At 67.9% G+C, this 113,538-nt stretch carries 102 protein-coding genes and 2 tRNA genes (1 of these 104 only partly in view); 35 read left to right on the top strand and 69 right to left on the bottom strand.

What is annotated here, in order from left to right; translation table 11 throughout:
• A protein-coding gene (locus AC1DNC_RS11760) for a hypothetical protein (RefSeq protein ID WP_476862725.1) crosses the window boundary here: on the top strand, positions 1–742 show its 3' portion. It extends 173 nt beyond the left edge of the window; 742 of the gene's 915 nt are visible here — the last part of the coding sequence; the start codon falls outside the window, past its left edge; it ends in the stop codon at positions 740–742.
• Between the two features lie 463 nt (positions 743–1,205).
• On the opposite strand, the gene metG is transcribed toward AC1DNC_RS11760, so the two are convergent.
• From metG to AC1DNC_RS11715, 9 genes are all read right to left on the bottom strand, one after another.
• On the bottom strand, positions 1,206–2,765 hold the full coding sequence (metG, locus tag AC1DNC_RS11755; RefSeq protein ID WP_476862724.1) for a methionine--tRNA ligase: 1,560 nt from the start codon (positions 2,763–2,765) through the stop codon (positions 1,206–1,208).
• 9 nt (positions 2,766–2,774) lie between these two features.
• The gene (locus AC1DNC_RS11750; protein ID WP_476862723.1) at positions 2,775–3,542 is read right to left on the bottom strand and encodes an ABC transporter ATP-binding protein; all 768 of its coding nucleotides are present in this window, start codon (positions 3,540–3,542) and stop codon (positions 2,775–2,777) included.
• Positions 3,539–6,328 carry an ABC transporter permease gene (locus tag AC1DNC_RS11745; protein WP_476862722.1) on the bottom strand — a complete coding sequence of 930 codons (2,790 nt, stop codon included), beginning with the start codon at positions 6,326–6,328 and terminating at the stop codon, positions 3,539–3,541. The genes AC1DNC_RS11750 and AC1DNC_RS11745 overlap by 4 nt, the downstream gene beginning before the upstream one ends.
• 202 nt (positions 6,329–6,530) lie before the next feature.
• The gene (gene serA / locus AC1DNC_RS11740; RefSeq protein WP_476862721.1) at positions 6,531–8,126 is read right to left on the bottom strand and encodes a phosphoglycerate dehydrogenase; all 1,596 of its coding nucleotides are present in this window, start codon (positions 8,124–8,126) and stop codon (positions 6,531–6,533) included.
• Positions 8,127–8,269: 143 nt separating this feature from the next.
• The gene (gene ilvC / locus AC1DNC_RS11735; protein ID WP_476862720.1) at positions 8,270–9,295 is read right to left on the bottom strand and encodes a ketol-acid reductoisomerase; all 1,026 of its coding nucleotides are present in this window, start codon (positions 9,293–9,295) and stop codon (positions 8,270–8,272) included.
• A 79-nt stretch (positions 9,296–9,374) separates the two neighbouring features.
• Complete coding sequence (gene ilvN / locus AC1DNC_RS11730; RefSeq protein ID WP_476862719.1) at positions 9,375–9,887, bottom strand: acetolactate synthase small subunit; 513 nt, start codon at positions 9,885–9,887, stop codon at positions 9,375–9,377.
• A gap of 2 nt (positions 9,888–9,889) precedes the next feature.
• The gene (locus AC1DNC_RS11725) at positions 9,890–11,788 is read right to left on the bottom strand and encodes an acetolactate synthase large subunit (RefSeq protein ID WP_476862718.1); all 1,899 of its coding nucleotides are present in this window, start codon (positions 11,786–11,788) and stop codon (positions 9,890–9,892) included.
• Between the two features lie 413 nt (positions 11,789–12,201).
• Positions 12,202–13,923, bottom strand: coding sequence for a dihydroxy-acid dehydratase (gene ilvD, locus AC1DNC_RS11720; RefSeq protein ID WP_476862717.1), 1,722 nt, complete (start codon positions 13,921–13,923; stop codon positions 12,202–12,204).
• A gap of 98 nt (positions 13,924–14,021) precedes the next feature.
• The gene (locus AC1DNC_RS11715; RefSeq protein ID WP_476862716.1) at positions 14,022–14,990 is read right to left on the bottom strand and encodes a LysR family transcriptional regulator; all 969 of its coding nucleotides are present in this window, start codon (positions 14,988–14,990) and stop codon (positions 14,022–14,024) included.
• A 104-nt stretch (positions 14,991–15,094) separates the two neighbouring features.
• Between AC1DNC_RS11715 and AC1DNC_RS11710 the strand changes: the two genes are divergently transcribed.
• From AC1DNC_RS11710 to AC1DNC_RS11700, 3 genes are all read left to right on the top strand, one after another.
• Positions 15,095–16,111 carry a sunset domain-containing protein gene (locus AC1DNC_RS11710; RefSeq protein ID WP_476862715.1) on the top strand — a complete coding sequence of 339 codons (1,017 nt, stop codon included), beginning with the start codon at positions 15,095–15,097 and terminating at the stop codon, positions 16,109–16,111.
• 2 nt (positions 16,112–16,113) lie between these two features.
• Positions 16,114–17,253, top strand: a complete 1,140-nt coding sequence (locus AC1DNC_RS11705; RefSeq protein ID WP_476862714.1) for a PQQ-dependent sugar dehydrogenase — start codon at positions 16,114–16,116, stop codon at positions 17,251–17,253.
• A 118-nt stretch (positions 17,254–17,371) separates the two neighbouring features.
• Positions 17,372–17,447, top strand: a tRNA-Lys gene (locus AC1DNC_RS11700).
• Positions 17,448–17,554: 107 nt separating this feature from the next.
• Here the strand turns inward: AC1DNC_RS11700 and AC1DNC_RS11695 are convergent.
• The 4 genes from AC1DNC_RS11695 to AC1DNC_RS11680 all read right to left on the bottom strand — a co-directional run bounded on the left by AC1DNC_RS11695 (position 17,555) and on the right by AC1DNC_RS11680 (position 22,068).
• Positions 17,555–20,326, bottom strand: a complete 2,772-nt coding sequence (locus AC1DNC_RS11695; RefSeq protein WP_476862713.1) for a S8 family serine peptidase — start codon at positions 20,324–20,326, stop codon at positions 17,555–17,557.
• Between the two features lie 191 nt (positions 20,327–20,517).
• Positions 20,518–21,069, bottom strand: a complete 552-nt coding sequence (locus AC1DNC_RS11690) for a hypothetical protein (protein WP_476862712.1) — start codon at positions 21,067–21,069, stop codon at positions 20,518–20,520.
• Positions 21,070–21,123: 54 nt separating this feature from the next.
• On the bottom strand, positions 21,124–21,258 hold the full coding sequence (locus tag AC1DNC_RS11685; RefSeq protein WP_476862711.1) for a hypothetical protein: 135 nt from the start codon (positions 21,256–21,258) through the stop codon (positions 21,124–21,126).
• Positions 21,259–21,594: 336 nt separating this feature from the next.
• Complete coding sequence (locus AC1DNC_RS11680) at positions 21,595–22,068, bottom strand: MarR family winged helix-turn-helix transcriptional regulator (protein ID WP_476862936.1); 474 nt, start codon at positions 22,066–22,068, stop codon at positions 21,595–21,597.
• Positions 22,069–22,164: 96 nt separating this feature from the next.
• On the opposite strand from AC1DNC_RS11680, the gene bcp reads away from it, so the two are divergent.
• The 7 genes from bcp to AC1DNC_RS11645 all read left to right on the top strand — a co-directional run bounded on the left by bcp (position 22,165) and on the right by AC1DNC_RS11645 (position 31,617).
• Positions 22,165–22,638, top strand: a complete 474-nt coding sequence (gene bcp / locus AC1DNC_RS11675; RefSeq protein ID WP_476862710.1) for a thioredoxin-dependent thiol peroxidase — start codon at positions 22,165–22,167, stop codon at positions 22,636–22,638.
• Between the two features lie 96 nt (positions 22,639–22,734).
• Positions 22,735–22,816: transfer RNA gene (locus AC1DNC_RS11670), tRNA-Leu, on the top strand.
• Positions 22,817–23,093: 277 nt separating this feature from the next.
• Positions 23,094–23,771 (top strand): fasciclin domain-containing protein, encoded by a 678-nt coding sequence (locus AC1DNC_RS11665; protein WP_476862709.1) that lies wholly within the window; start codon positions 23,094–23,096, stop codon positions 23,769–23,771.
• 222 nt (positions 23,772–23,993) lie between these two features.
• Positions 23,994–25,646, top strand: a complete 1,653-nt coding sequence (locus AC1DNC_RS11660; RefSeq protein WP_476862935.1) for an ABC transporter substrate-binding protein — start codon at positions 23,994–23,996, stop codon at positions 25,644–25,646.
• 79 nt (positions 25,647–25,725) lie between these two features.
• Positions 25,726–27,228, top strand: a complete 1,503-nt coding sequence (locus tag AC1DNC_RS11655; protein ID WP_476862708.1) for a malate:quinone oxidoreductase — start codon at positions 25,726–25,728, stop codon at positions 27,226–27,228.
• An 83-nt stretch (positions 27,229–27,311) separates the two neighbouring features.
• On the top strand, positions 27,312–30,533 hold the full coding sequence (locus AC1DNC_RS11650) for an efflux RND transporter permease subunit (RefSeq protein ID WP_476862707.1): 3,222 nt from the start codon (positions 27,312–27,314) through the stop codon (positions 30,531–30,533).
• Between the two features lie 145 nt (positions 30,534–30,678).
• The gene (locus AC1DNC_RS11645; protein ID WP_476862706.1) at positions 30,679–31,617 is read left to right on the top strand and encodes an endonuclease domain-containing protein; all 939 of its coding nucleotides are present in this window, start codon (positions 30,679–30,681) and stop codon (positions 31,615–31,617) included.
• Between the two features lie 61 nt (positions 31,618–31,678).
• Here AC1DNC_RS11645 and AC1DNC_RS11640 read toward each other — a convergent pair whose 3' ends face one another.
• Positions 31,679–33,148: an MFS transporter gene (locus AC1DNC_RS11640; protein WP_476862934.1), complete on the bottom strand. Its 1,470-nt coding sequence runs from the start codon at positions 33,146–33,148 to the stop codon at positions 31,679–31,681.
• Positions 33,149–33,344: 196 nt separating this feature from the next.
• Here AC1DNC_RS11640 and AC1DNC_RS11635 point away from each other — a divergent pair, with 196 nt between their 5' ends.
• Together AC1DNC_RS11635 and AC1DNC_RS11630 are read left to right on the top strand one after the other, a co-directional pair.
• Positions 33,345–34,448, top strand: coding sequence for an LLM class flavin-dependent oxidoreductase (locus AC1DNC_RS11635; RefSeq protein WP_476862705.1), 1,104 nt, complete (start codon positions 33,345–33,347; stop codon positions 34,446–34,448).
• Positions 34,448–34,948, top strand: coding sequence for a MarR family winged helix-turn-helix transcriptional regulator (locus AC1DNC_RS11630; protein WP_476862704.1), 501 nt, complete (start codon positions 34,448–34,450; stop codon positions 34,946–34,948). Before AC1DNC_RS11635 ends, AC1DNC_RS11630 begins: the two co-directional genes overlap by 1 nt.
• Before the next feature lie 19 nt (positions 34,949–34,967).
• Here the strand turns inward: AC1DNC_RS11630 and AC1DNC_RS11625 are convergent, their stop codons facing one another.
• From AC1DNC_RS11625 to AC1DNC_RS11615, 3 genes are all read right to left on the bottom strand, one after another.
• On the bottom strand, positions 34,968–35,774 hold the full coding sequence (locus AC1DNC_RS11625; protein ID WP_476862703.1) for a transglutaminase-like domain-containing protein: 807 nt from the start codon (positions 35,772–35,774) through the stop codon (positions 34,968–34,970).
• 85 nt (positions 35,775–35,859) lie between these two features.
• Positions 35,860–36,684, bottom strand: a complete 825-nt coding sequence (locus AC1DNC_RS11620; RefSeq protein WP_476862702.1) for a hypothetical protein — start codon at positions 36,682–36,684, stop codon at positions 35,860–35,862.
• 30 nt (positions 36,685–36,714) lie between these two features.
• Positions 36,715–38,067 (bottom strand): M20/M25/M40 family metallo-hydrolase, encoded by a 1,353-nt coding sequence (locus tag AC1DNC_RS11615; RefSeq protein ID WP_476862701.1) that lies wholly within the window; start codon positions 38,065–38,067, stop codon positions 36,715–36,717.
• 84 nt (positions 38,068–38,151) lie between these two features.
• Between AC1DNC_RS11615 and AC1DNC_RS11610 the strand changes: the two genes are divergently transcribed.
• Both AC1DNC_RS11610 and AC1DNC_RS11605 read left to right on the top strand, forming a co-directional pair.
• A complete protein-coding gene (locus AC1DNC_RS11610; protein ID WP_476862700.1) occupies positions 38,152–38,826 on the top strand; it encodes a DUF1684 domain-containing protein in 675 nt (224 codons plus the stop codon).
• A gap of 3 nt (positions 38,827–38,829) precedes the next feature.
• A complete protein-coding gene (locus AC1DNC_RS11605; protein WP_476862699.1) occupies positions 38,830–39,351 on the top strand; it encodes a GtrA family protein in 522 nt (173 codons plus the stop codon).
• Between the two features lie 70 nt (positions 39,352–39,421).
• Here AC1DNC_RS11605 and AC1DNC_RS11600 read toward each other — a convergent pair whose 3' ends face one another.
• The 6 genes from AC1DNC_RS11600 to AC1DNC_RS11575 form a co-directional block, all read right to left on the bottom strand.
• Positions 39,422–40,576, bottom strand: coding sequence for a cysteine desulfurase family protein (locus AC1DNC_RS11600; protein WP_476862698.1), 1,155 nt, complete (start codon positions 40,574–40,576; stop codon positions 39,422–39,424).
• Between the two features lie 8 nt (positions 40,577–40,584).
• On the bottom strand, positions 40,585–41,535 hold the full coding sequence (nadC, locus tag AC1DNC_RS11595; RefSeq protein WP_476862697.1) for a carboxylating nicotinate-nucleotide diphosphorylase: 951 nt from the start codon (positions 41,533–41,535) through the stop codon (positions 40,585–40,587).
• Complete coding sequence (locus AC1DNC_RS11590; RefSeq protein WP_476862696.1) at positions 41,532–43,406, bottom strand: L-aspartate oxidase; 1,875 nt, start codon at positions 43,404–43,406, stop codon at positions 41,532–41,534. The genes nadC and AC1DNC_RS11590 overlap by 4 nt, the downstream gene beginning before the upstream one ends.
• Complete coding sequence (nadA, locus tag AC1DNC_RS11585; protein ID WP_476862695.1) at positions 43,403–44,728, bottom strand: quinolinate synthase NadA; 1,326 nt, start codon at positions 44,726–44,728, stop codon at positions 43,403–43,405. The genes AC1DNC_RS11590 and nadA overlap by 4 nt, the downstream gene beginning before the upstream one ends.
• On the bottom strand, positions 44,725–45,441 hold the full coding sequence (locus AC1DNC_RS11580) for an NUDIX hydrolase (RefSeq protein WP_476862933.1): 717 nt from the start codon (positions 45,439–45,441) through the stop codon (positions 44,725–44,727). Before AC1DNC_RS11580 ends, nadA begins: the two co-directional genes overlap by 4 nt.
• Before the next feature lie 152 nt (positions 45,442–45,593).
• The gene (locus tag AC1DNC_RS11575) at positions 45,594–46,067 is read right to left on the bottom strand and encodes an Lrp/AsnC family transcriptional regulator (RefSeq protein ID WP_476862694.1); all 474 of its coding nucleotides are present in this window, start codon (positions 46,065–46,067) and stop codon (positions 45,594–45,596) included.
• A 173-nt stretch (positions 46,068–46,240) separates the two neighbouring features.
• Here AC1DNC_RS11575 and AC1DNC_RS11570 point away from each other — a divergent pair, with 173 nt between their 5' ends.
• The 5 genes from AC1DNC_RS11570 (at position 46,241) to AC1DNC_RS11550 (ending at position 51,069) form a co-directional block, all read left to right on the top strand.
• A complete protein-coding gene (locus AC1DNC_RS11570) occupies positions 46,241–47,641 on the top strand; it encodes an amino acid permease (RefSeq protein ID WP_476862693.1) in 1,401 nt (466 codons plus the stop codon).
• A gap of 179 nt (positions 47,642–47,820) precedes the next feature.
• A complete protein-coding gene (locus AC1DNC_RS11565) occupies positions 47,821–48,858 on the top strand; it encodes a thiamine pyrophosphate-dependent enzyme (protein ID WP_476862692.1) in 1,038 nt (345 codons plus the stop codon).
• On the top strand, positions 48,851–49,915 hold the full coding sequence (locus tag AC1DNC_RS11560; protein WP_476862691.1) for an alpha-ketoacid dehydrogenase subunit beta: 1,065 nt from the start codon (positions 48,851–48,853) through the stop codon (positions 49,913–49,915). The genes AC1DNC_RS11565 and AC1DNC_RS11560 overlap by 8 nt, the downstream gene beginning before the upstream one ends.
• Positions 49,908–50,237 (top strand): biotin/lipoyl-containing protein, encoded by a 330-nt coding sequence (locus AC1DNC_RS11555; RefSeq protein WP_056426240.1) that lies wholly within the window; start codon positions 49,908–49,910, stop codon positions 50,235–50,237. The genes AC1DNC_RS11560 and AC1DNC_RS11555 overlap by 8 nt, the downstream gene beginning before the upstream one ends.
• Positions 50,238–50,241: 4 nt before the next feature.
• Positions 50,242–51,069, top strand: coding sequence for an alpha/beta fold hydrolase (locus AC1DNC_RS11550; RefSeq protein ID WP_476862690.1), 828 nt, complete (start codon positions 50,242–50,244; stop codon positions 51,067–51,069).
• Positions 51,070–51,180: 111 nt separating this feature from the next.
• Here the strand turns inward: AC1DNC_RS11550 and AC1DNC_RS11545 are convergent, their stop codons facing one another.
• Positions 51,181–52,515: an MFS transporter gene (locus AC1DNC_RS11545; protein ID WP_476862689.1), complete on the bottom strand. Its 1,335-nt coding sequence runs from the start codon at positions 52,513–52,515 to the stop codon at positions 51,181–51,183.
• 318 nt (positions 52,516–52,833) lie between these two features.
• On the opposite strand from AC1DNC_RS11545, the gene AC1DNC_RS11540 reads away from it, so the two are divergent.
• From AC1DNC_RS11540 to hpaD, 6 genes are all read left to right on the top strand, one after another.
• Complete coding sequence (locus tag AC1DNC_RS11540; protein ID WP_476862688.1) at positions 52,834–53,550, top strand: IclR family transcriptional regulator; 717 nt, start codon at positions 52,834–52,836, stop codon at positions 53,548–53,550.
• Positions 53,551–53,647: 97 nt separating this feature from the next.
• The gene (locus AC1DNC_RS11535) at positions 53,648–55,117 is read left to right on the top strand and encodes a fumarylacetoacetate hydrolase family protein (RefSeq protein ID WP_476862687.1); all 1,470 of its coding nucleotides are present in this window, start codon (positions 53,648–53,650) and stop codon (positions 55,115–55,117) included.
• Positions 55,114–55,827, top strand: a complete 714-nt coding sequence (locus AC1DNC_RS11530) for a GntR family transcriptional regulator (protein WP_476862686.1) — start codon at positions 55,114–55,116, stop codon at positions 55,825–55,827. The genes AC1DNC_RS11535 and AC1DNC_RS11530 overlap by 4 nt, the downstream gene beginning before the upstream one ends.
• A gap of 52 nt (positions 55,828–55,879) precedes the next feature.
• A complete protein-coding gene (gene dapA, locus AC1DNC_RS11525; RefSeq protein WP_476862685.1) occupies positions 55,880–56,824 on the top strand; it encodes a 4-hydroxy-tetrahydrodipicolinate synthase in 945 nt (314 codons plus the stop codon).
• 52 nt (positions 56,825–56,876) lie between these two features.
• Positions 56,877–58,382 (top strand): 5-carboxymethyl-2-hydroxymuconate semialdehyde dehydrogenase, encoded by a 1,506-nt coding sequence (hpaE, locus tag AC1DNC_RS11520; RefSeq protein WP_476862684.1) that lies wholly within the window; start codon positions 56,877–56,879, stop codon positions 58,380–58,382.
• Positions 58,383–58,416: 34 nt separating this feature from the next.
• Positions 58,417–59,487 (top strand): 3,4-dihydroxyphenylacetate 2,3-dioxygenase, encoded by a 1,071-nt coding sequence (hpaD, locus tag AC1DNC_RS11515; RefSeq protein WP_476862683.1) that lies wholly within the window; start codon positions 58,417–58,419, stop codon positions 59,485–59,487.
• Positions 59,488–59,558: 71 nt separating this feature from the next.
• Here hpaD and AC1DNC_RS11510 read toward each other — a convergent pair whose 3' ends face one another.
• The 6 genes from AC1DNC_RS11510 to AC1DNC_RS11485 all read right to left on the bottom strand — a co-directional run bounded on the left by AC1DNC_RS11510 (position 59,559) and on the right by AC1DNC_RS11485 (position 67,066).
• Positions 59,559–60,899: an MFS transporter gene (locus AC1DNC_RS11510; RefSeq protein ID WP_476862682.1), complete on the bottom strand. Its 1,341-nt coding sequence runs from the start codon at positions 60,897–60,899 to the stop codon at positions 59,559–59,561.
• 89 nt (positions 60,900–60,988) lie between these two features.
• Entirely contained in the window at positions 60,989–64,057 is a 3,069-nt protein-coding gene (locus AC1DNC_RS11505) for an AAA family ATPase (RefSeq protein WP_476862681.1), read from the bottom strand.
• On the bottom strand, positions 64,054–65,268 hold the full coding sequence (locus tag AC1DNC_RS11500) for an exonuclease SbcCD subunit D (protein WP_476862680.1): 1,215 nt from the start codon (positions 65,266–65,268) through the stop codon (positions 64,054–64,056). Before AC1DNC_RS11500 ends, AC1DNC_RS11505 begins: the two co-directional genes overlap by 4 nt.
• Positions 65,269–65,333: 65 nt before the next feature.
• Entirely contained in the window at positions 65,334–66,281 is a 948-nt protein-coding gene (locus AC1DNC_RS11495) for an MIP/aquaporin family protein (protein WP_476862679.1), read from the bottom strand.
• Between the two features lie 93 nt (positions 66,282–66,374).
• Positions 66,375–66,713, bottom strand: a complete 339-nt coding sequence (locus AC1DNC_RS11490; protein WP_476862678.1) for a DUF202 domain-containing protein — start codon at positions 66,711–66,713, stop codon at positions 66,375–66,377.
• The gene (locus AC1DNC_RS11485; RefSeq protein WP_476862677.1) at positions 66,710–67,066 is read right to left on the bottom strand and encodes a YidH family protein; all 357 of its coding nucleotides are present in this window, start codon (positions 67,064–67,066) and stop codon (positions 66,710–66,712) included. The genes AC1DNC_RS11490 and AC1DNC_RS11485 overlap by 4 nt, the downstream gene beginning before the upstream one ends.
• Positions 67,067–67,224: 158 nt before the next feature.
• On the opposite strand from AC1DNC_RS11485, the gene AC1DNC_RS11480 reads away from it, so the two are divergent.
• Entirely contained in the window at positions 67,225–68,364 is a 1,140-nt protein-coding gene (locus AC1DNC_RS11480; protein ID WP_476862676.1) for an ADP-ribosylglycohydrolase family protein, read from the top strand.
• Here AC1DNC_RS11480 and AC1DNC_RS11475 read toward each other — a convergent pair.
• Both AC1DNC_RS11475 and AC1DNC_RS11470 read right to left on the bottom strand, forming a co-directional pair.
• Positions 68,351–68,902 (bottom strand): DUF4395 domain-containing protein, encoded by a 552-nt coding sequence (locus AC1DNC_RS11475; RefSeq protein WP_476862675.1) that lies wholly within the window; start codon positions 68,900–68,902, stop codon positions 68,351–68,353. The two genes, AC1DNC_RS11480 and AC1DNC_RS11475, sit on opposite strands and share 14 nt — an antisense overlap.
• Before the next feature lie 72 nt (positions 68,903–68,974).
• A complete protein-coding gene (locus AC1DNC_RS11470) occupies positions 68,975–70,000 on the bottom strand; it encodes a 3'-5' exonuclease (RefSeq protein WP_476862674.1) in 1,026 nt (341 codons plus the stop codon).
• A gap of 67 nt (positions 70,001–70,067) precedes the next feature.
• Between AC1DNC_RS11470 and AC1DNC_RS11465 the strand changes: the two genes are divergently transcribed.
• Entirely contained in the window at positions 70,068–70,835 is a 768-nt protein-coding gene (locus AC1DNC_RS11465) for a VTT domain-containing protein (protein ID WP_476862932.1), read from the top strand.
• Between the two features lie 96 nt (positions 70,836–70,931).
• Here AC1DNC_RS11465 and rdgB read toward each other — a convergent pair whose 3' ends face one another.
• From rdgB to clpS, 7 genes are all read right to left on the bottom strand, one after another.
• Positions 70,932–71,597 carry an RdgB/HAM1 family non-canonical purine NTP pyrophosphatase gene (gene rdgB, locus AC1DNC_RS11460; RefSeq protein WP_476862673.1) on the bottom strand — a complete coding sequence of 222 codons (666 nt, stop codon included), beginning with the start codon at positions 71,595–71,597 and terminating at the stop codon, positions 70,932–70,934.
• Positions 71,594–72,352 (bottom strand): ribonuclease PH, encoded by a 759-nt coding sequence (gene rph, locus AC1DNC_RS11455; RefSeq protein WP_476862672.1) that lies wholly within the window; start codon positions 72,350–72,352, stop codon positions 71,594–71,596. Before rph ends, rdgB begins: the two co-directional genes overlap by 4 nt.
• A 48-nt stretch (positions 72,353–72,400) precedes the next feature.
• Entirely contained in the window at positions 72,401–73,198 is a 798-nt protein-coding gene (locus AC1DNC_RS11450; protein ID WP_476862671.1) for an MBL fold metallo-hydrolase, read from the bottom strand.
• A complete protein-coding gene (gene murI, locus AC1DNC_RS11445; protein WP_476862670.1) occupies positions 73,195–74,277 on the bottom strand; it encodes a glutamate racemase in 1,083 nt (360 codons plus the stop codon). Before murI ends, AC1DNC_RS11450 begins: the two co-directional genes overlap by 4 nt.
• Positions 74,278–74,336: 59 nt before the next feature.
• Entirely contained in the window at positions 74,337–74,822 is a 486-nt protein-coding gene (locus tag AC1DNC_RS11440; protein WP_476862669.1) for a DUF2231 domain-containing protein, read from the bottom strand.
• Between the two features lie 105 nt (positions 74,823–74,927).
• The gene (locus tag AC1DNC_RS11435; protein ID WP_476862668.1) at positions 74,928–75,488 is read right to left on the bottom strand and encodes a DUF2017 domain-containing protein; all 561 of its coding nucleotides are present in this window, start codon (positions 75,486–75,488) and stop codon (positions 74,928–74,930) included.
• A complete protein-coding gene (gene clpS, locus AC1DNC_RS11430) occupies positions 75,481–75,849 on the bottom strand; it encodes an ATP-dependent Clp protease adapter ClpS (RefSeq protein WP_476862667.1) in 369 nt (122 codons plus the stop codon). Before clpS ends, AC1DNC_RS11435 begins: the two co-directional genes overlap by 8 nt.
• A 37-nt stretch (positions 75,850–75,886) precedes the next feature.
• Between clpS and AC1DNC_RS11425 the strand changes: the two genes are divergently transcribed.
• The 3 genes from AC1DNC_RS11425 (at position 75,887) to AC1DNC_RS11415 (ending at position 78,294) form a co-directional block, all read left to right on the top strand.
• Positions 75,887–77,215, top strand: coding sequence for a nicotinate phosphoribosyltransferase (locus tag AC1DNC_RS11425; protein ID WP_476862666.1), 1,329 nt, complete (start codon positions 75,887–75,889; stop codon positions 77,213–77,215).
• A complete protein-coding gene (locus AC1DNC_RS11420; protein WP_476862665.1) occupies positions 77,216–77,869 on the top strand; it encodes an isochorismatase family protein in 654 nt (217 codons plus the stop codon).
• 80 nt (positions 77,870–77,949) lie between these two features.
• The gene (locus tag AC1DNC_RS11415; protein ID WP_476862664.1) at positions 77,950–78,294 is read left to right on the top strand and encodes a hypothetical protein; all 345 of its coding nucleotides are present in this window, start codon (positions 77,950–77,952) and stop codon (positions 78,292–78,294) included.
• Between the two features lie 104 nt (positions 78,295–78,398).
• Here the strand turns inward: AC1DNC_RS11415 and AC1DNC_RS11410 are convergent, their stop codons facing one another.
• The 8 genes from AC1DNC_RS11410 to AC1DNC_RS11375 form a co-directional block, all read right to left on the bottom strand.
• Positions 78,399–80,183, bottom strand: coding sequence for a DEAD/DEAH box helicase (locus AC1DNC_RS11410; protein WP_476862663.1), 1,785 nt, complete (start codon positions 80,181–80,183; stop codon positions 78,399–78,401).
• 198 nt (positions 80,184–80,381) lie between these two features.
• Positions 80,382–80,720 carry a DUF3039 domain-containing protein gene (locus AC1DNC_RS11405; RefSeq protein WP_476862662.1) on the bottom strand — a complete coding sequence of 113 codons (339 nt, stop codon included), beginning with the start codon at positions 80,718–80,720 and terminating at the stop codon, positions 80,382–80,384.
• Positions 80,721–80,791: 71 nt separating this feature from the next.
• Entirely contained in the window at positions 80,792–81,574 is a 783-nt protein-coding gene (gene nagB, locus AC1DNC_RS11400; RefSeq protein ID WP_476862661.1) for a glucosamine-6-phosphate deaminase, read from the bottom strand.
• 52 nt (positions 81,575–81,626) lie between these two features.
• On the bottom strand, positions 81,627–83,198 hold the full coding sequence (locus tag AC1DNC_RS11395; RefSeq protein WP_476862660.1) for a transporter: 1,572 nt from the start codon (positions 83,196–83,198) through the stop codon (positions 81,627–81,629).
• The gene (locus tag AC1DNC_RS11390; protein ID WP_476862659.1) at positions 83,180–83,965 is read right to left on the bottom strand and encodes an ABC transporter ATP-binding protein; all 786 of its coding nucleotides are present in this window, start codon (positions 83,963–83,965) and stop codon (positions 83,180–83,182) included. The genes AC1DNC_RS11395 and AC1DNC_RS11390 overlap by 19 nt, the downstream gene beginning before the upstream one ends.
• 26 nt (positions 83,966–83,991) lie before the next feature.
• Complete coding sequence (locus AC1DNC_RS11385) at positions 83,992–85,092, bottom strand: NADH:flavin oxidoreductase/NADH oxidase (RefSeq protein ID WP_476862658.1); 1,101 nt, start codon at positions 85,090–85,092, stop codon at positions 83,992–83,994.
• On the bottom strand, positions 85,092–86,108 hold the full coding sequence (locus AC1DNC_RS11380) for a co-chaperone YbbN (protein ID WP_476862657.1): 1,017 nt from the start codon (positions 86,106–86,108) through the stop codon (positions 85,092–85,094). Before AC1DNC_RS11380 ends, AC1DNC_RS11385 begins: the two co-directional genes overlap by 1 nt.
• A 115-nt stretch (positions 86,109–86,223) precedes the next feature.
• Positions 86,224–88,059: a hypothetical protein gene (locus AC1DNC_RS11375; RefSeq protein WP_476862656.1), complete on the bottom strand. Its 1,836-nt coding sequence runs from the start codon at positions 88,057–88,059 to the stop codon at positions 86,224–86,226.
• A 336-nt stretch (positions 88,060–88,395) separates the two neighbouring features.
• Here AC1DNC_RS11375 and AC1DNC_RS11370 point away from each other — a divergent pair, with 336 nt between their 5' ends.
• Positions 88,396–89,571: an AI-2E family transporter gene (locus AC1DNC_RS11370; protein WP_476862931.1), complete on the top strand. Its 1,176-nt coding sequence runs from the start codon at positions 88,396–88,398 to the stop codon at positions 89,569–89,571.
• On the opposite strand, the gene AC1DNC_RS11365 is transcribed toward AC1DNC_RS11370, so the two are convergent.
• Both AC1DNC_RS11365 and AC1DNC_RS11360 read right to left on the bottom strand, forming a co-directional pair.
• Positions 89,572–90,369: an alpha/beta hydrolase gene (locus AC1DNC_RS11365; RefSeq protein ID WP_476862655.1), complete on the bottom strand. Its 798-nt coding sequence runs from the start codon at positions 90,367–90,369 to the stop codon at positions 89,572–89,574.
• 23 nt (positions 90,370–90,392) lie between these two features.
• Complete coding sequence (locus AC1DNC_RS11360) at positions 90,393–90,731, bottom strand: ATP/GTP-binding protein (RefSeq protein ID WP_476862654.1); 339 nt, start codon at positions 90,729–90,731, stop codon at positions 90,393–90,395.
• Positions 90,732–90,834: 103 nt separating this feature from the next.
• Between AC1DNC_RS11360 and nucS the strand changes: the two genes are divergently transcribed.
• The 3 genes from nucS to AC1DNC_RS11345 all read left to right on the top strand — a co-directional run bounded on the left by nucS (position 90,835) and on the right by AC1DNC_RS11345 (position 93,303).
• On the top strand, positions 90,835–91,530 hold the full coding sequence (nucS, locus tag AC1DNC_RS11355; RefSeq protein WP_175322880.1) for an endonuclease NucS: 696 nt from the start codon (positions 90,835–90,837) through the stop codon (positions 91,528–91,530).
• Positions 91,531–91,564: 34 nt separating this feature from the next.
• Complete coding sequence (locus tag AC1DNC_RS11350) at positions 91,565–92,794, top strand: N-acetylglucosamine-6-phosphate deacetylase (RefSeq protein ID WP_476862653.1); 1,230 nt, start codon at positions 91,565–91,567, stop codon at positions 92,792–92,794.
• Positions 92,795–93,099: 305 nt separating this feature from the next.
• Complete coding sequence (locus AC1DNC_RS11345) at positions 93,100–93,303, top strand: cold-shock protein (protein WP_011692441.1); 204 nt, start codon at positions 93,100–93,102, stop codon at positions 93,301–93,303.
• 159 nt (positions 93,304–93,462) lie between these two features.
• On the opposite strand, the gene AC1DNC_RS11340 is transcribed toward AC1DNC_RS11345, so the two are convergent.
• The 20 genes from AC1DNC_RS11340 to prfA form a co-directional block, all read right to left on the bottom strand.
• The gene (locus tag AC1DNC_RS11340) at positions 93,463–95,970 is read right to left on the bottom strand and encodes a bifunctional lysylphosphatidylglycerol flippase/synthetase MprF (RefSeq protein WP_476862652.1); all 2,508 of its coding nucleotides are present in this window, start codon (positions 95,968–95,970) and stop codon (positions 93,463–93,465) included.
• Positions 95,967–97,307, bottom strand: a complete 1,341-nt coding sequence (locus tag AC1DNC_RS11335) for an alpha/beta hydrolase (RefSeq protein ID WP_476862651.1) — start codon at positions 97,305–97,307, stop codon at positions 95,967–95,969. The genes AC1DNC_RS11340 and AC1DNC_RS11335 overlap by 4 nt, the downstream gene beginning before the upstream one ends.
• Positions 97,308–97,312: 5 nt before the next feature.
• Complete coding sequence (locus AC1DNC_RS11330; protein ID WP_476862650.1) at positions 97,313–97,744, bottom strand: DUF2550 domain-containing protein; 432 nt, start codon at positions 97,742–97,744, stop codon at positions 97,313–97,315.
• A 10-nt stretch (positions 97,745–97,754) separates the two neighbouring features.
• On the bottom strand, positions 97,755–98,039 hold the full coding sequence (locus AC1DNC_RS11325) for a F0F1 ATP synthase subunit epsilon (protein WP_104172348.1): 285 nt from the start codon (positions 98,037–98,039) through the stop codon (positions 97,755–97,757).
• Between the two features lies 1 nt (position 98,040).
• A complete protein-coding gene (atpD, locus tag AC1DNC_RS11320; RefSeq protein WP_476862649.1) occupies positions 98,041–99,495 on the bottom strand; it encodes a F0F1 ATP synthase subunit beta in 1,455 nt (484 codons plus the stop codon).
• 82 nt (positions 99,496–99,577) lie between these two features.
• Positions 99,578–100,471: a F0F1 ATP synthase subunit gamma gene (locus AC1DNC_RS11315; RefSeq protein WP_175322876.1), complete on the bottom strand. Its 894-nt coding sequence runs from the start codon at positions 100,469–100,471 to the stop codon at positions 99,578–99,580.
• A gap of 76 nt (positions 100,472–100,547) precedes the next feature.
• Positions 100,548–102,185 carry a F0F1 ATP synthase subunit alpha gene (gene atpA / locus AC1DNC_RS11310; RefSeq protein WP_476862930.1) on the bottom strand — a complete coding sequence of 546 codons (1,638 nt, stop codon included), beginning with the start codon at positions 102,183–102,185 and terminating at the stop codon, positions 100,548–100,550.
• An 87-nt stretch (positions 102,186–102,272) separates the two neighbouring features.
• Positions 102,273–103,097 carry a F0F1 ATP synthase subunit delta gene (locus tag AC1DNC_RS11305; RefSeq protein ID WP_476862648.1) on the bottom strand — a complete coding sequence of 275 codons (825 nt, stop codon included), beginning with the start codon at positions 103,095–103,097 and terminating at the stop codon, positions 102,273–102,275.
• Positions 103,097–103,648, bottom strand: coding sequence for a F0F1 ATP synthase subunit B (locus AC1DNC_RS11300; protein WP_476862647.1), 552 nt, complete (start codon positions 103,646–103,648; stop codon positions 103,097–103,099). Before AC1DNC_RS11300 ends, AC1DNC_RS11305 begins: the two co-directional genes overlap by 1 nt.
• Positions 103,649–103,701: 53 nt before the next feature.
• Positions 103,702–103,920 (bottom strand): ATP synthase F0 subunit C, encoded by a 219-nt coding sequence (atpE, locus tag AC1DNC_RS11295; RefSeq protein WP_003804776.1) that lies wholly within the window; start codon positions 103,918–103,920, stop codon positions 103,702–103,704.
• 80 nt (positions 103,921–104,000) lie between these two features.
• Positions 104,001–104,801 (bottom strand): F0F1 ATP synthase subunit A, encoded by an 801-nt coding sequence (gene atpB, locus AC1DNC_RS11290; protein ID WP_476862646.1) that lies wholly within the window; start codon positions 104,799–104,801, stop codon positions 104,001–104,003.
• A gap of 91 nt (positions 104,802–104,892) precedes the next feature.
• Positions 104,893–105,231: a hypothetical protein gene (locus tag AC1DNC_RS11285; protein WP_476862645.1), complete on the bottom strand. Its 339-nt coding sequence runs from the start codon at positions 105,229–105,231 to the stop codon at positions 104,893–104,895.
• The gene (locus tag AC1DNC_RS11280) at positions 105,224–105,709 is read right to left on the bottom strand and encodes a hypothetical protein (RefSeq protein WP_476862644.1); all 486 of its coding nucleotides are present in this window, start codon (positions 105,707–105,709) and stop codon (positions 105,224–105,226) included. The genes AC1DNC_RS11285 and AC1DNC_RS11280 overlap by 8 nt, the downstream gene beginning before the upstream one ends.
• Positions 105,710–105,790: 81 nt before the next feature.
• Positions 105,791–106,816, bottom strand: a complete 1,026-nt coding sequence (locus AC1DNC_RS11275) for an MraY family glycosyltransferase (RefSeq protein ID WP_476862643.1) — start codon at positions 106,814–106,816, stop codon at positions 105,791–105,793.
• Positions 106,813–108,681, bottom strand: a complete 1,869-nt coding sequence (locus tag AC1DNC_RS11270) for a polysaccharide biosynthesis protein (protein ID WP_476862642.1) — start codon at positions 108,679–108,681, stop codon at positions 106,813–106,815. The genes AC1DNC_RS11275 and AC1DNC_RS11270 overlap by 4 nt, the downstream gene beginning before the upstream one ends.
• A gap of 101 nt (positions 108,682–108,782) precedes the next feature.
• Positions 108,783–109,757, bottom strand: coding sequence for a glycosyltransferase (locus tag AC1DNC_RS11265; RefSeq protein ID WP_476862641.1), 975 nt, complete (start codon positions 109,755–109,757; stop codon positions 108,783–108,785).
• Positions 109,758–109,763: 6 nt separating this feature from the next.
• Complete coding sequence (locus tag AC1DNC_RS11260) at positions 109,764–110,672, bottom strand: glycosyltransferase (protein ID WP_476862640.1); 909 nt, start codon at positions 110,670–110,672, stop codon at positions 109,764–109,766.
• 1 nt (position 110,673) lies between these two features.
• Positions 110,674–111,387, bottom strand: coding sequence for an L-threonylcarbamoyladenylate synthase (locus tag AC1DNC_RS11255; protein WP_476862639.1), 714 nt, complete (start codon positions 111,385–111,387; stop codon positions 110,674–110,676).
• The gene (gene prmC / locus AC1DNC_RS11250; protein ID WP_476862638.1) at positions 111,384–112,298 is read right to left on the bottom strand and encodes a peptide chain release factor N(5)-glutamine methyltransferase; all 915 of its coding nucleotides are present in this window, start codon (positions 112,296–112,298) and stop codon (positions 111,384–111,386) included. Before prmC ends, AC1DNC_RS11255 begins: the two co-directional genes overlap by 4 nt.
• Positions 112,299–112,316: 18 nt before the next feature.
• Complete coding sequence (prfA, locus tag AC1DNC_RS11245; protein WP_476862637.1) at positions 112,317–113,390, bottom strand: peptide chain release factor 1; 1,074 nt, start codon at positions 113,388–113,390, stop codon at positions 112,317–112,319.
• Positions 113,391–113,538 lie beyond the last annotated feature (148 nt).

Below are 113,538 nucleotides of genomic sequence, written 5' to 3'. Positions count from 1 at the left end.
CGTTCCCGTTGCCGCCACCGTTGTGATCACCGGGCTGGCCGCCATTGCCGCCGCCATTGTGGTCACCGGGCTGGCCGCCATTACCGCCACCATTGTGGTCACCGGGCTGGCCGCCATTACCGCCGCCATTGTGGTCACCGGGCTGGCCGCCATTACCGCCACCATTGTGGTCACCGGGCTGGCCGCCATTACCGCCACCATTGTGATCACCGGGCTGGCCGCCATTGCCGCCACCGTTGTGATCACCGGGCTGGCCGCCATCGCCGCCACCGTTGTGATCACCGGGCTGGCCGCCATTGCCGCCGCCATTGTGGTCACCGGGCTTGTCGCCACCGTTGCCGTTGCCGTTCCCATGGTCACCGCCATTACCCACCGGCGGCGTGACAGGAGGAACGCTCGGAGTATCCGGCTTGTCGCCACCGTTGCCGTTGCCGTTGCCGTTCCCATGGTCACCGCCATTACCCACCGGCGGCGTGACAGGAGGAACGCTCGGAGTATCCGGCTTGTCGCCACCGTTGCCGTTGCCGTTGCCGTTCCCATGGTCACCGCCATCACCCACCGGCGGCGTGACAGGAGGAACGCTCGGAGTATCCGGCTTGTCGCCACCGTTGCCGTTGCCGTTGCCGTTCCCGTGGTCACCGCCATTACCCACCGGCGGCGTGACAGGAGGAACGCTCGGAGTGTCAGGCTTGTGCGAGTTGTCCGGCTGGGACGACCCTGGTCCAGCCGGAGGGGTGGTTGAGCCGCCTGAGTGCACGCCCGCGGCATTGCTTGGTGGTGCGGCGTTTGCGGTTCCTGCGCTTCCCAGCAGGGCGAGTCCTAGGATCCCCACTGTAGCGATAGTTCGTCTCATCTTCGGTCGCTCCATCTAGAGTAGATTTCCGACCTGACTGCACCGCGCGGAGTACCCACTTGAGACCCCGTACTGAAACCGTTTCGGAGCCTACAACAGTGAGGATGTAGTGATGACAGTTACTCCCCAGCAGATTTGTCAGTCCGCTAACGCTGTCAGGCTAGGTCGGGGTACGAGCGGCCGTCCCGAGTAATTACCGCCCGCTTTATCCGCGGAAATACCCGTTCACGGCGAAGGAACTACTGGGACACAAAAACGTCGAGGTGGCACTTCGCGGCAATGATCCTGGGACCGTTGCCGCGAAGTGCCACCTCGACGGTGGTGCGGTGCGCGAAGTTTGGCTGACCGGGTGCTACGCCTCTGCGGGCTCCTCGTACTTGGGGAAAACGGGGGCAGGCGCCGGCAAGACGGTTCCGGCCTCGATCGGGGTCTCCAACGCCGCGAAGTCGCGGGCCTCCCCTTCCTGCTGGCCGAGGCTGTCCAGGATGGCAGCGGCCGCCGTCGGCATGACCGGCTGCGCGAGGATGGCTACGATCCGCAGCACTTCGAGGGTGACGTAGAGAACCGTATTCATGCGTTCGACGTCGGTCTTCCGCAGCACCCACGGGGCCTGTTCGGCGAAGTAGGCGTTGGTGTCACCCAGCACGTTCCAGATTGCTTCGAGCGCGCGGCTGAACTCCTGCTTCTCGAAGGCGGCCCGGGCGATGCCCAGCAGTCCGCGGGCCTGGCCCAGCAGCGCGGCATCCTCTGCGCTGAAGTCGGCCGGGACCGGGACACGGCCCTCGCAGTTCTTGGCCACCATGGACAGGGAACGCTGGGCAAGGTTGCCGAAGTTGTTGGCCAGGTCCGAGTTCATCCGGCCGACAATCGCGTCGTGGCTGTAGTTGCCGTCGGCGCCGAAAGGTACCTCGCGGAGCAGGAAGAAGCGCACCTGGTCCAGACCGTACTGCGCCACCCAGTCCGCCGGCGCCACCACGTTGCCCAGCGACTTGGACATCTTGACGCCCTGGTTGTGCAGGTGTCCGTGGATCATGACGCGCTTGGGCAGCTCCAGCCCCGCGGACATGAGGAACGCCGGCCAGTAGACCGCGTGGAACCGGGAGATGTCCTTGCCGATCACGTGGACGTCGGCGGGCCAGTACTTCCGGAAGCTCTCCGACTCGGTATCCGGGAAGCCGACGCCGGTCAGGTAATTGGTCAGCGCATCGACCCAGACGTACATCACGTGGTCCGGGTTACCAGGTACGGGGACACCCCAGTTGAAGGAGGTCCGGCTGATCGAGAGGTCCTCGAGCCCGCCCTTGACGAAGCTGATGACCTCGTTGAAGCGGCTGTGCGGAGCGCCGAAGTCCGGCTGGTCGGCATAGAGGGCCAGCAGCCTGTCCTGGTAGGAGGAGAGCTTGAAGAAGTAGCTCTCCTCCTCGGTCCAGGTCACCTCGGTACCGGTTTCGGAGGCGTAGCGCAGTCCGTCGTCACGGACCTCGGTCTCGTCCTCGACGAAGTAGCGCTCGTCGCGGACCGAATACCAGCCGGCGTACTTGGAGAGATAGACGTCGCCGTTGGCTTCCATCCGCTGCCAAAGCGCCTTGGCAGCCTCATAGTGGTCCGGATCGGTGGTGCGGATGAAGCGGCTGAGCGAAATGCCCAGGTCGTCACTCATCTGCCGGAACGCGGCCGAGTTGCGGTCGGCGAGTTCCTTGACCGGGATGCCTTCCTTTTCCGCCGTCTGCTGCATCTTCAGGCCGTGCTCGTCCGTGCCGGTCATGAAGAAGACGTCGTAGCCGTCCAGCCTCTTGAACCGCGCCATCGCGTCGGTGGCAATGACCTCGTAGGCGTGCCCGATGTGCGGCACGCCGTTGGGGTAGCTGATGGCCGTGGTGATGTAGAACGGGGTTTTCTCGGAAGGCGTCACGTTAATAACCTAGATCAGTTCGGTCAGGGTATCGCTCTGGCGGACAAGTTCGTGGTCGTGTGAAGCGACCAGGACGGCGATACCGTCCGACGTCGTGTCCTTGAGGATGCTGATGATGCGGTTGGCCGAGGTGCGGTCCAGGCTCGCGGTAGGCTCATCGACCACCAGCACGCGGGTGCCGAGGATCAGGGCACGGGCGATCGCCACGCGCTGGCGTTCGCCGCCGGAGAGCTGGGCCGGACGGTGCCGCATGCGCCGGCCGAGGCCAACCAGGTCGAGGAGGTCCTTGGCCATGTCGCGGCGCTGTTCCACCTCGCCGTCGGGCACAGCCGGAAGCAGAACGTTCTCAAGCGCGCTCATGCCGTCAATCAGGGCGCCGCCCTGGTCGACGTAACCAATCAGCGCACGGCGGCGGTCGGCGATCTCGTCGTCGCCCATGGTTTCGAGCGAGTCGCCTTCCCAGAAGACCCGGCCCGACGTCGGCAGGGTCAGGCCCGCGCCGACGGTGAGGATGCTGGTCTTGCCCGAGCCGGAGCGGCCGGCGACGCAGTGCATTTCGCCGGCGTGCAGCGTCATGTTGAAGTCGTCCACAACGTTGACGGCCTCGGCGCCGCCCTTTCCGCCGCCGTAGTGGATGGTGATGTTGCTCAGTTCCAGCGGCGTGGCGTGGTCCGCGGCCTTCACGATCGTGTTGGCGCGGGTTTGGTGGCCGCCGGTCACGGTGCTCTCCGGCATCCGGTTCCGGGCCGCCCTGGTCAGGTTCAGCTCGTTAGTCATTGGACCACTTTCGTTGCAATCGGAATCCAGCAAAGTACAGCCACGAGTCCGGCGATTCCGGCCCAGAGTGCGGCATAGGGGGCGAGGAGCAAGCCAATGCCCAGGGCGCCGAGGACACCCAGCGGCACGGCGATGGCTCCCACCATGGCGTTTTCGAAGAAGCGGACCTGGCCCAGCATGTCGGGGTTCCAGCCCATCGCCTGCAGGATGCCCAGGTACTGGCGCTTGGCTCCCAGTTCGAAGCGTCCGGTGACCAGGGTCAGCAGCAGGCCCACGGCAACCCCGGACACACCCAGGATGATGCTCGGCATCGCGATGCTGGCCGCGGCCAGTCCGCTGAGGGCGCTGGCGCCGGCGGCGCGCGGGATGTCGATCAGCAGCGCGGCGAGCCCACCCACCGCGGCGCCGAAGACGCCGACGGCGACTGCCAGGGAACCGGTGTTGAACTTATTGGTGCTCAGTTGCCTGCTGGCGAAGGTAAGCGGCGAATCGACCGGGATGAGCCGCTCATCGTGCTGCGGCTCCTGGTCGATGACCTCGCGGTGGCGCAGCTGCTGCGCGGCGAAGTAGGCGGCGCCGCAGTACAGGACCAGGACCGAAGCGGACACCACCGCGGTGGCGGGGTTCCAGCTGATCAGGCTCAGGGCGGTCCCCACGACTGCCAGCAAGGCCGCGCCGACGCCGAACTCGGCGAGCACCCAGGACCGGATCTTGCGCTGCGTCCAGCCCATGGCCCGGAGCGTTCCGGCCTCGCGGCGGCGCTTGCGGACGTAGCTGACGGTGGAGGCGCCGGTGAGCAGGGCGGCCCCGCACAAGGTCAGGAAGAGCAGGGTCAGGTTGGTGCCGGTCAGCGAGCCCGAGACGGCGTCCGCGGCGTCCTGGCGGACCCACGACTGCTGCACGGTGCCGAGCGGCGATTCCTTGCCCGCGTCGTCCTTAGAGTAACCGGGCACGAAGATGCTGGCATCCTCGCGGGCCGAGCCGGCAACCACGGTCGCCTGCAGGCCCATGCCGCGGATCTCGTTGGCAAGCTTATCGACCTCGGGCTGGGCCTGCTTCCAGCTGCCGTCGACCTTGGCACGGACGCGGACCGCGTCGATCACGGAGGCGTTCTTCTCGTAGCCACGGGCGGCCGCCAGGCCGTAGTAGTCGGTGATGGCGCCGGCCGACTGGCTGACCAATCCGGTACCACTGAGCGAGGGCTTGAGCGCGGTCTTCTCGACGTCCTTGCCGTCCGCATCCTTGGTCAGGGTGAACGGGGTCGGGTCGTAGCCGCCAAGCGGGAGGCGGTTGACGTCGCCGGCCGCGTCCTGGACCTTGGCCGGGTCGAAAGTGCCGTAGACCATCGCCAGCGGCGTGGCCGGCTTCTTTCCGGTGGCGAGGTTCTCGCGGTAGGACCGCTCGTCGACCGGTGTGCGCTGCGTCTGGTCCACGGGGGCGTCGTTGGCGCCCTTCTCCGGCAACCGGTTGACGGTGACCCAGTCGCCCGGAACTGCGGATTTGTCGACGGCGCCGTTGCCGGCGGTCTGCCCGTCCTTGTACTTGGGCGCGGCAGCGAAGTCCGTGCTCCAGGTCGCCGGGTTGTACAGGCCCTGGCCGAAGCTGCCGGTGTCACCGAGCAGCTTCGAGAGGTCCTTGGATCCGGGCCATTCGAGGGCGAACGGGGACTTGGAAACGAACGGCAGGTAGTCCTTGTCCAGCGAGCGGGTCACGGTCCCGACGTCCTTGGTGACGTTGCCGGCGTCGTCGATTTCCTCGATTTTGACGGAGTACTTGAGGTCCAGGGAGGTGCCGGACCGGACGATCAGCGGAATTGCCTGCGAATCATCGGTCAGTTGTCCGGCACGCTTGGCCTGCTGGTACTGCGTCATCAGTGGAGCCCAGTACTTCAGTTTGACCCCGAGGAAGTCGGGGCCTTCCTTGAGCTGCTCCATGCTGATGCCGCTGGTGAAAAGGCTCTCGAAGTGGCGGCCGATCGCGCCGGCGTTGCGGGCGTCTGCCGGGGGCGCCTTTTCCAGCGGCGCGAGGAAGTCGCCGGCGCCGCCCAGCAGCGCGCGCTCGGAGACGGGGTCGACGGCGACGACGGACTCGGTCACCTGCGGAGCCAGCGGCAGTGAGACCGAGAGGTTGAAGAGGTTGTGCTCCGAGCCACCGGCCGGCGCGGGGAACTTGATTCCGGTTTCGCCTTCCGGTCCTGCGATGCGGACGTTCTTGCCGCCGGCCACTTCCTCTTCGATGAGCTTGGCCTTGCCGAGGGAGCCTTCGGCGGTTGTCTTGAACAGGGTCTGCTCGGACTTGCCGTCAGATTTCACGGCGCTGGCGGTGAGGCGGTACTTCTTGGCCGTGTCGCTCAGGACGGACTCTGCGGCAGGCCACTTCGACGGATCGGTGGCGCTGGGGTCCCCTGCGGTGCCGGCGAGGCCGGCGTTGTAGCCGAGGTAGTCGGTAGCGTCGAGGCGCGGGGTCTCGAGGTTCTGCGAGACCCGGGAAACGAGGCTGATCGGAGCGGCGACGGAGGTGCCGGAGAGCTTGCGGATCGAGTCCAGCTGGTCGAAGCTGATGCCGCCCTGGCCGGTGGCGATCTCGGGCTGCATGAGCCCGCCCTTATCATCGGCCTTGGCCTGGACCAGGATGTCGTAGAGCCCTCGGGAATTTTGGTCGACGGTACGGTTCAGCGCGGCCTGCGACTGGCCCTGAACCAGCACGGATAGGCACATCGCCACGATCAAAATGGACGCGGTCAGCAAAAGCACTCTGCTTCTGATGAACCTCTGGACGGCGTTCATTGGGCTCCTGAAAGCTGGATTGCGTGCGCACACCGCTGTTCATTCCGCGCGGAAATGAAGGCGTCCCCGGCCGGGTGTGCAAAAGTAAAGGCCGGTCTGCCGGCCACATCCGAAATTCGGACCTAGCCATTGTACGCAGACCGGCCGCTCATTCGTGGCCGCCTGCGACGGTGTTGCCGCCGCAGGCGCCCACGTTGGGGACCTAGTCCTCGAGGTCGACCTCGCGGACCATGTCGGCCCCGATTCCGGCCTTGATCGCTTCCAGGACCTGCTGCGGCACGGAGCTGTCGATGGTCAGCAGGGCAAGCACCTGGCCGCCCTCATCCTGGCGTGCCACCTGCATGCCGGCAATGTTGATGTTGTTCATGCCGAGGATGTGGCCGATCGTGCCAATCACGCCGGGGCGGTCCGAATAGGCCACCACCACGAGGTGTTCGCTGATCGGAATCTCGACCTCGAAGCCGTTGATCCCGACGAGCTTCTGGATCTGCTTGGGCCCGGTCAGCGTGCCGGCCACCGAGATCTGGCTGCCGTCGCTGAGCGCCCCCCGCAGGGTCAGTACGTTGCGGTAGGACTCCGTGTCCGGTGTGGTGATGAGCCGGACGTTGATCCCCCGCTGCTCGGCGATCACCGGCGCGTTGACGTAGGAGACCTGTTCGGTCACGACGTCGGCGAAGATGCCCTTGAGGGCCGCGAGCTCGAGGACCTTGACGTCCAGCGACGAGATCTCGCCAGCCACCTCGACGTCGAACTGCGTCAGCGAGGCGTGGGTCATGGCGGTGAAGATCCGGCCCAGCTTCTCGATCAGCGGGATGCCGGGGCGTACGTCCGGGGCGATGACGCCGCCGGCGACGTTCACGGCGTCAGGCACCAGCTCGCCGGCAAGGGCCTGCCGGACGGACTTCGCCACCGAGACGCCGGCCTTTTCCTGGGCCTCGTCGGTGGAGGCACCCAGGTGCGGGGTCACCACGACGTTGTCGAGCTTGAAGAACGGCAGGTCGGTGCTGGGCTCCTTGACAAACACGTCGACGCCGGCGCCGGCGATCTCGCCCGACTCCAGCGCGGCAAACAGGGCTTCCTCGTCGACCAGGCCGCCGCGGGCGACGTTGACGACGTAAGCGCTGGGCTTCATCTTCTTGAACGCCTCGGCGCCGAGCATGCCGACGGTCTCGGGCGTCTTGGGCATGTGGATGGTGATGAAGTCGGACTGGGCGAGCAGCTCGTCCAGGGTCACCAGCTGCACGCCGAGCTGGGCGGCGCGGGCGGAGGTGATGTAGGGGTCGTAGGCGAGGATCTTCGTGTCGAAGCCCTTCAGCCGGGCCGCGACCAGGGCGCCGATCCGGCCGAGGCCGATGATGCCGATCTTCTTCTCGAAGAGCTCGGTGCCGGTGTACTTGGACCGCTTCCATTCGCCGTCCTTGAGCGCGGCGGAGGCCTGCGGGATGTGGCGGGCGAGGCTGAGGATGTGGCCGACGGTGAGTTCGGCGGCGGAGACGATGTTCGACGTCGGGGCGTTGACCACCATGACGCCGGCCTGCGTGGCGGCCTTGATGTCGACGTTGTCCAGGCCCACGCCGGCGCGCGCGATCACCTTGAGGTTCTTCGCGGCGGCGATGGCCTCGGCGTCGACCTGGGTGGCGGAACGGATCAGGATCGCGTCGACGTCGGCGATCGCGGAGAGCAGCTGGGAACGGTCGGCTCCGTCGGTCTGGCGGATTTCAAAGTCCGGGCCGAGGGCCTCGACTGTGGCGGGCGAAAGTTCCTCAGCGAGGAGTACGACAGGTTTGGTGCTTGTCACCGGTGACCTCTTTAGCTCTCTTGTGTATCAGGTGGGGATTTGGAACGTTGGGTGGTGGGCGGCGGTGTCCTTTCGGCTGCTGCGCTCGTTCCTCACGCAACAACGCAGCCTTCAAGGACACCACCGCCCACCACCACCGGGATTTAGCGGGCTACTGATCCTTCGGTGTAGTCGTCTTCGTTCTTGATCCAGGAGAACAGCTTGCGCAGTTCGCGGCCGGTGGCCTCGATCGGGTGGTCTTCGCCCTTCTTGCGCAGGGCCTTGAACTCGGGGGCTCCGGCGTCCTGGTCGTCGATGAACCGCTTGGCGAAGGTGCCGTCCTGGATGTCCTTGAGGACAGCCTTCATGTTCTCCTTCACCTCGGGGGTGATGACGCGCGGGCCGGAGACGTAGTCGCCGTATTCCGCGGTGTCGGAGACGCTCCAGCGCTGCTTCGCGATGCCGCCCTCGACCATCAGGTCAACGATCAGCTTGAGCTCGTGCAGCACCTCGAAGTAGGCGACCTCGGGCTTGTAGCCGGCCTCGGTGAGGGTCTCGAAGCCGTACATGATCAGCTGCGAGGCGCCGCCGCAGAGGACCGCCTGCTCGCCGAAGAGGTCGGTTTCGGTCTCTTCGGTGAAGGTGGTCTCGATGACGCCGGCGCGGGTGCCGCCGATCGCCTTGGCATAGGACAGGGCCAGTTCCTTGGCCTTGCCGGAAGCGTTCTGCTCCACGGCGATCAGGTCCGGCACGCCGCGGCCGGCTTCGAACTCGCGGCGCACGATGTGGCCCGGGCCCTTGGGGGCGACGAGGGCGACATCGACGTCGGCCGGCGGCTGGATGTAGCCGTAGCGGATGTTGAAGCCGTGGCCGAAGAACAGGGCGTCGCCGGCCTGCAGGTTCGGGGCGATGTCCTCGGCGTAGACGTGGCGCTGGACCTGGTCCGGGGTGAGGATCATGATGAGGTCTGCTTCGACGGTGGCGTCGGCGACGTTGAGCACGCGCAAGCCCTCGGCCTCGGCCTTGGCGCGGGACTTGGAATCTTCCTTCAGGCCGACGCGGACGTCAACACCGGAATCGCGCAGGCTGAGGGCGTGGGCGTGGCCCTGGGAGCCGTAACCGATGACGGCGACGGTGCGGCCCTGGATGATCGACAGGTCGGCGTCGTCGTCGTAGAACATTTCAGTCACTGGGGTGTCTCCTTTGAATGGATTCTGTGGTGTTGTCTGTGAAACTCGGGGATGTTGCGGCAGGCCCGGCGGGCCCGATTTAGGCGGAGCGCAGGGCCCGGTCGCTCATGGAGCGGGACCCGCGTCCGACGGCGAGGGTACCGGACTGCACGATTTCGCGGACGCCGAAGGGCTCCAGCACCGAAAGCAGTGCCGAGAGCTTGTCGGGGTGGCCGGTGGCTTCGATGACGACCGACTCGGTGGAGACGTCGACCACTGAAGCGCGGAAGAGATCGGCTGCCTGGGTTACTTGCAGCCGGGTTGCGGCATCCGCACGTACCTTGACCAGGATGTGGTCGCGCTGTACGGAAGATTCGGGGGTGAGCTCGACGATCTTGATCACGTTGATCAGCTTGTTCAGCTGTTTGGTGACCTGTTCGATCAGCTCACCGTCGGCGTCGACCACGACGGTCATCCGGGAGATGCCCGGAACTTCGGTGGGGCCGACAGCCAGGGAATTGATGTTGAAGGCGCGCCGGGCGAAGAGGCTGGCCACGCGGGTCAGCACGCCGGGCTTATCCTCGACCAGGACGGAGAGTGTATGGCGGGTCATGTTCAGTCCTCTTCTTCCCAGTCCGGGGTCATGTTGCGGGCAACCTGGATCTGGTCGTTGCTGACTCCGGCGGGGACCATCGGCCACACCATGGAGTTGGGGCTGACGACGAAGTCGATCACCACGGGGCGGTCGTTGATCGCCAGGGCCTGCTGGATGGTGGCGTCGATGTCCTCGTCGCGTTCGCAACGGAACGAGGCGCAGCCGTAGGCGTCCGCCAGCTTGACGAAGTCCGGGATGCGGACGGTGTCATGGCCGGTGTTCAGGTCCGTGTTGGAGTAGCGGCCCTCGTAGAAGAGGGTCTGCCACTGGCGCACCATGCCCAGCGAGGAGTTGTTGATCACCGCCACCTTGATCGGGATCTTGTTGATGGCGCAGGTGGCGAGTTCCTGGTTGGTCATCTGGAAGCAGCCGTCGCCGTCGATCGCCCAGACCACCCGGTCCGGCTCCCCCACCTTGGCTCCCATGGCGGCAGGTACGGCATAGCCCATGGTGCCGGCGCCGCCGGAGTTCAGCCAGGCATGCGGGCGTTCGTACTTAATGAACTGCGAGGCCCACATCTGGTGCTGGCCGACGCCGGCGACGTAGACGCCCTCCGGGCCGGTGAGGGCACCGATCCGCTCGATCACGCGCTGCGGCGCGCTGAGGCCGTCCTCCGGCTCGGTCCAGCCGAGCGGGTAGGTCTCCTTGAGGTTATTCAGGAAGGCCCACCAGTTCGTCAGGTCCGGGGTGCCGGAGGCCTCGAACTGCAGGCGCAGCGCCTCGCTGAGCTCCGGGATGATTTCCTTGACCGAGCCCACGATCGGCACATCGGCGGTGCGGTTCTTGGAGATCTCGGCCGGGTCGATGTCCGCGTGGATGACCTTGGCATTCGGGGCGAAGGACTTCAGGATGCCGGTGACCCGGTCATCGAAGCGCGCGCCGAGCGTGATCAGGAGGTCGGACTGCTGCAGCGCGGTAACGGCGGAAACCGTGCCGTGCATGCCGGGCATGCCGACGTGCTGAGGGTGCGAGTCCGGGAAGACGCCGCGGGCCATCAGCGTCGTAACCACGGGGGCGCCGGAGAGTTCGGCGAGCTCCCGCAGTTCGGCCGACGCGTGCGCCTTGACGACGCCGCCGCCGACGTAGAGCACCGGCTTGTTGGCGGCGGCGATCAGCCGCGCGGCTTCACGGACCTGCTTGCTGTGGCCGCGGAGTACAGGCCGGTAGCCGGGCAGGTCGATCTTCGGCGGCCAGGAGAACGTCATCTGGCCCTGCTGGGCATCCTTGGCCACGTCCACCAGGACGGGGCCGGGGCGGCCCGTCGAGGCGAGGTGGAATGCCTCAGCCATCACGTGCGGGATGTCGTTGGGGTCGGTGACCAGGAAGGAGTGCTTGGTGATCGGCATCGTGATGCCGACGATGTCCGCTTCCTGGAAAGCGTCGGTGCCGATCACCCCACTGGAGACCTGTCCAGTGATAGCGACCATCGGCACGGAGTCCATGTGGGCATCCATGATGGCGGTAACGAGGTTGGTGGCGCCCGGGCCGGAGGTGGCGATGCAGACGCCCACCCGCCCGGTGACCATGGCATAGCCTTGCGCGGCGTGGCCGGCTCCCTGTTCGTGGCGCACCAGAATGTGGTTCATTTTGGAGGCCATCAAAGGGTCATAGGTGGGCAGGATCGCGCCACCGGGCAAACCGAAAATGTCCTGGACGCCGAGTTCTTCGAGCGAGCGGACGATTGCTTGCGAGCCTGTCATCACCGTCGGGGGTACGACGGTGTTCGGCCCAAGGACGGGAGAGGCAGCAGCATGCTCGACGCCGGCGTCTGCCGGGCGTTCGATGCGTTCCGGAGCCTTGTGGGCTCCAGCGGACTTTGTGGCCATCAGCGAGGGGCTGATCGGCGATCCTTTGCTCATCGGACTCTTCCTTTGGTGGATCTGTGGGTGGATCTACGGTGATCGTGTGGTGCTGGTGGTGCTGGTGGAACGGAAATAAAAAAAACCCCTCAGCCTGGAGGCTCTTCGAGGGGTTTGCGCGTGGCGATTCGTTACCAGGAACGGCTATTGAGCCACGCGCTTGGTAAGGACGACGACTGCAGCTGCGCAAGCGCCGCCGGTAACGATCTCGATCATGCGTTCAGTTTTCCCTCTTGGTGAGACAGGTGTCAACGAGCCTGCGGCCTGTCTCACGATGTGGACAACACTGTCCACGGGTTGGGACCCTCGACTCTTCCTTGGTGACCCGTCAGCTTTAGGCGGCAGGGCTTAGTAAGGGGAATACCGAGGGGCCCCAAGGACGCGGCGCTCTCGCCGCGTCCTTGGGGAAGGTATTACCCGCAGTAGGCACCGGTGGAGGCGCTGTGGACCAGCTTTGCGTACTTGGCGAGCACGCCCTTGGTGAACTTGGCCGGCAACGGCTCCCAGCCCACCTTGCGCGCTTCGAGCTCGGCCGGCTCCACCAGGAGGTCGAACGACCGGGCGGCAATATCGACGCGGATCCGGTCGCCGTCCTTGACGAAGGCGATGGGGCCGCCGTCGACCGCTTCCGGAGCGACGTGGCCGATGCACAGGCCGGTGGTGCCGCCCGAGAAGCGGCCGTCGGTGAGCAGCAGGACGTCCTTGCCGAGGCCGGCGCCCTTGATGGCGCCGGTGATGGCCAGCATCTCGCGCATGCCCGGTCCGCCCTTGGGGCCCTCGTAGCGGATGACGACGACGTCGCCGGCCTTGATCTCGCCCTTGTCCAGCGCGTCCAGGGCACCCTGCTCGCGCTCGAAGACGCGGGCGGTGCCCTCGAAGACGTCGGCGTCGAAGCCGGCGCTCTTGACGACGGCACCTTCCGGTGCCATCGAGCCGTGCAGGATGGTGATGCCGCCGGTCTTGTGGATCGGGTTGTCCAGGGCGCGGAGGATCTTGCCGTCGACGTCCGGCGGGTTGATGGCGTCCAAGTTCTCCGCGACGGTCTTGCCGGTCACGGTCAGGCAGTCGCCGTGCAGCAGGCCGGCGTCGAGCAGGGCCTTCATGATCACCGGCACGCCGCCGATCTTGTCGACGTCGGTCATCACGTAGCGGCCGAAGGGCTTCAGGTCGCCCAGGTGCGGGATCTTGTCGCCGATCCGGTTGAAGTCGTCCAGGGTCAGCTCGACCTCGGCTTCGCGGGCGATGGCCAGCAGGTGCAGGACAGCGTTCGTCGAACCGCCGAAGGCCATGGTGACGGCGATCGCGTTCTCGAACGCCTTCTTGGTCATGATGTCGCGGGCGGTGATGCCGAGGCGGAGCAGGTTCACCACAGCCTCGCCGGACTTGCGTGCGAAGTCATCACGACGGCGGTCGGCCGAGGGCGGCGCGGCGGAGCCGGGGAGGGACATGCCGAGGGCCTCGCCGATGCAGGCCATGGTGTTGGCCGTGTACATGCCGCCGCAGGCGCCTTCGCCCGGGCAGATGGCCTTTTCGATCCGGGTCAGGTCCTCCATGCTCATCTTGCCGGCGGCGCAGGCGCCCACGGCTTCGAAGGCGTCAATGAGGGTGACCTCTTTTTCGGAGCCGTCCTCCAGCTTGACCCAGCCGGGCATGATGGAGCCGGCGTAAAGGAAGACGCTGGCCAGGTCGAGGCGGGCAGCGGCCATCAGCATGCCCGGCAGGGACTTGTCGCAGCCGGCCAGCAGCACCGAGCCGTCGATCCGCTCGGCCTGCATCACGGTCTCGACCGAGTCCGCAATAACCTCACGCGAGACGAGGGAGAAGTGCATGCCCTCGTGGCCCATGGAGATGCCGTCGGAAACCGAGATGGTGCCGAACTGCATCGGGAAACCGCCGCCGGCGTGGACGCCTTCCTTCGCGCCTTGGGCCAGTCGGTTCAGGGAAAGGTTGCAGGGAGTGATTTCGTTCCACGAACTTGCCACGCCCACCTGGGGCTTGGCGAAGTCGTCGTCGCCCATGCCGACCGCCCGGAACATGCCGCGCGCGGGGGCTGCGTGGATTCCGTCGGTGACGACCCGGCTGCGGGGCTTGATGTCCGGCTTGGTCTCTGTCGCTGTTTGGGTGTCCTCACTCATGGCTCAAAGTCTAGGGCTCCGCCGAGGGCAGCAACGAGCCGGATTGGCTCATTAAGCGCAAAACCGGGAATATTTCGCCCAAATAGTGGACGCTTGTCTCATTTGCTGGACGTAAGCGCGGCATTGCCCTGGATGCTGTGAGCCGCATCACGCAATTCGGGCGCATCGGCGAGGGCCTGGGCCTCCGCTTTGAGCAGCACGAGCACCTGCTGGATGGTGGTGCGCGCCGCGGCCTCGGGGCGGGCCAGGGCCACGATGCTCCGGCTGGCCTTCACGCCGCGGAGCGGTCGGAGCACGAAGCCGCGGCCCTGGTTCTTCAGGGCGGTGTAGCGCGGCAGCAGGCTGAGCCCGTGCCCGGCGCTGACAAGGGCCTCCAGCACGCGCAGGTCCGGGAAGAGCTGGGCCCGCAGGGCCGGGGAATCGGCCTGCATCTCGATCTGGCGCAGCACGGTATCAAAGGGGAAGCCGTCGGGCACGCCCATCCAGGGGTAGCCGATGACGTCCTCCGCGCTGAGCGTCGCCTTGCCGGCCAGTTCGTGGTCCGTTGGGACTGCTACGTCCAGCGGCTCCTCCAGCAGGGGGATCACTTGCAGGCCCTGGCGGGCGAAGACCTCGGGCCCGTCCACGCTGTGGGCCAGGACGATGTCGTAGTCGGCGGCCAGGGCGGCGAATCCGGCCACTCCGGGGTCCTCGAAGTGCGCCTCGAAGCGGAGCCCGTCGATCTCCTTCACGCGGTGCAGCAGTCCTGGCAGGAACATTTCCGCGGCACTCGGAAAGAATGCCGCCTTGATCTGCGTCTGCCAGCCGAGCCGGTAGGTGTCGATGGTGGCCTCCGCACGGGCCATGGCCGTGGACACCTCTGCCGCGGCTCCGGCCATGGCCAGCCCCGCCTCGGTCAGCCGCACTCCCCTGCCGGACTTCTCAACGAGCACCACGCCGAGCTCGTCCTGCAGGATTTTCAGCTGCTGCGAGACGGCCGAGGGCGTCACCCGCATGGACTCCGCCGTGGCGCCCACGGAGCCGCGGTCCGCCAGCTCGCGGAGAATCTGCAGTCGCTTGAAATCCATGCAGCGAGGCTACACGGGGCGCGTCCGGAACGCTGGACAGCCGCGTCGGGCCGGACGTAACGTCAAACAGCGGCAACCTTGCCGCCCGGACAAAGGATTCGACTATGGATTGGATTATCTGGCTCGTCGTCATCGTGGTCATTGTCGGGGTCGTGTGGTGGCTGCTGAACCGCAACAACGCCCGCACTGGCGCTGCAACCCCGCCGTCCACCGGGGCAGGAACGCCCGCCGCACCGCGGGTTTCCGAGGACCGGCTTTCCGAGGCCCGGCCCAGCCACGACGGCGCCCTGTCCGGGGGTACCGCCGCCGCGTCGGCCGCAGCGGCCGCCACCACCGGTATTCCGTCCGCCGCCGGATTCGGCAACGCGGAACCGGTGCCGCCCACCACAGCCGACGACCGCGCGGCAACAGTGAGTCCTCCGGCCGGCAGCACGGCCCCCGAGTCCGCCGACGTCGGGATCCCTGACGTCAAGAGCCCCCGCATCGAGAGCGCCTCCCAGGAGGGCACCGCCGTCGGAAGCGCAGCGGAGGAAAACCCTGAGTGGGAGACCCAGTGGTCGGAGACGCCGCCCGCCGAGGCGCACGCCGCCACGCACCACGACCTTCACCACGGCGGCCACGGCGAGCAGCTGGCACCCGGCTCCCACGCCGAGGCCTCCACGAACCCTGCGACGGGAGCGGCCGCTGCCGCCACCACGCCGGAATCTCAGTCGGCGGAACATGTCCCGGTGCACCACGCCGAATACACCGAACCGCATGCCCCCACCCTCCCCGGCGCGGAGTCCGCGGCGGCCGAGGCTGCAGAGCTGGAGACGGCACAGGCCGCGTCGTCGGCCGCACTCACCGAGGGCGCAGCCAGCCACTCCGCGGCGCCGGCCGGGCATCCCGCGGCACCGGCCGGGCACCTGGCCGTTGAACAGCCATACGGCGAGGGTTCCGCCGCGCCGGCCCCGGACGGAAGCGGGCCAGAGGGATTCACCGTCAAGGGGAACGCGTCGTCGATGATCTACCACGACGAAACCAGCCCCTCCTACGAGGAGACCGTGGCCGAGGTCTGGTTCCTCTCTGCCGCCCACGCCGAAGCGGCAGGCTTCCGGCCGCCACGCCGGTCCCGGATCTAGCAATGCGGCGGCGGTCGCCACGGCGCGCGGCCCGGGCAGCGGCCGGGGCGGCGCTGACCGCCGCCCTGGCCGCGGCCGGCTGCACTCCCGGCCCCACCGCTCCCCCGGACGTTAACACCCCGGCCGCCGGCAGCCAGAGCGCTCGTAGCCAAGACGCAGGTAGCCAAGGCGCGCCGGCGGCGCTGCGAGTCGCTGGCCGCATCGACGCCGGGCTGGCGATGCCGTGGTCCACGGTCTTCCTGCCGGACGGCACGGCCCTCATCTCGGAGCGGGACAGCGGGCTGGTGAAGGCGGTGCCGCCCCGAGGGGGCGCTGCCGCAGCGACGGTCGGCAAGGTGCCCGACGTCGTTCCCGGCGGCGAGGGCGGACTGCTGGGGCTGGCCATCTCCCCCGACCTCGCAACCGGCAGGTACCTCTACGCGTACTTCACGGCCAACGCGGACAACCGGATCGCACGCTTCCGGCTCGGCAAGGACGGCCTGCCGGACCTGGGCTCCCCCGAAGTCATCTTTACCGGCATCCCCAAGGCGTCCACGCATAACGGCGGCCGCATCCGGTTCGGCCCTGACGGATACCTCTACGTCGGAACCGGTGACTCCCAGCGCCGCGGCCAACCGCAGGACCGCAACGCCCTCGGCGGCAAGATCCTCCGCCTCACCCCGGACGGCAACCCGGCCCCCGGCAACCCCTTCGGCGCGAACCCCGTCTACAGCCTGGGGCACCGGAACGTCCAAGGCCTCGACTGGGACAGCGCGGGCCGGTTGTGGGCCAGCGAATTCGGCCCGGACAGAGACGACGAACTGAACCTGATTGTCCCGGGCGGTAACTACGGCTGGCCCGAGGTGACGGGCGCCCCGCACCGCGCGGGCTTCCTTGATGCCAAGGTGGTGTGGCCTTCGACAGCGGACTCCTCGCCCAGCGGACTCGAAATTGTCGACGACACGGCCTACCTGGGCGCACTCCGGGGCCAGCGACTGTGGGCGGTTCCGTTGCGCGGCGAATACGCCGGCGATCCTGTGGCCTATTTCACAGGCGAGTACGGCCGGATCCGCGACGTTTCGCTCGCTCCTGACGGCCGCCTCTGGGCCCTCAGCAACGGCAAGAACCCTGATTTTGTGCTGATTTTGACGCTCCCCGGCTAGCCGTGGAGCGTCGTCGGACGCTCGATTTCACACTGCAGTAAAACTCGTGTAGAGTTTCATGTCGTTGCGGAGAACACCGCGGGAAATAAAAAGCCCGAGGGAAACGAAAACAACAGCTGCACCTCTAGCTCAACTGGCAGAGCAATTGACTCTTAATCAATGGGTTCCGGGTTCGAGTCCCGGGGGGTGCACCAAAGGAAAACCCCGTTCGGCAGGCTGAAAAGCTTGCCGGACGGGGTTTCTTTTTTGCCCAGAAGCCACCGCGTCTGCCGCGTGGCTCACACGGCAGACGCAGCGCGGTTTACGGGACCCGTGCGCTGTAGCCCGAGTACCTGGCCAGGCTCGTGTATCCCGCTTTCGACCCGATGACGCGCAGACTCATGACGTCGTAGCGGTCGGCCCAGGTGATCCGGTGATACCGGCCAGTGGCGCCGGAAATGGGCACGCCGGACCGGTACCACTGGTAGCGCAAGGTTGTGCCGGCGGTCCAGGTGCCCGGATGCGCGGTCAAGGTGTAGCCATACCGCGCGTATCCGCCCATCCAAGGCCGTGATGAGGCCAAGGACCCGGTCGCGATGGCGCTGGTCGATCCCGAGTACTTGGCGAGCGTCGTGTAGCCGGCCTTCGATCCGGTCACCCGGACCCGCATGGACTTGCCCCGGTCCGCCGCTCCAAGGGTGTACTTGGACGCCGTGGCTCCCGTGATGGCGCTGCCGGAGCGGTACCACTGGTACTTCAGGGTCGCGCCCAGGGTCCAGGTCCCGGAGGCTGCGGTCAGCGTGTAGCCGACCTTCCTGGTCCCGTTGATCAGGGGCGTCGGGCCCGAAAGGATCCCGGCGATGACGACGTAGTGCGGGGTTTCCTTGACGATGGTGGCGTAGCCGGGCTGGGTGCGTGTCACACGCCCCATGATCGATTTGCCCAGGTCCGCCGCGGTGATGTCGTAGTAGGGGTGGTTGGTGCCCGGGACCGGCAGCCCCGACCGGTACCACTGCCAGGTTCTTGTGCCGTTGTACTGCCAGCCGGTTTGCTCGCTCAACCTGCCAAGGAGCGACATGCCCACCCGGGCGCTGCCCGTTACGGTGAGCACCGGATCCGGGACGGTGCCTGGCGCTATCGTGACGGGCGCGGATACGACGGTCAGGGTGGTGTAGCCGGCCTTCTTGCCTGTGGCGCTGATGGTCAGCTGATGACCGACGTCCGCCACCTTGGCCGTGTACGAGGATGAGGTGGCACCGTCGATGGGAACGCCGGAGCGGTACCACTGCCAGCCCAGGCCCGTGCCCGCCGGCCAGGTGGTGGAGTTGCTGCGGATGCCCATGATGGAGCCGAGCGTTGGCACCCCGGTAATGGCCGGTGCCGTGGGCGTGAAGGTGCCGGGACCGACGGCCGGAGTGGGCGCCGAGGTGGCTGTCGCCGGATCGTAGCCGTACATGGTGCCGGTGACGGCCACCGTGAGGCTCTGGTCCAGGTCCGCCGCGGTCACGGTGTAGGTGCTGGCGGTGGCAGCGTCGATGGCGGTCCCGGCGCGGTACCACTGGTAGCTGAACGACGCGTTGGGCGTCCAGCTGCCCGGGACGGCTGTGAGCACCGAGCCCACACGGGCGCTGCCCTGGATTGTTGGGGTGCCCGAAACAATCGGCTCCGTTGCGGGCGGCTGCCAGCCGGGCTGGGCAACCCGCACGGCGGCTGCGGCATCCACCAGGCCTGCGCCGCAGCCTCCCGTGTCGCAGCTGCCCGGCAGCGGCCGCGCCGTCTGCTTGAGGATGGCTTCGACGTCGGCGGGCGTGAGGTCCGGGTTGGCGGACATGATGAGGGCGGCGGCGCCGGCCACGTGGGGTGCGGCCATCGAGGTGCCCTGCATGTAGCCGTACGTCTCGGCGCCCGGCGTGGTGCTGCCGTCGTTCAAGGTCGAGAGAATCGTGTTGGCCCCACCGGTTGAGCCGTCGCCGCCGGGTGCACTGACGTCGACCTCGGGACCGAAGTTGGAGTAGTACGATCGGCTGCCTTCACGTCCCGTGGCCCCGACGGTTATGATGTTGTTGCAGTTGCCCGGGGTGGAACCGGCGGCGGGAGCATTCGAGTTGCCGGCAGCTGCGACTACTGTCACGCCCTGTGCGGCGGCGAAGTCCAGCGCGGACTGGAAGTAGCTGCCGCACTGGCCGGCGCCGCCGAGGGACATGTTGATGACTTTGGCGCGGCTCGTGGCTGCCGGAACACCCGAGACGGTCCCGCCGGAGGCCCAGACGACGGCGTCGGCGATGTCGCTCAGGTAGCCGCCGCAGGCCCCCAGGGCGCGGACGGGAAGGATCTTCGCCGAATAGGCAACGCCGGCGATGCCGATGCCGTTGTTGGCCGCGGCCCCGATGGTTCCGGCCACATGCGTTCCGTGCCAGGACGATGATGAGCCGTTGCAGTAATCGCCGGCGTCGGTGGCGTCGCCGTCGCGGCCGTCACCGTCGTTGGACATGGTGCTGTCGGAAATGAAGTCGTAGCCGGGCAGGACGTTCGGTAGGTCGCTGTGGGCCGTGATGCCAGTGTCGATGACTGCCACTACGACGCCTTGTCCGGAACTCATGTCCCAGGCGGCGGGGACGCGCATCCCGCCGGTGTCTTCGGAGAGATCCCACTGCTTGGGGAAGAGCGGATCGTTCGGGGTCGACGCCTGGCGGACAAAGGTGTCCGGTTCGGCATACTCGACATTGGACTGGCTGCGCAGGGAGGCGAGGACTTTGGCGCTCTCACCGGCGGTCAGCGCGCTGGCGGTCCGTACCACGGCCGCACCACGGGCCGTGGTGCGCAGTTCCTTGACAGAAACCCCCGCGGCCCTGGCAGCCTGTCCGTACGCGTTGCCCCGGGCGCTGGCTGTACCGGCGGTTCCGGACTTGAACTTGACGACGAACCGCCCGGTGGCCGCGGCAGGCGGCGCCGAAGAAGTCGACGACGGGGCGGCCGGGTGTGCGTCGATGGCCGGATCCGGGCCCGCGGCGGCAGGAGACGCGAACAGCGTGCTGAGCAGGACAGCGGCTGTGCTGAGTGATACGGCGGCCGTAGACAGACGCGGTGCAGTCATGCGGGTCCTCAGGGCATGGCCGGCGTGGGCCGGCGGACGGGCGAGAGCGGGAAACACTCGCGCTCAACCGGCGTCTGCCCCCGCCAGAACTCTAACCCAGGGAAAACGGTTCCAGCCGCAAATTGCGGGAGCCCTTGGTCTTTACTGCGCGTTTCCTGCTGACACTCGAGCTCTGCTGTCCGCTGCCATTACTAGGGAGCCCGGTTCCCGCGGCGGCTGAGTGCCATAAGCGCCCAAGCTGACAGCAGCACGCCACCGACGGCCAGCAGTAAAGCCCCCGCCCGCAGGCTGGTGCCGCTGCCTTGTGAGCCTTGGACGACGACGGCGGGTGCCACAGCGACGGCCGAGGGCGCCGACGACGGCGTCCCGTCTGCCGTGGTGGACGGGACGTTTGCCCTGACAGGAACCGAAGACGGGGACGGGACCGGGGCCTTGGACGGCGTCGGCCGGGCGGAGCGTGTCGCCGATGGGGCTGGTGCGGGTCTCGCCGGTGCGGCGGAAGACGATGCCGGCACGACCGGCGCCGCCGACGGTGCTGCCGTAGCCGTGGCCGGGGGCTTGGGGGTGCTCGTAGGCTGCGGGGTGGGCGTGGCCGAGGGCTCGCATCGTCCCAGCGGAACCAGAATGACCGGTCCGCACGGTTCGGCGTCGGCCGGAGCGGCGATGGCGAGAGCAGTGAAGGCGGTGATGGCGAGGACTGCAAGGGCCGGCACGGCGGCAAAGATTCCCCTACGCGTTCTCATCCTCAACATCCTACGGTTCGGTGTTAGGTGCCTCCGGGATTTCCGGGCGCGGTCCTAGCTCCGTCCCGCCACCGCCAGCTGGAAATGGATGGGCAACGTCAGCTGGATCGGCAAGGTGCCCAGAGGCTCGTCGAGCAACTCGTTGATCGAGGTCTGCCCTTCAAGCTCGGGCGGCGGCACCATTTCCATAGGAAAACTCTATGCGAGCCTTTGCCCGGCACAGGGGCAGGACACGGCCTGTCAAACAGCAGAAAAGCCGCGGCCATTAGCCCGGTTTACGAGACAACCTCCACCCCTAGGAATCCTCGGGCGATGCAATGTGGGGGTCGCAGTCCTCGCAGAAAACCGCAGTGGCAAATTCGCCGCAGCACTGACAGTGATGCTCAAGGGATCTAGGCTCAAGGACGTAGCTCGTCATGCCCCCCATGTTTGCCCAGTGTCAGGTGCTCAGCACCAGTAATTGGTACTCGTTTTTGGGCAGTCACACTCTCGCCCGGCGCGCATACCGCTGCCGCTCGCAGGGGCCTAGTTGGCCTTAGCGGGCACACTCGACTCGGCCGAGGTGACGATCGCCTTCGCTTCCGTCGTCGACATGCGGTTGGCCAGTTCCCGGACCACGGACTGCAACTCGTGGCGCAGCGAGTCGGGATCAATCGAGGCGGCAGCAAGGACCGAGCGTTCCATGTCCGCGGCCGCAACGACGGCTTCGCGGCCGCGGTCCGTCAGGGTGACGACGTGGCTGCGGCGGTCGGAGGCACTGCGCTCCCGGGAGATGTGGCCATGGGCTTCGAGCCGGCTCAGGGTCTTACCCATGGTCTGGGCTTGCACACGAACCAGTTGCGCCAGCTGCGCTTGGGTCATGGGTCCTTGGACGGAGAGCACTTCCATCGCAATGACCCCCGCGTGGGTGAGGCCGATGGCCCCCAGCTTCTCATTCCAGGAGTGTTCTACAAGGCGTGCTGCCGTGGACAATAGGCGGCCAGTGGGCCAGCGATCCATATCAGGCATACCAAAGAGTATAACGATTGTCCGATTCGTCGACTGCGCCCGCGCTCACTAGGCTGGAATTCCCCCTATTTTTATCAGGAGAGATACATGACCGAACGACTCGTTCCCGGCACTGTGGCACCGGACTTTCAGCTGTTGGACTCGGCGGGACGCACGGTCGGCCTGCAGGACTTCCGCGGCCGGAACACGGTGGTCTATTTCTACCCTGCGGCCGCCACGCCCGGGTGCACTAAGCAGGCCTGCGACTTCCGGGACTCCCTCGCCGCCCTGCAGCGGGCCGGCTACGAAGTCGTAGGCATCTCCCCCGATCCGGTTCAGAAGCTCGCCGCCTTTGCGGCCGCCGAACGGCTCAGCTTCCCGCTGCTCTCCGATCCGGACCACGCTGTGGCGGAGGCCTACGCCGCATGGGGCGAGAAGAAGAACTACGGCCGCACCTATGACGGGCTCATCCGGTCCACCGTGGTGGTCGACCCGGAGGGCAAGGTCGCCCTGGCCCAGTACAACGTGCGTGCCACCGGCCATGTCGCCAAACTGCTCCGCGACTTGAAGCTGGACGCCTAAGATTCGAGTCCAGGCGCCGGACTGCGGGCAGAACTGTAGACTGGTGGCTGGCATCCGCCGTCGAGGTCCTATTGGTTCCGCGAACGACGGCGCCGCGCGCGAGTGGTGAAATTGGCAGACACGCAGGATTTAGGTTCCTGTGCCTTCGGGCGTGGGGGTTCAAGTCCCCCCTTGCGCACAATACGAAACCCCGGACCGATGACCGGGGTTTCGCGTCTTAACCATGGCCCGTGACTGCCAGAAACCCCGGAATCACGCGGGAACCGCGGGCTGGAGCGGCCGCCGCGGGCCGGGCCAAAAAAAGAATTTCGATTCCCACCCATCCCTTTCAGCCGAGCTCCCGAATACCCATTGAGACACCAACCAAGGGTCGGTGCCCACCAGTCGGAGAAAGGCCACAGCGGCAAAGAGGTCCGCTGCAGGCAATGAAATCGGCACAACAAAGGAGAATCGAAATGCAGACCATCAAGCGCACGACTTTCGCCGTTGCAGGTATCGCTGCTGCAGCCATGCTCAGCCTCACTGCCTGTGGCGGTTCCAGCACCGGCTCCAGCTCCTCCTCGGCTCCGGCATCCACGCCGATGGAATCGAGCATGGCACCGTCGCCGTCCATGAGCTCCTCCGCTGCAGCCATGGACCCGGCAGCTGACCTGGTCGGCTCCGGCTGCGCCGGCTACGCCGCCAAGGTTCCCGATGGCAAGGGTTCTGTTGCCGGCATGGCCCTGGATCCGGTGGCCGTTGCCGCCTCCAACAACCCGATCCTGACCACCCTGACCGCAGCCGTTTCCGGCAAGCTCAACCCCAAGGTCAACCTGGTGGACACCCTGAATGGCAGCGAATTCACTGTCTTCGCTCCGACGGATGACGCGTTCAAGAAGATCGACGCCGCCACCATCAACAAGCTCAAGACGGACGACGCCCTGCTGAGCAAAATCCTGACCTACCACGTAGTCCCGGGCAAGATCAGCCCGTCCGAGATCGTGGGCACGCACAAGACCGTTGAGGGCGGTTCCGTTACCGTCACCGGCAGCAAGGACGCGCTCAAGGTCGATGGCGCCAACGTTGTCTGCGGTGGCGTCAAGACCGCCAACGCCACGGTCTACATGGTCGACTCGGTCCTGATGCCCAAGTAAGCATCACCAAGCCCTCCTGACCCGGATCCAGCCTGACTCCCTGGATCCACCTGGAGAAACGAAGGCCCGCACCCGGTGGTGCGGGCCTTCGCCTGTTCCCGGGATCCGCGGAGCGGTCAACTAGACTGGGGCTGTTCCGCAGTCGGCGGCCGACAAGTTCCCAGAGGTGATTCCCGAGTGCCCAGCAGTACCGCGCCCGTCAGTACCGGCCCCCGAAAGGCGTTGCGCCGCATCGCAGCCGGTTTCGGCGCAGTCCTGCTCCTGCTGCCGCTGGCTGCGTGCACCGGAACACCCGGCCCTGCACCCTCGCCCACCTCCGCCAGCGCTTCCGACGCCGAGCCCACCGCCACCTTCACCTTCGGCACCGGCTCGCGTCCGCTCGGCCTGGATCCGGCCCTCGTGTCCGACGTCGACTCCTACCGCATCACCCGCCAGATCCTTGAAGGACTGATCGGTGTCGACCAGACCAGCGGCAAGCCCACGCCCCTCCTTGCAACAGAATGGACGAACAGCGACGACGGCCGCTCCTACACTTTCAAGCTCCGCGAGAACGTGAAGTTCCAGGACGGTACTGCCTTCAACGCGGCGGCAGTGTGCACCAACTTCAAGCGCTGGTTCAACTTCTCCCCCGCCCTCCGCAAACAGGCGCCCGGCAGCACCTTCAAGGGCGTCTTCATGGCCCATTCCGACCAGGCGTCGCTGTCCATCTACAAGGGGTGCACCGCACTGGCGGCGGACAGCGTCCGGATCGACCTGACCCAGCCCTTTACCGGGTTCCTGCAGGCCCTCACCCTGCCGGCCTTCGCAATCTCCTCGCCGCGCGCCCTGGCCGCGGGCTCGGCCGATGTGTTGAACCGGAACCGCGAGGGCCAGCCCCTGTCCGCCTACGCCCTGCACCCTGTGGGCACCGGACCCTATGTCTTCGGCTCCTGGGAGGACAACACCGTCACCCTGGCCAGCAACAAGCACTATTGGGGGGACAGAGGCCAGATCGGAGCGATCAACTTCGTCACCTACGACCACCCCCAGGCCCGGCTCCAGGCACTGCTTGACGGCAAGATCGATGCCTACGACTCCGTGACCGTGGGAAACTTCGACCAACTGGTCAAGCGCGGCAAGCAGATCATCCAGCGCGACCCGTTCTCCGTCATGTACCTGGGCATGAACCAGCAAGTTCCGGTGCTGCGGAAGCTCAAGGTCCGACAGGCGATCGAGATGGCCCTGGACAAGGACACCCTGATCCGAAAGTTCTTCATCGACAACACCGCCGCCGCCTCGCAGTTCGTGCCGCCGAAGCTGAGCGGCTTCAACAACAACGCCCCCTCGCTGGGCTACGACCAGAACAAGGCCAAGGAACTCCTCGCCGAGGCCGGCTACAAGGGCGAGGTGCTGAAGTTCTACTACCCGCTCAACGTCACCCGCCCGTACCTTCCGACGCCCGAAAAGGTCTACGCCGAGATCAGCCGCCAGCTGACCGCCGTCGGACTCAATATCAAACCGGTTCCGGTCGACTGGTCCGACGGGTACCTCCAGAAGGTCACCTCCCCCGGCGACCATGCCCTGCACCTGCTCGGCTGGAACGGCTCCTACGCGGATCCGGACAACTTCGTCGGCCCGCTCTTCGGGGAGAACACCGGCGAGTTCGATTACCAGGACCCGCAGGTGTTCTCCAAGATCTCCCGTGCCCGCGGGCTGCCGGACGGCAAGGACCGGACGGAGCAGTACCAGACCATCAATGCACAGATCGCGGCGACGGTGCCCGCTGTCCCGATCGCGTTCCCGATCTCGGCCCTGGCTCTCTCCGACCGGGTGCTGAAGTACCCGGCGTCGCCGGTGCTGAACGAAGTTTTCACAAACGTCCAACTAAAGCCTTGACGGGACGGCCCAATTTCAGTTAGTGGGCCGTGCGGGGATATTCTGTGACAGCCAGAGCCGCTGCTATCGGAGACTGATTGTGACTTTCATTTCCAAGACCCAACACGCCGACGTTGTCCTGATAGGCGGCGGCATCATGAGCGCCACGCTGGGCGCCTTCCTCAAGCAGCTCGAACCGAACTGGACCATTTCGCTCTTCGAGCGCCTGGACCAGCCGGGCCTGGAAAGCTCCGGACCGTGGAACAACGCCGGTACCGGCCACGCCGCGCTGTGTGAGCTCAACTACTCCCCCGCAGCCAAAGACGGCTCGGTGGATCCGGCGAAGGCGCTGCACATCAACGAGCAGTTCCAGCTGTCCCGCCAGTTCTGGTCCCACCTCGTGACCAACTCGCTGATCGGCTCCCCCAAGGGCTTCATCAACACCGTGCCGCACATGAGCTTCGTTGTCGGCGATGCCAACGCCAAGTTCCTGCGCACCCGCTACGAGGCGCTCAAGCCGAACCCCCTGTTCCGCTCGATGGAATACTCCGAGGACCACGCGCAGATCGCCAAGTGGGCACCGCTGATCGTCAAGGGCCGCGACCCGAAGCAGCACATCGCCGCCACCCGCGCCGCGGAGGGCACCGACGTCGACTTCGGCGCCCTGACCCGTGAGCTGACCGGCTACCTCGGCAACAACGGCGTGGAAATCAACTACGGCCACGACGTCACCGGCATCAGCCGGGCATCCGACGGCGGCTGGGACCTGGCACTGAAGCACCCGCGCTCCGGCGAGCACGGCTCCATCCACGCGAAGTTCGTCTTTGTCGGCGCCGGCGGCGGGGCGCTGCACCTGCTGCAGGCCTCGGGCATTCCGGAAAGCAAGGGCTTTGGCGGCTTCCCGGTATCGGGCCAGTTCTTCCGCTGCACCGATGAGACCCTCGCCGCCCAGCACAGCGCCAAGGTCTACGGGCAGGCATCCGTGGGCGCCCCGCCCATGTCCGTCCCGCACCTGGACACGCGCTTCGTCAACGGCAAGCGCTCACTGCTCTTCGGCCCGTACGCCGGCTTCTCCACGAACTTCCTCAAGAACGGCTCCTACCTGGACCTGCCGCTGTCCATCCGTCCCTCCAACATCATCCCGATGCTGGCCGTGGCGAAGGACAACATGGACCTCACCGCGTACCTGGTCAAGGAAGTCGCCAAGCGGCACGGCGCCAAGGTCGAGGCCCTGCGGGAGTACTACCCGGAGGCCAAGGACGGCGACTGGGAACTGATCACCGCCGGCCAGCGGGTCCAGATCATCAAGAAGGACCCGAAGAAGGGCGGCGTGCTGCAGTTCGGCACCGAGGTCATCGCCGGACGCGACGGCACCATCGGCGCCCTGCTCGGCGCTTCCCCGGGGGCCTCCACCGCGGTGCCGATCATGATCGAGCTGCTGCAGAAGTCCTTCCCGAAGAGCTTCAAGGGCTGGCAGTCCAAGCTCAAGGAGATGATGCCGGGCTACGGCGTCAAGCTCAACGAGAACCCGGAACTGGCGGCAAAGCTCGAGGCCGAGACCGCCGCCGCCCTCCAGCTGGAGCCGGTCAGCGCCAACCGCTGAAACTCTGCCGGGTTGCGGCACGTTTAGTCCCATTGAGGCGTTCCGTCGTGGCGAGCGTCCGCTAACCCCCAGGAGACCATGAGATGTTCCGGCTGGCCCAGCTCTCGCTAGCAAACCGGGCGCTGATTGCGCTGATCACCGTCTTCGCGTCGGTGTTCGGCGTGATCACGATGACCTCGCTCAAGCAGGAGCTCATCCCGTCCATCGAATTCCCGCAGATCACGGTCATCACTTCGATGCCCGGCGCATCGCCGGAAGTGGTGGACAAGCAGATCAGTGGTCCGCTGGAGACGGCGCTCAACGGCGTCGAAGGTCTGGAATCGACGTCGTCGACGTCACGGAACGGCGTTTCGCAGATCACCCTGGCATTCACGTACGGATCCAATCTGGACCGCGCCCGGAACCAGATTGACCGTGCCATCTCCAACGCCAAGCAGGCGCTGCCGAAGGACGTCCAGCCGCAGGCGATCGCCGGCAGCATAAGTGACTTCCCGATCGTCTACCTCGCCGTCTCCTCGGACAAGCCGCTGAGCGAGCTCAACGCGGACCTAACCCGCCTCAGCGTGCCGCGGCTGCAGAAGCTCGACGGCGTGCGCGGCGCCGAAGTGACGGGCGGGGCCACCCAGCACATCCAGATCCTGCCGCGGCCGAAGGAGATGGCGGCCGCCGGGGTGACCATCGGAACCATTTCCGACGCGCTGAAGAACAACGGCACGCTCGTCCCGGCGGGAAGCATCGAAGAGAAGGGCAAGACCCTTTCGTTGCAGATCGGCAGCCCGGTGGATTCCATCGACGCCATCAAGGCCCTGCCGCTGGGCGGCGCCCGGGACGCCGCGACCATCGGCAGCGTGGCGGACGTCAGCATCGCCGAGGACGCCCGCACCTCGATCACCCGCACCAACGGCAAGGAAACCCTGGCCGTCTCGGTCACCAAGAAGCCCGAGGGCGACACGGTGGGCATCTCCCATGCGGTCAAGGACTCCATCCCGCAGCTTGAAGCGGAACTGGGCTCCAACGCCAAGTTCACCCCGGTGTTCGACCAGGCGCCGTTTATCGAGAAGTCCATCAAGGACCTCACGACGGAGGGCCTGCTGGGCCTGGGCTTCGCCGTCGCCGTCATCCTGCTGTTCCTGCTCTCGGTGCGCTCGACGCTGGTCACAGCCGTGTCTATCCCGTTGTCGCTGCTGATCACCTTCATCGGTCTCTCGGCCACCGGGTACTCGCTCAATATCCTGACCCTCGGCGCGCTGACCATCGCGATCGGCCGCGTGGTGGACGACTCGATCGTGGTGATCGAGAACATCAAGCGGCACCTGAGCTACGGCGAGCAGAAAATCACCGCGATCCTGACGTCCATCCGCGAGGTAGCCGGCGCCATCACCGCGTCCACCCTCACCACCGTGGCGGTCTTCCTGCCGATCGCGTTCGTGGCGGGACTCGCTGGAGAGCTGTTCCGGCCCTTCGCTTTGACGGTCACGATCGCGCTGGTCTCCTCGCTCCTGGTCTCGCTGACCATCGTTCCGGTGCTGGCCTACTGGTTCCTCCGGACGCCCGCGGACAAGGCCGGCGCCGAGGTTTCCGAGGCTTCCGCCCGCGAAACAGCTGCGAAAGCCCACGAGGCGGAGCAGCGCGGCTTCCTGCAGCGCGGCTACCTTCCCATCCTGACCAAGACCCAGCGGCACCCCGTGATCACCCTGGTGGCGGCCGTTCTGGTACTCGGTGGCACCGCCGCGATGTCCCCGCTGCTCGCCACCGACCTGCTGGGCCGTTCGGGCGAAAACAGCATGACCGTGAAGCAGGCCCTTCCGGCCGGCACCAGCCTCTCCGAGGGCAGCGCCGCCGCCGTCAAGGTCGAAAAGGCACTGCGCGGCATCGACGGGATCAAGGACGTCCAGGTCACCACCGGTAACGCCCAGTCCGGCTTCTCGGCGCTGCAGTCCACCGGGGCTGCGAACTCCAGCTTCACGGTCGTGACCGAGGAGAAAGCCAACCAGGGCAAGCTGCAGGACACCGTCCGCAACGAGCTCGCCAAGATCTCCGGCGCCGGCAAGATCACGGTCGGATCGCAGCAGGGCGGCTTCGGCACGACGTCGACTGTCGACATCACACTCAAGGCCGCCAGCTCCGCCGACCTCAAGACGGCGAGCGACGCCCTGGTCAAGGCCATGGACGGCGTACCCGGCTCGTCCGAGGTCAGCACCAACCTGGCCGCGAGCCAGCCCGTGGTCCAGGTCAAGGTGGACCGCGCCAAGGCCGTCGCGGCCGGCCTCAACGAACAGCAGGTCGCCGGCGTGCTGGCCTCCACCATCAGCCCGATCCCTGCAGGGACCGTCCGCATCGGCACGAACGATTTCCCGGTCCGGATCGGCGAGGGTACCCGCTTCACCAGCATCGGCGCCGTGCGCGACCTCCCGCTGCCGACGGCGCGGGGACCGGTTCCGCTGTCTTCGATCGCCTCGGTGGAACAGGTGGACGTCCCGGTCTCCATTACGGCCAGCAACGGCCAGCGGACCGCACGCGTCTCCGTCACGCCGTCCGGCGGCAACCTGGGCGCGGTCAGCACCGAGGTGCAGGCCCGGCTCAAGAACGTCCAGCTCCCGCCGGGCGTCACGGCAGAGATCGGCGGAGCCACCACCCAGCAGGCAGAGTCCTTCGGTCAGCTGGGGCTGGCGCTGCTGGCCGCCATCGCGATTGTCTATGTGATCATGGTCGCCGCGTTCAAGTCGCTCGTGCAGCCGCTGATCCTGCTGGTCTCCATCCCGTTCGCGGCCACCGGCGCGATCGCACTGCTGCTGGTGACGGGCGTTCCGCTGGGGCTGCCGTCACTGATCGGCATGCTAATGCTCGTGGGCATCGTGGTGACCAACGCAATCGTGTTGATCGACCTGATCAACCAGTACCGCCAGCCCCGCAACGGCGAGCCAGGGATGAGCGTGGCGGAAGCGATCACGCACGGCGCACGGCAGCGCCTCCGCCCGATCCTGATGACCGCGCTGGCCACGGTGTTCGCGCTGACCCCGATGGCGCTGGGCCTGACCGGCGGCGGCGGTTTCATCTCGCAGCCGCTGGCCGTTGTGGTGATCGGCGGCCTCATCTCCTCCACCGCCCTGACGCTGATCCTGGTGCCTGTGCTCTACCGGCTGGTCGAAGGCCGGCGCGAACGGAAGGCACTGCAGAAGGCCGAGGGCGGCAGGCCCGTCCATGGCCGCCGGGCCCAGCCCGCGCCGGCGGACACCGTCGATGCCCGGCAGGACGGGCAGTTCGAGGCCGACGAACCGGACGAAGCCCCCGCGCTCCGCAACTAGGTCCCTCCTCTCCCTTCCCAACTAGCTCGCAGTAGTTGTCGTTTTGACCGCCCAAAACGACAACTACTGCGAGCTAGTTGGGTTTGCGCGGGCCGGGCCTGTGGATAACCTCCTAGGCGCCATCGGAATTTGCCAGCATGGGGCTATGAAGACCCCGCAGCCCCTGCCGGACGCGGTTGCCCGTGCGCCCTTCACCTTTCAGGAGGCGCTCGAGGCCGGGGCCAGCTACCGCCGGCTCCGGCACCACGGCCTCGTATCGCCGAGTCGAGGCATCCGCATCCCGTGCGGCGCGGAACCGACTCCCGGCTTGGCCCCGCTGGTGCGGCCCTTCACCCTGATTACGGAATTCACGGCCGCCTCGCACGCCACGGCATTCCGGCTCTGGGAGATGCCCGGTTTCTTGCCCGGTTCGGACGGACCACGCATCCACCTATCGCGGCCCGATTCCATGGCCATCCCCCGGCGGACTGGCGTGATCGGCCACGTCGGCCAATTCTTTCCCGATGAGATCACGAGCATCGGCGGCCTCCTATTGACGACGCGGGCCCGGACCTGGCTCGACGTGTCCCGGCTGATGACGGTGGACGAGCTCACCGTGGTGGCCGACCATCTGATCCGTGTTCCGCGGCCTGGCCTGGAGGGTCGCGGTGATCCCCACGCCAGCATCGCCGACCTGGCCGAGATGCTGGACCGGCACAAGGGAACCCCGGGAATCCGCAAGGCCCGGCTGGCCTTGGAGCTGGCCCGGGTCGGCTCTGACTCCGCACCCGAGACCCGGCTGCGACTCGCATTGGCGCGGGCGGGTTTGCCGGAACCCGAGGTGAACCCGCGCACGGTGCTGCTCAACGGCGTCGTGCGTCATCCCGATCTGGCGTATCCGGAATTTCTGGTGGCGGTGGAATACGAAGGCGAGGGGCACTCCGCGGCCGGGCAGGTGATCCGGGACATCACCCGGGAGGAAGATTTCAGCCGGGCCGGCTGGACGCTGGTCCGGGTGTCCAAACGTCACATGGCCAACGACGCCCGTTCTGCGGTGTCGAAGGTCCGCGTCGCGCTGCTGGTCGGAGGCTGGAGCCCGCGCTGATTTTCCCAACTGACTGGCAGTTGTTGTCGTTATGAGGGCCCAAAACGACAACAAATGCGAGCTAGTTGGGGGCGGAAGCCGGCTTGGTGGTTTCGAGGGTTCGTGCAAGCGCGGGATCCGGGTCGGAGAAGGCCATCCGTGGCACCAGCACCAGCGCGGCGGCCGCGGCCAGTCCGGTAACCCCGCAGATGGTCCACACCGTGAGGTAGCCGGCCAGCGGCGCCGCTGTCTGGCCGGCGCCGGCGGCAGCACCGGCGTCGGCCAGGACATGGCTGATCAGGGCTATGCCGAAGACCGCCGAGGCGAAAGCCCCGCCGATGGTCTTGGTGGTGTTGGTCAGGCCGGTGGCCATCGCCGTGCGGTTCAGGGGCGCCGCCGCAGCCGCAGCCGAGGGTAGCGCCGCCACGAGTGCCCCGGAGCCGACGCCGGCCACCGCCATGTTGACCAGCGCCTCGGCCAGGCTGCCGTGGAGGGGCAGGAACAGCAAGTAGCCCAGCCCCACGAGCGCTGCCGCGCCCACCAGGGTCCAGCGCGGAGTCAGCCGCCGTGTCACCACCGGGTACAGCAGCGCCCCTACCAGCAGCGCGAGCACGTACACCCCGATGATGATCGAGACCTGGCCAGCGCGCAGCCCCAGTCCGTAGCCGTGTAGGGCGGGGTCGGTCCGGGCGAAGGTGGAGAGCGGGGCCTGGGCGCCGAGTACGGACACCCCGAACAGCCCTGCGGTCAGCTGCACCGGCCACATTGACTTGGACCGCAGCATCCGAATGTCCACGAGCGGATCTTCGCGGCCCAGCTCCACGCGGGTGAACGGGACAAAGACCAGCAGGCCGGCCGCGACCAGCGCCCACGCCCACCAGGCTCCGGGGCCGTTGAGGCGCATGAACGTCAGCCCGGAGGTGATCAGCAGGAGCCCGACGGCGAGCAGCGCGAAGCCGCGGGTGTCTACTGTGCCGCCGCCGCGTTGGGTGGATTCCGGCACCCCGAAGCGGATGGCGAACCAGCACGCCGTGACTGCCATCGCGGGAAGCATCAGCACCAGCTGCAGTTGGCCTGCGAAGACTTCCACGAGGGCACCGGCGGCGAGGGCGCCGGCGATGACGCCGAATTCCAGTGCGCCCACCAGGGCTCCGGCGGCGCGGCGGGTGCGGGCGGCGCCGTCGGGCAGCGCGTGCACCCGGCTGAAGACGAGGGCGATTTCCAGCGGAAGCCAGACCACGTAAAAGCCCTGCAGCGACCATGCCGCGAGGAACGTCCAGAAATCCGGCGCCAGCGCCACGCCCCAGGACGCGGCGGCGGTGAGCACGGTGGAGACGAGCAGGATCCTGCGGTGTCCGTAGAGGTCCCCCAGCTTCGCCAGCACCGGCACGGCCAGGGCGCTGACCGTCAGCTGGGCGGCCTCGAACCAGTTCACGTCGGCGTCGTGGATCCCCAGGTGCCGGGCGATGTCGGTAAGGATGGGCGTGTAGTAGCCCTGCAGTATCCCGCTGGTAAGTTCCACCAGACACAGAAAAGCGACAACGCGGCGCATGGCGACCTTCCGGGCGGGCTGGGCATCGGGCGGCCAGCCGACTGATTGCATCCTAGGTCCGGGCCCCGCGGCCACCCCGCAGGCGAGGGAATATCGCGGCGTGGCGGACGTTATAGTCGGTGATAGATGCAAATGCATGTAAATAAGCTATAGTAGAAGCAGTTACCGGAAGTCTCCGGCCCCGGAAAGGAACACCATGCAGATCGGCGTATTCAGCGTCAGCGACATCACTACCGACCCCACCACGGGCCGCACTCCCACGGAACACGAGCGCATCAAGGCCTCGGTTGCCATCGCCAAGAAGGTCGAAGAAATCGGCATGGACGTCTACGCCATCGGCGAGCACCACAACCGGCCGTTCTTCTCCTCCTCCCCCACCACAACGCTCGCCTACATCGCGGCGCAGACGGAGCGGATCATCCTCTCCACCGCCACCACGCTGATCACCACCAACGACCCGGTGAAGATCGCCGAGGACTTCGCGATGCTCCAGCACCTTGCCGGCGGCCGGGTGGACCTGGTTCTGGGCCGCGGCAACACGGCCCCCGTCTACCCCTGGTTCGGCAAGAACATCCAGGACGGGATCGAGCTCGCCATCGAGAACTACTCCCTGCTCCGCCGGCTTTGGGACGAGGACACCGTCAACTGGTCCGGCAAGCACCGCACCCCGCTGCAGAACTTCACGTCCACGCCGCGCCCGCTCGACGGCGTCGCACCCTTTGTCTGGCACGGCTCGATCCGCACCCCGCAGATCGCCGAAGTAGCGGCGTACTACGGCGACGGCTTCTTCGCCAACAACATCTTCTGGCCCAAGGAGCACTACCAGCAGCTGATTGGCCTCTACCGCGAACGCTACGAGCACTACGGCCACGGCAAGGCGGACCAGGCGATTGTGGGCCTCGGCGGCCAGTTCTTCATGCGGAAGAATTCGCAGGACGCCGTGAAGGAGTTCCGCCCGTACTTCGACAACGCCCCCGTCTACGGCCACGGTCCCTCGCTCGAGGACTTCACCTCGCAGACCCCGCTCACGGTGGGCAGCCCGCAGGAAGTCATCGAGAAGACCCTGACCTTCCGTGAGTACTTCGGGGACTACCAGCGCCAGCTGTTCCTGATCGACCACGCCGGCCTGCCGCTGAAGACGGTGCTGGAACAGTTGGACCTGTTCGGCGAGGAAGTCCTGCCGGTGCTCCGCAAGGAATACGCGGAGAAGACCCCGGCCCATGTTCCCGAACCGCCGACGCACGCCGGACGCGTGGCCGCCTCGCTGGCTGCCCGTGAAGCGGCCCCGCAGGACGCCTGATGTCCGCGAAAGCAGGCACTGCTGCCGTCGATGCCGCCGACCAAGCACCGGGGCCGGCCTCCCCGGTGCGGCTGGCGGCGCAGACCTGGGAATCCCTGTTCCGTGCCCAGGTCGCCGTGATGCGGCGGCTGCAGGCCGGCCCGGCCTTCAAGTCCCTGGCCCTGAACGAGTACGACGTGCTCTTCACCCTCTCCCGCTGCCCGTCCGGCTGGCTGCGCCAGAATGAGCTCAACGACCATGTGCTGCTCAGCCAGTCGAGCCTGAGCCGGCTGGTGGAGCGGCTCGAGAAGCGCGGCCTCGTCGAGCGCAGGCCAGCCCCCGACGACGGCCGTGGCGTCCTGATCCGGCTCACCGACGCCGGGCGGGAGCTGCAGAAGGCGATCGGGCGCGAGCATGTCCGCGATATTGCCGCCCTGGTGGGTCCGGCGCTCACCCCGGCCGAGCAGGAGGAGTTGCTCCGGCTGACGGACAAGCTGAGGGCTTCGGTCTCGGGCCGCTAGCGGATGGCGACCAGCGCCGCTAGCGGATGGCGACCAGGGCTGCCGGGTCCTCGGCCGGAAGCTCTCCGGTGACGGTGGCGGTGACCTTCAGTTCCTTCAGCAAGAGGCTGCCGCCCACGGTGGACAGGAACGCGGTGTCCGAGGAATCCCGGCCTGCGGTAATCCGGAGCATGCTCTCCCGGGGCGCCAGGCCGGTGGGGTCTATGACGTGCCAGGCACCGTTGATATGGGCTTCGGCCACGGCATGGAAGTCCATCGGGCTCAGTCCCGGCGCGTAGACGGCGGCCAGCCGCGCCGGGACGTTCTTGGACCGCAACAAAGAAATGGCCAGGTGCGCGAAATCCCGGCAGACGCCGCGCCGGTGCAGCAGCGTCTCGACGGCGCCGTCGGTCCCGCGCGACGATCCGCTGACGTAGCGCAATTCACTGAAGACCCAGTTCCGCACGGCGTGCAGGAGCTCCGCTCCGTCCAGGCCGCCGAACTCGGCGTACGCGGTAGGGAGCAGCCGGTCGGATTCGGCGTAGCGGCTGGGCCTGACGTAGCGGATGAGTTCCATCAGCCCGGGTTCCTCCGGGACGGCGAACCCGTTGACGGTGGCCCCGTACTCCACCAGCACCTCTGTTGGTTCGGCGAATTCCATGTAGTGGAAGCGGCCGCCGTGGTTGTCCGAGAGCTCGGTCAGGGCCACGTCCTCGCCGCCGGCCGTCACGGACAACGACTCCTCGAAGCAGCTGTAGCCGGGGTTGCGGGCAACGGCCACCGCCATCGCGACCTTGGTATCGGCCACGGTCTTGAAGGCCAGGCGTGCGGACACGATGCGTTCCATGAATCTCCGGGGGGTGCGAGCGAGGCCGCTGGATTCTCAGCGGAAGGGCAGTGTCCCGGGCAGCCGCAGTACCGGCCCGGCGGGACTAGTTTTTGATCTTCAGCGACATTAGCATCCGCTGGACGTTGGCGAATTCCGAGCCTTCGTTGACGTATTTGTCCGCTTGTCCCAGTGTGTCAAAGGACTTGGCCGGGGCCACTTTCTGGTCCGGAGCGAACGCCTTCAGCTCCACGAGGTCGCCGAAAGAGTAATCGCCCTTGCCTTCGGGGCCGCGGACGACGTTCCGCAGGGCGCAGGATTTCCCGCCCGCCCCGCCGACCACGTTGGTGATGCCGTAGGAGCCGAAGTACTTGTAGCCCTGGATCACCCGGAACACCACGTGCGGGTCGATGGTTCCTTCCCCGCCCAGGTGCGGCAGTTCCACCGGAACGCTGCTGACCACGACGTACTGTTTGGCCGCTTTTGCCTTGCACGCGTCCGCCGGCTGCGGCCTGAGTCCGGTCTGCAGAGTGGCCAGGTACCGGCCGTCCGGGTCCTTGACCTCGATCTTCAGCGCCCCCGGCAGTGTGCCCTGCGCCGGGGTGACCGACTGGGCAATCCATTCCTGCGGCAGTTCGAAACTGACGTTCTTGCCGGGATCGGAGTACGTCTTCCAGGCCGCGGCCGTCGCACCGGCCGTCGCACCCGCCGTGGCGGAGGCGCCGGCGGAGGCCGTGCCCGTGACAGTCCCGCCCGGGCTGGCCGCCGTCGACCCGCCGGCGGAGGGAGCCGCCGTCGAGCTTCCGTCCGGGCCGCCCGCCGTCCAGGCCGGGGCGCCCTTGCCTTCGCTGCTGCAGCCTGCGAGCGCACCGGCGGTGAGCGCCAGCGCAGCGGTAATCCGGAGTCCGCGGGAGAGAACCGTGCCAGTCATGGTGCCAGCGTAGCCGGGGCCTGGTCCGGTTTAGAGCCTCCGGATCAGCGTTTCGTAGAAGCGGACGCCGCGGCCCAGGGTCTCAAGCGAGATCTTCTCGTCGACGGCGTGGATGGTGCCACGGTCCGCTGCGTCCATAGCGAAGGGCGCAAACCGGTACACCGAGTCGGAGATCCGGGTGAAGCGGCGCGAATCCGTCCCGCCCATCATGATGTACGGCGTGATGATCGCCTCCGGGAAGATCTCGGAGATGCAGTCCTCCAGCAGCTGCCACTGCGGACCAACTGAGGCGGACACCGGCGTGGGCTCATTGCCCTCCACCACCCGCAGTTCCACCTTCGGATCCCGGATGACCTTCCGCAGCCGCTCCACGGTCCCGGCCACGGTGTCGCCGACGGCCACCCGGATGTTGGCGTTCGCCCTGGCCGTAGCGGCGAGCACGTTGGCGCCGGCACTGCCTTCCAGGGTGGTGATGGCTACGGTGGTGCGGGTCATCGCGTTGGTTTCGTTCCCCAGCCGGCCGAAGAGCCACGTCATCGGAACCTTGAGCAGCGACAGATTCGCGAACGCCACCCGCAGCGGGCCCGGTGCGTGCGGCCCGAAGCGCCGGAGCATCTCCGCGGTCACCTCCGGGAGGCGCTGCGGGAAGGGGTTCTGCTCGATCCTGGTGATCGCGCGCGCCAGCCGCGCCGTCGCTCCCATCCGGGGCGGCGTCGAGGCGTGTCCCCCGGGGTCCCGGGTCAGCAGCTCGACATCCAGGATCCCCTTTTCGGCCACGCCGACGACGGCGGCCGGCCGGCTCACGCCGGGAAACGCGCCGCCCGCCACGGCACCGCCCTCGTCCAGCACCAGCCAGGGCCGCACCCCGCGGCCAGCCAGGAGGTCCACCGCAACTGCGGCACTGTCGCCCGCGGTCTCTTCGTTGTTTCCGAAGGAGAAATAAATGTCGTGCTCCGGAGCGAAACCGTCACCGAGCAGGGCTTCCGCGGCCTCCAGGATGGCGACGAGCTGGCCCTTGTCGTCCAGGGTGCCGCGGCCCCAGAGGTGGGTTCCATCGCTGTGACCGGAGAACGGCGGGTGGGTCCACGCCTGCTCGTCCCCCGCCGGAACCACGTCGTAGTGGGCCATCAACACCGTGGCGCCGCTGCCGGGCTCCGCCGCCGTGCCGGGCCAGCGGAACAGCAGGGCCGCGCCGTTAACACGCTCCACCTCCAGGGCCGCGTGCACCGCAGGATAGAGCAGGGGCAGCGCCGCGAGGAAGGCCTCGAACTCGTCGGCGTCCACCTCGGCCGGGACCCGGGAGGAAACGGTGCGGAAGCGGACGAGTTCGGCGAGCGAGGCTGCGGCGCGGCGGGCTGATTCGTCGGGGGCGGTGTTGTGCATGCGGGCAGTCTACGACCCGCCGCCGGCGCTCCGGGGGCACGGCCCGCCGCAAACCGGGCAGCTAAACAGGGCTAGGCTGGTGGGATGGCTGAACAGCATTTTGACGGAGAAGACATTGGCGCGACCGACGGCGTCGCGGGGATGTCCGCCGTCGACATCGCGGATTGGCGGCTCCGGACCTTCGCGCTCTACGCCGCCGTGCGTAAGATCGCTGCGGACAGCCCGGCCGAAGCCCACTCCTACTGGCGGCAGGAGAGGGACCGGATGTTCGGCACCCACCCCGCCTCGCCGCTGACCGCAGAGGCCAAGGCGAACTTCGGCGGCCTCCGGACCGCGGACTACGACCCGATCTACCGCTTCCACGTCCCCATCACGAAAGAGGGCGCCGGACGGGAGATGAACGTCGAAACCGGAACCGACGGCGTCGTCCGCTTTGTCAGGCTGGGCACCTTCGACCTGCCCGAGATGGGCCAGCTGGCGGTCTGGAAGCTCAACGGCTACGGCGGCGGCATCTTCGTGCCGTTCCGCGACGCCACTGCCGGCCAGCCCGGCGGCAGCTACGGCGCGGGCCGCTACCTGCTGGACACGATCAAGGGCGCCTTCCACGGCGTCAACGGTTCCGGGCCCGACGCCGAATTTGTGTTGGACTTCAACTTCGCCTACAACCCGTCCTGCGCCTACAACGAGGCCTGGGCCTGCCCGCTGGCAGGACCCGCCAACCGCCTCGCCGTGGACATCCCGGTCGGCGAGCTGTACTAGCGGATGGAGTCGCAGCTACAACAGGAGCAGCCCGCCCCGTCCGTTCCGCCGGACACCGCCCCACTCCTCCCGGCCTCTCCCCCGCAGGCGTCGCCGCGGCGCCGCCACCGGGGCGTGCTCCGCTATCCCGTGGTCCGTCAGCTGCTGCGCTTCACCGGCGTCGGCGTCGTGTGCACGGTGTCCTCGCTGGCGCTGTACGCCTTCCTGCGGCCGTGGATCGGGCCGCAGCCTGCCAACGCGGCGGCGCTGATCATCACTTCGCTGATGAATACCGCGCTGAACCGGCGGCTGACGTTCAAAATTACCGAGCGCCACCGGATGAAGCGCGACCACCTCAACGGGCTGATCGTGATCGCCGTCGCCCTGCTGATTACCGGCGGCAGCCTCGGCATCCTGCACTGGCTCAACCCGGACGCCACCGTGGCCGACGAGCTCTGGACCACCACCCTGTCCGGATTCCTGGCCACGGCGGCGCGGTTCACCATGCTGCGGCACTGGATCTTCCGCCGCGCCCGGCACCGCTAGCCGGTTGCTCTCTCACTTATGGGTGTTCCGGCGCCTCCGGAGCAGCCATAAGTGAGAGAGGAACGCGGGCTCAGGCGCCCAGGGACCGGACGCTGCCGACGGCGCTGTGCACTGCTGCCGCCGCTTCGCGCAGCTCGGGTGCGGTAATGGACGATTCGAAGCTGAAGCGCACGGCGGTCTGCGCCACCTCCGCGCTGATTCCCATCGCCAGCAGCACGGGCGAGGGCTCATCGGAACCCGCGGCGCAGGCCGAACCGCTGGAGCAGATAACGCCCTGCCGCTCGAGCTCCAGCAGCACCGACTCGCCGCTGGTTCCCGGGAAGCAGAAGGACGCCACCGACGGCAGCCGCTCGTCCGGATGGCCCGTCAGTACGGCCCCGGGCACTCCGGCCAGGACGGCGGAAATGAAGTCATCACGCAGTGCGGCCACCCTGGCTGAAGCCGCCTGCTGCGAGGTCCCGGCGAGGGTCAACGCCGTCGCCAGGGCCACGGCACCCGCGACGTTCTCGGTGCCCGAGCGGCGGCCGCGTTCCTGGCCGCCGCCGTGGATCAGCGGCTCCATTCGGGTCCGGCTGCGCACGAACAGCGCCCCGCAGCCTTTCGGGGCGCCCAGCTTGTGGCCGGAAAGGCTCAGGGCGTCGACTCCCAGCTCGCGCGTGTCGAGGGAGAGCCAGCCGGCGGCCTGCACGGCGTCGCTGTGCAGCGGGACACCCTGGCTGCGGGCCAGGGCCGCGAGCCGGGCCACGGGCTGCACCGTGCCGACCTCATTGTTGGCGTACATGATGCTCACCAGCGCGGTCTCCGGCCGGAGCACGGCGGCGAGCGCCTGCTCGGTGACCTGCCCGTAGCGGCCCACCGGGATCACGTCGACGGCAAAGCCGTGGACCCGTTCGAGGTACCTGGCGGATTCTTCCACCGCAGGATGTTCGACGGCGCTGATCGCCACCCGGTCCAGGCGCGGGTCCGAGGCGCGCCTGGCCAGAGCGATGCCTTTCACGGCGAGGTTGTCCGCTTCCGTGCCGCCGGAGGTGAAGACGACTTCGCCCGGCCGGCAACCCAGGGCCCTCGCGGTCGCCTCCCGCGCTCCGGCGAGCGCCACGGCGGCGGCCTCCCCGAGCGAGTGGTGGCTGGAGGGGTTGCCAAAGTCGCCGCTGAGGTACGGCCACATGGCTTCGAGCACCTCCCGGCGAACCGGGGTGGTGGCGGCGGCGTCAAGGAAGATCACGGAATTCCTCAGCCGGCCGCCGGGCCGGCTCCCCGGTCAGCCTCGGTAGCCACGGCGGCTTCCAGTTCGACATCGAGGCCCAGGTCCAGGGCGGTGACGCTGTGGGTGAGCGCGCCGATCGAGATGACGTCCACCCCGGTCGCGGCGATCCCTGCCACCGTGGCGAGGCTGACGTTGCCGCTGGCCTCCACCCGGGCCCGCCCTGCGACCAGCTCCACGCCGTCGGCGAGCTCGATCAGCGAGAAGTTGTCCAGCATGATGGTGTCCACGCCGGCGGCCAGCACGGGCTCGATCTGCTCCATGCTGTCCACCTCCACCTCGAAATGCGTGGTGTGCCCCAGCCGTGCCTTGGCGTCCCGCAGCACCGTGGTCAGCTTCGCTGGGTCTCCCCCGGTGAGCACGGCCAGGTGGTTGTCCTTGGCCAGGACCGCGTCCGAGAGGCTGAAGCGGTGGTTGGCCCCGCCGCCGCAGCGGACCGCGTAGCGCTCCAGCACCCTCAGCCCGGGCGTGGTCTTCCGGGTGTCGGTGATCCGGGCGCGGGTGCCTGCAACCAGCGCGACGAATTCCGCGGTCCGCGTGGCGATGGCGCTCATCCGCTGCACGAGGTTCAGGGCCACCCGCTCTGCCAGCAGCACACCCCGGGCGTCGCCGGTCACCCGGGCCAGCGCCGTGCCGGCTTCAAAGGAGTCACCGTCGGCCACGAGCAGTTCGACGACGGCGGACGGGTCCGCCAGCTTCATCGCTGCGGCGAACACCTCGCCGCCGCTGAGCACGCCTGGCACCCGCGCGGCCAGCACCGCCGTGGCGCGGGCCCCGGCGGGGATGAGGGTCTGCGAGGTGATGTCGCCGTACGGGGAGTCCTCCTGCAGTGCGGTCCGCAATACGGCATCGACGGCGGCCGCCGGGAGGGTTCCCGCGAGGGCGGTGGGGGCCTGCGTTTCCTGGGTGGTGGCAGTCATGAGGAAATCCTTTGCTTTTGACGGGATACGGCGGCGTGCCGGTACCCGTGTGTTGCGGCGGGAGGGGTGGATCGGGCCGGCGCTGCGAGCATCGCCGGGAGGCTGACATCGGCCTGCCGGGAGGCTGCGTCTGCGTCCGCGCGGAAGTGGGCGCCGAGTGAGCCGCTTCTGGCCCGGGCGGCCTGCACCAGCAACCCGGCGGCCAGGAGCAGGTTCCGGTCCTCGTGCTCCCGCGGATCCAGCATGTCCGGCACTTCTTCAGGACGGACGACGGCGGCCCACTCGGCCAGCTGCACGGCGGCACCATCGAGGTCAACCCCCGAACGCAGGACCCCGGCATGCGAGGTCATCAACCGCCCAAGAGCATCCCTCGAAAACGACTCCGGAACCGGCCCCGTCTTCCCACGCCCCTCGGGCAAACCGGCCCGGTGATATTCCGGGGCGGCACGCAAGGCCGGCTGCCCACCGTCGGCCGATGGCGTTCCGGAAGCGGGCGTCAAGGGGAGGCCGCCCGCGGCCGAGACAGCCCGCGGAGGAACGGCGTCGGACGACGCCCCAACTGACGCCCCGTGCGGCGCACCTTCCAGGAAGTCCTCCACGGCCCGGCGCCCGAACACCAGGCCCTCCAGCAGTGAATTGCTGGCCAGCCGGTTGGCGCCCTGGACGCCCGTGCAGGCGACCTCTCCCGCGGCGTAGAGCCCCGGTACCGAGGTGCGTCCCCGATGGTCGGTGGCGACCCCGCCCATCCAGTAGTGCGCGGCAGGGGATACGGGCAGCGGTTCGGTGGTCCAGTCGTAGCCGGCGGCGCGGGTGGCCGCGTTGATGGTGGGGAACCGCCCGGCCAGGAAACCCGTTCCGCGCCGGGCCTCGATCCCCCGGGCGTCCAGGTAGACCGGGCTGTCTGCCGGCAGGCCGGCGGCTGCAAGGTGCAGGGCAATGCTGCGGGAGACGACGTCGCGCGGAGCCAGCTCCGCATCCGGGTGGTAGTCGGGCATAAAGCGGTAGCCCGCCGCGTCCAGCAGCACCGCACCCTCGCCGCGCACCGCTTCGGAGATCAGCAGCGCCGGCGGTCCGCCCGGCAGTTCGGCGGCAGCGAGCGTGGTCGGGTGGAACTGGAAGAACTCGAGGTCGCGGACGTCGGCGCCGGCGCGCCAGGCCAGCGCGAGGCCATCGGCGGTGGCGACCGAGGGGTTGCTGGTGCGGGCGAAGAGCCGCCCGGCGCCGCCCGTGGCGATCACTACGGCGTCGGCGTCGAGATGCTTCAGCTCCCCGCCGGCGAGGTAGGCGACGCCGGTGACGGCGCCCGAAGCGGCGCCTTTCGCCTGGCTGCCGCCTCCGGTGAGCAGCTCGGTGACGAAGGCGCCGGTCTCCACCCGCAGCCTGCCCTGCTCGGCGCGCTGCAGCACGGCCGCCACCAGCGCGCGGGCAATGCGGGCGCCGGTAGCGTCGCCGCCGGCGTGCAGGATGCGGGCCGCGGAATGCGCAGCTTCCAGCCCCAGCGCCGGTCCGCTGTCGGGAAGCGCGTCGAATTCCACGCCGAAGCGGCGCAGCCCGGCGATATCCCGGACGGCCTCGGTGCAAAGGATCCGCACCGCGTCCGGGTCATTGTGCCCGGCACCGGCGGCGAGGGTGTCGGCGATGTGCGCCGCCACGGAATCGCCCGGCGCGGCCTCCCCCGGCGCCAGTACGGCGGAGACGCCGCCCTGGGCGTAGAAGGTGTTGCTCTGCTCCAGCGCCCCCTTTGTCAGGAGCACCACCTCGGCCCCGGGTGCCGCGCCGGCGCTGCCCGGATGGGAACCTTGCTCGGAGGCGAGCAGAGCCGCGTACAGTCCGGCGATCCCGCTGCCGACGACGACGAGCCGCCTGGTCACGGCCGCGCCGCCAGCATGCGCTCCAACGCGACGCGGGCGGGGGCCGCGACGTCGTCCGCCACCGTGATGCGGTTGACCACCTCGCCGCGGACCAAGGACTCCAGCACCCACGCTAGGTAGCCCGGGTGGATGCGGTACATGGTGGAGCAGGGGCAGATCACCGGGTCCAGGCAGAAGATGGTGTGCTGCGGGTATTCGGCGGCGAGCCGGTTCACCAGGTTGATCTCGGTGCCGACGGCGAAGACGGTGGGCTCCGTGGCGGCGGCGATGGCCTTGCGGATGAAGTCGGTGGAGCCGGCGGAGTCCGCGGCGTCGACCACCTCCATCGGGCACTCCGGGTGCACGATGACCTGCACGCCCGGGAAATCGGCCCGTGCCTTCTCAATCTGGGCGACGTTGAAACGCTTGTGCACGGAGCAAAAGCCGTGCCAGAGGATTACCCGGGAGTCCTGCAGCGCCTGCTCGTCGTTGCCGCCAAGCTCCCTGCGCGGATTCCACATCGGCATCTGCTCCAGCGGCACGCCCATGGCTTTGGCGGTGTTCCGTCCCAGGTGCTGGTCCGGGAAGAACAGCACACGCTGGCCCCGCTCGAACGCCCACTCCAGCACCGTGGCGGCGTTCGAGGAGGTGCAGACGATGCCGCCGTGCTCGCCGCAGAAGCCCTTGAGCGCGGCCGAGGAGTTCATGTAGGTGACCGGGATGACGGGCACCCGGCCGTCGGCGTCGGGCTCCGTGCCGAAAAGCTCTTCCAGCTGTTCCCAGCATTCGGTGACCGAATCGATGTCCGCCATGTCCGCCATCGAGCAGCCCGCGGCGAGGTTGGGCAGGATTACGGCCTGCTCCGGCCGGGACAGGATGTCCGCGGTTTCGGCCATGAAGTGCACGCCGCAGAAAATGATCGCCTCGGCGTCGGGCCTGGTCAGCGCCGCGTTGGCGAGTTGGAAGGAGTCGCCCACGAAGTCGGCGTATTCCACCACCTCGTCGCGCTGGTAGAAGTGGCCCAGGATGACGGCACGGTCGCCCAGGGCCGCCTTGGCGGCCCGGATCCGGGTGTCCAGTTCGGCGTCGCCGGCGATGCGGTACTCCTCCGGGAGCTGGCCCTGCCGCGGCGTGGACCGGGGGGCGACGTCGGCCGCCGAGGCGCCGGGGCCGTAGGCGGGCACACCGGCGAGGGCCTCGGCGAGGTCGTAGTCCCAGGGGCCCCGGGCGAGCGCCGGGCTGCAGGTGGACCCCGCAGCTGCGATGCCCGTGGCGCTGGCTGTTGCCTGGCTTGTGGCCGCCTCGCGCGTGATCAGCTGGATCGCCGTGTTGACGCTGCTCATGGTGTGCTCCTGTTGTCTGGATCGAGGCCGGGGCGGCCGGTGAAGCGGTAGAGGCGGGGCGGGCGGTGCTTGCCGCCTTGGAGGTACTCGTCGGTTTCTTCGATTTCCGGGGCGGCTTTGATCTGGCGGCGGAAGTTCGCCGGATCCAGCTCGCGGTCCAGGACTGCCTCATAGACTTCGCGGACCTGGGCCAGGGTGAAGTATTCGCCGAGGAGGTGGTAGGCGATTGAGCCGTAGGCCATCTTGTTCCGCAGCCGCCAAAGCGCGTACTCGATGATTGCGTTGTGGTCGAAGGCCAGTTCGCCAAGCCGGTCGGCCCGGAACCAGCGGACGTTTTCCGATTCGTCGGCGAGCGCAGCCTCGGTGGGCTGGACCAGCGCCCAGTAGACGATCGACACCACCCGCTGGGTGGGCGAACGGTGCAGGCCGCCGAAGGCGTAAAGCTGTTCGAGGTAGTTTGGCGTCAGTCCGGTGGTCTCGCGCAGGTTCCGCGAGGCGGCGTCCTGGAGCGACTCGGAGTGCGTGAGCGGGCCACCGGGCAATGCCCAGAGCCCCTTGAACGGCTCCCGGATCCGGCGCACCAGCGGAATCCACAGCGTGGGGCGCCCGGAGCGTTCACTCGGGCGCAGGGCGAAGATCACCGTGGAGATGGCCAGCGACGGCGGCGCGAGCTGGCGCTCCGAGACGTTGGCTGGAGAGGTGTAGACGGTGATCGACCCCCGCGGTCCGGGATCCGGGCCTGTGGAGACTGCCCGGACGGTTCCGGCCCTACCGCCGGAGTAGTTATAGTCAAATTGACTAGAACTAATTCTACGACGACGGCGGTCCGGCGCAAAAAGTTGCGGTCCCGGGCCGGCCGCGCGGCCTACTGACCCTCCGCGGCGGCTTCCAGCAGCGGCAGGGTCCGGCCCTCGAAATGGGTGTTGAGCACGATCACGGAGGAAGACCGCAGCACCGTCCGGGTGGCGATCATCGCATCGAGCACCCGCTGCAGGTCCGAGTTGGAGCGGGCCGCAATCCGGGCCATCAGGTCCGAACTGCCGGACACGGTGTGGATCTCAATCAGCTCGGGAATCCGGGCCAAGGCCTCCACGACGGCGTCGTGGCCAAGATCCTGGTTGATGGTCAGGGAGCAGAACGCCACCACCGGGTAACCGAAGCGGGCCGGATCCGGCTGCGGCACCCAGGAGCCGATCACACCGTTCTCCTGCATCCGGTCCAGCCGCGACTGCACGGTGGCGCGGGCGACCTTCAGCACCCGGGACGCCTCCAGCACGGAAGCCCGCGGGAAGTCCGTGAAGAATCGGACAATCTTTGCGTCGAGCGGGTCAACGTTCACGGCGGTTTCCTTGCCTGCAGGGATTCAATAGCGCAAATCGTCACGATTCGGGCCGGATATTCAACAAACTGCCACCATGCTCTCACGCCGCCCGCGCGCAGGGGCATCCACGGGACGGTAAATTCAAATGGTCCCAAAAGGACAACTCCACCACCGTAAGAAGGTTCGCCAGCATGACAACGAAGTCCACCGCGGAGCGCCCGGCCCTGAAACTCGGCCACAGCATGAAGCCCCGGCAGCTCACCATGATGGGACTCGGCAGCGCCATTGGCGCCGGCCTGTTCCTCGGATCGGGGGCCGGAATCCAGGCCGCCGGGCCGGCCGTCCTGATCTCCTACCTGGTCGCGGGCACCCTGATCATCATCGTGATGTGGGCCCTCGGCGAGATGGCCGCCGCGAATCCGAACAGCGGCGCGTTCTCCGTCTACGCCGAAAAGGCGATGGGCAAGACCGCCGGCGCCACCGTGGGCTGGCTCTGGTGGCTGCAGCTCGTCGTCGTCATCGCAGCCGAAGCGCTCGGTGCGGCCGGGTTGCTCTTCACCATCTGGCCGGTGGTCCCGGTGTGGGGCCTCGCGCTGATCTTCATGGCGGTGTTCACGGCCATCAACCTCGCCGGGGTGAGGAACTTCGGCGAGTTCGAATTCTGGTTCGCGATCCTCAAGGTCGCCGCCATCCTGCTGTTCCTGGCCATCGGCGCGGCCCTGCTCTTCGGCTGGCTACCGGAGGTTCCCAGCCCGGGGCTGTCCAACATCACCGCCAACTTCGCCCCGGCGGGCCTTGGCGGCATCGCCGCGGCCTTGTTCGTGGTGATCTTCGCGTTCGGCGGCACGGAAATCGTCAGCGTCGCCGCGGCCGAGACGGAGGATCCCGAACGCAGCGTGGGTCACGCGATCCGCACCGTCGTCTGGCGGATCCTGGTGTTCTACATCGGCTCCGTATTCGTCATCGCCGCGGTGCTGCCGTCGACGTCGGCAGCACTGAAGTCGCCGTTCGCCGGCGTCCTGGACCTGGCCCGCATCCCCGGGGCCGGCGCCGCCATCACCCTGGTCGCCGTCGTCGCACTGCTTTCCGCCCTCAACGCGAACCTGTACGGGGCATCCCGGATGGCCTACTCGCTGTCCGTCCGCGGCGAAGCTCCCCGGTTCCTGTCCCGGCTCACCAGGACCCGCGTTCCGGTCATCGCGGTCAGCATCTCGGTGGCGTTCGGCTTCCTCGCCGCCGTACTCGAACTGCTGTTCCCGGAACGGATCCTGCCGGCGCTTTTCCAGCTGGTGGGCTCAACCTGCCTCGTGGTGTGGGGCTCGGCCCTGGTGTCACAGCTGATCCTGCGGCGCCGGGCGGACCGCGCAGGCACGGTACTGCCGCTGCAGATGAAGGGGTTCCCGGGGATCACGATCTTCGGGCTGATCCTCCTGGCCCTGATCTTCGCCGTCGGCTTCAGCAGCCCGGACAGCAGCAAGCAGCTCTTCAGCACCATGGCGCTGATTGTCGGCATTGCCGCCGCCTGCTGGATCGGCGCCCGGCTGAACCGGACCCGGACGCCCGACGAATCCCGGGCAGTCGAGCCCAAGTAGCTCGCATTAGGGGCCGTTTTGGTCGCTCATAACGGCCCCTACTGCCAGTCAGTTGGGTAACGCCTATAGCTGCACAAATTGCCACGTGCGGCGGCGGCTTGGCTAGCGTTCTTGCGCAGAATGGTCAGCGTTTCCTGAGCTGATTGCCTAGGACTTAGACCGTGACTAGGGTCACAGGCATGGAAACACTCCCCCTCGCGGTTTCCGGCGACGACGCCGGGCCGCTCACTCCCGCCCAGCTGCGCGAGCTCTACTCGCTGATGGTCGCGGTACGGCACCTGGACACCTCGGCGATCGCTTGGCAGCGGCAAGGCATCATTCCCGGCTACGCCCCGGAGCTCGGCCAGGAAGCCGCCCAGGTGGGCAGCGGCTACGCCGTGGACACCACCCGCGATTTCGTCTTCCCCACCTACCGTGAAATGGGCGTCGCCCGGACCATGGGCGTGGACATGGTGGGCTACATGTCCACCCACAAGGCCACCTGGCACGGCGGCCTCTACGACCCGATGCAGTCCCGCCTCGCCCCGATCCAGGCCGTAGTGGCCGGATCCGTGCTGCATGCCGTCGGCTGGGCCCACGGCCAGACCCTGGAACAGAAGGACGGCGTCGCCCTTACCTACTTCGGCGACGGCGCCTCCTCGCAGGGCGACGTCCACGAGGCCCTGAACTTTGCGGCCGTGATGAAGGCACCCGTGGTCTTCTTCGTGCAGAACAACGGCTGGGCCATCTCGGTTCCCACCGAACGCCAGGTGGCCGGCGGCTCCGTCGCCGCCCGCGCGGCCGGCTACGGCATGCCGGCGCTGCAGGTCGACGGCAACGACGTCGTCGCCGTCGTCGAAGCCACCCGCCGCGCCTTCGCGCACGCCCGCTCCGGCAATGGCCCCGTGCTGATCGAGGCCATGACCTACCGGCGCGGCCCGCACTCGACCTCCGATGACCCCGGCCGCTACCGCTCCCTCGACGAGGAACGCGACAGCGCCGGCGAGGATCCGCTGGAGCGGCTCAAGCAGCGGCTGCTGGCGGACGGGATCGCCGGCGAGGAGTTCTTCGCCGAGGCCCTGGCCGCGGCCAAAGCCGAAGAGGAAGAGATCCGCACCGGCATCCAGGCCCTGGGCCCGCGCCCCGGAGCCGAAATGTTCGACCTGGTCTTCCAGGAAACCACCCCTGCCCTGCAGGCCCAGGCCGCCAACTGGCGCGAGGAGTCCGAACATGTCTAACTCGATTCTTGAAGGCGCAGCTGCCGCAGGTGACAGCACTGCCGACAACACTGCCAACAGCGCAGATGCGCCCGGCACCGAAACCCTGTCCATGCAGCAGGCGCTCAACCGCGCGCTCGACGAGGTGCTGGCCGAGAACCCCAAGGCCGTCATCTTCGGCGAGGACTGCGGCCGCCTCGGCGGGGTCTTCCGGATCACCGACGGGCTGCAGGCCAAGCACGGCGCGCAGCGGGTCTTCGACACCCCGCTGGCGGAATCCGGCATCCTCGGCATGTCCGTGGGCCTAGCGATGGCCGGCTTCCACCCCATCCCGGAAGTCCAGTTCGACGGCTTTGCCTACCCGGCGATCAACCAGATCGTCTGCCAAATCGCCCGGATGAACTACCGCAGCCGCGGCACCCTGCCGATGCCGATCACGCTGCGCGTACCCAGCTTTGGCGGCATCCGCGCGCCCGAACACCACGGCGAAAGCCTCGAGGCGCTCTTCGCCCACGTGCCCGGGCTGAAGGTGGTCTCGCCGTCGAACCCGCACGAGGCCTACCACCTGCTCAAGCACGCCGCCACGCGGCCGGACCCGGTGATCTTCATGGAGCCGAAGTCCCGCTACTGGCAGAAGGGCGAGGTGGACGTAGCCAACCCCAGCACCCCCGAGGGCGCCAAGGTCATGCGCGAGGGCCGACACCTGACCCTTGTGGCGTGGGGCGCCATGGTGGCGCGCTGCCTGCAGGTGGCGGAGCTCGCCGCCGAGGACGGGATCGACATCGAGGTCCTGGACCTGCGCTGGCTCAAGCCGATCGACGCCGAGGCGCTGGCCGCCTCCGTGCGCAAGACGCGCCGCGCCGTCGTCGTCCATGAGGCGCCGCTGACCTCCGGGCTGGGCGCCGAGGTGGCGCAGCTGATCACCCAGAGCTGCTTTGACACGCTCAAGGCACCGGTGGAGCGCGTGACCGGATTCGACGTCCCGTATCCCTCCGGCGACCTGGAGGACGAATACATCCCGAACATTGACCGGATCCTCTTCGGTATCCAGCGAGTATTGGAGTACAAACGTGGCTGAAATTTCCTTCCCGCTGCCGGATCTCGGCGAAGGGCTCATCGAGGCGACCGTGCTGGAATGGCTGGTTGCACCGGGCGACCAGGTGGAGCGGAACCAGCCGCTCGTGGAGGTCGAAACCACCAAGTCCGCCGTCGAATTGCCCAGCCCGCAGGCAGGTAAGGTAGTGCGTATCCACGGCGGGCCCGGCGACAAGATCAACGTCGGCGAGCCCCTGATCGTGTTCGAGGTGCCGGACAACACCGCCGGCATCGTGGGCACGGTCCCGAAGGAAGAGGCACCGAAGCGCCGGGTCCGCCTGAGCGCCGTACTTGATGAGGACTGACACCATGAGCGGCAGGCACACCGGCGAACAGCATTCCCACACGGTCGAGGGCACCGACCCCCAGCTCTACGTCGGGGTGCACGATCCCAAGGACGACGCCGGGCTTCGGCCGGTCCTGCTGCTGCACGGCTTCTCCTCTTCCTCCAAGCTCAACTGGGAGGACACCGGCTGGATCGCCGCCCTCACCGAGGCCGGCCGCCGCGTCATCACCGTGGACCTGCCCGGCCACGGCCGTAGCGGTGCCCCGGAGGACCGGGATTCCTACTCCCCCAGCCGGATCCGTGCGGACCTGCTGCAGATCGCGTTCGACGCCGGCGCGCGTCCGCTGCGCGACGGGGATCCGGCCAGCGGCCTGGACGTGATCGGCTACTCGCTGGGGTCCCGGCTGGCCTGGGAGTTCGGTGCGACCCAGCGCGAGCTGGTCCACCGGCTGGTGCTGGGCGGACCCAACATCGCGGACCCGCTGGCGGAGTTCGACCTGGTCGCCGCGCAGCGGTACCTGGCCGACGGCACGCCGATTGCGGATGCGTCCACCGCCGGGCTGTTGAAGATGGCCCAACTGCTGCCGAGCAACAACATCTTTGCCCTGCTCTCCCTGATCGAGGCGATCAAGGACGAGCCGTTCGACCCCGCCGAGGCGGTGCCGCAGATGCCGATGCTGCTGGTTGCCGGCGAAAAGGACGAGCGGGCCGCGTCCATGCCGGAGCTCGCCGCGCTCGGCGCCAAGGGCGGGGCGATGGTGGAACAGCTCGTCCTCCCCGCACGGAACCACACCAACGCCGTCACCAGCCGGGCGTTCAAGCAAGGGGCCATCAGCTTCCTGGGCGTCTGAGCCGCCTGGATTTTGCATCGAAGCCGAAACACAGAAGAGGCACGGACCGCGGTCCGTGCCTCTTCTGTGTGGCGTGTTTCCTGGCGGAGCTGCCGACTGACGGGCTGCTGCCTAGTGGTGGCTGCTGACGCCCAGCGGACGGCCGCGGGTTTCCTTGGCCAGCACGACGCCGACGGCGGAGATGACGCAGAGGATCATGATGTAGATGCCGATGGAGCCGGTCCAGTGCGTGCCCTGCAGCAGGGCCTCGGCAATGGTCGCCGCGAAGGCGCCGCCCAGGATGGCGCCGAAGGCGTAGCCGATGGAGATGCCGGAGTAGCGGACGTTTGCCGGGAACATCTCGGCGTACATCGCGGACATCGGGCCGTAGGACAGGCCGAGGCCGATGGTCAGCACGAACAGCGCGACGCCGTAGAGGAGGATGTCCTTGGTGTCGATCAGGGCGAACATCGGGATCATCCAGGCGAAGACAATCCCGTAGCCGATCAGGAAGGTCTTGACCCGGCCGATCTTGTCAGAGAGCCAGCCGCCGACCAGGGTGAAGATGAGCCAGCCGAAGGATGCCAGCGTGGTGGCCAGCAGAATCTGCGGGGTGGGCATCTTCAGCGTCTTGGTGGCGTAGGAGATGAAGAACGCGATCAGCAGGTAGCCGGCGGCGTTGTTGCCGATGAAGATCATCGTGGAGTAGAGGACGGCCTTCTTGTGCTTGCGGATCAGCTCGCCCAGGGGAGCCTTACTTTCTTCCTTGCGGTCCTGCATCTCCTTGAAGACCGGGCTCTCGGCCACGGCGCGGCGGATGAGGTAGCCGACCACGATCAGCACGATCGAAAGCAGGAACGGAACCCGCCAGCCCCACGCGCCGAAGTCTTCCTTGGACATGCTGGTGTTGAGGAAGAACAGCAGGCCGGTGGCGAGGATCATGCCCACCGGAACACCGATCTGCGGGTAGGCGCCGAACAGTCCGCGCTTGCTCATCGGGGCGTGCTCGACGGCCATCAGCGCAGCGCCGCCCCATTCACCGCCGGCGGAGAAGCCCTGGATGACGCGGAGCAGGATGAGGAGGACGGGGGCCCAGAAACCGATCTGGGCGTAGGTCGGCAGCATGCCGATCAGCGCCGTCGCGGCACCCATCATCACCAGGGTGAAGACCAGCATCGCCTTGCGGCCGAGGCGGTCGCCGAGGTGCCCGGCAATGATGGCACCGAGCGGCCGGAACAGGAAGCTGATACCGATCAGGGCGAAGGACAGAATCTGCGCCAGGCCCGGGTTGGACGCGTTGAGGGGCGCCAGGAAGAGCGGGGACAGCAGCGTTGCTGTCAGCTGGGCGAAGATGAAGAAGTCGTACCACTCGATGGTGGTGCCGACCAGCGTCCCGGCGAGGACCTTACGTTCCTCATGCTTGCTGCTGGGGCCCGCCTCAGAATCAACGGTGGAAGTTGCGGTCATTGGAACTCCGTAGCTGGGGGCAGAGGTACTGCCCGGGTGGGTGCGAGTGAATAACTAAATGCCTCATGAATTACTGATCGAACGGTCAGTTAGTAACTGCGATCATACTATGAAAACTGTGATAGAGCACACATTTCGCTGGATGTGTCCGTAAAGGTGGCTGCCGGCCGGGGATAACGGCCGGCAGGAGCTGTTCAGGGCTCCATCGCGAGTTCTATAATCGAACGCATTGTTCATATATAGAACGCTGTGCCAGAACGCTACTGCACTGTGAGCCGCAGCACAAGACTCTTCCTGCCCGCCCCTAGGATGGACCTCATGACCCCGAACGTCGGCAGCACCCACGCCCCGCCCTCCCAAACGCTCTCGCGAGGCATCCGGGCACTGGAGATCCTGGCCGACGCTCCGGAGCCGCTCACCATCGCCGAACTCGCCGACGCCATGGGCGTCCACCGCTCGGTGGCCTACCGCATCCTGCGCACCCTCGAGGACCACTCGCTGCTGGTCCGCGACGACGCCGGCCGGGTCCAGCCCGGTCCCGGCCTGGCCGTCCTCGCCCGGGGTGTGGCGCGCAACCTGCAGACCGCCGCACTGCCGGAGCTCACCCAGCTGGCCAACGCCCTGACCATGAGCGCTTTCGTGGCCGTCTGGGACCGGGAGGACTGCGTCACCCTGGTCACCGTGGATCCCCGCCACACCGGGGCGGCCGTAGTCCAGCACCCCGGGTCCCGGCACCCGGTCAGCGCCGGCGCCCCCGGCATCGCGATCCAGTCCGCGCTTTCGGAGCAGGAATGGCAGCGCCTCGCCCCCGGCATCCCCTACCGCCCCGAGGCAGCCGAGGCGCGACTCCGCGGCTTCGCGGCCAGCCACGACGAGGTCATCCCGGGCGTCTCCTCGCTCGCCGTGCCGGTCAGGGTTCCCGGCGGGCGTCCGGCCGCCCTCGCCGTGGTCTACATCCGCGCCGCGCAGGATCCGGCCGAAGTTGCGGCCGCGCTGTCGGCGAGCGCCGCGCGCATCGAGGCGCAGCTGGCCTGACGCCGTCCCGACGGCGCTGCGCCCTGGGCCTTGACAAGCAGCCCCGGCTCGGGCAGTTTAGTATTGTATACGATTTCATACTCAATGAGGAGATGCGATGGAGCAGCTTTCGCAGGACGCCCTGGCCGCCGCCGGCAAAGTCATCGCGGTGCACATCAACTACCCCAGCCGGGCCGCCCAGCGCGGCCGGACCCCGGAGCAGCCCTCCTACTTCCTGAAGCCCACCTCCTCGCTGAGCCTCTCCGGCGGCACGGTCGAACGCCCCGCCGGCTGCGAGCTCCTGGCCTTCGAGGGCGAGGTGGCGCTGGTGATCGGCACCCGTGCCCGCCGCGTTGCCCCCGATGAGGCCTGGCGCCATGTCGGCTTCGTCACCGCGTCCAACGACCTGGGCGTCTACGACCTGCGCTATGCGGACAAGGGCTCCAACCTGCGCTCCAAGGGCGGGGACGGCTTCACCCCCGTGGGGCCCGGCCTCCTCCCGGCCGCGGAGGTGGACCCGGAGGGCCTGCGCCTCCGCACCTGGCTCAACGGCGAACTGGTGCAGGAAGACACTACCGGAACCCTGCTGTTTCCCTTTGCGCGCCTCGTCGCAGACCTCTCCCAGCTCCTCACCCTGGAGCCGGGCGACATCATCCTGACCGGCACGCCCGCCGGCGCCTCCGTAGCCCAGCCGGGCGACGTGATGGAGGTCGAGGTGGACGCCCCGGCGTCGGGACTCACCACCGGCCGGCTGACGACGACGGCGGTCCAGGGCACCGTGCCGCTGGCCGGCTACGGAGCGCAGCCGCGCAGCGACGACGCCCAGCGCGCAGAGGCGTACGGCACTCCGGCCGCCGAACAGGCCGCGCCGAAAAGCGTGCTGACCCCGGAACTCAAGGCAAAGCTCGGATCCGTCGCGACCGCCACCCTGAGCTCCCAGCTGCGCAAACGTGGGCTGAACAACGTCAGCATTGACGGTCTGCACTCGACCCGCCCGGACCGCACCGTCGTCGGCGTCGCCCGGACGCTGCGCTACGTGCCCAACCGCGAGGACCTGTTCAAGACCCACGGCGGCGGCTTCAACGCCCAGAAACGCGCCATTGACTCGCTCCAGGAAGGCGAAATCCTGGTCATGGAGGCCCGCGGCGAAAAAGGGACCGGAACGGTCGGCGACATCCTGGCCCTACGCGCCCAGGTCAACGGTGCCGTGGCCGTCATCACCGACGGCGGCGTCCGCGACGTCACCGCCGTCGGCGCCCTGGAGATGCCCACCTTCTTCGCCAACGCCCACCCCGCGGTCCTCGGCCGGCGCCACATCCCCTGGGACGTTGACCTCACCATTTCCTGCGGCGGTGCTACGGTGCAGCCCGGGGACATCATCGTGGGGGACGCGGACGGCATCCTCGTGATCCCGCCGGCCCTGGCCGAGGAAGTGGCCAACGACGCCCTGGTCCAGGAAGCCGAGGAAAGCTTCATCGCCGAGATGGTCGCCGCCGGGCACAGCGTGGACGGCCTCTACCCGATGAACGCACAGTGGCAGGAAAAGTACCGGTCGTGGGCCGCGGACCGGGGACAGTCCCGGCCATGACCAGTGCAGTGACCGCGAGCGCCGGCGCCGCAGGACAGGCTGGCGCGGTAGCCGCGGCCGCCACCGCCAGCAAGTCGGAACAGGCCTACGCGGCCATCAAGGCCAGCATCCTCAGCGGAGAGTACTCCCCCGGCTACCGGCTGGTGCTGGCCAAGATCGCCGAGGACCTCGGCTTCAGCGTCGTCCCGGTCCGCGAAGCCATCCGGCGGCTCGAGGCGGAGAACCTCGTGGTGTTCGAACGCAACGTCGGCGCCACCGTGGCCGGGATCGATCCCACCGAGTACCTCTACACGATGCAGACGCTGGGGATCGTCGAAGGCGCCGCGACTGCCCTGTCCGCCCCGCTGATCTCCGCCGCGGACATCGCCCGGGCCCGCGCCGTGAACGAGCTGATGCGTGAGTGCCTGGCGGACTTCGACCCGGTGCGCTTCACGAGCCTGAACCGGGACTTCCACAGCGTCCTCTTCGAACACTGCCCCAACCCGCACATCCTCGACCTCGTGCACCGCGGCTGGAACCGGCTGCAGGCACTGCGCTCCTCCACCTTCAGCTACGTGCCCGGCCGCGCCCGGCAGTCCGTCGAGGAACACGAGGCGCTGCTGAAGCTGCTGGAAGCGGGCGCCCCGGCCGACGACGTCGAACGCGCCGCCCGCGCGCACCGCACCGCGACCCTCGAAGCGTACCTGGCCCACCGGGCACCATCCCCCTGACCACCGCGGGAACGCCCCCGCTTCCGCTCCCCCGAACTCTAAGGAAACAACAATGAAGTTCCGTTCCGATCCCCAGCAGCACCTCAAAGGCTCCCTCGCCGCGATGTTCACCCCTTTTACCGCGTCCGGCGACGTCGATCATGACAGCCTGCGGAACATGGTCGAATGGCAGATCGCCAGCGGCTCCTCCGGCATCACGATCGGCGGGTCCACCGGGGAGCCCAGCGCCCAGTCGGTGGAGGAACGCGCCGCCGCCATCCGCGCCACGGCCGAGGCGATCGGCGACCGCGTGCCCTTCATGGCCGGCACCGGAACGGCGAAACTGCAGGAGACGCTGGAACTGACGCAGGCCGCCGTCGACGCCGGCGCGGACGCATCGATGATCATCACGCCGTACTACTCCCGGCCCACGCAGGAAGCCCTGTACCGCTGGTATGCCACCGTCGCCACGGAGTTCCCGGAGATGCCGTTCGTGATCTACAACGTGCCGTCCCGCACCGCGGTGGACATGGCCCCCGAAACGGTGGCGCGGCTGTTCCGCGATTTCGACAACATCGTCGGGATCAAGGAGACCACCAAGGACTTCGAACACTTCTCCCGCGTCATGCACCTGGCCGGCAAGGACCTGCTGGTCTGGTCCGGCATCGAACTGCTGTGCCTGCCGCTGATGGCGATTGGCGGCGTCGGCTTCATCTCGGCGCTGGCAAACATCGCGCCGAAGGCCTCCGCGGACATGTACAACGCCTGGGTCGACGGCGACTTCGAGACCGCCCGGAAGATCCACTACGGCGTCCACCCGCTGGTGGACCTGCTGTTCGTCGAGACCAACCCCGCGCCCAGCAAGTGGCTGATGGCCGAGGCCGGCCTGATCGCCTCCGACTACGTCCGCCCGCCGCTGATCACCCCCACCGACGCCGGGCTCAAGAAGATCACCGAACTGATGGAGGCCGGCCGGGAGTACCTCACCCCGGTGGACGGCTTCCGGATCGCCAAATAGCAGCTGCACCGCAGCACACCGCAACTTCAACGCCGAAGCAAAGGATCGACCCATGGCTGAGCACTACATTCCGGACGATTTGCCCACCCGCATCCAGCACTACATCGACGGCCAGTTCGTCGACTCCGTCAGCGGCAAGACCTTCGATGTCCTGGACCCGGTTTCCAACGAAACCTACGCCACGGCGGCCGCCGGGCAGCAGGAGGACATCGACCTCGCCGTAGCCGCCGCCCGCAAGGCCTTCACCGAGGGGCCCTGGCCACGGATGAAACCGCGCGAGCGTGCCCGGGTCCTGAACAAGATCGCCGACGCCGTCGAGGCCCAGGAATCCCGGCTGGCGCAACTGGAAACCTTCGACACCGGCCTGCCCATCACCCAGGCCAAGGGCCAGGCGCTCCGGGCCGCGGAGAACTTCCGGTTCTTTGCCGACCTGATCGTGGCGCAGTTCGACGACGCCATGAAAGTCCCCGGCGCGCAGATCAACTACGTCAACCGCAAGCCGATCGGCGTCGCCGGCCTGATCACGCCGTGGAACACGCCGTTCATGCTGGAGTCCTGGAAGCTCGCCCCTGCGCTGGCCACCGGCAACTGCGTGGTGCTCAAGCCCGCCGAATTCACGCCGCTGTCCGCCTCGCTCTGGGCGAAGATCTTCAAGGACGCCGGACTGCCCGACGGCGTGTTCAACCTGGTCAACGGCCTCGGCGAAGAAGCCGGCGACGCCCTGGTCAAGCACCCGGACGTGCCGCTGATCTCCTTCACCGGCGAGACCACCACCGGCAAGACGATCTTCCGCAACGCGGCGGAGAACCTCAAGGGCTTGTCGATGGAACTTGGCGGCAAGAGCCCGGCGATCATCTTCGACGACGCCGACCTGGACGCGGCGATCGATTCGACCCTGTTCGGTGTCTTCTCGCTCAACGGCGAGCGCTGCACGGCCGGCTCGCGGATCCTGGTCCAGCGCGGCATCTACGAGGAGTTTTGCGAGAAGTACGCCGCCCGGGCCAAGAACATCGTGGTCGGCGACCCGCACGACCCGAAGACCGAGGTCGGCGCGCTGGTGCACCCGGAGCACTACGAGAAGGTTGCCCGCTACGTCGAGATCGGCAAGTCCGAGGGACGGCTGCTGGCCGGCGGCGGGAGGCCCGAGGGGCTGGATACCGGCAACTACATCGCCCCCACGGTCTTCGCCGACGTCAAGCCGGACGCCCGGATCTTCCAGGAGGAGATCTTCGGCCCGGTGGTGGCGATCACCCCGTTCGAAGACGACGCCGAGGCGCTGGCCCTGGCGAACAACACCCGTTACGGCCTGGCCGGCTACGTCTGGACGAACGACCTGACCCGGGCGCACAACTTCTCGCAGAACCTTGAAGCTGGCATGGTCTGGCTCAACAGCCACAACGTCCGGGACCTGCGCACCCCCTTCGGCGGCGTCAAAGCCTCCGGCCTGGGCCACGAGGGCGGCTACCGCTCGATTGACTTCTACACCGCCCAGCAGGCCGTCCACATCACCCTCGGCAGCGTCCACACCCCCAAGTTCGGCGCCGCGGCGGAGCACTGAAACACCTCCCCTCCTCAACGAAGAGAGAATTTCCATGAACGACATCATCACCCCCACCGTGCCCGCACCGGACATTGTCCGCTGCGCCTACATGGACCTCGTGGTCACCGACCTGGAAAAGTCCCGCGCGTTCTACGTGGACCTGCTGGGCCTGCACGTCACCTACGAGGATGAGGACGCGATCTACCTGCGCTCCTTCGAGGAGTTCATCCACCACAACCTCGTGCTGCGCAAGGGTCCGGTGGCGGCGGCCGCGGCATTCGCCTACCGGGTCCGCACCCCCGGGGACGTGGACAAGGCCGAGGCCTACTTCGCCGAGATGGGCTGCCGCACGGAGCGCCGGAAGGACGGCTTCGCCCGCGGCATCGGGGACGCGGTCCGGGTGGAGGACCCCTTGGGCTTCCCCTATGAGTTCTTCTACGAGGTGGAGCACGTGGAGCGCCTCACCCAGCGCTACGACCTCTACAGCGCCGGGGAACTGGTGCGGCTGGACCACTTCAACCAGGTCACGCCGGACGTGCCGCGCGGCCGGAAGTACCTCGAGGACCTGGGCTTCCGGGTCTCCGAGGACATCAAGGACTCCGACGGCGTCACCTACGCGGCCTGGATGCACCGCAAGCAGACCGTGCACGACACCGCCCTCACCGGCGGCGACGGGCCGCGGATGCACCACATTGCCTTCTCCACCCACGAGAAGCACAACATCATCCAGATCTGCGACAAGATGGGCGCGCTGCGGATCTCGGACCGGATCGAGCGCGGTCCCGGCCGGCACGGCGTGTCCAACGCCTTCTACCTCTACATCCTGGATCCCGACGGGCACCGGGTGGAGATCTACACCCAGGACTACTACACGGGCGATCCGGACAACCCCACGGTGACCTGGGACGTGCACGACAACCAGCGCCGCGACTGGTGGGGAAACCCCGTGGTCCCGAGCTGGTACACGGAGGCTTCCCTGGTCCTGGACCTGGACGGCAAGCCGCAGCCGATCGTGATCCGCACCGACAGCAGCGAAATGGCCGTCACGGTCGGCGCCGACGGCTTCGCCTACACGCGTGAGCCCGGCGAGGAGCGCGGTTTCAAACTGGGCTCCCAGCTCTAATTCACCCAACTGACTCGCATTAGTTGTCGTTTACAGCCTTCATAACGACAACAATTGCGATTCAGTTGGGGTTATTTGGCCGCCGCCGTCCTCTTGTTCCGTCGCTGGAGGACGACGGCGGCCACCGCTCCGAGCACGAACAGCGCGGCCGCTGCGCAGACCGGAACCAGGAACGCGGCCGAATAGCCGGAGTTCTGCGCCAGTTGGCCGGCGATGGAGGAGCCCAGCGCTGTCCCGGCCACGATGCCGCTGGCCAGCGCCGTCATCACCGTGCCGAGTTTCCCTTCCGGGGCCACGACGCCGCCGATGGCGAACACGGTGACCATCAGCGGGCCCACCGGCAGGCCCAGGACCAGCAGCACCAGGATCATCGGCAGCGCGGTGGACGGCAGGAGCAGCAGCGCCGCGAACCCGGCCATCAGCGCCGCGCAGGCCAGCCAGCGGGCGTTGACGCTGAACCGCCGGGGCCAGTACGCCACGGAGAGCGCGGCCGCGGCGGAGCTCAGGCCCATCACCGCATAGAGCAGGCCCGCCAGCTCGGAGGTGGCGAAGCTGGCCGAGAAGGAACTCAGCGACGTCTGGGTGGACCCGAAGAAGGTGCCCATGCAGACCATGGCCAGCACCGGCAGGGCGACGGCGGCGGAGGCCGCCGTGCGCTGCCCGGGCGCCAGGGCCTTGCGTTGCCGGCGGGCGGCTGCCGAGGCTGAGCGGCTCGGGGCGGCGGCGCGCGGCACCGCACGGTGGGTCGGGTGCACGGCAAACGCCGGAACCAGGATGAGGGTGAGCGCGGCCGCGAGCGCCAGCGGCAACCAGGGGCTGAGCAGGCTGGCGAGAATTCCTACCAGGGCCGGGCCCAGCACGAAGGTCAGCTCGTCGGCGGTGCTCTCATAGGACAGCGCGGTGTCCAGGTCTTCGGTGTGTCCGGTTCCGCCGCGGGAGCTCAGGGCCATCCAGCGGACCCGCGCCAGCGGGCCGACCTGCGGGCAACTGGCGCCGGCCACGAAAGCAGCGGCGAGCACGGGAACGGCGGCAGCCAGCTCCCGGGCGCCCGGCACCAGGTAGGCAACGAGAATGAGGGCGGCCACGGCGGCCGTGTTGAGGACCGCGGACACGATCAGGACGGGACGTTGGCCCAGCCGGTCAGCGAGGGCGCCCAGCACGGGGGCGCCGAGTGCCGAGCCGATGCCGACGGCACCCGCTGCAGCCCCGCCCACGGCGTAGGAGTCGGTAACGGCTGTGACGAGCGTGAGGGCGCCGACGGTCAGCATGGCCAGCGGGAGGCGGGCGAAAAGTCCCAGCGGGATGAAACTCCGGCCAGCCAGGAGGGGCAGCCGGGCGAAGCGGCCGCCGCTAGACGGTGCCGCGGGCGCGGTGGCGGGAGGGGTCGTCGTGGAGGACGGTGAAGGGTTCATGATTCCGGGTTCGTTCGATGGTGCGCATCGTCCCTCCTCCCGATGCGCGCGACCCGGTAACCCTCCGAATTATACCTGAGGCGGGGGACTCAGGCCTGGGCGTCGTCGGAGATGTGCAGGGTGGAACCGTTGCGGCCTTTGACCACCTGGAGCTGGGTGGTGATCCGCTGTTTCATTTCCGCCACGTGGCTCACCAGGCCCACGACACGGCCTCCGTCGCGGAGACCTTCCAGCGCGTCCATGACCTGTTCGAGTGATTGTTCATCGAGGCTGCCGAAGCCCTCGTCCACGAAGAGGGTTTCGATGTCCACTCCGCCGGATTCCATTTGCACCACGTCCGCAAGGCCGAGGGCCAGCGCGAGCGAGGCCATGAAGGACTCCCCGCCGGAGAGGGTGGCGGTGTCGCGGCGCTGGCCGGTCCACTGGTCCACGACTTCGAGGCCCAAACCGGATTTCTGCCCCCGGGCGGCTTTGGCGTCGGTGTGCTGCAGGGTGTAGCGGCCGTCGCTCATGCCGATCAGCCGTTCCGAGGCCGCTGCCGCCACCTGTTCCAGCCTCGCGGCCAACACGTAGCTGTTCAGGCTCATGCGGTAGTTGTTGTCTCCGCCGCCGCGGGCCGCCTCGGCCACGGCGGTCCACAGCGCCGCCCGTTCGCGGGGTTCCCGGCCGGCTGCCGCAAGCTCCCCGTATTCGGCGGAGATCCGGCCCAGGGTCCGCACCGAATTCCCGGCAAGTCCGGAGGCCAGTGCGGCCTCCCGGGCGTCGCGTTCCGCCGCGGCGCACTCGGCCCTGAGCTGATCGAGCGCACTGTCGTCCACCGGGCCGTCGGTTGCCAGCTCGCGGGCGGCCAGGGCGAGTTCCTCACCGGCGAAGAGTTCCGTAAGCCGGGCGGCTTCGTCCTGCCCGGCACGGACGGCGGCTTCCAGGCCGGCCGCATCCGGAGCGGGAAGGAGTACCGAACGGGCCGCCTCCGCCGAGGCAAAGCCGGCGTCCGGCAGCGCCCGCTCAAGGTGGGCACGCGCGTCAGTTGTCCGAACGCGGGCCTGTTCCAGGTTGCCGGTGGCCGCATCGGCGTGTTCGAGCAGGGCCGTCGCGCCGTGGACCGCCGCGAGCCGTGCCCCGAGGGTGGCGTGCCCGGAGCGCAGGCCGGCCAGGGCGGTCTCGATTCCTTCAGCCTCTCCGCGGACCCCGCTGAGGGACGCCTCGGCCTCCGCGATGGCCAGGGCAGTCGCCGTCCGGGCCTCTTCGGCAGCCGAAACCTCGTCCTCCAATTCGGACCGCCGTGTCCGGTTGGCTGCAAGCTCCGCGGCGGCGCGGCTGGCTTCGGCCGCCCGCTCCTTCGCCAGCGCGGCCTCGTTGCTTGCCACCTCGGGCGCAGTGTCGCCGCCCTGGGCCGCCAGCACGGCGAGGCTTTGTTGGGCTTCGCCGAGTTCGCGCTCCAGCGCCGACAGCACGGCCTCCGCCGCCTCGGCGTCCTGCTCTGCGGTCTTCTCGGCTTCGGCGATGGCCAGGGCGGATGCCGCAGCCGGCGCAGGGGCCGGGTGCTCGGCACTGCCGCAGACCGGACACGGTTCGTCCGGGCGCAGCTGGGCCGCGAGTTCGGCGGCGGCGTTGGCGAGCCGCTCTTCCCGGAGGTCCAGCCAGCGCTGCCGGCGGTCCTGGTGGGTGTCGCGGGCCGCGCGGCGCCGTTCGATGATCCGTGCACAGTTATCCGCGGCGGTTCCATGGCGGCCCACAATGGCGACCAGCTCGTCCGCCGCGGCGGCTTCCTTGGTGCGCAGCTGGACTTCGGCAGCAAGTTCCTCGAGCGGGGCCAGTGCTGCAAGGAGGCCGGCGGACTCGAGGCGCAAGGCGTCCAGGGCCGCGGCGCCGGAGCGGCTTGCCGTGTGCAGCCCGTCCAGGGTGCGCTGAAGTTCGGCGCTCCGGTCCTTCAGGGTTGCCAGCCGGTCCTCGTCCGGCAGCCTTTCCTCCAGCACGGCGCGGAGCGAGCGCAGCCGGCCCAGTTCGCTCCGCAGCACCGCTGCCTCGGGCAGTGGCGCGCCAGCCGGTCCGCCGGATGTCTGGAGGGCAGCCTGCAGCGGGGCCAGCTCCGGGTCGGTAAGAGCTGCGGTGCGGAGCTCCTCGGCCGCGCCGGCGGCGGCCGCGGCCGCCCGTTCCTCGGCCGCCTCGGCGCTGTCCAGTGCCTGCAGTTGGCCGCCAAGGACTTCCGCTTTCCGGTGCTGTTCCAGCAGGGCAGCTTTCTCCCGCAGCTCGGGGCCCGCTGCCTCGGCTGCGGCCCGCCGGTGTTCCGCGGCCGCAAGTTTCGCCTGGCGTGCGGCCCGCGCCGTCACGTCCTCCAGCCGGGCGGCCAAATCGGCGCCGTGCCGCTCCGCCTTGAGCGCGGCGGCCTGGCGTTCCCCGGCGGCCGACTCCGCAACGGCCGCAAGCCGGTCCAGCAGCTGCTCGGCCTGAGCGCGGTCAAGGGCCTCCTCCAGTTCCAGGCCCAGACCCGCGGTCTCCGCTTCGGCTTGGGCCAGCAGGAGTTCGAGTTTGTTGTTCAGGCTTTCCACTTCGCTGCGGGCCGCGGCGGCGCGGCGGCCCAGTTCCTGTTCCACCGCTTCGAAGCGCTGGGTGCCGAAGAGGCTTTGGAGCAGCACCAGCCGGTCGGCCGCTTTGGAACGCAGAAACGCGGCGAAGTCGCCCTGGGGTAGCATCACCACGCGGGTGAACTGTTCGCGGTCCATGCCGAGCAGGGCGGTAATCTCAGCTCCCGCCTCGTCGTTGCGGCCGGACTTTTCCAGCCACTCGCCGTCGATCCGCTCCCGCAGCAGGGTATTGGCTTTCTGCTCGGTGAACCCGTTCTTGCCCCGGGCGCTGGGTTTGTTCCAGGCGGGCGTCCGGGACACCTCAAAATGCCGGCCCTGCGCGGAGAACTCGCAGGTGACGCGCGGTTCGGCGGCCGGGTCGGCGTGGTCGCTGCGCAGCCGTTTCCCTTCCTGCCGGGCGCCGGGAACGGAGCCGTAGAGGGCGAAGCAAATGGCGTCCAGGACGCTGGTCTTTCCCGCGCCGGTGGCCCCGTTGAGCAGGAAGAGCCCGTGGGCGCTGAGCCGGTCGAAGTCGATGCGCTCGGTGCCGGCAAAGGGGCCGAAGGCTGAAATATCCAGGCGGTGGATCCTCACCGGGACACCCCTTCCAGTCGGACGGCTTCAAGGGCTTCGGCCAGGACTCCGGACTCCGCCTCATCGGCGGCGCGGCCGCGGACATGTTCCAGGAAGCCGCAGCAGATCGAGAGATCGTCCCCGGCCTGCGCCAGCCTGCTGCTGTAGCTGGTCTTGGCCGAAGCCTCGGCACCTTCCGGGTCGAAGCCCAGGACCAGGGTGTCGGGAAAGCGCGCCCGCAGCCGTTCCATGGCCTGGTTCGGACGTTGCGCGTCGGTCAGCGTGATCTGGCAGTAGGCGCCCTCGGCCCAGGCGAACTCCTCGTTCGAGAGCAGTTCCTCGAGTTTCCCGCGCAAGGTGGCGAGCCGGCGGGGCGCTTCCCACAACACTTCGGTGACGGCAGTGACCCCGCTGGCATCGACGTCGATCATCCAGCCGCCCTTTTGGTGCTTCGCCTCGGAGAACGAATAGGCCAGCGGTGAGCCGGAGTAGCGGACCGCGGGCGAGAGCGACTGCCTGCCGTGCAGGTGGCCCAGGGCGGTATAGCTGAAGCCGTCGAAGAGATCGAGCGGCACGGCGCCGACCCCGCCGATGCTTAGGTCCCGTTCGCTGTCGGAACTGATCCCGCCGCTGGCGAAAGTGTGCGCGAGCACCACGGAATGGACGGTCCGGTGTTGCGACCGGGCCTCGATGTCGGCACGGACCAGCGCGGTGGCGGCGCGGGTCACTTCGAAGTGGCTGGCAGTCTCGACGCCCAGCTGCCCTGCAACGAGCCGCGGCTCCAGCCAGGGGATGCCGTAGATCGCCAGCACCGGCCCGTCGTCGGTGGACCCAGCAGCCCCAGACCCGCCTTCACCGGATTCGGCGTCGTTCGGGAGCGGCAGCAACAGCGGCGTGTCCAGCTCCGCGAGCCGGGTGCGCAGGTGCACTCCCCCGCGTTCGAGCAGGCGGGAGGCGAAGCCGAGCCGGATGGCCGAATCATGGTTGCCGCTGGTCAGCACCACCTTCGCACCGGCACCGCTGAGCCGCACCAAGGCGTCGTCGAGCAGGCCCACGACGTCGACGCCGGGCAACGCCCGGTCGTACACGTCGCCGGCGATGAGGACGACGTCGACCGATTCTTCACGGACGACGCCGACGAGCTGGTCGATGAAGGCCCGCTGGGCGTCGAGCATCCCGACGCCGTGGAATGAACGGCCCAGGTGCCAGTCCGAGGTGTGCAATAACCGCATGCCACTACGCTATCGGCTGGCACCGACAGTAAAGCGCACCGGCACCCGTGACGGGGCGCCCGGCGTTACGGGGTGGGCCTGTCGGGTTTGTCGAAGAAGGCGCGGGCTTCATCGGCCGGGGCAGACCGCGGAGTGTCCCCGGCGTCGGCCGCGCCACCGGCGCTAACGGGCTCCACGGCGGAACCGGCGTCCACGTCGTCGTCGAACCCATCTTCCGGCTCGGGGCCGCCGGAGACGGGCAGCGCCCGTCCCGGCGTGTGGGCAAAACCACGGAACACCAGGCCGGCCACCGCGGCGCCGGCCAGCGGCGCCACCCAGAAGAGCCAGAGCTGGCCCAGGGCGTCCGGGCTGCTGAAGATCGCGGAAGCGGTGGCACGCGCCGGGTTGAACGGGGCATTCCCGATGCTCTGGCCCAGCTGCAGCAGCACGGCCATACTCAGGCCGACGGCGAAGGGAGCCGCGGCCTTTGCCGGGTTGCGTCCCGCGGTGGTGCCGAGATAGACCGCGACCAGCAGGGCGGCGCCGAGCACCTCGACCAGCAGCACGCCGGCCATCGGCGCCTGGATCACGGAGCGGCTGTCGAAGCCCGCCGCGACGGTGTCGAAGGCCGTCTGCGTGCCGTTGAGCTTGGGCACGGTGCGCAGGACGCCGAACAGCGTGAGCGCCCCGAGCAGGGCTCCGGCCAGCTGCGCGCCGAGGTAGGCGGCGGCGTCGAGGGCCCGGATCCGGCCGGCGATCGCGTTGCCGACGGTGACGGCCGGGTTGAAATGGCCGCCGGACAGGTAGCCGAAAGCCAGCATGGCCGCCGTGAGGGCCAGGCCCGCAGCCAGCGAGGCGGACATCGGGTTGTACTGCGGAACGGCGAACAGCGGCACGCCCAGGCCCACCACCACGACGAAGAGGGTTCCCAAGGCCTCGGCGGACAGCCGGGCGGCGAGGCCGGTCCGACGGAGATCGGGGACGAAGGCCGGCCGGGCGATGCCCGGCTCGGAGGCTTGGACTGGCATGGTCATGGCGCGGGAATCCTTTGGCTGGGGGTCATGGTCTGATTGGAGTCTGCCAGCGGAGGCTGGACTTTCGCTGGCGGCCTGCCGGGCGGCCGGCAGCTAGCCGCCGAGGGCGATCGCGGCCACCGTGCTCGCGGCGAGCGCCAGGACAGCCGCCGTCGCGCTGAACATCAACGCTGCCGGGGCTCCTTCGGTGGAGCCGCGCAACTGCCGGGAGCGCACCCTGACGCAGACGAAGAGGACCACGGTGGATCCGAGCGCAGCGGCGGCGCACAGGCCCAGGTAGTCTAAGCGCCCCGCGGCTGGACTTTCCGGACCGGACAGCGCCCAGGTGCGCCAGATGAACAGATCGGCGACGACGAGGGCCAGCAGCGTCCGGCCCCAGGCAAGGGTGGTGCGCTCCGGCTGCAAGCCGGGGTCCCGCGGCGCAGTGGTCACCGGGCAACGAGGATCAGGATGGCGATGGTGAGCGCGGCAATGGCGACGCCGACGGTCATGATCAGCATCAGCCCGGAGTACGGCAGTTCCCGGTTGTTGCGCATCGCGGCTTCCATCCGGCCCCAGCGGTGGTAGGCCAGTGCCGCCAGTCCGGCGCCGAGGACAGCCAGCACGACGCAGACGGCGATCCGGACGGGACCCGGCGCAATGTTGGGCGCCAGCTGGTCAATGGCGAGCGCGCCGGCAATCAGAGCCAGCGAGGTCCTCACCCAGGCCAGGAAGGTCCGCTCATTGGCGAGCGTAAACCTGTAGTCCGGCGTGCTGCCTGTCTTCCGCCACGCTGGTTCGCGCATCCGTCTCCCCTGCCTGAGTCCGCTGGTCATGTCCGCGGCACCACAGCCAACATGGCGCCATCAGCACCCTACCGGGATATGCCGGCGATCCAGTCCGGCGCATCGTTCCCGGCCGGCCCGTTCCCGGGAGGCCCGGCCACCGGGGTAAATTTGAAGCCATGAACATCGAGTCCGGCAGCACCCCGGCGGCGCCGACGCCGTCCCACGAATCCCGCATCCATGGTTGCCTGCTGGGCGGCGCGCTGGGCGATTCGCTGGGCTACGCCGTCGAATTCTCGAAAATCGACGAGATCCGCGCCATGTACGGCCCGGAAGGACTGCGGGACTTCGCCGAGCTCGACGGCGGCAGCCACTTCTCCGACGACACCCAGATGACGCTGTATACGGTGGACGGCCTGCTGGAGGCTCTCGAATGGGCCAACTCGGGCGTGGCGGCGGACACGAACGCCTGCCTCTGGCTCTCCTACCTGCGCTGGCTGGCCAGCCAGGGCGTGGCCCTGCCGGATGCCGCCCCCTTCCAGCCGCCGCGCTGGATCGACAGCCATGAGGTGCTCCGGCACCGCCGCGCTCCCGGCAATGCCTGCCTCAGCGGGCTCGCCACCGGGGAAATGGGGACCGTCCACCGGCCGGTCAACCTGGATTCCAAGGGCTGCGGCACGGTGATGCGCTCGGCGCCCTTTGGATTGATTCCCCACGTCCCGGCGGAGGCGGTCTACAAGATGAGCGCGGATGCGGCGTCCCTGACTCATGGGCATCCCGCGGCCCGGCAGAGCGCCGGGGTGTTCAGCCTGCTGATCCACGCCCTGGTCAATGGCGAAGACCTGCACAGCGCGGCGGGAGCCGCGCTCGCGCACCTGCAGGACGGCCCGCTGCCAAAGGGCGAGGAGCCGGATCCCGCCCTGGTCGACCGGCTGACGGCGTCCCTGCGCCTTGCCGGCGCCTCCGCACGCGGGTCCGAAGACGAGAGTTCACCGGGCCTGCTCGGCGCAGAAGAACTGGTGCGTGAACTGGGCGAAGGCTGGGTGGCCGAGGAAGCCCTCGCCGTCGCGCTCTATGCCGTGCTGGCCACCGCACCGGAAGCGACGGCGGCTGCCAGCCCGGCGGAGCACTTCCGGGCGGCGATCGCGGTGGCGGTAAACCACAGCGGCGACAGCGATTCCACCGCCTCGATCGCCGGCAACATCCTGGGAGCGCATTACGGCGAGGAGTGCCTGCCGGCGGACTGGCTCGCCGCGCTCGAGGCGCCCGAGGTCATCCGCGGCATGGCCGCGCGGCTGGCGTCGGTTACGGGCGCCTAAGCGAAATGTTGTTGCAGGCTTCGCAGACATCCTCTGGGATAAGTCCGCGGCGCTGCAGGAAACCGAAGATGGCGCAGCCGAGGCAGAAGCCGGCGAAAGCTTCCAGCGAAGCGGCGGCAATCAGTGCCACGAGCAGGATCCAGGCCACCGGGGCCAGGCCTGCGGCGAAGAAGATGGCGGCCGCCGTGGAGAGGGCCGCCCCGATGCCCTGCGCAAAGCGCTTTGGCGGCCCGGGAACCAGCCGTTTCTTGCCCAGCAGCGGAGTCAGGACCTTGACTGAGAGCACGCCGAAGGGTGAAATCCTCGGTCCGAACAGCACCCGCAACCAGAATCCGACGGCGATGACTGCCAGCCCCCAGCCGGAGCCGGTCAGGAGCGTCGCAAGGGACAGCAGCACCACGAGCGCCGCGGTGATCCGCGCGGAGTACTCGTTCACCGGATTGGGGAAGGCAAAGACCCTGCCCCAGACGCTTGCGCCTTGCGGGTCAGCGGCGGGAGCCTCTGCTGCGGGGGCGGGTGAAGAGATCAGTTTGCTCATCATTCAAGGCTAGGAGCGGCCCGACCCCGGGCGAAATGATTGTTGCGCCGTATGACCCGCGGACGGACCGCGCTAGCTGGCCCGGGTGGCCGCGGCGGCGACGTGGCCGCCCACCATCTGCAGGAACTCCCCCTCGGAGAGCACCTCGATCCGCTGCCCGCGGTCGTGGAGTTCCAGGACCCGGCGTGCCTTGCCCGTCAGCCGGCCCGAACGCAGGTCGGCCGCGACAAAGCCGTCCCCCACCACCAGCACCGTGGTGCGTGCGGTAACGCGGCTTTCTGGGCGGGCCCCCAGCTCGGCGGAGCGCAGCTTCGCCTCCGGCCGCGGAATCGCCAGTTCTCCGGTGAACACCACGGTCTGCCCGAACAAGGGGTGGTCCGGGGCTGCCGCGGCATTGGGCAACGGGTTGGCGCCCTCGTCCGGCCAAGCGGGGCGGAACGGGCGGGTGGCTGGAGCCGGGCCTTGTCCGGCGGCGAGCGCCTCGAGGGCCGACCGGGTGGCCTTGGAGAGCGGGTCGCGGCGCGGGTCGAAGGCCGGTTGGCGCGAAACTGTGAGCCCCAGCGAGAGGTACAGTTCCGCGATGCTGGCGGCACCGTTGCGGGCCGCGATGTCGATCAGGATGCCGGCACAGGCCCGTGCGTCCTCGGCGGCGTCGTGGTGGTTGAGCAGCGGGACGCCGGCTTCCTCTGCGGCGTACGGCAGCGAGTTGGACACCAGCGAGTAGCAGCGGCGCGAAAGCATCACGGTGCAGACGTAGTCGTAGGCGGGCCCTGGAAGCCCGGAGACTTCCAGGCCGGAACGGATCACGCCCAGATCGAAGGCGGCGTTATGGGCGGCCAGTACGTCGTCGCCAATGAAGGCACCGATCTCGGGGAAGAGCTCACCGAAGCGGGGCAGGCCGGCGACCTGCTCGGGCCGGATGCCGTGGATGCGGACGTTGTGGTGGTCAAAGGCGTCGTGGTTCTCGGGCGGCCGCATCAGCCAGGAGGCCTCCTCGACGACGACGCCGCCGCGCACCTTGCTCAGCCCGACGGCGCACGGCGAGCCGCGGAAGCCGTTCGCGGTCTCAAAGTCGATCGCCGTAAAGTCCAAACCCACGCTCCAACTTTAGCGCCGGAACCGGCCGCACCCGGTCAAGTACCCTAGATAGGTGAACCCTTATACCCTGCACGACTTCGCCGTGACCACCCTCGGAGGCGCCGGGCCGGTCCAGCCGCACCTGGCCTCGTTCCTGCCCGACTGGCTCAACCCCCAGGTCTTCCTGGCCGATCCGGCCCTCGCGCCGTGGGTCGTCATCCTGGTGTGCGGCATCATTTTTGCCGAGACCGGGCTGCTGATCGGCTTCTTCCTGCCAGGGGATTCGATGCTGTTCACGGCCGGGCTGCTCGTCGCGACGGACACGATCAAGTTCAACATCTGGGCGTTTGCCGCGCTGATTGTCGTCGCCGCGATCATCGGCAACCAGGCCGGCTACCTGATCGGCTCCAAGGCCGGTCCGGCCATCTTCAACAAGCCGGACTCCAAGCTGTTCAAGCGTGAGAACGTCGAGAGCGCCCACGCGTTCTTCGAGAAGCACGGCGGCAAGGCACTGATCCTGGCCCGCTTCGTCCCCATCATCCGGACCTTCGTCCCGGTGATCGTCGGCGTTGCCCAGATGAGCAAGCGCAAGTTTTTCATCTATAACGTGATCGGCGCTGCGCTGTGGGGCGGCGGCGTGACCCTGCTCGGCTACCTGCTCGGCGACAAGGTGCCGTGGGTCCGGGACAACCTGGACATTATCTTCATCGCGATTGTGCTGCTCTCGGTCATCCCGATCGGCATCGAGGTCATCCGCGGCCTCATCGCCAAGCGCCAGGCGGCGAAGTACGGCACCGGGCTGGTCGATGAATTCATCGAGGAGCACGAACCCGAGGAAGAGCGCAAGACGCCGTAAATCCGGTCCGGGAAAGCATTCACTCCCCAAAAAAGGATGGCGCCCCAGGCGGGGCGCCATCCTTTTTTGATGCGGCCTTTGATGCGGCGGCCGGAACTACCTGCCCGCCAGCGCCTCCACGATCGCCGGCAGCAGGGCCCGGAAGGCGTGGCCGCGGTGGCTGATGGCGTTCTTTTCCTCCGGGCTGAGTTCCGCGCAGCTGCGGTCCAGCCCGCTGGGCTGCAGCACCGGGTCGTAGCCGAAGCCGCCGGCCCCGCGCGGCTCCCGCAGCAGCGTGCCTTCCAGCTGGCCGTATTCCACCACTTCCCGGGCCTCCTCGCCGGAGGTGCCCGGCACGGCGAGTGCCGCGGCGCAGACAAAGGCCGCGCCGCGGTATTCGTCCGGCACATCGGAAAGCTGGTCCAGCAGCAGCTGGAGGTTCGCGGCGTCGTCCCCGTGCCGGCCCGCCCAGCGGGCAGAGAAGATGCCGGGCGCTCCGCCCAGGACGTCGACTGCCAGGCCGGAGTCGTCGGCGATCGCGACGAGGCCGGTGGCCTCGGCCACCGCCCGGGCCTTGAGCAGCGAGTTTTCCGCAAAGGTAACGCCGGTTTCGGCGACATCGGGGGCTCCGACGGCGCCCGCGTCCACCACCTGCGTGTCGACGTCGAGCCCGGGCAGCTGGCCGCGCAGCAGTTCGCGCAGTTCCCTCAGCTTGCCCTGGTTGTGGGTTGCCAGGACCAGGACCGGCCGGTTCGGCTGGTCCCCTGCGGGAGCGCCGCTCACGGGGCTTCGGCCAGGGTCTCGCGCTGGATGGCGGCGAGCTGCTCCGTTCCGAGCAGGGCAAGGTCCAAGAGTTTGTTGAGCTCGTCACGGTCGAACGGCGCGCCCTCCGCGGTGCCCTGCACCTCGACGAACTTGCCCGAGCCGGTCACCACCACGTTCATGTCGGTCTCGGCGCGGACGTCCTCCACATACGGCAGGTCCAGCATCGGGACGCCGTCAATGATGCCGACCGAGACGGCGGCGATGGTGTCCACCAGCGGCTGCGCGTTGCGGGCGATCAGCTTGTTTTCGCGGGCGAACCGGATCGCCTCGGCGAGGGCGACGTAGGCGCCGGTGATGGCCGCCGTACGGGTTCCGCCGTCGGCCTGCAGGACGTCGCAGTCCAGCACGATGGTGTTTTCGCCGAGAGCCTTGGTGTCGATGATGGAACGCAGCGAGCGGCCGATCAGCCGGGAAATCTCGTGCGTGCGGCCGCCGATCTTGCCCTTGACGGACTCACGGGCGGAGCGCGTGTTGGTGGCCCGCGGCAGCATCGCGTATTCGGCGGTGACCCAGCCGCGGCCCTCCCCCTTGAGCCAGCGCGGGACGCCTTCGGTCAGCGACGCCGTGCAGAGCACCCGGGTGTTGCCGAACTCGATCAGTGCCGAGCCTTCGGCCTGCTTGGACCAGCCGCGGGTGATGCTGATCGGACGAAGCTGGTCGGGGGTGCGGCCATCGGCGCGGAGAACGGGAGCGGTAAGGGCTTCGGAAGTCATGCCTTCCAGCATATCGACCCGGCGCGTGCTCTTGCCTCCAACGTCAGCTCAGACGGTGTAGTGCACGCCCGCGACCGCGACGGCCACGTGCTGGCCGAAGACCTCCTTGGCCTCGGCCATCACCTTCGGCGGGGACGTCCAGACCGGAATGTGCGTGAGCAGCAGCCGCCGCGCCCCGGCTGCCACGGCTGCTTCGCCGGCGCGCTTGCCGGTCAGGTGGACGTCCTTGATGCCGTCGTCCCGGCCCTCCTCGAACGCCGCCTCGCAGAGGAACAGGTCCGCGTCCCGGGCCGCGTCCTCGAGGCCGCTGCAGGAGTCGGTGTCCCCCGAGTAGCCCAGCACCCGTGTGACCGGGTTGCCGTCCTTGTCCGGTTCGGTGACCTCCACCCGCAGGGCGTAGGCCTCCTCGACCGGGTGGTTCACCGCGAAGGGGGTCACCGTGAACGGGCCCATGGTCACGGGCTTCCGTTCGGACCAGTTGCTGAAGTCGAACTCCTCGTGCATGCCCGGGTCCAGATCCAGGCCGTAGGCGGTGGCCATCCGGTCCGCGGTGGCGGCGGGGCCCCAGACCGGGATCCGGCCGCGCCCCCAGCCGCCCGGCTTCCAGCGCACCGCGACGTGCAGCCCGCACAGGTCCATGCAGTGGTCCGGGTGGAGGTGGCTCAGGAAGATCGCGTCGATGTCCTCCAGGTCGGTGTACCGCTGGATGGCGCCAAGCGCACCGCTGCCCAGGTCCAGCACGATCTTCCAGCTCCGCTCGCCGTCGTGCGCGGTCAGCAGGTAGCACGACGCCGGCGAGCCGGGCCCCGGAAAGGATCCGGTACAGCCCACGATGGTCAGCTTCACAGGCCGGACCTCCGGAGGCCCGCCAGCGGCACCCCGCCGGAGGCAGAGGCGGAGGAGACGAAGTTGGAGATCCGCGGCCGGCCGGCGGCAGCCTGCGCAGCGGCGATCATTTCCGGGGTGATCCGGGCGAGGCTGCCGGTGGGGTACTGCGCGGCCACATGATCCACGTGGCGGACGCTGAGGACCTCGGGGCCGAGGAAACGGCGGGCCAGGTGTTCGAACTGCGCGGCGTCGCCGGTGGCGATGAAGTTGTGTTCCGGGGCAGTCGTCCCGGTGCGCTCAAGTCCCCGCGAAGCCAGTGCCCGGTACACGTCCTTGGCGGTTTCCTCCGCGCTGGACACCAGGGTGACGTCCTCGCCCAGAACAAAGGAGAGCACTCCGGTCAGCAGCGGGTAGTGGGTGCAGCCCAGCACCACGGTGTCCACGCCGGCCGCGGTGAGCGGGGCGAGGTATTCACGGGCGACGGCGAGTAGTTCCGGCCCGGTGGTGATGCCGGCCTCCACGTAGGGCACGAACGCCGGGCAGGCCACGGACGTGATCTCCAAGTCCGGCGCGGCCGCGAAGGTGTCCTCGTAGGCGCGGGAGCCCACGGTGGCGGAGGTCCCGATCACGCCGATGCGGCCGTTGCGGGTGGCCGCGACCGCGCGCCGGACGGCGGGCTGGATCACCTCGATTACCGGGATGCCGTACCGGGCGGTGTACCGTTCCCGGGCGTCCCGGAGCACGGCGGCGGACGCGGAGTTGCAGGCAATAGTGAGGAGTTTGACGCCGGAGTCGACCAGCTCGTCCATCACGCCGAGGGCATTGGCCCGCACCTCGGCAATGGGCAGCGGACCGTACGGGCCGTGGGCGGTGTCGCCAACGTAGAGGATGGATTCGTTGGGCAGCTGGTCGATGATGGACCGGGCCACCGTGAGGCCGCCAACGCCCGAATCAAAAACGCCGATGGGGCGCTCCCCCGTCCGGGCGTCCCCGGTACTGCCCGCTGCGGTCTCCGCCGCAGCGTCCGCTGCCGGATCCGTGCTCGATGCTGAAGTCATGATTATTCGAGGATAGGGCTTCGCCACAGGTGCGGCCATCACATTGTGTCGAGCGACTCGTGTCTGTTGGGTCACACCTGACCCGCCGCAGCCGGCCTTCAGGTTCCGGTGCCGACCCGCCGCGCCGTGCCCCGGTTGAGCGCCAGGTGGCCGCCCAGGAAACCGGCTCCGGTGACGACGGCGTTGCCGGCGAGTCCGAGCCGTACGCCCAGGCTGTGCCGGCCGCGCAGCCGTGCGATCAGCGATGCCAGGAATAGGAAGACCGAAAGATCCGTGCCAAGCGCGTGGACGGCGCCGATCCGGCGCTCTTCCCCGCTCATCTCCGCCCAGTCCGCGGCGCCGGCGAGGGCGGTGGGCACCGCTGCGGCAAGCCCTGCCCCGATCAGGACCTTGGCCCCGGAACGCGACTGGGATCCACCGGCGAGGTCCAGAATGGCGGCGCTGAGCCAGCATCCCAGCGTCACGTCCGTCAGCAGCGGATGCACCGAGTGGCCCAGGACGCCGCTGTGAAGCGGGCTGCGCCGTGCCCAGTCAATGAGCGGCCGATAGATCCGCTCCTGGACCACGGCAAGGCGTTCGGACACGGGGCTCCCACCCACCGACCGGGTCAGACGTCGCGGCAATGCCAGCTCGCTCACGTTAAATTACGGTACGCCGACCCCCGCCGGCTGTATAGACCGGAATCCGGCTTACGCCTCGAGCGAGGCGAGCATGGCCTGGACCAGGGATTCCTGCAGCCAGGTGGTGAAGTTGTAGACCAGGGCCAGGTAGCTTTCCACGTCCTCGGCCTGGGACCAGTCCTGCATCCGGTGCACGTGCTCGGCGTCGGCGTCGTCCCGGATGTCGAGGCGTTCGGCGAGCACCAGCCGGACGTCGTTCAGCGCGGTGGACCAGTGCCGGGCGTCGGCGGGCGTCAGCACCAGCTCGTCCTTGTCCAGTCCCAGGGCCGCGGCCTTCAAGGCCCCGATCTTGCTCTCGCGCAGGGAGCGCTCGGTGTAGCGGCGGAACTCGAGGGAGGCCTTGTCGTCGTCCTTCATGACGTTGGGCAGCAGCCGGCGCAGGGCGCGGTCCGAGGGCTCCCGGGCCTCCGGATCCAGCCCCACCAGCGCGGCCAGTGGATCCTGGTTGGCACGCTCCTCCGGCTCCAGCATGGAAATAACGTCGTCGAAGAGGCTGCGCAGCAGGTCCCGCTCGGCCGGCTCGAGGTAGCCGGTGATGCCCTTGAGCCCGTATTTGAACGCCTTAGCCACGTTTTCCCTTGCCCTTGCCCGATCCCTTGCCGCCGTTACCGCCGCTGGCCTTTTCCACGGTGGCCCACAGGCCGTACCCGTGCATCGCCACGGCGTGCTGTTCCACCTGCTCCTTGCTGCCGTGCGCCACGATGGAGCGGCCCTTCTTGTGGACCTCCAGCATGAGTTTGTTGGCCTTCGCCTCGGAATAGCCGAAGTAGCTGCGGAAGACGTAGCTCACATAGCTCATCAGGTTCACCGGATCATTCCAGATCACGAGGTTCCAAGGGATGTCCGGGGCGGTCAGGACGTCGGTCAACGACGCTGTTCCGGTCTGGGTGCTCTCCTGGGTATCAGGGCCGAGCGCAACGCTGAGGGTCATCTGTCCATTCTATGGGGACGCGCATTAGAGTGAATTTGTGAGTACCTCTGCTGGCTGGGACCATCCCCGCACGTCCCTGTACACCGACCACTACGAGTTGACCATGCTGCAGGCTGCGCTGCATTCCGGCGCCGCCCACCGCAAGTCGGTGTTCGAGGCCTTCGCGCGGCGGCTCCCGGACGGGCGGCGCTACGGGATTGTCGCGGGCACCGGCCGGCTGCTGGAGGGAATCGCCGGCTTCCGCTTCGGCGACGAGGAGATCGACTTCCTGCGCCGGACGAAGGTGGTCAACGAGGAAACCCTGGAGTACCTGGCCAACTTCTCCTTCTCGGGCGACATCTGGGGCTACGCCGAGGGCGAGGCGTACTTCCCGAACTCCCCCATCCTGATCGTCGAGTCCACCTTCGCCGAGGCTTGCATCCTCGAGACGTACATCCTTTCGATCCTCAACCACGACAGCGCCATCGCCTCCGCGGCCTCGCGCATGATCACGGCCGCAGGGACCCGGCCCTGCGTGGAGATGGGCTCCCGCCGGACCCAGGAGGAATCCGCCGTCGCGGCCGCCCGCGCCGCCGTGATCGCCGGTTTCGACAGCACCTCCAACCTTGAGGCCGGCCGGCGTTACGGGATCAAGACGGTGGGCACCGCTGCCCACTCCTTCACGCTGCTGCACGACACCGAGCGTGAGGCGTTCGAGGCCCAGATCGCCTCGATGGGCGCCGGCACCGCGCTGCTCGTGGACACCTACGACGTCGAGGCGGCCGTGCGCACCGCCGTCGAACTGGCCGGCGACAAGCTCGGCGCGGTGCGGCTGGATTCCGGCGACCTGGTGGCGCAGGCGCAGTGGGTGCGGCAACTGCTCGATGAACTCGGCAACGAGAACACCCGGATCATCGTCACCTCGGACCTTGACGAGTTTGCCATTGCCGCGCTGCAGTCCGCCCCGGTGGACTCCTACGGCGTCGGCACCTCGCTGGTGACCGGCTCCGGCGCGCCGACGGCGAGCATGGTCTACAAGCTGGTCAGCCGCACCGACGACTCCGGCGCGTTCATTCCGGTGGCCAAGGCAGCCAAGAACAAGACCAGCAAGGGCGGCCGCAAGTACGCGCTGCGCAGGCTGAACGACCGCGGGACCGCCAGCCAGGAAATCGTCGGCATCGGGCACCGCCCGGACGACGACGGCAACGACCGGCAACTCCTGCAGCAGTTCATCAAGAACGGCGAGCTGCTGCCCGGCTGGACCGGCCCCGAGGGCGTCGTGCGGGCGAGGCGGCGCCACGCGGACAGCATGAAGGAGCTCCCGGCCGTGGTCAACCGCCTCCAGCGCGGCGAAGCAGCCATCCCCACTATCTACGAGGAGGACTGAATGTCACGTGCCTTGATCATCGTTGACGTGCAGAACGATTTCTGTGAGGGCGGGGCGCTCCCCGTCGAGGGCGGAGCCGCCCTCGCGGCCGAAATCAGCGAATATGTCGACGCCCACCACGGGCAGTTCGACCACGTGGTGGCCACCCAGGACTGGCACATCGAGCCGGGCGCGCATTTCTCGGAGCAGCCGGACTTTGTCGACAGCTGGCCGCCGCACTGTGTCGCGGGCACCCGCGGCGCGGAACTGCACCCGGACCTGGACACCGAATACATCCAGGCCTACTTCCGCAAGGGACAGTTCACAGCGGCCTACTCGGGCTTCGAGGGGCTGCTCGCCCCGGACGACGCCGTCCCCACCGGTGACCGCACGCCCGGCTCGCTGCCCGTGGGCGGCGCCGGCAGCGGTGATGCCGCCGGCGAGTTCGCCGCTGGCGAGGACGCCATCGGCCTCGATGATTGGCTGCAGAGCCACGACGTCGAGGAAGTCGTGGTGGTGGGCATCGCCGCCGACCACTGTGTGAAGGCCACCGCATTGGACGCCATGCAGGCCGGATACTCCGTGACTGTGCTGCGCGGGCTCACCGTGGGCATCGCCGAGGACCTCGACGACGCCTTCGCGGAAATGGAGTTCGGCGGCGTCGACATCGCCTGAGCTCGTCGCTGCCCCGAGCCGCACAGTAGACTCGGAATCCTTGCCAGAATCGTCGGACCCGTAAATTCCCGGAGTACACCATGAAGAAGACCCTGACCGTCCTGATCGCTGCCGGGACCCTGCTCGGCGCAGCCGCCTGCTCGGCTCCGCAGATGACCAACGCGGAGACCTGCTCCCGCGTCAAGGCGATCACCACCTCGCCGACCTCCAACTCGGACAAGTTCGGCATGACGCGGCTGGCCAACCAGATCCGGCCGATCGAGGCGAACGCTTCAGACGAGCTGCAGGCACCGCTGCAGTCGATCGTGGACTACCTTGACGAGTCCGCGAAGAAGGACCCGGACCAGGGCAAGCTTGATGAGCTGAAGGCCCAGTACACCGCGGCCGGCCAGAAGCTCTCGCAGACCTGCGGCGCCGCCCAGTAACGACGGGCCGCGCGCCCATAGAAATGCAGCAAAAAGGGACCGGTCAACCCGGTCCCTTTTTCGCGTCCGGCCTTCTTGGCCAGCGAGCGGCAGCCTGACGCTCGCTACTTCCGGCCGATGAACCAGTCCTGAAGCTTCCGCAGCCGGGTCTGTAGCTGTTCCTCGTTCGCCTGCGCCACGGCCGGGCCGCCGCACACGGTCCGGAGCTTGGTGTGGATGACGCCGTGCGGGGTTCCGGTCCGGGCAGACCAGGCCGCGACGTTCTTGGCCAGCTCGGTGCGCAGGTCCATCAGCATCCGGTGGTCCGGTACGGCCGGCGCGGCCTCGGCCGCAGCAGCCTGCGGGGCGCGCTTGTTCTTGCGGTTGAGCTGTTCGTGCTGGCGCTGGCGCAGCAAGGTGCCCACCTGTTCGGCGTCGAGCAGGCCAGGAATGCCGAGGAAGTCCAGCTCGTCCTCCGAGCCCACCTCGCCGCCCGTGCCGAACTCGCCGCCGTCGAACAGCACCCGGTCGAAGGAGGCCTGGGAGTCCAGCGCTTCGAACTTGCCCTTCATCAGCGTGTCGGAGGCCTTCTCCTCGCGGTTCGCCTCGTCCATCAGCGAGTCCTCGGGATTGAAGAGCCCGTCGGCGTCCTCCTTCTCCGGGCGGTCCAGGGCGTGGTCGCGTTCGGCTTCCATGGAGTTCGCCAGCGCCATCAGCTGCGGCACGGAGGGCAGGAACACCGACGCCGTCTCGCCGCGCTTGCGGGCACGCACGAAGCGGCCCACGGCCTGGGCGAAGAACAGCGGGGTCGACGTCGAGGTCGCGTAGACGCCGACGGAGAGCCGCGGGACGTCCACGCCTTCGGAGACCATGCGCACCGCGACCATCCAGCGCTTGTCCCCAGCCGAGAACTCCTCGATCTTGGAGGAGGCCTTGGCGTCGTCGGAGAGGATGACGGTGGGTGATTCGCCGGTGATTCTCTTCAACTGGCCGGCGTAGGCGCGGGCGTCCTCGTGGTCGGTGGCAATGACCAGGCCGCCGGCGTCGGGCACGGTGCGCCGCACCTCGCTGAGGCGCTTGTCCGCCCCGGCCAGCACGGCCGGAATCCACTCGCCGGCCGGGTTCAGCGCCGTCCGCCAGGCCTGGGACGTGATGTCCTTGGTGACGGCGGCTTCGCCCAGCGAGGCCGCCATCTCGTCCCCGGCGCTGGTCCGCCAGCGCATCTGGCCGGAGTAGGCCATGAACATCACCGGACGGACCACGTGGTCCCGGAGCGCCTTGCCGTAACCGTAGGTGTAGTCGGCCTTGGAGCGGCGGATGCCGTCGCGGTCCTCGGCGTACTCGACGAACGGGATCGGCGAGGTATCCGAGCGGAACGGGGTACCGGTCAGGGAGAGGCGCCGGGCGGCGGGGTCGAAGGCCTCGCGCAGCCCGTCGCCCCAGGACAGGGCCTCACCGCCGTGGTGGATTTCGTCGAGGATCACGAGGGTGCGCGCTGCCTCGGTCTTGGCCCGGTGCAGCATCGGCTTGCTGGCCACCTGGGCGTAGGTCACAGCGACGCCGATGAAGCCGCGGCCGTGTTGGCCGTCGGCGTTCTTGAAGTTCGGGTCGATCGCGATGCCCACCTTCGCGGCGGCGTCCGCCCACTGGCGCTTGAGGTGGTCCGTGGGTGCCACGATCGTTACCCGGTTCACCACGCCGGCCTCAATCAGCATCGAGGCCACGCGCAGCGCGAAGGTAGTCTTGCCGGCGCCGGGGGTGGCGACCGCCAGGAAGTCCTTGGGGTGGGTACTGAAATAGCTGTCCAGGGCCTCCTGCTGCCACGCGCGCAGCTTCGGGGCGGTGCCCCACGCGGCGCGCTCGGGATAGGCGGGCGGCAGCACGGGGCCGCCAAAGAGTGTCTCTGTCATTTAGGAGTCCTCCCCTCCGCGCATGGTTGCCGGTTCCGGAGAAACCCAATTAAGCACAAAAACACCAATCTTTTTCGGATGAACCGGACAGCAGGAACGCGGCGGACTACGCAGTAGGGCAAGGGCACCTTCCGGTGCCGGATCTACGCCGGAAGCCGCAGCGGATCCAGCCCGCTGCGGGGGCCTAAGTCGAAGGGCCTATTTCCCGGAATCTCCGCCGTCGCCGCCCGGGCGGAGGCCCTCATAGACCTCTTTGCACTCGGGGCAGACCGGGAACTTCTTCGGATCGCGCCCGGGCGTCCACACCTTGCCGCACAGGGCAATCACGGGTTCACCCGAGAGGGCGGATTCCATGATCTTTTCCTTGCGCACGTAGTGCGAGAAGCGCTCCCGGTCGCCGGGCTCCACTTCCTGCCGCAGTTCCTCGCGCTCAATCGTAGCCGTCGACGTTCCGGCTCCGGAGAGCTCACGCATCGGGTCGTTGGCCGGGGCATTTGCCGGGTCATTTTCCAGGGCGGAATCCGTCATGCTGCTCATGTCATCCATCTTAGCCGCTGGCTCGGACGGTATCGCGACGGCGGCTTCCGCCGCCGGGCATTGGAGCGTCGTCACAGGCCCTGCCAGCGCGGCTTGCCGTCGTAGCTGTGCCGGTAGTAATCGGCGAGCCGGAGCGAGGAGGCCGCCGCCTCGTCCAGGAGGACAGTGGCATGCGGATGCAGCTGCAGGACCGACGCCGGACAGATGGCAGCCAGCGGCCCCTCGGTGAAGTCGCGGACGGTCTGTGCCTTCTGCGCTCCGGTGGCGAGGAGGATGACGTGCCGGGCCTCCAGGATGGTGCCCAGGCCCTGGGTGAGGACATGGTGCGGCACCTCGGCCAGGCTCCCGAAGAAGCGGGCATTGTCCCGCCGCGTCTGCTCCACGAGCGTTTTAATCCGGGTCCGGGAAGCCAGGGAGGACCCCGGCTCGTTGAAACCAATGTGGCCGTCCGTGCCCACTCCGAGAAGCTGCAGATCCACTCCCCCGGCCGCGCGGATCGCGTCCTCGTACGCCCGGCAGGCCGCCGGAACGTCGGCAGCCTCGCCATCGGGTCCGTGGACGTTGTCCGGGCTGATGTGCACCCGGCCGGTAAATTCGCGCCGGATCACTTCGCGATAGGACTCGGGGTGCCCCGCGGGGAGCCCGACGTACTCGTCCAGGATGAAGGCGCGGGCACGGCTAAAGTCGAGGCCGCCCCGCTCATGCCGTTGCGCGAGCTCCTCGTACACGGGCAACGGCGAGGATCCGGTGGCCAGGCCCAGGACTGCCTCGGGCTTGCGCCGCAACAGGCCCTCGATCGCGTCGGCGGCGAGGGCGGCGACCGGCCTGCCGCCGGGCAGGATGACGACTTCCATGGACGGCAGGCTATCCCACTCCGGCGCTACCGGCCCGGGTCCTCGGACCCGGTCAGCGGTTGACGGCCACCTGTGCCAGCAGCTCCGGGGTGCGCGAGTCGAACCATTTGCCGCCCAGCCGCACGCCCGCCGCGAAGAGACCCAGGCCCAGCACCGGGCCCAGCACCAGGCAGATCCAGCCGGGCACCATGCTGCCGCCCGCCAGCTGCAGGGCCACCAGCACCACCTCCGGGCTCACCAGGAGCAGCAGGACCGCCATGCCGCCGAACTGCACCGCCAGGGTCTGGGCCACGTTGCCCGGCGGCTTTTTGAACGGGCTGTCACCGGGCAGCGGCACGGGCACGGTGTAGCGCGCCGAGACCACGGAGGACAAACCCAGCCCGGTGAACAGCACCCCCAGGGTCAGGCCCAGGATGCCCGGCAGCAAAGCCCAGTCGCCGGTGAAAAACATTGGGATGACGCTGAAGACCAGCACCGTGGGCAAGGCGAAGACCAGGCACGCCACGGCCCGTCCGAGCCTGTCGTGCAGGCCGCGCACGCCGGCGGCGACGTGCAGGGCAAAGGCTGTGCTGTCGTAGGAGACGTCCGAGGAGATGGACCAGGCGAGCAGGAAAGCGGCGAGCGGCCCGACGAACTGCAGGATTCCGTAGAACCCGGTCTGGCTGGCCTGGAAGAAGAGCAGCACCGGCAGCAGCGGCACCACCACGAGGGCCCCGGCGTAGCGCGGATCACGCAGCCAGTAGGTGAGCGAGCGCGCAACTATCGCTCCCGTGGGCGTGGCCGGAGCCAGGGCGAAGAGCCCCAGGCCCGCTGCCTTCTTCTTTGCGGTGCCGGCGTAGGGCGGCGTGACGAGCGCACGCTGCAGCAGGAGCTTCCAGCACTGGACCAGGGCGGCGAGAGTCGCGGCAGCGATGAGCAGCTTGAGCACGGCCGGTCCGTAGCTGCCGGCGGCCAGCTCTCCGCCGACGGCCCAGGCCGCCCCGGCGGGCGTCCATTCGAGGGACCGCGCCAGCTTGGCCACGAACCCGGCATTGCCGGCGATCCCGCGGGAGACGCCGGCCAGGATCGGGCCCATCAACACCAGCGGGATCAGGAATGCGACCGCGCTGACGTCCTTGAAGCGCCGGGAGCTGGCCAGGCCAACTGTGCCGGCCGTGACCACCTTGGAAAGCACAATGCACGTGAGCACACCGAGGACCGCGCCGGCCAGGGCGCCCGCCGCGGCCAGGAAGCCACGCGACCAGGTGCCCACGGTGGCCAGCGCCACGAGGGCCGTCGCCGCCCCCGGGATGCCAATCAGCCCGGCCAGGGCGAGGCCTGCCAGCAGTTTCCGCATCGGCACGGCAAAGGTCGTGAACCGGGCCGGGTCCAGCGTCATATCCGCGGCCGAAGCCACGATCGGGACGACCGCCCAGCCCAGGACCGCGGCGGTGCCGCCGAGCACCACCACCGTCTGCGCCGTCGCCACGTCGGCCTGGCGCAGCAGGATCAACCCGGCAACCCCGACGCCGACCAGCCCCAGGGCGTACAGCACGACGATCCCCAGGCCCACAAGCTGCCAGGGGCTGCGCCGCAGCCCGTTGCGGAGCAGGGTGAGCTTGAGCCTTAGAAGGTGCGCAACCATTCGAGCCCTTCCGCTTGGCTGCGTCCGCCCACCAGCTGCACGAAGCGGTCCTCCAGCGACTCGCCGGCGCGCACCTCGTCCACCGTGCCGGCGGCCAGCACCCGGCCGCCAGCCACAACGGCGACGTGGTCACACATGCGCTGCACCAGGTCCATCACGTGGCTGGAGACGATCACCGTGCCCCCGGACGCGACGTAGCGGTCCAGGATGTCTCGGATATTTGCGGCGGAGACCGGGTCCACCGATTCGAACGGCTCGTCCAGCACCAGCAGCCGCGGCGCATGGATCAGGGCCGAGGCGAGCGCGATCTTCTTGGTCATGCCGGCGGAGTAGTCCACCACGAGCGTGCCGGCGTCCTGGTTGAGGTCCAGGGCGGCCAGCAGTTCCGCGACCCGCGTCGCCACCACTTCACGGTCCATGCCGCGCAGCAGGCCCGCGTAGCTCACCAACTGCTCGCCGGTCAGCCGGTCGAAGAGACGGACCCCGTCCGGCAGCACGCCCATCAGTTTTTTGGCCTCCAGGGGGTGCTGCCAGACATCCACCCCGTGGATAAAGGCGGTGCCGAAATCCGGCCGCAACAGCCCGGTGGCCATCGACAGGGTGGTGGTCTTGCCGGCACCGTTGGGTCCGACGATGCCGTAGAAGGAGCCGGCGGGAACGTCGAGGCTGATGCCGTCCACCGCGATCTTGGTGCCGAAGCGCTTGGCCAGCCCGCGCAGGGCCAGCGCCGGGACTGGGGTTTGCGGGTGGGGTTGTTCGAAAGTCATGACGTTAGACTAACCGCCGCGGCCGCCTAAAACGTGTGCCGCGGGATAGCCCGTTCATACTGCGGCGGCCAGGCGAGCTCGTGGCCCAGTTCAAACGCGGCACGCAGCCACCAGTGCGGGTCCCGCAATGCGGCTCGGGCGATGAACACCCCGTCAGCCTGTCCCGTGGCGACCGCATGTTCGGCCTGCCCGGCGGAGGTCAGCAGCCCCACCGTACCGGTCCGCACGCCGGCCTCGCGGCGGATCCGGGCACTGAATCCGGTCTGGTAGCCGGGCCCGACCGGAATCGACTGGTGCGCCACGGCACCGCCGCTGGAGACGTCCACGAGATCCACCCCGTGTTCGCCGGCCGCGCGGGCCAGCCGCACCGAGGCCTCGGCATCGATGCCGCCCTCGGCCCAGTCCGACGCGGAGATCCGCAGCAGCAGCGGCATGGAATCCGGGATGACGTCCCGGACGGCGTCGACCACCGCGAGGGTCAAGCGGTTGCGCCCGGTCTCATCCCCACCCCAGCGGTCCGTGCGGTCATTTACGAGCGGGCTTTGGAACTGGTGCAGCAGGTAGCCATGGGCGCCATGGATCTCGACCGTGTCGAATCCCGCACCGACCGCGCGGACAGCCGCGGCAACGAAGTCGGCGATCACGCCGTCGATCTCCTGCTCGGTCATGGCCGACGGCGGCGCGTAGCCGTCAAAGGCGCCGGTGCCCGGGCCAACTGTGTCCCAGCCGCCGTCGGAGACGGGAACGGTGCCGCTCTTGCCGGAGAACGGCCAGTAGGAGGATGCCTTGCGCCCGGCGTGGGCGAGCTGGGTGCCGATCTTGGCGTTGGCAGAGCCGTGCCGGTGCACAAAGGAGACTATCCGCTGCCATGCCTCGGCCTGGTCATCGTTGTAGAGGCCGGCGTCCCGCGGGCTGATCCGCCCGGCCGCGTTGACGGCAGCCGCCTCGGTCAGGATGAGCGCAGCGCCGCCGGTGGCGAAGGAGCCGAGGTGCATCAAGTGCCAGTCATTCGGAACGCCCTCGCCGGTCTCCGGTTCGCAGCTGTACTGGCACATCGGCGAGACCCAGCCGCGGTGCTCCAGCCGCAACGAGCGCAGCTCCAGCGGGGTGAACAGTGCCGAGCCCACTAGAACAGCACCCGCGCGAGGTTCTGCCGGGCCTTGGCGACGCGGTCATCGGAGCTTCCCACCACGTCGAACAGCTCCAGCAGGCGCACCCGGGCACTCTCGCGCTCCGGGCCGAAGTTCCGGCCGATGAATGCCACGACACGGCCGAGGCCGTCCTCGACGTGGCCGCCGGCAATATCAAGGTCGGCCACGGCCAGCTGGGCCTCAAGGCTGTCCGGCTCCTCGGCGGCACGGGCGCGGACGGCGTCCGTGTCCGCGGCGGACAATGCCTGCAGGCGACCCATGAGCTCCACCTGGGCGAGGCCGGCCTTGGCCTCGGCGTCGGCGGGCATCTCGGTCAACGCCTGCCGGTAGGCCGCAGCAGCGCCGTCGTAGTCGCCTGCCTCGATGGCGTCGAACGCCTTCTGGTGCAGGGGCGGGAGCGGCGGAGCCTCGGGCTCGGCCGCGCCGGGGCCGCCGGCTCCGATCCGGCCGGTCACGCCGTTGGCGGCCGCCACCTTCAGCAGTTCGTCGAAGAGGCTGCGCACCTGCTGCTCCTCGGCGCCGCCCTGGAACAGCGGCACGGGCTGGCCTTTGACCACGGCGACGGCGGTCGGGACGGCCTGCACCTGGAAGGCCTGCGCAAGCTGGGGGAAAGCCTCGATGTCGGCCGCGCCCATGACCAGGCGGCCCCCGTAGCTTTCGACGATCTGTTCCAGCACGTCCACGAGCTGCGCGGATCCCGGCGAGTAGTTGGCCCACATTGCGATCACCACCGGGACCTGGGCGGAAAGGTCCACGAGCTCCTGGAAGTTGGCTTCCGTGACGTCAACCCGCAGCGGCGTACCGGCGGGAGCGCCGCCTGGTGTTGCAGAGCCCGCGCCGGCAGCACCGGCCTCCTGCGCCGGAGGCCGGCCGGCCCCGGCGGCCGCGGGCGGGGCCGGGCGCTGTTTCAGCGAGGAGAGGTCGACGGCGCCCCGCAGGTTCAGCGGGTTGGCGACAGCTGGAGGGACCGGGCGGGAAGCTGGCGAAGTCATAGCTCCACTCTATCCACTACGCCCGACGCAGCAACGACCGGGCCGCGATGGCGGCCCGGTCGTTGCGGTGCTTGTGGTTCCGGCCGGTGTCAGTCGGGCGGTGTCCTGCGGAAGGCTACTTGATCTTGGCCCCGACCAGGCCGCGTGTGGCTGCCACCAGCTTCATCGGGTCCTTGGAACCCGCCGGCGGAACGTAGACGGCCACGGCTTCGGCGAAGTTCAACACCATGCCGGTGCTGGTCTCCTTGCCGCCAGCCAGCGCCGCTGCGTCGTTACCGATCGTCAGCTTGTCCCCGGAGTTCTTCGGCGTGCCGTCGAAGGCGAAGTTCAGCCGGCCCAGGACCAGTGCGCCGCCGTCGGCGGTCCGGAACACCACGGTGTCCTCGGGAACAGGCTTGTGGCTGAAGGTGAACTTGCCGTTAGCACCCGACTTCACCACATCCTTCTGGTACGCCAGGGTGTCAGCGATGTACGGCGAGGACTTTCCCTCGGCGAGCTTGTCCTTGAAGGTGGAGTCGGCCTTGGTCAGCCGGTCCCCCAGCCCGGACAGCGCTTCCTGTCCGCTGTACAGCAGCCCGGACTTGTCCGTGGCGGCCAGAGTTTCGGTGCCACCGCGGTTGATTCCGGGGAAGGTGGTCCCCGGCTGCAGCGGGGTTGCCCCGACCAGCTTGTAGTTCTCGCGCGGGGAGGACTGCACGAGGGTCAGCAGCTGCGGAACGACGTTGCCGTCACCCTGGGTCACAGCCATGACGGACCGCGGCCAGCTGCGCTTGTTGCTGACCACGGTGGTGAGCAGCTTCGTGGCGCGCACCGGCATCCGGGGCTCGTAGCTTCCCACCTTGGAACGGATCTTGTAGTTCTGCTTGCGCACCTCGAGCTCGGACGCCCCGACGCGGGACGAAAGCTTTGCCGCGTCTTTGGCCGCGTCCCCGGCGTCGACGGCGCTGGCCACCTGCTCCAGGATGCGGCGGAACTGCGCGTCCAGCAGGACCGGAGCGTCGGCGGCCTGGCCGGCGGCGGAAGAGGATTCGCTAGGCGACGGCGAGGGAGCCTGGCTGGCCTGCGCCGCAACGCCGGTGCCGGCAACCGCGGCGGCGGTCAGCAGCGCTACCGCGGCGCCGGAGCGACGGCGGACAGCCGCGGGGGCGGCAACGCGTTCCACACTGCCGTTCCGGGCCGGATCGGCATTCTGGGCACCGCCGGCGGTGCTGCGGGCAGCGGCCCTCGCCTCTGCCTTGGCCTGGGCCTTGGCCTGCGCGCGGCGCGCAAACAGGCTGCCCTTCGGGGCGGCTCCGGAGCCGCCCGCTGGATCGTCGTCTGAACGACCGTCGTCGGAGTGGTTCCGGGCGGGCTTGACCAGCAGCAACGCAGCGCCGGCCAGGACCAGCAGGCCGCCCAGTACCATCAACGGAACGGCCCACGGGGTGGACGTGTCATTGGGGAAAGTCATCGTGATCGATGATGGGGCCGGCTTGGTGCCGTCCGAGGCGAGCAGCAGCGCCCAGTCGCCGTCCGCCGGAGCGGTCCAGGAGTAGTCCAGGTCGCCGTTGGCGTTCTCGGTGGTGACCCACAGGTCCGAGCCTGCCGGGGACGGCGCCTTTGCGTCGCCGTCGGCGTGATCAACCTGCAGGGACTTGCCGTCGTCGGAGACCCCGGAGACGGTGTTGTGGGCGGTCTTGCCCACCCACGCATCGACGTCGTCCGGCCGGCCGGCGGCGAGCATGAAGTTGCCCTCCCCCTTGACATGGATCTGCACCGTGCCGCCATGCAAAGTACGCAGCTTCTCGTCGAAGACGGTCAGCGGGGCGGCGGTGCCACCCGTGGGCGCGGTGGCGGTGACGGTCTCGGCCGGAGCCCAAAGCGTCTTCTGGCCGATTCCGGCCAGCAGTGTCAGGAGGCCGAGCAGCACAAGTGCGACTGCAGTCTTGAAACGCAAAATATTACCTATCATCAGCGGACACGTAGCTTTAACAGTAACCGTTTTGTTACCTGAGAGTCAGATCGGCGCTCTTGTCAACCCTTCCCCGGCCCCGTCCGGCCCCGCTGGGCCGCCAGCTGGCAAGGCTGCTGATAGTGTTTGCGGTGATCATCACACCCGGCCCGCAACCGCGGTTTTGCAGGGAATTTTCGGACAAAAAGGGCCTTCAACGCAGTGACTGAACCCACGGATACCTCCGCCGCAGGACACCCCGCCAGCCAGGAATCCGGCAGCCAGCCACGCGGGCCGCACGAGCCGGCCGCGCAGCTCTCAACGCCGCGGGCGGCTGCGGCGGGGTTCCTGATTTCGATGGCGCGCCGGCTGCGGCAGCCGCTGCCCGGAGCCCAGCCGCGACTGCGTTTCGAGATGCCGCCCGAGCACGACGAGGACGAAGCGGCCACGTCGGAGATTGAAAGCACCGCAAAGTTCGGCGCTCCCGGACCGCGAATGTCGTCCCAGCACCCGCTGTACGTCGGTTTCTTGGGCACGGTCGGCGTGGGCGCGGCCCTTCTCGTCTACTGGATCGGTTCCAACACCACCCAGTTGCTGCTCTGGATCGTCACCGCACTGTTCATTGCGCTTGGCCTGGACCCCGTGGTGCGCTGGCTCGAAAGCAAGAAGGTGCCGCGGCCCGCGGGCATCCTGGTCTCAGTCGCCGTGCTGGCGTTGGCCGTCACGGGGTTCTTCGCCACCCTGATACCGACCATCGTGCAGCAGGTGACGCAGGTCGTCCAGCAGGCTCCGCACTGGATCCAGGACTTCATCGACTCCGACTTCTTCCGCACGGTGGACAGCCAGTTCGGCGTCCGTGACCGGATCAGCCAGGAACTTGAGAAGTTCGTGAACAACCCCGAGGCCATGAGCGGCATCTTCGGCGGCGTCGTGGGCTTTGGCTCCACCGTGGCGAACGGCCTGTTCGGCGCCCTGATCGTCCTGGTCCTCAGCCTCTACTTCCTCTCCGCCATGCCGGCCATGAAGAAGTGGGGCTATCGGCTTGCCCCGCGGTCCCGGCGCGCCAGGGTCGAGGCCCTGTCCGAAGAGATCACCGGTTCGGTCGGCAACTACGTGATCGGCCAGGTCTGCGTGGCGCTGCTGAATGCCACCTTCGCCTTCATCGTGATGTCGATCGTAGGGGTGCCGTTCGCCCTGCTGCTCGCGTTTGTCGTGGCCCTGCTGGCCTTCATCCCCTTGGTCGGCGGCATGATCGCAGGCGTCCTGGTGACCCTCATCGCCCTCACCGCCGGCTGGCAGACGGCCGTGGTCTTCGCGATCTGCTACTTCGCCTACCTGCAGTTCGAGGCCTACTTCATCTCCCCGCGCATCATGCAGAAGGCAGTCGCCGTGCCCGGCGCGGTCGCGGTGATCTCGGTCATCGCCGGCGGCAGCGTGCTCGGCGTGCTCGGCGCCCTGATCGCCATTCCCACGGCCGCAGCGATCATGCTGCTGGTCAAGGAAATCTTCATCGTCCGCCAGGACAAGCACTAGTCAGGCGTGGGCGGTGGCCACCGGGCCGTCCCACTCCTCGGGCAGGGCAGCCGGAGCGCCGCCCGGCAGCACCTCGGCCACGATCTCGTTGAGCACCCGGCCGGCGTACTTCTCCCCCACCCACAGGTGCTTGGCGCCGTCGACGCCCACGACGTCCGCGTGCGGCACCAGGGAGAAGCGTTCGGCAGCGGCAGCAGGCTGCAGGTAGTCGTCATGCTCCGGGACCAGGACCTTCAGCGGCTTGCCGAAGGCCGCCCACTCCTTGAGGTGGACATCCGTGGCGCGGTGCAGCGGCGGCGAGAGCAGGATGGCGCCCTCGATCTCGGAGGCCACGGGCTCGGCGGCGCCGTACATCAGCGCGAGTTCGGTACCGAAGGACCAGCCGACCAGCCAGCGGTTCGGCAGTCCGCGCTCGACGGCGAAGTGCACCGCAGCCTCCACGTCGAGCCGTTCGCCGATGCCTTCCTCGAAGGACCCCTGGCTGGTTCCCCGCGGCGAGGACGTCCCGCGGGTGTTGAACCGCAGCACCGCGATGCCGGCGAGGGCCGGGAGGCGGTAGGACGCCTTGCGGTAGACGTGCGAGTCCATGAAGCCGCCATGGGTCGGCAGCGGGTGGAGCGTGATGAGGGTTGCCTTGATCTCGCCGGACTCGGGAAGCGCCAACTCGCCGACCAACCGGTGCCCGTCCGCGGTGCGGAGTTCCACATTTTCGCGGTGCGCCGGCAGCACGGTCGAGGCACGGATCGCAGTGGGCGTTGAGGGCTGGCTGAACACGTAGGACGCCGGGTCGAAAGTCATGCCCTCCAGCTTAGCGAAACCGCTCAGCGGTACCGGTAGCTGCGCGAGCTCCAGCAGTTGGAGTGCCAGTGCCGCCGCTCGGCCAGGCCCGCGGCTGCGCCGAAGATGTGGTCCTCGGACCAGACCACGAGGTGCGCGGTGCCCGGCGGCACGGCGGTAAAGCATCCGGGGCAGACGTACGTCTTCCCTGCCCGGCTGGCGGAGATAGAGCGGACCATCCACTCGCCGTCCGGGGCGCTCTCGCGCCGCGCGATCCCGGTCCGGGCGCGCTCCAGGTCCAGTTCCGGTGCGGGCCCGGCAGCGTGCTTACCGGCAGCGCCTCTGCCGGATGCGGCTCGGCGGGGGCGGTTGGAACGGGGCATGAGTCCATTCTGCCCCAGCCCGGATGCTCCGCCGGCACTCCGCCGGCACTATGAGGCGGCCGCGACGCCCGGGAGCAGCGGTGCAGGCGGTAGTGTTGTCCGGGTGCGTTTAGTGATAGCCCGTTGCTCCGTTGATTATGTCGGCCGGCTCAAAGCCCATCTCCCGCTCGCCACCCGGCTCCTGCTGGTCAAGGCCGACGGTTCGGTCCTGGTCCACTCGGACGGCGGTTCCTACAAGCCGCTGAACTGGATGAGCCCCCCGGCGAGCCTGCGCGTCTCAACCCCGGACGAAGTCGACGTCGAAGTCGGCGTGATCGAGCAGTGGACCGTGCAGTCTGCGAAGACCGACGACCGGCTCATCATCAACATCCACGAACAGCTGCATGACACCTCGCACGAACTGGGCCAGGACCCCGGACTGATCAAGGACGGGGTCGAGGCAGACCTGCAGCGGCTGCTCGCGGAGCAGATCGAGACCCTCGGCGCCGGCTTTTCGCTGATCCGCCGCGAATACTTCACCGCGATCGGCCCGGTGGACATTCTGGCCCGCGACGCCAACGGCGCCACCGTGGCAATCGAACTCAAGCGCCGCGGTGACATCGACGGCGTCGAGCAGCTCACCCGCTACCTCGAGCTGCTGAACCGCGACCCGCTGCTGGCACCAGTGCGCGGCATCTTCGCCGCACAGCAAATCAAGCCGCAGGCCAAGGTGCTGGCGAACGACCGCGGCATCGATTGCGTCACCCTGGACTACGACGCCATGCGCGGCGTCGACGACAGCGAGTCCCGGCTCTTCTAGGTCCCTTACCGCGGACGCGCCCTAGACTCTGAGCATGAACCTCGACCCGGCCGGCAGGCACGTCCTGTATGGCACCGTGGTCAGCGACGGCGCCGTACAGCCGGATGCCGTCTTGGCCGTGGAGGCCGGACGGATCGCCTACGCCGGCCCGGCTGCCGGATTCAGCCCCGCGCCTGCAGGGTTCCGCGACGCACCCAGGCTTCAGCTGCCGCCGGGCGCCCTGATCCTGCCCGGGCTGGTGGACCTGCACTGCCACGGCGCCTACGGCGGCGACTTCCCCGGCGGTGAAGAAGCGCCAGCGCGGCGTGCCATTGATTTCCTGCACCGTTCCGGGACCACCTCCCTGCTGGCCAGCCTGGTCACCGCCCCGCGGGAATCGCTGCTGCGCGGGATCGGGCTGCTCGCCGGCCTTGTCGAGGAAGGCCTGCTGGCCGGCATCCATCTGGAGGGCCCGTTCCTCGCCGCGGCGAGGTGCGGTGCGCAGGATGCCGCCTTCCTGCTCGATCCCGACCCTGGACTGCTCACCGAGCTGGTGGCGGCCGCACGCGGCACCCTCGCCTCGATGAGCTTCGCCCCTGAACTTGCGGGGGCGGACGAACTTGTCCGGCTCCTTGCCCGGCACGCGGTGGTGCCCTCGCTGGGGCACACGGACTGCGACGACGCGACCGCTGCGGCGGCGCTGCACTCGGCCGGCGAGGCGCTGCGGGCCGGGCCGTCCGGCCGCGGCAGACGCCCCACGGTGACCCACTTCTTCAACGGCATGCCGCCGCTGCACCACCGGGCGCCGGGCCCCGTGGCCGCCTGCCTGCGCAGTGCCGCCTCCGGCGAAGCCGTCCTCGAGCTGGTCGCCGACGGCACGCACCTGGACCCGGCCGTTGTCGCCACGGTGTTCCAGCTGGCCGGCGCCGGCAACGTCGCCCTGGTGACCGACTCGATGGCGGCCGCCGGACTGGCCGACGGCGCATATACCCTGGGCCGCTCGGCGGTCACTGTTTCGGCCGGTGTCGCCCGCCTCGACGCCGGCGGCGCCCTCGCCGGCGGCACCGCCACCCTGCTCGACGTCGTGCGCCGCACCGCGGCCGCCGGCGTCCCGGTGCCCGACGCCGTCCTCTCGGCCACCGCGGTCCCGGCCTCGGTCCTCGGCCTCGGCGCGGAACTCGGCTCGCTGCGCCGCGGGCTGCGCGCGGACGCCGTGGTCGTCAATTCGGGGCTGGCCCTTTACCGGGTAATGCGCCGCGGGGAATGGCTGGAGCCGCTTTCCTAATGCGCCTTTCGCCTCCCCGCCCGGGGTCCGTCCGATTTCCGCCGCCCGGATCTCGTTCATGAACTCTTTACATAAAATTTCTGGAATTATGAGCCGGGCCCGTTGACCTGACGCAGGCGGCGTGAAATTCTTGTACCAGTCTTTGTGTAGGTGTTTTTCATGCTCGCAAGACATGTTGCGAGCGTGAAGCTCCCGCCGCCAAGGCCCGGTCCAACCGGGCGGAAGCCAAGGTTCTTCTCGCAGAGTGACCAAGCCCGGTGCAAAGTGCGCCGGACTTCTTCAAGATCCGTAATGAGGAGAATTAAATGGCACAGGGAACCGTCAAGTGGTTTAACGCTGAAAAGGGCTTCGGCTTCATCACCCCGGATGACTCCGATGGCGATGTCTTCGTTCACTACTCCGAGATCCAGACCGGCGGCTTCAAGACCCTCGACGAGAACCAGCGCGTTCAGTTCGAGATCGGCCAGGGCGCCAAGGGCCCCCAGGCTACCGGCGTCACGCTGGTCTAGTCTCCCCGGCAGGACTGCTTCCGGCAGTACCGCTGATTGAATGATCCCCGGCATTATTGCCGGGGATCATTTTCTTTGTCCGCGGCCGGCTATTTGAACGCATTGTTTGCCCGCACAAATGCCCATTACGGCAAGCCGATAAGGGCCATCGCCCGCGAATTAGCGCACCAGCGTCCGGAGCAGGCGCGCACTCTGGCGGACCGAAAGATCCGGAAGGTAGGCGCGGCTCAAAGCGCGGCCCATCGCCGGAAGCTGCAGCGGATCCTGGTAGTACAGGTAGAGCGTCCGGTAATCCGGCTTGAACCGCGATTTGAATGAGGCCAAGGAGCGGAATCCGTATGCAGGTTCCAGCGCCCGGCCCACCACGTCCAGAATTCCGGCGAGCCCCTCGCTCTCGCGCGGTGCGTCATCGCCGGTAGTGCGCGGCTCCGCCTTGGCGAGCGGAGAGCCGGAGAGGGAAATTACTTCCACCGAGGCCCGCAGTTCCAGCACTGCGGACGCGATCAGGAATTCCATGACGCCGGGGAAGGCGTCACCGCGGCGGCGCATGACATCCAGCGTCCAGCTCACCAGCTGTCCGACGTCGTAGACCGGCAGCCAGCTGGTGACCCCGTGCACGCGGTCCTCGGCGTCGACGGCAAGGCAGCACAGCACTTCCTCGTCTTCGAGCTCGTCGAGGCTGCCCAGCGTGAATCCCATTTCCGGTACGGACTTGCCGGCCGCCCATTCTTCGGAGACCTCGCTCAGCTGCGCCCGCAGCGAGGGCGAGAATTCCCGGTAGCGGCCCCAGACGGCGCGGACCCCGGTCTTGGCCGCCCGGTTCAGCGCCGTTCGCACGTTCTGCCATTCCTTGCCTTTGAACTCCAGTTCGCGGACCGCCAGCCGGGTCTCCAGCGCTACGGCAACCCGGCGGAAGCCGCGGCCCCGAAGCGTGGGCCACAGCTCGTCCGTGCAGGAATAGAAGCACGGGATCAAGGCGTGGTCGGTGCAATAGGAAAGGAACAGCGCGGCGGTCTCCTCGCGGTTCGCGGCCGGGCCGAAAGGTCCCGCCACTGTCAGCGCCACGTTGCCATGCTGCTGGTACCCCACTCCCCCGCGGCCATCGGGGGCGAACCAGTACGTGTTCGGTTCCCAGAGGGCCATCCAGGACAGCGAGTCCCCGCCCTGCCGGATCAGGCGGCGGGCCACTTCCCGGTCTTCGGCTCCGGCGTCCGTGCCGTGGTGGCGGCGCAACAGCACCAGCCAGACTCCGGCCAGCGCCACGACCCAAAAGACGATGCCGGAGCTGGCGAACAGGACCGCCTCTGCCGCGTTGCGGTTCTCGAAGACGCGGTTGTAGATACCGGGAATAGGCAAGGGCAGGTACTGCCGGGCGAGCTCGGCGGCAAGGCCCAGCCAGCCGCCGTCGCGCTCCAGGCCACCGGAGGCAAACCATGCCGCGGCATAACTGCCGGCCAGCACCAGGAAGGTTCCCGCCACCGTCAGCGCGAGGATGCGGCGGGCCCGCCGGGTGGTTTCCACCCGGAACAGGCGACGGTTGGCGAACAGCAGCAGCGCCAGCCCCAGCGGCACCGCCACCAGTGGCAGCACGTGGACGAAGCCGGAACCCATCACGGGCGTGTGCGGCGGGCCGGGATAGTGCGGAATCCGGGCAAACAGCGCCAGGTAAACGGCCGCCAGGGCAGTGACGCCCAGCTGCACCAGGATCGCGATGCGCAAGGCGAGGCGGCGTCCGTGCCGCATCCCGTCGGCGCAGATCAGCAGCAGCACCACCGGCACCACGGCCAGGGCCAGGCCCAGGGGCCCGGCGTACCCCTCCCGCCCTGCGCTGAGGCAGGCGATGTCGACGCCGGCCCCGCAGTTCTGCTCCAGCTGGTTCAGGGTGGGCAGCGGATTCAGCACCACCTCCCGCAGCAGTGCCAGCGGCCCTGTGGGGCTTCGCACCGCGGCCGTGATGATGGGGCCCACGGCGAAAATCGCCACGGTCAGCGCCAGGAGGTTGCGGGTTTCCCTGCCGGTGGAACGGTGGCGGTGGAGCGTGCCCTTGTCTCCCTGGATCCACCAGCCCGCCATGAGTCCGGCCAGGGCGCCGGACAGGCCCACCACGGTCTCCGCGTGCCCCACGTAGAGCACCAGCAACAGCGACCCGGACACGACGGCGGTCCGCAGCCGCCGCTGCCACAAGGCGGGTAGGAGCGCGCAGGCCGCGAGCGTGACGGCGAGGATGGCACCGTACGGCCCGATCAGTCGGACCTCGGCCATAGGCCCGAGCCAGCCGTCGCCGGCAAAGAGGGCTAGCTGGGCGACCAGCAGGAACAGCGACACGGCGGCAAACTGGCCGGCGAAGAAAAACACCGCCGTGCGCAGCGTGCCGAGCTGCCGTTCGGCCAGGCCCATCAGCCCCAGGACCATCACCGACGCCGCCAAATAGGCCAGCGGGTTGGTCGCGAAAAACAGCGAGCTGAACATGGTCCACCACAGTCCGCCCTGCAAGCCGGGCGCGCTTACCGAGGCCGCCTCCAGCAGGGCGTCCGGGGGGCCGGCCAGGTAGCTGCCGGTGGCCGCGCCGGTCGCCAGGAAAGCGATGAGGAACGCCAGCGAGAAGGGAATCCTCTTCAGCTGCCGCCCGAGGCGGCGGATGCCGTTGCGGCGAAATCCGTTCCTCACTTCTTCATCCCCCACCGCGGAGCGAGGAAGTCTAGTCCGGCAGAGAGGCCCCGGGCTGCGACCGCCCAGGAATGGCCGGCGCCGGGGACGACGTGCGTCGCGACGGAGAACCCGGCGGAACGCGCGGCGGCGGACAGGACGTCCATGTTCTTGGTGAACTGGGCGTCACGCTCGCCGGCTGCAAAATAGATGGCGTTGCCGTCGAAGCGGCGCTGCTGCATGCGCTGGAGTGGCGTCTGCCTGTCGAAGGCCGCGGTGTCGCCGCCGAACGAGGCCTCGACGGTCTTGCGCCGGACCTTGGCCAGGGCCGGCTCCTGCTCGCTGGAGAACGCCAGCGCCGCGCTGAATACACCAGGATGCCGGGTCGCCATTTGGATGGCGCACGTGGCACCGAAGGAGAAGCCTCCCGCCGCCCACTTCCGCGGATCGGGATCCACGTCAAGGGTCCGGTGGATCCAGGCCGGGACATCCCGGGCCAGGAAGGTATCGGCCCGCGCAATGCGGGTGTCCATGCACAGGGTATTGCCGTCGGGAGTGCCGTTGGGATCAACCACCACCACCACCGGGGCCGCGCCGCCGTGGGCTGCCGCGAAGCGGTCCATCCGGCTCTGCAGGGCGCCGCCGGTCAACCAGTCGGAGGGATTGCCGGGCTGGCCAGAGAAGAGCACGAGCACGGGCAGTGCCGGCCGAGGCGTGGCCTGGTAGGCAGGTGGCAGGTAGATATAGGCGTCGCGGCTGCGGAAGCCGGACACGGTGCCGGGGATCGACGCTTTGCGGATCAGGCCCGCCGCTGGCAGGGCTCCCGGCTGCGTCCACCGGGCCAGGCTGACGGGATCGGGCTCCCCCGGCTGGCGCTTGAGTGGGTCTTTGAGGCTTGGGATCCGGGCGACGGCTGACCCGGTCAGGTCGCCGACGGTGTGGCTTAGCCCGAAGTAGGCGTTGATCTGGACCGCGGACAGCGCCAGGACGCCGGTGAATGCAACGGCTGCGGCCGCCGTCGTGGTCCAGCGGCGTGCGGGCCGTGGGCGGCCCCGCCCCACGATCCAACTGCGGACTGCCAGCAACAGCGCAGCGACGGGAGGGATGGACCAGGCGAGAACCTCGGGCGGGAGCAGGTCAGGGAAGGCGAAGACCCCGTAGACAAGGATCCAGTGGACGCCGAGGACCAGCGCAGCGGCGAGCCCCACGGCGGCAAGGGCAGCGGCCGCGGTCCGGCGCGCAGGGGTGCTTTTCCGGCTGCGCGGCCACAGCAGGTAGACCGCCCCAACGAGGCCGATCGCGCACACGGCCCAGAGAACCGGGCCGTCGTCGATCCGGATGCCTTCGGCGAAACCCACCGGGACTAGCGCCAGGTGCCGACACCGATGACCGGGCCGGCCTCAAGCCACGAGGAGAGGCCTGTGTAGGCGTCGAACCTCATCGCCAGCAGGACGTCTTGGCCCTCATAGCGGAGTTCGACGATTACTGTCTCAGGCTCTACCTTGACGAGTTCGGATTCGGTGGGCTCGCGGCGCCCCAGCAGCTCAAGGGAGCTGCGCCGGAAGGTGTATTTCGGCCGCACGCTCAGCGAGGCAAGCCGGAACCACTCCAGGTCGTTGTCCTGATAACGACAAACCCCCATCTGCCAGCTGTTTCCAGCCACGCAGATGGAGGCGTCCACCGTGCCCAGGGCGCGCCGCAGATTGAAGCGGCGCACCCCGGAAAGGCACAGTGCAAAGACCAGCAACGCAAACACGGTTGCCAGGACGATGAACGGAAAACCAGTAACGTTCATCAAGGTCGGGCTAGCGGATCCCCGCAGTAGCCGCGTCACCCATTTGGGCGTTGTCAGCAACWATGACGACCCGGTTGTTGTCGACGGAGAAGAATCCACCGTCGACAACTACAGCAATGCGGTCACCGGACACCGGCTCGATCGCCAGCTCACCTTCGGCCAGAATCGCCAGCAGGGGCGAGTGGCCGGGCAGGATTCCGATTTCACCATCGCTGGTGCGGGCCTTGACCATCTTGGCCGCTCCGGACCACACGAAGTGGTCCGCTGCGACAATCTCAACCTCAAGCTCAGCCATATTACTTGGTCTGTTCCTGGATCTTGGCCCACTGGCGCTCGACATCGTCCAGGCCGCCGACGTTGAAGAACGCCTGCTCTGCGATGTGGTCGAGGTCGCCGTCGCAGATCGCGGTGAAGCCTTCCACGGTGTCCTTGATGGACACGGTGGAGCCTTCGACGCCGGTGAACTGCTTTGCCGTGTAGGTGTTCTGCGAGAGGAACTGCTGGATACGGCGTGCACGCGACACGACGATCTTGTCCTCTTCGGAGAGCTCATCGACACCAAGGATGGCGATGATGTCCTGGAGTTCCTTGTTCTTCTGCAGGATCTGCTTCACGCGCACGGCCGTGTTGTAGTGGTCGTGACCGATGTACTGCGGATCCAGGATGCGCGAGGTCGACGTCAGCGGGTCAACGGCCGGGTACAGACCACGGGAAGCGATTTCACGGGAAAGTTCCGTGGTCGCGTCGAGGTGTGCGAAGGTCGTGGCCGGAGCCGGGTCGGTGTAGTCATCTGCGGGAACGTAGATGGCCTGCATCGAGGTGATGGAGTGGCCCTTGGTGGACGTGATGCGCTCCTGGAGCAGGCCCATCTCGTCAGCCAGGTTGGGCTGGTAGCCCACGGCGGAAGGCATGCGGCCGAGGAGGGTGGAAACCTCGGAACCTGCCTGGGTGAAGCGGAAGATGTTGTCGATGAAGAGCAGCACGTCCTGGTTCTGCACATCGCGGAAGTACTCCGCCATGGTCAGCGCGGACAGGGCCACGCGCAGACGCGTTCCCGGCGGCTCGTCCATCTGGCCGAACACAAGGGCGGTGTCCTTGAGGACGCCGGCCTCTTCCATTTCAACCCAGAGGTCGTTACCTTCACGGGTACGCTCGCCGACACCGGCGAACACCGAGGTACCGCCGAAGTTCCGGGCAACACGGGTGATCATTTCCTGGATCAGCACGGTCTTGCCGACGCCTGCGCCGCCGAAGAGGCCGATCTTGCCACCCTTGATGTACGGGGTGAGGAGGTCGATCACCTTGATGCCGGTCTCCAGCATCTCGGTGGAGCCTTCGAGGGTCGCGAAGGCGGGTGCCTTGCGGTGGATCGGCCAGCGTTCGCTGATCTCCAGCTCGGACTCGGTCACGTCCAGGGGCTGGCCCAGCACGTTGAAGATGTGGCCCTTGACTCCGTCGCCGACGGGGACGGAGATCGGGGCACCGGTGTCAACCACGTTGGTGCCGCGGACCAGGCCGTCGGTCGCCTGCAGCGAGATGGCGCGGATGAGGTTGTCGCCAAGGTGCAGCGCAACTTCGAAGGTGATGGTCTTGGTCTCACCGTTGAGAGTAATCTCCGTGGTGAGTGCGTTGTAAATCGAGGGGATTGCGTCAGCCGGGAATTCGACGTCGACAACCGGGCCAATAACACGTGCAATACGGCCGGTGGCACCGGACGTTGCGGCTACGTGTTCGGTAGCAGTGGCAGTCATCTCTCTCACTTCACTCAGTAGATGGCGTGGGCGGTTAAGTTTTTTCTTTGGTGCAGGTAAAGCTGGGTCCGGACCGGACGGGCTAGGACGCGTTCAACGCGTCGGCGCCTGCCACGATTTCGGAAAGCTCCTGCGTAATCTCAGCCTGGCGGGCAGTGTTGCGCAGACGCGTGTACTTCTTGATGAGCTCCGTGGCGTTGTCGCCGGCGGACTTCATCGCCCGCTGGCGGGCTGCGAGCTCGGAAGCTGCGGCCTGCAACATTGCGGCGAAGATACGTGACTCGATGTAGCGCGGCAGCAGGGCATCGAGAACCTGCTCCGCCTCCGGCTCGAATTCGTAAAGCGGCAGGAGCTCCGACTCGGAGGCGGCCTGCTCTTCGACGACCTCAAGCGGGAGCAGGCGGATAACCGTCGGCTCCTGCGTCACCATGGACTTGAAGCGGGTGTAAACGACGTGGATCTCGTCGACGCCGCCCTCTTCGTAGGCTGTCGCGAAGTCTGCCAGCAGTGCTTCGCCGACTTCCCGCGCCGTCTCGAACTGCGGTGCGTCCGTGTTACCGGTCCACACCCGCTCGTAGGGGCGGTTACGGAAATCGAAGTATGCCTGTGCCTTGCGGCCCATGACGTACGTCTTGACTTCCTTGCCTTCCTCGTGGAGCAGCTCGGTGAGGCCCTCGGCCTGCTTGAGCACCGTGGCCGAGTAGGACCCTGCAAGGCCGCGGTCGGAGGTGATGACCAGGACGGCGGCGCGGCGGATCTGCTCCGGCTCGGTTACCAGCGGGTGGTCGATTTCGCTCTGGCTTGCGACGGCAGAAACGGCACGCGTGATCGCGTTTGCGTAAGGCAGTGAAGCCGCTACGCGTGCGCGGGCCTTGCCGATGCGCGAGGTAGCGATCAGTTCCATCGCCTTGAAGATCTTGCGCATCGACGTCGTCGAGCTGATCTTCTGGCGGTAGACCCGGATCTGGGCTCCCATACTTATCCTTTCCTAAGATCCCGGTGGCCGGGACTGCCGGAACCCGCGAGGGTCCCGGCAGTCCCTGCCAGCGAAACTAGCGCTTCTGCTTGACGATTTTTTCCTGGTCGACTGCGTCCTCGTCAATCGGGGCGTACTCCTCGTGCCCCGCGCCGACCAAGAGGCTGTCGCCCTCGCCGAAGAAGCCCTTCTTGAAGTCCACGATCGCGGTCTTCAGCGCCTCTGCCGTGTCATCGTCCATGACGTTGGTCTGTGCCAGCGTCGTCAGGATGGAGGACTTGTGCTTGAGGTGCTCCAGGAATTCGGTCTCGAAGCGGTTGATGTCTTCCACCGGAACGTCGTCGAGGTAGCCGTTGGTGCCGGCCCAGATGGAAACAACCTGGTCCTCGACCGGGAACGGCGCGTACTGGCCCTGCTTGAGCAGTTCCATCAGGCGCGCGCCGCGGGTCAGCTGCTGGCGGGAGGCCGCGTCGAGGTCCGATGCGAACATCGCGAATGCCTGCATGTCGCGGTACTGGGCCAGTTCCAGCTTCAAGGTACCGGAGACCTTCTTCATCGACTTCACCTGAGCCGCACCACCAACGCGGGACACGGAGACACCCACGTCGACGGCGGGACGCTGGTTGGCGTTGAAGAGGTCCGACTGCAGGAAGATCTGGCCATCGGTGATGGAGATGACGTTGGTCGGGATGTAGGCGGACACGTCGTTCGCCTTCGTCTCGATCAGCGGCAGGCCGGTCATCGAGCCTGCACCCAGCTCGTCGGAGAGCTTGGCACAACGCTCCAGCAGACGGGAGTGCAAGTAGAAGACGTCGCCCGGGTAGGCTTCGCGTCCCGGCGGGCGGCGCAGCAGCAGCGACACCGCACGGTAAGCCTCGGCCTGCTTGGAGAGGTCATCGAACACGATGAGGACGTGCTTGCCGCCGTACATCCAGTGCTGGCCGATGGCCGAGCCGGCGTACGGTGCCAGGTACTTGAAGCCTGCGGGGTCGGACGCGGGGGAAGCCACGATGGTCGTGTATTCCAGTGCGCCGTTGTCCTCGAGGGTCTGGCGAACGGCCGCGATGGTGGACGCCTTCTGGCCGATGGCTACGTAGATGCAGCGCACCTGCTTGTTCACATCGCCGGAAGCCCAGTTGGCCTTCTGGTTGATGATCGTGTCGATGGCGATTGCCGACTTGCCGGTCTGACGGTCGCCAATGATCAGCTGACGCTGGCCGCGGCCGATCGGAATCATGGCGTCGATGGCCTTCAGGCCGGTCTGCATCGGTTCGTGAACCGACTTACGCTGGGTCACGCCGGGCGCCTGGAGTTCCAGGGCACGGGTGGTTTCGGCCTTGATCTCGCCAAGGTCGTCGATGGGCTGGCCCAGGGGGTCAACCACGCGGCCGAGGAAGGCATCGCCAACCGGAACGGACAGAACCTGTCCGGTGCGGTGGACTTCCTGGCCCTCTTCGATGCCGGTGAAGTCACCGAGGACGATGACACCGATCTCGCGGACGTCGAGGTTCTGGGCCAGGCCCAGCGTGCCGTCTTCGAAGCGAAGCAGCTCGTTCGCCATGACCGAGGGAAGGCCCTCAACACGGGCGATGCCGTCACCTGCGGTCGTTACACGGCCAACCTCTACGCGCTCTGCGTTTCCGGGTTCGTAGGACGCCGCGAACTCGTTCAACGCATTACGGACGTCGTCGGCGTTGATGGTCAATTCGGCCATCTGCAGTCCCTGCTCTCCTGTTTTCGTGATCATCGTTGCTCACGATGACCGGGGTTTCTTGTCGGTAAGTTGTGCTTGTCCGGCTAACTAGGCAATTTGACGCTGGAGCTGGCCCAGGCGGGCAAGAACCGAAGCGTCGACCACTTCATCGCCGATCTGGATCCGCAGGCCACCAATCAGTGCCGGGTCAACGTTCATGTTGATCTTGAGCTCACGGCCGTACAGGGCGTTGAGCCCTGCCTGCAGACGGCTGGCCTGGGTCTCCGTCAGCGGACGGGTGACGCTGACCGTAGCAATCCAGCGCTGCTGGCGCTTGGCCGCAAGCTCGGCGAAACGGCTGACGAGCTTGGTGACCTTGAGGCCGCGGGGCTGCGAGACTGCCTGTCCGATAAGGACTTTCGCTTCCTCGCTGGCGCGGGGAACGAGCTTTTCGGCGAGGGCAACCTTCGCAGCCTGGCTCGCCTGCGGCTCGGACAGAGCACGCTGAACCTCGTGGCTGGAATCGACGGCCTGGTTGAAGGAGAACAGGTCGTTCTCCAACGCTTCCAGTCCGCCGATACCCGAGGCAGAGACGGCCGACTTGTTTTCAGCAACGGCAATTACCACCGAAGCGGCAAGAGTCTCGAGTGCATCGCCGATGTCACGAGCCGACGCCCAGCGTGAGCTGGCCAGCCCGCTGGCGATCTCAACAGCATCAGCGGAGACTTTCCCGCTGAAGAGCTGCTTGACCAGCGCCGACTTTTCGTCACCGCTGCGGGACGGATCAGTCAGGGCACGGCGCAAGCCAGCCGAGCTGTCCACCGTTCCCAGGATTCCGAAGAGTTCCTTAGCCAACTGCAGCGACGCGTTGGGAAGCTTGGCTTCCAACGCGACGAGTGCCGCGGTCAGCGATTCGCTCGATACACCTGCCATTACTTAGCTGCACCTGCGTTCTGGTTCTCCAGATCTGCCAGGAAGCGGTCAACCACACGGGCCGAACGCGCATCATCGCTAAGCGCTTCGCCAACGATGCGGCCTGCCAGCGTGGTAGCCAGCGTGCCGACCTCGGCGCGGAGCGACACGACGGCCGCCTGGCGCTCGGATTCGATCTGCGCGTGTGCCTGGGCGGTGATGCGGGCAGACTCAGCAGCTGCCTTCTCCTTCAGATCCGCCAGGATCTGGGCGCCTTCGGCACGGGCTTCCTCGCGGATGCGGTTGGCCTCGGTGCGGGCGTCAGTGAGCTGCTGCTTGTACTCTTCGAGTGCTGCAGAAGCCTCTGCCTGCGCCTTTTCGGCCTTGGCGATGCCGCCTTCAATCGCCTCGGCGCGCTCTGCGAAATTCTTCTCGAACATCGGGACGACGTACTTCGTCACGATGAACAGGAGGACAGCAAAGCCCACGAGGACGACAAACATTTCCCAGATGTTGGGAACGAGGGGGTTGGTATCACCCTCGGTGGCGGCTGAGATGATCAGCTGCTTCATATTTCACCCGTCCTTATCTACTCGGTTCTGGATGTTCGCTGGGTTCTGAAGGTTTACTTGAGAACGAATGCGAAGACCAGGCCGAGGATGGCGAGGGCTTCAGTCAGCGCAAGGCCGAGGAATGCGATCGGCTGCAGGACGCGCTGTGCTTCCGGCTGACGTGCCACACCGTTGATGTAAGCAGCGAACACGAGACCCACACCGATACCACCGCCGATGGCGGAGAGGCCGTAGCCGATGAGGTTGAGGGAGCCGTTGATGGAGCCTTCCATTTTTCTTCCTTTCAAGATGCCACCCGTGTGGCAGGTTGTTTGGGTTGCTTCATCCCCGCGAGGGGAAGTTTGAGGGTGCCTTAGTGGCTGTCGGCGTGCAGTGCGCCTTCGATGTAGATCGCGGTCAGCAGCGTGAAGACGTAAGCCTGCAGCGCCATGATCAGCGCCTCCAGCATGTACATCGCCAGCGAACCGGCCAGGACCAGGACCGAGGCGCCCTTCAGCAGGACGTTCTCCTGCATGACGAGGAACTCGATGCCGGAACCGGCGATCATCACGATCAGGTGGCCGGCCAGCATGGTGGCGAACAGACGGAGGCTGTGCGTAACCGGCCGGACCAGGAAGTTGGAGATGATCTCGATCGGGATGACGATCGGAAGGATGTAGACGGGCACGCCGCTCGGCACGGTGGCCAGCTTGAAGTACTTCAGGCCGTTCTTCTTGATGCCGATGGCGATCCAGGTGACGTACACGATTGCTGCGAGCACGTAGGCGCCGCCGACGTGCGAGAAGCTCGGGAGCTGGATCACGGGGATGGCGCCGTAGATGTTGTTCACCAGGATGAAGAAGAACAGGCTGAACAGCAGCGGGACGTACTTGATGAAGTCTTTGCCACCGATGATGTCCTTGGCGATGCCGTTGCGGACGAAGCCGTAGGCTGCCTCGCCTGCGAACTGCAGCTTGCCGGGAACGAGCTGCTGCTTACGCGCAGCGATCACAAAGAATGTGGCGATAATGACGACCGAGAGGATCACCAGCAGCATCTGCTTGGAGAATCCTTCGGCCGCACCCCAGGGCAGGATAGCCGGCAGGTGCATTTGTTCAATTCCAGGAGGAGTGAACTCTCCTGAATCTTGGGCCGGGAGCGCAAGCGCGATCAACGCGTTTCCTCTCTGCAGTGTCCATCATTGGGCGTTGGGCGGGGAGCGGCGACATTTCTGTCAGCAATTCCCCCTGTGAAATTTTTTGGCATTACTGTTCCGCGTCCTTGGACGGGCCACCTGCAGCGCCGTCTTCGCCAGCCGAATTCCGGTGACTGGTGAGGCCGTGCATATGAGAAAGATAGAACCCTCCCGCAGCTCCAAGCAGGGCGCCTGCGAGCACAATCCAGCGGGTTCCCCACAGATTATCCAGACCCCACCCTATCAAACTCCAGACGATGATTCCGCCAACAATGTAGCTAAAGACTGCTATTCCGGCGTTGTATCCGCCGTCGTTGCCGTCCTGCGATACACCGGGGGCACCGCCAGTGGCGTGCGACTTGGGTGAGTGCTTCCTGGGGTCCTTGCCGTCGGCTTTTCGGCTAGGCATTGGGACCGCCTTCCGCGGATTCAGGGTCGTTGTAAATTTGCAGCCGGGCCTTGCTGAACCCGATGATCTCCGCCGTCTGCCACGCCAGGACGCCGACGACGGCGCCGATCAGGAACCAGCGTTCATGCAGCCAGGCCGGCGCCCCGAGGACAAACAGCACCACGGCGAAACCGACGACCTTCACGAAGTAGGTGGCAACAAACATGCCAATCGCTCCGGAGGGGTTGTTACGGCCGACAAAATGCCCGATCGCCAGGCTGATCGCGAAGAACGCCATCACCAGGGTTCCGCCGAAGAGGCTTGAGAGTGCACCGAAGCCGCCGTTGAAGACGAAAGCGAGGACCGCCGTGAGCAGCAGGGCTGCGCCGGCTGCCGCGGAGCTGAGGGCCAGCAGCTTCAGCCAGAGCGACCTGGTGGGACCGGATCCGCCAACGGGGCCGCTGCCGGACGTGCGTCCGGACTCGGCGTTGGAGCGCATGGGAACCCAATCGTTGCATTTTGGTAAGGGCAGGAACGCGGCGAAAGGCCGCCCCTGAATTCTACACGAGATAGAACAGGGCTAGGCCACCGGGATGCGGGTGACCTTGGGACGGTGCCGGAACTTACGGATAAGGTCCGGCGACGCGAGATACAGTCCGAGCACCAGCAGGCTGCCGGCCACGCAGAGGGCGACGACGGGCAGCGGCGCGGTGGCTGCGACGAAACCAAGGACGATGACGGCGGCGGTGCACGCGGTGACCACAGAGGCAGACTGCAGGTGTGAGAAACCGACGTCGGTGAGCCGCTGGTATACGTGCTCGCGGTGGGATGCGTACCAGCGCTCCCCCGCCTTGATCCGGCGCAGCAGGGTGTAGCCGGTGTCCGCTGCGTAAACGAGGATTGGTGAGAGGACGTATTCGACGTAGACACCGCTCAGGAAGCCCGCCACGGCGAGGGCAGCGATCGAGGCACCAAGGAGATAGCTGCCGACGTCGCCCAGGAAGACCGAGCCGCGGCCGAGGTTCCACGGCAGGAAGCCGAGGAAGGCCATGGCCAGAACCGTACCGCCGGCGGTCAACCAGGGCTGTCCGGCCAGCACGCCTGCCAGCGCGTACGCAACGCCGGCGGTGACGCCGTGCAGGCCGGAGATGCCGTTGATTCCGTCCATGAAGTTGGCGATGTTGACGTAGGCCGCGATGGCGACAGCCGCCAGCGGCAGCCACCAGAACGACTGGGCCGTCAGGACGATCAGCGCTGCGGAGCCGGCGGCACCGATGCCGAGTTGGGCGCCAGCGCGTGCCCCGATGGACAGTCCGCGCAGGTCCTCGGTCCAGCCCACGACAACGCTCGCCGCGATGATCGCCAGCACGACGGCGAAAACCGAACGATCCACGGTAACGAGGTCCAGGAGCAGCGCGGCCAGGTAGCCGACGGCGGTGGCCAGGGCGGCCGCCATCCCCATCCCGCGGATGGTCGCCTTGTGGTGGGAAGAGCGGGCGGAGGGGATGTCGACGACGCCCATCCGGACCAGCCACGGCTTCACCGCGAAGGGAAGCAGCAGGCTGGCGAGCAGGGTGACGCCGGCAAGTACCACCAGCGGCGTCACGATGCCACCCTGATCGAGCCCGCTTCATCGGCCTCGTCGTCGGGAATGTCCCCGATGTTGAGGCCCTGCTCGGCCTCGCAGCGGGCCAGCCAGACGTTGAGGTCCAGTTTTTCCGGATCCTGCTCGGTGGCCTTGGTGTGCGAAATCTTCGGGTGCAGGGGACGCTGGTCCAGTTCGCCGGTGCCGACCAGCTCCTCATGCAGCTTTTCCCCGGGCCGCAGGCCGGTGTAGATGATCTCGACCTTCTTGCCGGACATGGCGATCATCCGCTGGGCAACGTCGAGGATCTTCACGGGCTCGCCCATGTCCAGGATCATGACGTCGCCGCCCGAACCGATAGCGCCGGCCTGGATCACCAGCTGGCAGGCTTCGGGAATCGTCATGAAGAAGCGGGTGACCTCGGGATCGGTGACGGTTACCGGTCCCCCGACGCGGATCTGCTCGGTGAAGAGCGGGAGCATGGAGCCGCGGCTGCCCATCACGTTGCCGAAGCGGACGGAGACGAACTTGCGGCCGGTCTGGCCGGCCATCCAGGCGGTCAGCTTCTCAGCGACGCGCTTGGAGTGGCCCAGCGCGGTGGTGGGGTTGGCTGCCTTGTCGGTGGAGATGTTCACAAAGTGTGAGACGTTCGCGTCCCGGGCGGCGCGCAGCACGTTCAGCGTGCCGCAGACGTTGGTCTTCCAGGCCTCGACGGGATACTGCTGCAGCAGCGGCGCGTGCTTCAGCGCGGCGGCGTGGAACACCACTTCGGGACGGCGGTCGGCGAAGATGTCCTGCAGGGCTTCGCCGTCGCGGATATTGGCCAGCACCGTGTCCCGGCCCGCCAGCAGGCCCCGGCCGGTGATGGAGATCTGGGTCTGCTGTAGCCCGGTTTCGTCATGGTCCAGCATGATCAGCTCCGCCGGGGCGAACTGGACGATCTGGCGGCAGAGTTCAGAGCCGATGGACCCGCCCGCGCCGGTCACCAACACGCGCTTGCCCTTGATGTATCCGGCGATTTCGTCGACTTTGATGTCGACCGGCCGGCGGCCGATCAGGTCTTCGACCGCCACGTCGCGGAAGTCCGAGAATCCGTCGGGGGCGCCGCCCCCGAGCATGTCGCGCAGCGGGGGCAGCACGAGCACCCGGATGTTCATGCCGGCCACGGCGTCCGAAATGCGGCGGACGACGGCGGCCTCCACATTGGCGAAGGCCAGGACGAGCACCTTCGCGCGGGTCCTGCGGATGACAGACGGGAGGTCCTCTCCCCTGCCGAGGACCTGGACCCCGGAGAGGCGCAGGTGCTTCTTGGCCGGATCATCATCGATCAGGCCGACAGGGAAGTACGGGGATTCCGGGTCCTGCAGCATCCGGGTGAGCAGCGAGTTGCCGAGGAATCCCGCGCCGTAGATCAGGGTGTTTTGCGCTTCGTCGCCGGGCCGGGTCTTGCCCTCGACGTAGAGCCGCTTCGCGTAGCGCGCGGCGCCCATGAAGAGGCAGGCGAAGGGGAAGGCAATGAGGCCCACGCTGCGGCCAATGTTGATGGCGCCGTAGAGCACCAGCAGGGTTCCGGTGATCGTAGCGGCCACAATCACGGTGACGAAGACGAGCGCCCTCGCCTCCTGGAAGCTTCCGAACGGGTACCGGCCACGGTACAGGGCCAGGGCATAGCCGGCGACGATCTGCGCGATGACGGCGAGGGCAGCAATGAAGAAGGCGCCAAGGAACTGTTCGGCACGGATGCCCATCTCGTAGCGCAGCAGCAACGCCAGCACGACCGCCACGATCCAGGACATCGAGTCCAGGAACAGCTGGATCCAGATCCAGAGGGCGGGCTTCTCTTCCCGTGCTGCGGCAGTTCCGCGCGCTTCAGATTTCGTACTCAAGAGAGGTTGCAACCGACTTCCACTACCACGGCGGCCAGGCGCCTGTTTCAAGAAACACCCCGCCGCAAAACTGTCGGACAGCGGCGGAGCCTAAAACGATACTAATCTCTTTCGGCTCCGCTGCCGGGGTCCGTGGAGCCGGCAGGGGCCAGCGGGGGCATCGGTTTCCAGCCCTTGTCGGCGAGAATCGCCCGTGATTCCCGCCATCCCTGCCAGAGCGCGTCGCTGCCCTTGAGTGTCCGTTCCACGAGCACCAGGCGGACAATTTCCTTCAGGAAAGTCAGTGCAGTCCCAGCGCCGAAGCCGGCCCGGTTGAACTTTCCGTGTGCCCGCAGGTACTGGGCGACGTGCCCGCGGTTGCGCATCACGTAGCGGCGGCTCAGATCGGACGAGTCATTGAGGTGGCGCAGGCCCAGGTCCACTTGGCGTTGCGCGCGGACCTTCTTGATGACGAAGGCGTTGACGTAGACCACCGGGGTCAACTGCGCGGCGAGCCAGCCGTAAACGAGGTCGTCCCAGGTGATGAAGAAGCGCGGGTCCGGCAGTCCGATGTTCCTGGCCACCGAGGCCTTGAGCAGCATGCCCTCGAAGTTTCCGACGTTGGTGCGGAAGACCTCCGAATGTTTGAAGACATCGCGCGAGACCGGGAAGAAGACGCCGAGCGCCTCGACGAAGTGGTGCTGCCAAAAGAAGGGTTTGCCGTTGGCATCGTAGCGGCGGCCGATCAGGCAGGAGTACTCGGGTGTGAACTTCTCCAGGGCCTCCACCGCACCGGGGAGGACCTCGACGTCGTCGTCCATCAGCCAAAGCCATTCGGCGCCGGACTCCAGCGCCAGTTCTACCCCGCGGGAGAAGCCGCCGGCGCCGCCGACGTTTTCGGCCAGCCGTTCGTAACGGATCGGCGGCCCGTCCGCGGCACTGGCCCGGGAGACCACCTCGGCCGTGTGGTCGGTGCTGGCATTGTCCACGACGATGATCCGCGCCGGCCGGGTGCTGAGTCGGGCAAAGGAGTCCAGCAGGTTCTGCAGGAAGTCGGCCCGGTTGTACGTGACGACGACGGCGTAGAGGTTCTCCACGGCGGCCTAGCTGCGGGTGGACATCAGTTGCGCGGGCGAGCCGAAGCCCTTGCCGCGGAAGCCGGTGGCGTAGGCACCGAACCAGTGCGCCAGCCCTTTCAGGTCCCCGTTTTTCAGGAAGTAGTAAGGGAAACCGACCATGTCCGCTCCGAACCAGCGCAGGTTCCGGTATTTCCGCGTCAGGTAGCCCCGGTTGCGGAAGTAGCAGTAGCGCTTGAACTCGCCCTCGGGAATGACCGGCGTGATGAAGCCGCCAAACACGGGCTTCATTTCGGTCCAGGTGGCGGGGTGCTGCACGGCGACGGTTGCCAGCGTGCCGTACTTCAGGCCGGCTTTCTTGACCCGGGAGAGGAAGTCGACCTCGTCGCCGCGGATGAAGAACTTCACGTCCGGAATGCCGATCTTGTAGAAGACCTCGGTGCGGATCAGGGCCCCGTTGAAGAAGTGCACCATGTCCGGGAGGTAGCCCATCGGTGCCAGCTTCGAGCGGTCGTTGGTCAGGAGGCCGTTGATCCTGAAGTTGAACGACAGCCGGTTCGGGTCGGCGGTGGCGGCGACAAGCGGGCTGACGATGTCGAGCTGGTGTTCCTCGGCCGTCTTGAGCAGTTCGGCCAGGCAGCTGGCGTCCTCGGGGTGGCCGTCGTCGTCCATCATCCAGATCCACTCGGCGCCGCTGGCCATGGCGGCCAGAATCGCGTAGGCAAAGCCGCCGGCTCCGCCGAGGTTCGCTTCCGAGCGCAGGTAGTTGATGTTCGCTCCCCCGGCGGCGACGACGTCGGTGGCCGGTACCGTCCCGGAGTCCACGAGGGCGATCGAGTGGATCGGGGCGGTCTGCCCAGCCAGGCCTTTGAGCAGGAGGGCGAGTTCCTCGTGCCGGTCGAAGGTGACGGCCGCGACGGCGACTTTCGGCTGCATGTCAGTTCCTCGGGGGGTCGTCGGAGTCGGTGGGATCGGTGTGGCCGGCCGGCTGCTCGCCGACCCCGAGCACGTCCGGAACCACCTCGCGCAGGCGTTCGAGGCTGATGGCGCCCTGGCGGACCACGCGCAGCGGCAGGTCCGTGGCGTCGATGATCGTGGATGGCTCGGCCCCGTTGCCTTCAACCGGGCGGTGACCGCCTTCAAGGTAGACCTCCACGGACTCCGCCAGCTGCGCCTCGGCGTCGGCGGCGCTCTGCGCGGCGGCCTGCCCGGTGCGGTTGGCGGAAGAAACCGCCAGCGGTCCGGTGAGCGTGAGCAGGTCCTGGGCGACGTCGTCGTCCGGGAGACGGAGCGCTACCGTGCCCTTGGTTTCGCCCAGGTCCCAGTCGAGCGAGGGCTGTGCGTGCAGGATCAGGGTCAGTCCACCGGGCCAGAAAGCCTCGGCCAGGCGGCGGGCCTCGGCCGGGACGTCGGTGGCGAGTCCGTCCAGGGCATTCAGCCTGGGGATCAGCACGGGCGGCGGCATCTGCCGGCTGCGCCCCTTGGCCGCGAGCAACAGGGTCACGGCCTGCGGCGAGAACGCGTCGGCTCCGATGCCGTACACGGTGTCGGTGGGGAGAACCACGCATTTGTGTTCCCGGATGGCCCGCTGGGCGTGTTCAAGTCCTGCGGCGCGTTGCTCCGCGTCCGCGCAATCGTAGCTAGTCGTCACTGGCCTATCCTTTCATCACTGCCGGGCTCGGGTCTGCGGATGGCGCTGGTGGCCCGTTCCCGGCCGTTGAGGTCCAGATGCGTTGACACCCCGGACCAGTGACCGGAGCGCTCCAGCATCGCGGCGATCCAGCCGGCCTGGACCTCGGCGTGCTCCATCACAAAGTAGCCGCCGGGCACCAGAAGCCTGGCGGCGGAGGCCGCCGCCGCCGTCGGAAGTTCCATGCCGTCCGCTCCCCCGCCGTAGAGCGCCTCCGGCGGGTCGTGCAGTGCCACCTCCGGCTCGTTGGGCACCGCCTCGGCGGGGATGTAGGGCGGGTTGGAAACGACGACGTCGAAGCTGCCGTTGTGTTCGGCCAGCGCGTCCCGCAGATCGCCGCGGACCAGGTGGACCCCCAGCGGCAGCAAATTCTTCGCCGCCCAGGCATGGGCGAACTCGCTGAACTCCACCGCATGCACCTCTGCGCCCGGAACCTCATGCGCGATCGAGCCGGCAATTGCCCCCGAACCCGTTCCGAGGTCGGCGACCTTGGGCCGGGTACCATCCACCCCGTCCGGCTGTGCGGCCCGGGCGGCGAGCCAGTCGATCACCAACTGGACGACGGATTCCGTTTCCGGCCGCGGGATGAACACGCCGGGGCCGACCGCGAGTTCGAGGTAGCGGAAGTGCGCCACACCCGTGATGTGCTGCAGCGGGGTCCGCTGCGCGCGCTCGGCGACCAGCTCGGCATAGCCCGCCGGCGCGGGCGTGTCGCCCAGGACCATGGCGCGGAGCCGGCCCGGACCAACCCCCAGCAGGTGGCCGGCAAGGAGCTCGGCGTCGACCTTCGGGCTGGGCACGCCCGCCGCGGCCAGCACGGCCGTGGCCTCGCGGACGGCGTCGGCCAGGCTCGGGCCGCTCTCAGGTGTCATCAACGCGCAGGATCCGTACTAGTCGCCGATGGCGTCGAGGCGGGCCTGTTCGTCCATCTCGATGGCGGACTGGATCACCGGTTCCAGGTCCCCGTTCATGACCTGGTCCAGGTTGTACGCCTTGTAGCCGGTGCGGTGGTCGGCGATCCGGTTCTCCGGGTAGTTGTACGTGCGAATCCGCTCGGAGCGGTCCATGGTGCGGATCTGCGACTTGCGCTGGGCCGAGTTCTCGGCGTCGATCTGCTCCTGCTGGTGGGCCAGGATCCGGGCGCGAAGCACGCGCATGCCGGCTTCACGGTTCTGCAACTGGGACTTCTCGTTCTGCATCGCCACCACGATCCCGGTGGGAAGGTGCGTGATGCGAACCGCCGAGTCGGTGGTGTTGACCGACTGGCCGCCGGGCCCGGAGGAACGGTAAACGTCGATCTTGAGATCGTTCTGGTTGATCTCGAGTTCCTCGGGTTCGTCCACTTCGGGGAGCACCAGGACGCCGGCCGCCGAGGTGTGGATACGTCCCTGCGACTCGGTCACCGGCACGCGCTGCACCCGGTGGACGCCGCCTTCGAACTTCAGCCGCGCGAACACGCCCTCGGCGGGGTCGTTGGAGTTGCCCTTGACCGCCATCTGGACGTCCTTGTAGCCGCCCAGGTCCGATTCGGTGGCGGAGATGATCTCGGTTTTCCAGCCGCGGGATTCCGCGTAGCGGCTGTACATCCGCAGCAGGTCCGCAGCGAACAGCGCAGCCTCGTCGCCGCCTTCGCCGCCCTTGACCTCGAGGATCACGTTGCGAGCATCGTCCGGGTCGCGCGGGATCAGCAGCCGGCGCAGCTTGGCCGCGGCCGTCTCCAGGGCAGCCTCAAGCTCGGGCACCTCGGCCGCAAACTCCGGATCCTCGGCCGCCATTTCCTTCGCGGCCGCCAGGTCATCGTTGATGCCTTCCCAGCGGTGGTAGGCCTCCACAATGCCGTTCAGCTGAGCCGACCGCCGCCCCAACTTCCGGGCCAGCTTCTGGTCAGCATAAACAGCAGGATCCCCAAGCTGCGCCTGGATAGCAGCATGCTCATCCAACAGCCCCTGTACGGACTCAAACATTTCAAAACCTCTTTCGACTTGGTACCAAGTCTAATGACGCGCGCGGCGGCGGGTGACCTGGCGGCCGGCGTCGCATATTTTTGCCGGCCCGGGAGTGGCATCGGGCCTGTCGGAGCGTTGTTGCTGACGTACGCAGTACGTCAGCAAC

This window comes from Arthrobacter sp. 01N442 (genome assembly GCF_056399345.1).
Note: the sequence above shows the minus strand (reverse complement) of the source record. Positions and strands in the feature narration are given on the sequence as shown.

Bases quoted from the DNA above. Each gene is read 5' to 3' on its own strand.
- AC1DNC_RS11750 (WP_476862723.1), bottom strand. From the start codon at position 3,542: ATGACTAACGAGCTGAACCTGACCAGGGCGGCCCGGAACCGGATGCCG.
- AC1DNC_RS11745 (WP_476862722.1), bottom strand. From the start codon at position 6,328: ATGAACGCCGTCCAGAGGTTCATCAGAAGCAGAGTGCTTTTGCTGACC.
- ilvN (WP_476862719.1), bottom strand. From the start codon at position 9,887: ATGACCCGCCATACACTCTCCGTCCTGGTCGAGGATAAGCCCGGCGTG.
- AC1DNC_RS11725 (WP_476862718.1), bottom strand. From the start codon at position 11,788: ATGAGCAAAGGATCGCCGATCAGCCCCTCGCTGATGGCCACAAAGTCC.
- ilvD (WP_476862717.1), bottom strand. From the start codon at position 13,923: ATGAGTGAGGACACCCAAACAGCGACAGAGACCAAGCCGGACATCAAG.
- AC1DNC_RS11715 (WP_476862716.1), bottom strand. From the start codon at position 14,990: ATGGATTTCAAGCGACTGCAGATTCTCCGCGAGCTGGCGGACCGCGGC.
- AC1DNC_RS11710 (WP_476862715.1), top strand. From the start codon at position 15,095: ATGGATTGGATTATCTGGCTCGTCGTCATCGTGGTCATTGTCGGGGTC.
- AC1DNC_RS11705 (WP_476862714.1), top strand. From the start codon at position 16,114: ATGCGGCGGCGGTCGCCACGGCGCGCGGCCCGGGCAGCGGCCGGGGCG.
- AC1DNC_RS11695 (WP_476862713.1), bottom strand. From the start codon at position 20,326: ATGACTGCACCGCGTCTGTCTACGGCCGCCGTATCACTCAGCACAGCC.
- AC1DNC_RS11690 (WP_476862712.1), bottom strand. From the start codon at position 21,069: ATGAGAACGCGTAGGGGAATCTTTGCCGCCGTGCCGGCCCTTGCAGTC.
- AC1DNC_RS11685 (WP_476862711.1), bottom strand. From the start codon at position 21,258: ATGGAAATGGTGCCGCCGCCCGAGCTTGAAGGGCAGACCTCGATCAAC.
- AC1DNC_RS11680 (WP_476862936.1), bottom strand. From the start codon at position 22,068: ATGGATCGCTGGCCCACTGGCCGCCTATTGTCCACGGCAGCACGCCTT.
- bcp (WP_476862710.1), top strand. From the start codon at position 22,165: ATGACCGAACGACTCGTTCCCGGCACTGTGGCACCGGACTTTCAGCTG.
- AC1DNC_RS11665 (WP_476862709.1), top strand. From the start codon at position 23,094: ATGCAGACCATCAAGCGCACGACTTTCGCCGTTGCAGGTATCGCTGCT.
- AC1DNC_RS11650 (WP_476862707.1), top strand. From the start codon at position 27,312: ATGTTCCGGCTGGCCCAGCTCTCGCTAGCAAACCGGGCGCTGATTGCG.
- AC1DNC_RS11645 (WP_476862706.1), top strand. From the start codon at position 30,679: ATGAAGACCCCGCAGCCCCTGCCGGACGCGGTTGCCCGTGCGCCCTTC.
- AC1DNC_RS11640 (WP_476862934.1), bottom strand. From the start codon at position 33,148: ATGCGCCGCGTTGTCGCTTTTCTGTGTCTGGTGGAACTTACCAGCGGG.
- AC1DNC_RS11635 (WP_476862705.1), top strand. From the start codon at position 33,345: ATGCAGATCGGCGTATTCAGCGTCAGCGACATCACTACCGACCCCACC.
- AC1DNC_RS11630 (WP_476862704.1), top strand. From the start codon at position 34,448: ATGTCCGCGAAAGCAGGCACTGCTGCCGTCGATGCCGCCGACCAAGCA.
- AC1DNC_RS11625 (WP_476862703.1), bottom strand. From the start codon at position 35,774: ATGGAACGCATCGTGTCCGCACGCCTGGCCTTCAAGACCGTGGCCGAT.
- AC1DNC_RS11620 (WP_476862702.1), bottom strand. From the start codon at position 36,684: ATGACTGGCACGGTTCTCTCCCGCGGACTCCGGATTACCGCTGCGCTG.
- AC1DNC_RS11615 (WP_476862701.1), bottom strand. From the start codon at position 38,067: ATGCACAACACCGCCCCCGACGAATCAGCCCGCCGCGCCGCAGCCTCG.
- AC1DNC_RS11610 (WP_476862700.1), top strand. From the start codon at position 38,152: ATGGCTGAACAGCATTTTGACGGAGAAGACATTGGCGCGACCGACGGC.
- AC1DNC_RS11605 (WP_476862699.1), top strand. From the start codon at position 38,830: ATGGAGTCGCAGCTACAACAGGAGCAGCCCGCCCCGTCCGTTCCGCCG.
- nadC (WP_476862697.1), bottom strand. From the start codon at position 41,535: ATGACTGCCACCACCCAGGAAACGCAGGCCCCCACCGCCCTCGCGGGA.
- nadA (WP_476862695.1), bottom strand. From the start codon at position 44,728: ATGAGCAGCGTCAACACGGCGATCCAGCTGATCACGCGCGAGGCGGCC.
- AC1DNC_RS11570 (WP_476862693.1), top strand. From the start codon at position 46,241: ATGACAACGAAGTCCACCGCGGAGCGCCCGGCCCTGAAACTCGGCCAC.
- AC1DNC_RS11565 (WP_476862692.1), top strand. From the start codon at position 47,821: ATGGAAACACTCCCCCTCGCGGTTTCCGGCGACGACGCCGGGCCGCTC.
- AC1DNC_RS11560 (WP_476862691.1), top strand. From the start codon at position 48,851: ATGTCTAACTCGATTCTTGAAGGCGCAGCTGCCGCAGGTGACAGCACT.
- AC1DNC_RS11550 (WP_476862690.1), top strand. From the start codon at position 50,242: ATGAGCGGCAGGCACACCGGCGAACAGCATTCCCACACGGTCGAGGGC.
- AC1DNC_RS11545 (WP_476862689.1), bottom strand. From the start codon at position 52,515: ATGACCGCAACTTCCACCGTTGATTCTGAGGCGGGCCCCAGCAGCAAG.
- AC1DNC_RS11540 (WP_476862688.1), top strand. From the start codon at position 52,834: ATGACCCCGAACGTCGGCAGCACCCACGCCCCGCCCTCCCAAACGCTC.
- AC1DNC_RS11535 (WP_476862687.1), top strand. From the start codon at position 53,648: ATGGAGCAGCTTTCGCAGGACGCCCTGGCCGCCGCCGGCAAAGTCATC.
- AC1DNC_RS11530 (WP_476862686.1), top strand. From the start codon at position 55,114: ATGACCAGTGCAGTGACCGCGAGCGCCGGCGCCGCAGGACAGGCTGGC.
- dapA (WP_476862685.1), top strand. From the start codon at position 55,880: ATGAAGTTCCGTTCCGATCCCCAGCAGCACCTCAAAGGCTCCCTCGCC.
- hpaE (WP_476862684.1), top strand. From the start codon at position 56,877: ATGGCTGAGCACTACATTCCGGACGATTTGCCCACCCGCATCCAGCAC.
- hpaD (WP_476862683.1), top strand. From the start codon at position 58,417: ATGAACGACATCATCACCCCCACCGTGCCCGCACCGGACATTGTCCGC.
- AC1DNC_RS11510 (WP_476862682.1), bottom strand. From the start codon at position 60,899: ATGAACCCTTCACCGTCCTCCACGACGACCCCTCCCGCCACCGCGCCC.
- AC1DNC_RS11500 (WP_476862680.1), bottom strand. From the start codon at position 65,268: ATGCGGTTATTGCACACCTCGGACTGGCACCTGGGCCGTTCATTCCAC.
- AC1DNC_RS11495 (WP_476862679.1), bottom strand. From the start codon at position 66,281: ATGACCATGCCAGTCCAAGCCTCCGAGCCGGGCATCGCCCGGCCGGCC.
- AC1DNC_RS11485 (WP_476862677.1), bottom strand. From the start codon at position 67,066: ATGCGCGAACCAGCGTGGCGGAAGACAGGCAGCACGCCGGACTACAGG.
- AC1DNC_RS11480 (WP_476862676.1), top strand. From the start codon at position 67,225: ATGAACATCGAGTCCGGCAGCACCCCGGCGGCGCCGACGCCGTCCCAC.
- AC1DNC_RS11475 (WP_476862675.1), bottom strand. From the start codon at position 68,902: ATGAGCAAACTGATCTCTTCACCCGCCCCCGCAGCAGAGGCTCCCGCC.
- rph (WP_476862672.1), bottom strand. From the start codon at position 72,352: ATGACTTCCGAAGCCCTTACCGCTCCCGTTCTCCGCGCCGATGGCCGC.
- murI (WP_476862670.1), bottom strand. From the start codon at position 74,277: ATGGCCGCACCTGTGGCGAAGCCCTATCCTCGAATAATCATGACTTCA.
- clpS (WP_476862667.1), bottom strand. From the start codon at position 75,849: ATGACCCTCAGCGTTGCGCTCGGCCCTGATACCCAGGAGAGCACCCAG.
- AC1DNC_RS11420 (WP_476862665.1), top strand. From the start codon at position 77,216: ATGTCACGTGCCTTGATCATCGTTGACGTGCAGAACGATTTCTGTGAG.
- AC1DNC_RS11415 (WP_476862664.1), top strand. From the start codon at position 77,950: ATGAAGAAGACCCTGACCGTCCTGATCGCTGCCGGGACCCTGCTCGGC.
- AC1DNC_RS11410 (WP_476862663.1), bottom strand. From the start codon at position 80,183: ATGACAGAGACACTCTTTGGCGGCCCCGTGCTGCCGCCCGCCTATCCC.
- AC1DNC_RS11405 (WP_476862662.1), bottom strand. From the start codon at position 80,720: ATGAGCAGCATGACGGATTCCGCCCTGGAAAATGACCCGGCAAATGCC.
- nagB (WP_476862661.1), bottom strand. From the start codon at position 81,574: ATGGAAGTCGTCATCCTGCCCGGCGGCAGGCCGGTCGCCGCCCTCGCC.
- AC1DNC_RS11395 (WP_476862660.1), bottom strand. From the start codon at position 83,198: ATGGTTGCGCACCTTCTAAGGCTCAAGCTCACCCTGCTCCGCAACGGG.
- AC1DNC_RS11390 (WP_476862659.1), bottom strand. From the start codon at position 83,965: ATGACTTTCGAACAACCCCACCCGCAAACCCCAGTCCCGGCGCTGGCC.
- AC1DNC_RS11380 (WP_476862657.1), bottom strand. From the start codon at position 86,108: ATGACTTCGCCAGCTTCCCGCCCGGTCCCTCCAGCTGTCGCCAACCCG.
- AC1DNC_RS11375 (WP_476862656.1), bottom strand. From the start codon at position 88,059: ATGATAGGTAATATTTTGCGTTTCAAGACTGCAGTCGCACTTGTGCTG.
- AC1DNC_RS11370 (WP_476862931.1), top strand. From the start codon at position 88,396: ATGGCGCGCCGGCTGCGGCAGCCGCTGCCCGGAGCCCAGCCGCGACTG.
- AC1DNC_RS11365 (WP_476862655.1), bottom strand. From the start codon at position 90,369: ATGACTTTCGACCCGGCGTCCTACGTGTTCAGCCAGCCCTCAACGCCC.
- AC1DNC_RS11360 (WP_476862654.1), bottom strand. From the start codon at position 90,731: ATGCCCCGTTCCAACCGCCCCCGCCGAGCCGCATCCGGCAGAGGCGCT.
- AC1DNC_RS11350 (WP_476862653.1), top strand. From the start codon at position 91,565: ATGAACCTCGACCCGGCCGGCAGGCACGTCCTGTATGGCACCGTGGTC.
- AC1DNC_RS11345 (WP_011692441.1), top strand. From the start codon at position 93,100: ATGGCACAGGGAACCGTCAAGTGGTTTAACGCTGAAAAGGGCTTCGGC.
- AC1DNC_RS11330 (WP_476862650.1), bottom strand. From the start codon at position 97,744: ATGAACGTTACTGGTTTTCCGTTCATCGTCCTGGCAACCGTGTTTGCG.
- atpD (WP_476862649.1), bottom strand. From the start codon at position 99,495: ATGACTGCCACTGCTACCGAACACGTAGCCGCAACGTCCGGTGCCACC.
- AC1DNC_RS11315 (WP_175322876.1), bottom strand. From the start codon at position 100,471: ATGGGAGCCCAGATCCGGGTCTACCGCCAGAAGATCAGCTCGACGACG.
- atpA (WP_476862930.1), bottom strand. From the start codon at position 102,185: ATGGCCGAATTGACCATCAACGCCGACGACGTCCGTAATGCGTTGAAC.
- AC1DNC_RS11305 (WP_476862648.1), bottom strand. From the start codon at position 103,097: ATGGCAGGTGTATCGAGCGAATCGCTGACCGCGGCACTCGTCGCGTTG.
- AC1DNC_RS11300 (WP_476862647.1), bottom strand. From the start codon at position 103,648: ATGAAGCAGCTGATCATCTCAGCCGCCACCGAGGGTGATACCAACCCC.
- atpE (WP_003804776.1), bottom strand. From the start codon at position 103,920: ATGGAAGGCTCCATCAACGGCTCCCTCAACCTCATCGGCTACGGCCTC.
- AC1DNC_RS11285 (WP_476862645.1), bottom strand. From the start codon at position 105,231: ATGCCTAGCCGAAAAGCCGACGGCAAGGACCCCAGGAAGCACTCACCC.
- AC1DNC_RS11280 (WP_476862644.1), bottom strand. From the start codon at position 105,709: ATGCGCTCCAACGCCGAGTCCGGACGCACGTCCGGCAGCGGCCCCGTT.
- AC1DNC_RS11260 (WP_476862640.1), bottom strand. From the start codon at position 110,672: ATGCAGCCGAAAGTCGCCGTCGCGGCCGTCACCTTCGACCGGCACGAG.
- prmC (WP_476862638.1), bottom strand. From the start codon at position 112,298: ATGACACCTGAGAGCGGCCCGAGCCTGGCCGACGCCGTCCGCGAGGCC.
- prfA (WP_476862637.1), bottom strand. From the start codon at position 113,390: ATGTTTGAGTCCGTACAGGGGCTGTTGGATGAGCATGCTGCTATCCAG.